Here is a 115079-nt window from a genome sequence, read left to right on the forward strand (position 1 = left end):
TGCCGGTCAGGCCGTCGAACGCCGTATTCAGCATCCGCACGATCTCCGCGGACTCGTTGTTGACGATCCGCCGCTCTTGCCGATCCCACAACGCCGGAACCGTCACCCGCCCCGTGTAGTTCGAGTCGGTCAGGGTATAGAGCTGATGATGGTAATCGACATGATTGACGCTATCGCCACTGGACCCTTCATCGACTCGATAGGACCAACCCTGATCCAGCATCAGAGGACTGGTGTGGGAGACACCGACCAGCGCCTCCAATCCCTTGAGCTTGCGCATGATCAGGGCGCGATGTGCCCACGGACACGCCAGCGACACGTAGAGGTGGTAACGCCCGGCCTCCGCCGCCAGCCCCCGCTGGCCATCCGGGCCGGGTGCGCCGGTCGGCGTGATCCAATCGCGCAGCTTGGCGGACTCGCGAACGAACTCCCCGCCATGGCTTTCGGTGTCGTACCAGCGATCCTGCCATTTTCCGTCGACCAGCAATCCCATGACGCTCTCCTGTTGATTCGGTGTCCCACGACGTGCCAAGAGCAGCATAGATCCCGGCCGTTGAAGATCCAGCGCAATAACTCGGCCCAGTCATTCGTCTACATCGATGAATGGGGTACCGAAGGCAACGACTCGCGGGGACAGGTGGCCGCCACGCTCGCCATCAGCTCGTCGGCCAGGGCGCGCGTGGCCGGACCGGCGCCATCGATATCCCGGTAGATCATCTGGAGCGATACCCGCCTCACGCCGCCCGCCCGCAGCGGCAGCGCCTTCAGCCGGCCCTGCTGCAACGCCCTATGGATGCGTGGCTCGGGCACCCAGGCAAACCCCAGCCCGCGCTCCAGCATGTCGATGGTGGTGGACAGATGGCTCAGCGTCCATCGCTGCTCGGCCTTCAACCAACCGGCATCCAGTCGATGGCGGACGGCGGAGTCCCGCGTCACCAGTTGCCGATATCGCTCCAGATCCCGCAGATCCAGCTCGCGCTGCAATCGGTGCAGCGGATGCTCCGGATGGGCGACTGCGATGAAAGCCACGTCGACGACCGGCTGCCCCAGGAAACCCTGAGCGTCGATTGCCGAGATGGCGAGATCCGCCCGCCCCTCGTACAACATCTCTACAGCGCCGTTGAGAACGGTTTCGTGCAGTTGGACGCGAACGTGGGGAAAAGCCTCCGAGAATCGGGTCAACGCCTCCGCAAGGGGATCCGCCGGGAATATCTGATCCACGGCCAGGGAAATTTCCGCCTCCAGCCCGCCTGCGAGACGCTCGGCGACGTCTTCCAGCGAGGCAGCATTCTCGATCAATTGTCGCGCCCGTCTCAGTAGTAGCCGGCCGGCTTCGGTGAGAACGACCTGGCGACCCTTTGGCTCGAACAGCACCACACCCAACTGCTCCTCGATCTTGTGAATCGCGTGATTGAGCGTCGAGGGGCTTCGATGAACGACATCGGCCGCCTTGGCAAATCCACCGTGATCGGCTACCGCCGCCAGCATCTGCCACTGTAGCAACGTCACTTTCGGCATGACTCCTCCCCCGTTGGCCCACACATCCCGTGTCAGAGGAATGGTCTCTACAGCTGAGCTCTCTACATTTCCACATTTGCCATTCGCGTGAGAAATCGCCGTCTAGGCTCCGACGTTTTGCGCGCCAATCCATCGCGAAAACTGACGCCGCTGACGCAATCTTATCGGCCAATAAAAGCCGTACAAAAGTTTTACGATAAAATATTTTCCAATAAAACAAGACTTTTAACGGCACCATCTCAGTGCAACAACATGCACCATCACCTTACACAAGCTTACGCCCGACGTCTTGACATGACGTCTGGCGACCTACGTCCTCGTCGCCCACATCCTCCGCGTGACGGGAGCCGGCGTACTGTATTTAAATACAGACTAGGCAATTAATACTACCTTGGGGTATCTTTCCCCGGCCTTTATTTAAATTTGTCATCCTTTTTTACCCGGGCCTTCATCTTCATGTTGCGAATATTCCATTCGCTGCCCCGCACGCACAAAGTATTATTGTTGCCGGTCGCCACCATGGTCACCGTGCTGGGCACGCAAAAGATTATCGGCGTTTTCGGTGACACCGAGGACGCACAAAAGCAGCTCCCCCTGGCGACGACGACCACGATTTCCCAGTCGATCGTCAACTCGGCGGCGCCAAAAGAGGCGGGCTCCGATGCCTTCTCTCTCGGAGATCTGTCGAAAGAGATTCCGCTGGCGCAACTCAAGCCGTTGGAGGTAATGCGCCTCGATCTGGTACCCGAAGCACAGGCCGACGACGCGCCCCAGCAGCCAGCCCAGGCGATCTCTCCGATCATCAAACCGACGGTCGAACCCAGCGTCAAGAAACTGGCGGTGCAACTGCCCGTGGGTGACGCCTACTCGGCGACCGACGAAGACGATGACAGCATTGGAGGCACCTCTTACGAGGACTGGTCCTTCGATAACTCTCTCGATCCCTCCGGCAACACGGAATTGGGCGACGAAATCGCCGCCCGCGAGACCTATACCCCGGAATGGCAGAGCTACACCATCCAGAACGGCGACTCCTTCGCGCTCACCGCCGAGCGGACGCTGGGCCTGGCGTACAGCGACGTCATGCAGATCCTCAACACGGTGCCGGACAAGAAGGTCCTCACCCGCTGGCGGGTCGGGCACAGTTTCGACTACAAGCTCGACGAACATGGCCAATTACTGGCGCTACGGGTCATGAAGGATCCCCGCGAGGGCTATCTGATCCAGCGTGACGACGAGGCGGCCGACTTCGCCTACTCGCCGATCGAGAAGACCGGCGAAGCCGCCCAGCGGATGTTCAGCGGCACGGTCAACGGCTCTTTCGCACTCTCGGCTCAGTCGACGGGGCTATCCAGCGCCGAGGTGTCGGAACTGATCAACGTGCTTTCGAAGAAACTCGACTTTCGTCGCGACGCCCGTGCGGGCGACCAGTTTCGGGTACTGGTCGAGTCCGACATGATCGACGGCCACTCCATGGACTCCAAGGTGCTGGCCGCCGAGTACGAAGGCCAGCGCATGAATCTGACGGTGGTCCGCAACGGCGCTGACGACCACTTCTACACTCCTGACGGCAACAGTCTCGACCCCGCGTTCGACCGTTACCCCTTCCAGGGTCACTACCGCATCAGCTCACCGTTCAACCTGCGCCGTCATCACCCGGTCACGGGGCGCATCAGCCCGCACAAAGGCACCGACTTCGCCATGCGCACGGGTACGCCCATCGACGCCCCGGCGGATGGCATCGTCGAGCGGGTGGTCAATCACCCGATCGCGGGGCGCTATATCGTGATCCGCCATGACAACGGCTACGTGACCCGTTATCTGCACCTCAGCAAGGCGCTGGTCAAGCCCGGCGAACACGTCAAGATGGGTGAAAAGATTGCCCTTTCAGGCAGCACCGGCCGTGTCACCGGCCCTCATCTTCACTACGAAGTACTGGTCAACAACCATCAGGTCGACGCCATGCGCGTGAAACTGCCGGAGTCACAGAGCCTCCGAGGCGATGCCCTGGCCGCCTTCAAGCGCGAATCGGAAAACCTGCTGGCGAAGCTGGATCAGAGCGGCGACAACGAACCGGCGATCGCCCAGGTCTCCGTCAAGAAGAACGACGACGGCGACGACAACATCTAGTCGACGTCATTGCCGTCCAAAGCCCCGCCAAGGCGGGGCTTTTTTGTTGCCGCCATTCCGCAACGATCGCCGGACCGAGATGGCCGGCACCACCTCGATGAAAGCCACAGCCGCTTTTTGCACCCGATGCCTCAAATTGGGGGTGGCACTTTTGACCACATCAGGCCATTCTGGTGGTGACTTCATCCGTCAGAGAGGTAAAGCCGACACAGTCTTTACAGCCAACCGAGAGTGGCACTGGCGGAGTGAATCAGGGCGACACCGTTCTGTCACCGCACTCTGTCAGGGTCGAGTAGCCTTGAACTCACAGGAGTGCTTTTGCCGATGGTGCGAATCGACAAGAAAGCGAACAGGCTCTACGTACTGGACACCAATGTCCTGATCCACGACCCAGCAGCCCTTTACCATTTCGAGGAGCACGATGTCGTCATCCCCATGACGGTCCTCGAGGAACTGGACAAACACAAGAACGGCATGCGCGAGATCGCGCGCACGGCAAGACAGATCAGCCGCACCCTCTCCGACCTCACCGCCCACGTCACACCGGAAGAAATTCAGCAAGGCATTCCCATCCCGCGCGTCACCGGTGGTCCCGCCGGCCGCCTGCGCTTCCTGTGCTATCAGGATCTGGCGCCGCTGGAGACGCTGGAAAACTCCCCCGACAACCGCATCCTGGCCGAGACCTGCCGGCTACGCGACGAAAGACCCGATGCCTCCGTCACGCTGGTGACCAAGGACATCAACCTGCGTGTCAAGGCGACCGCGCTGAACGTGCCGGTCGAGGACTACCTCAACGACAAGGCGTTCGATGACCTCGACGCCATGATCGAGGGGGCCAAGGTCTACGCCGATGCCGGCCGCGACGGACGCAGCCTGTGGGAGTCGCTGGACGTCGAGGTCATGGTCGAACGCACCGATGGCCACACCCTCTACCATCTGGAAGGCAGCATTCCCGAGGACTGGCACGTGGGCATGCTGGTATCGGACAGCGACAACGGCGCCGAATTCGAGGCCATCGTCCGCACCCATGGCCCACGCAAGGCCACGCTGCAACTGTTGACCAACTATCGCCATCATGGCGGCGTCTGGGGCGTACATGCCCACGACAGCCGCCAGAACTTCGCCCTCAACCTGCTGATGGATCCGACCATCGACTTTCTCACCCTGGCGGGCAGTGCCGGCACCGGCAAGACCTTCATGACCCTGGCCGCCGCCCTGCAGCAGACGCTGGATGGCAAGCAGTTCGAACGCATCGTCTTTACCCGGGCGCCGATCCCGATGGGAGAAGACATCGGCTTCCTGCCGGGCACCGAGGAAGAGAAGATGTCGCCATGGATGGGCGCCTTCCACGACAACATGGATAACCTGCTGCGCGATGAGCGCGAGGGCTCCTCGAGCTGGAACGATGGCGCGACCCGCCAGTTGATCGGCTCCCGCGTGCAGATCCGCTCGCCTACCTTCATGCGCGGGCGAACGCTCAACGATACCTTCCTGATCATCGACGAGGCCCAGAACTTCACGCCCAAGCAGCTCAAGTCATTGGTGACGCGCGCTGGACGCAATACCAAGATCGTCTGTCTGGGCAACGTGGGCCAGATCGACACGCCCTACCTCACCGCCAACACCTGCGGCATGGCAGCGGTCGTGGAACGCTTCCGCGACTGGCCCCATGCCGGCCATATCACGCTGAGAAGCGTCGAGCGCTCCCGACTCGCCCTGGCGGCAGAGGAGCTGCTGTAGCGCTCCTTCGCCTCTCGTCCCCCCCAACGCAAAACACCCCGGCCATGGTCGGGGTGTCGTCGTCTGGACACGGACGAACTGCTATCGATCGTCGTCAGTGGACGGCTTCTTGTTGTTCATCACGTCCTCGATCAGCTGCTCGGACTCGCTGCGCGGCGTCTCCGCCATGATGCGCTCGGCCTCCTCCCAGGCACAGACTTCCGTGTTGCAGGAGGTGCAGTAGACCAGGTCATCCGCGGATTTGGCCTGGGAGACCTTCATCATGTGGTTGCCGCAATTGGGGCAACCCTTGGGCATACGAAACTCTTCGGAGAAGTCTGACACGGCATCACTCCTTGTCGGCCGTTGAAGGTCTGCATCCAGTGTAGTCGAGTTACGGCGTATTGCGGCGACATCTCCCGCTTTCGGCCCCGGATCGCCGTGGGCGTCAGCGCCGCCAGACGACACAGAGGTTGTTCGCCGGCAATTCGTGAACGGCGTCGCGCTTCAGGCCGCTGTCCCCGGCCAACCGCTCGACCGTGTCGAGATCACGAATCCCCCAGCGTGGGTCACGCGCCCGCAGCTCGTCATCGAACGCCGCATTGCTGGGCGCAGTATGCTCGCCATGGCGCCGAAAAGGGCCATAGACGATCAGCGCGCCGCCCGCGGGAAGCTGGCGCCCGGCTGCGGCGAACAGCGCCTCGCTGGCCGCCCAGGGCGAGATATGCAGCAGGTTGATACAGACCATGGCCGCAAGATCCGGCAACACCGGCCAGTGTCCGGTGACGTCCAGGCGAACCGGCGCCGCCAGGTTATCCAGTGCCTCGCTCTCCCGCCAGGCAGCGATCGAGGCCAGCGCGGTCTCGCTGGAATCCGTCGGCTGCCAGCACAGCGGCGCCAGGTGACGGGCAAAATAGACCGCGTGCTCGCCACTGCCGCTGGCGATCTCCAGCACCCGCCCCGCGCTCGGCAGTGCCGAGCGCAGGACCGCGAGAATCGGCTCGCGATTACGCCGGGCGGCGGGGCTGGAGAGACGCCGGTCGTTTTCCCTCTGGTCCAGGCTATCCATGCTGTTCATGACGCCCCCCCGTCATCGAAATGTGGCGACCAGCCAGTCGGTGATGTCGCGCGCCTGCTCGGGGCATAGGCTGTGCCCCATTTCGTAGGTGCGGTAGTTGACCGGGTAACCTAGCGACTCGACCTTCTCGGCGCCCTCGCGCCCCAGGGATTCGGGGACGACCGGATCGGCCGAGCCGTGGTGCACTTCGATGGGCAGGTGGCGGTTGTCGTCTGCCAGATCGATGCTGTCGGCGGTGGCGAAGTAGGTCGACAGCGCCAGTAACCCGGCCAGCGGTCGGGCGCAGGAAAGCGCCGCCTCGTAGGCCACCGCGCCCCCCTGCGAGAAGCCGGCGATCACGATTCGCCGACTGTCGATCCCGTCGGCGACCTGGTCCTCGACCAGTCCGTGGACCCGCTCGGCGGAAGCCCGCAGTTGCTCCACATCGACCCGGCGGCCGAGATTCATCTCGAGAATGTCGTACCATGCCGACATCGTCATTCCCCCGTTGACCGTCACCGGCAGTTGCGGGGCATGGGGCAGCACGAAACGCACGGCCAGCGACTCCGGCAACGCCAGCGCCGGCACCAGCGGCTCGAAGTCATGACCATCGGCCCCCAACCCGTGAAGCAGAATGACACAGGCATCGGCCTTTTTTCCGTTCGATGGTTCAATGATCAACTCGCGCGCAGCTGCCATGTTGGATCGTCCTCGTCGCCTGGTTGGCCCGGTTAGGGTTCGAAATTCTGACCACTCAGTTTAACGTGCCATCCGAAACCTTGCGCGCTGCGTAGGTTGATGAACGGATTCGCTTCACGCCCACCCGACGAACGCAGGTCAAAGCCATGCCGACCCCGAATCGCCCGACCCGACTCAAGGACGAGCCATGACGTTCTCTCTTCCCCAGGCGCCTCGCTGGCACCTGGTGCTGGCCCTCTCGTTGCTCAACGTCCTGCTGCTGACACCGGAACTCCCTTGGGCGGGGTTTCCACCACGCCACTGGATCGCGCTCGAGGCACCGCTCATCGTCGGTCTGCTCGCCCTGCTGCCCCCCTCGCGCTGGCGGCGCTGGCTATCCGGACTGGTCGTCCTGTTCGCGCTGGCGATCGTCTTCGGTGCCGCCGGCGACGCCCTGACACAGACCATGCAGGGTCGATCGCTGAATCTCTACACCGACATCAAGCTGATCCCCATCCTGATCGAGCTGATCGTCACCAATCTCGGCCTGCCACTGGCCGTCGCAGGCTTGTCGGCCGCCGGCCTCGCCGCGTTCGCCACCGGCCTCTTGCTGGCACGCCTGCTGCGCGGCTTCCACGCCCGCAATACGCCACGCGCGCTGGCGCTGCTGCTGGTCCTGACGAGCGGTATCGGCCTGGCGGTCGTCAATGCCGTATCCATGGGCAACGCTCCGGCCGGGATTACCAGGCTCGGCCACCCCGCCGCCAGCTTCGTCATGTTCGAATGGCAGCGAGCCCAGGAGACACGCCAGGCGATGGCGACGTTCGGGCGCCAGCTGTACGACGACGACCACGCCTATGCGGCGCCCGACGGCCAGGCGCTCCCCGGCTTGGCCAACACCGATGTCATTCTGGGCTTCATCGAGTCCTACGGCGTCGCGGCCATCGAGCGGGAACCGTTCAAGGCCGAGCTTCGCCCACGCCTGGAGACGATAGAGCATCAACTCGGCGCCGCCGGCCTGTCGGTCGTCACCGGGCGCGTCACCGCCGCCACGCTCGGCGGCCAGTCCTGGCTCAATCACGCCACTTTCGCCAGTGGCCTGCCGGTCACCTCTCAACTGCGGTTCGAGCTGATGATCAACAGCCCCCATTCGACCCTGATCGACGATTTCAAGGCGACCGGGCACACCACCATCGCCATCATGCCGGGCATCATCCGGGATTGGCCCGAAGGTGACCTCTACGGCTACGACGAAATCCACACCGCCGAGAGCATGGGCTATCAAGGCCCCTCGATGGGCTGGGCCAGCATGCCGGACCAGTTCACCTGGCAGCGGGTCGAGGATTATGCGCTGTCACGCCACCAAGGGCCGAGCTTTACCGAACTGGCGACGCTATCCAGCCACGCCCCGTGGTCGCCGGTCATCGACGTGATCGAGGATTGGTCGACGGTCGGCGACGGCCGGGTTTTCGATCGCTGGAGAGGCGCGGGCGACGACTACGCCTCGCTGTGGCAGGACACCGAGGCGATGCGCCGGAACTACGCTCCGGCCATCGACTACTCGCTGCAGGCAGCCACCGGCTTCGCCCGGCGCTACCTGGGCGGGAACCTGCCCGGCGGCGATCATGCCCTGATGATGATCCTCGGCGACCACCAGGCCGCACCGGCCATCATCGGCGGCAGCCCCGGCAAGGATGTACCGATGCATGTGATCAGCGACGATCCGGCGCTGCTACGGGGATTCCTCGATAACGGCTTTCGGCCCGGCATGTTCCCGCCCGGGCCGGAAGCCGCGATTCCCATGGCGGGAGTGCGGGATCTACTGCATCGGATCTACGGCGATGTCACTCCTGGTGAGACGTCGCCGACTTCAGATGTCGGCTTTTGACCAGGCTGGCGACGGTGGTGACCACCAGGGTGCCGAGAATGATCGACATGGAGAGCCAGATCGGGATTTCCGGCACCAGATGCAGCGGCTGGCCATCGTTGATGAACGGCAGGCTGTTGGTATGCATCGCCTCGATGATCAGCTTGACCCCGATGAAGGCCAGGATGAACGACAGCCCCAGGCTGAGATAGACCAGTCGGGTCAGCAGGCCGCCGAGCAGGAAGTAGAGCTGGAGCAGACCGAGCAGCGCGAAGGCGTTGGTGGTGAAGACGATATAGGGCTCCTTGGTCAGCCCGTAGATCGCCGGAATCGAGTCCAGTGCGAACAGCACATCGGTCATCCCCAGCGCCACCACCACCATGAACAGCGGGGTCACCAGACGCTTGCCGTTCTTGACCGTCAGCAGGCGATCGCGGTCGAACTCGTCGGTGGCCGGTAGACGCTGCTGGATCCAGCGTACGATGGCATTGGGTTCGTACTCCTCGTTCTCGTCATGACCGCCCGCGCCCTCACGCACCAGCTGAATCGCCGTGTAGAGCAGGAAAAAGCCGAAAAGATAGAAAACCCAGCTGAACTGCGCGATGGCAGCGGCACCGACCGCGATGAAGATACCGCGCAGGATCAGCGCAATCACGATGCCGATCAACAGCGCCTTCTGCTGGTAGGCGCGCGGTACCGCGAACTTGGACATGATGATCAGGAAGACGAACAGGTTATCGACCGACAGACTCTTCTCGGTGATGAAACCCGCAAAATACTCGGCGCCATGCTGCGCGCCCCAGATCCACCATAGACCGCCACCGAAGATTATCGCCAGCGCGATGAAGAAGACCGACCACCAGGCCGCTTCCTTGAAGGTGGGATCGTGAGGCTTACGCACATGGGCGTAGAAATCGAAGATGAAGAGTGCGGCGATGCCGGCGACAGTCGCCAGCCAGACCCAGACGGGTACGTGCATAGAGGAACCTCCGGTAGACGGTGAACGTCACCGAAAGTCTCTCCCGCTGCCTGCGGCTACGTAAGCGGCCGTGGCAACCGATGATTCCGGGGCAATGTGGCCCGTGCTGACGAAATCATCGACCGGCGGCGCCTGACGCGCCGGCGGCGGAATACTCCCCTTCCGTGCTGAGCGCATTGTGTCTGCAAGCAGCGGACGACACAAGCCCGTCGACGTCGATTCCTGTCGAAAATCGCGTCAAGCTCAGGGGGTAGACGAAGTACTGTCGGGCGAACGTTCGTACTGAAGCGTTCCCTTCATCAGCTCCCCCCGTGATGACGCTTTTCCGGGATCGCCGTCGTCCACGTCGTCACCGGATCGCGTCTCTTCGCCACTCATCTCGTACTGCGCGGAGGCGCCCTGGTTCTGCCCCTCCCGGGTGTCGGCTTGCATCTCCGGGTTTCGATGGGCGTCATCGGATGGCGGTGAATCGTCGGATTGCGCCATGGCGACGCCGCTAGAACCAACGCCACCAAGGACACAGAGGATGGCGAGACGACCCGCCAATGAAGATAGCCGCATGACTGACTCCTTGCGTCGAATGATGACACTCCCCGGAGGGAGCGGGGAAGCTTCCCGCTTCCTCGCGCCTATCGGTATAGAAGGTATCGCGCGACACGGCAAACGGGCGGCCGGATCACCCCGTCAATACCACGGTTCTTCCGGCGTGCAGGAAGACGCGCTTCTGCAGGTGATAGCGCACCGCCCGCGCCAGGGTCAGACACTCGATGTCGCGTCCGCGCGCCACCAGATCCTCGGGATAGTGAGCGTGGTCGACCGCCTCGACGCCCTGGGCGATGATCGGGCCCTCGTCGAGATCGTCGTTGATGTAGTGGGCGGTGGCGCCGACCAGCTTCACGCCCTTCTCGTAGGCCTGGTGGTAGGGCTTGGCACCCTTGAAGCCGGGCAGCAGCGAGTGGTGGATGTTGATCGCGCGGCCGGCGAAGTGGTGGCACAGCTCGGGGGATAGCACCTGCATGTAGCGCGCCAGGACCACCAACTCGGCCCCGCTCTCCTCGACCACCCGGCGCACCTCGGCCTCCTGCTCCGCCTTGGTCTCCGGAGTGATCGGCAGATGGTGATAGGGCAGCCCGTGCCACGCCGCCAGCGGCTCCAGATCCGGATGGTTGGAGACGATGGCGCGGACGTCGATCGCCAGTTGCCCGGTGCGATAGCGATAGAGCAGATCGTTGAGGCAGTGGTCGGTCTTGGAGACCATGATCACCACCGGCAGGCGATAGTCCGGCGGAGTCAGCTCGAACTGCATGTCGAAGGCCGACGCCCGCGCGGTGAACTGCTCGCGGAAGCCGTCGCCATCGAAATCGGCCTGCTCCGGCAGAAAGGCCGCGCGGATGAAGAACTGCCCGCCGCGATAGTCGTCGAAGGAGTGCAGCTCGGTGATATAGCAGCCCTGCTCCTTGAGGAAGCGGGTCACCACGTCCACCGTGCCCAGACGACTGGGGCACTGGGCGGACAGAATCCAGCTGTTGTTTTCAGAGTGCATGTTGGCTCCCGCCAGGCCTGGCCCCCGCCATGGCGGGGGCTATCGATGATCAGGGCGACGCGGATGCCACGCGCAGCCCGTACTCGCGCCCGGCATCCCGCAGCCAGCGCACGCAGTAGTCGGCGAAGCTGCGCCGTATCACCAGCTCGAAGCGTTCTTCGCTGGGACGCCGCAGCACCACGCTGGTCTTGGCGAAGACGGTGCCTACCGCCTTGCCCACCGGCAGCCCATGCTCGTGGACATCGTAGGTGACCGACTTCATCAGCAGCTCACGCGCCTTCTCGCCGGAGAGCTCCAGCAGGGTCTGGCCGCCGCCGACGTTGACGATGGCGAAGTGGGCATCCCCCAGCCGCGCACGCAGCCGATTCTCCAGCTCGAACTCCTCGCCGGCGGGCACGATCACCAGCCACTCGTCCGGCGAGACCCACTGCACCGAACGGCTACCCTCGGCGTCGAGCACCAGCCCCAGCGGCTTGCCCGGCAGGCTCACGCCGAGTTCGGCGCGCACCGCCTCGTCGAGGGTGATGGCCCCACCGCGCAGTACCAGATGACCGAGGAATGGCCGTTCGACCACCCGGATCTGCTCGGCGGCGCCCCCCTCCTCGGTGACGTGCCCCTGCACTCGGCTCCACTGCAGCGGCGATTCGGGGATGACGCCGGCGTCGGCGCCCGGATGCGTGTCGAAAGTGGCAGCGTTGCCGACACTGGCTTCGGAATGGGCTTCAGACATTCTGGCGCTCTCCCTTGGGATCGATGAAGACGGTACTCACGACTTCGGCCTGGTGGACAGTGCCGTCGGACATCGGCAGATAGACGGTCTCGCCCATCCGGTTGCGTCCGCCCTTGAGCACCGCCAGCGCGAAGCCGCTCTCCAGTACCGGGCTGTAATAGCTCGAGGTGACGTGGCCCATCATGGTCATGGGAATCTTCTGCTCGGGGTCGAGCACGATCTGCGCCCCCTCCTCGAGGACCACCTTGGGGTCCTTGGGCTTGAGCCCCACCAGCTGCTTGCGATCCTCGCGGGCGGTGTCCGGACGCGTCAGCGCGCGCTGGCCGATCCACGAGAACGGTTTGTCGTAACCCACCGCCCAGTGCATGCCCAGATCCTCCGGGGTCACCGAGCCGTCGGTGTCCTGACCGGCGATGATCAGCCCCTTCTCGGCACGCAGCACGTGCATGGTCTCGGTGCCGTAGGGCGTGAGGTCGTACTTCTCGCCGTGGGCGAAGAGCGCCTTCCACACGTGCATGGCGTAGTTGGCCTGGACGTTGATCTCGAACGCCAGCTCGCCAGTGAAGGAGATACGGAACACCCGCGCGGGGACGCCGGCGACCTTGCCCTCCTTCCAGTCCATGAACTTGAACTGCTCACGGTCGAGGTCGATATCGGTCACTTCCGACATCAGCTTGCGCGCGTCCGGACCGGTCACGGTCATGGTCGCCCAGTGGTCGGTGACCGAATTGAAGTAGACCTGCAGTTCCGGCCATTCGGTCTGGTGCCACAGCTCCAGCCACTCCAGCACGCCGGCGGCGCCGCCAGTGGTGGTGGTCATCAGGAAGTGATTTTCGGCCAGGCAGCTGGTAGTCCCATCGTCCATCAGCATGCCGTCGTCTTTGCACATCAGCCCGTAGCGCACGCGCCCCGGTGCCAGCTTGGCCCACTTGTTGGTGTAGACCCGGCCCAGGAACTCACGCGCATCCGGCCCCTGGATGTCGATCTTGCCCAGGGTCGAGGCGTCGAGGATACCCACGCCGCGGCGCACCGCGAGGCACTCGCGCGCCACCGCTTCATGCATCGTCTCCAGACGATCTTGACCGTCGGCGCGGCGTTTCTGTGGAAAATACCAGGGGCGCTTCCACTGGCCGACATCCTCGAACTCGGCGCCGTGCTCCACGTGCCACTGGTGCAGCGCGGTATAGCGCTCGGGATCGAACAGATCGCGACAGTGGCGGCCGACGATGGCACCGAAGCTGACCGGGGTGTAGTTGGGACGGAAGACCGTGGTTCCCACCTCGGGAATCGAGCGATTGAGACAGCGCGCGGCGATCGCCATGCCGTTGATGTTACCCAGCTTGCCCTGGTCGGTGCCGAAGCCCAGCGCGGTGTAGCGCTTGACGTGCTCGATCGACTCGAAGCCCTCGCGGGTCGCCAGCTCCACGGCGGCTGCGGTGACATCGTTCTGCAGATCGACGAACTGCTTGGGCGCGCGCAGCGGCGGCTTCTCGTGGGGGATCTGATAGAGCGCGCTGGTCGGCGACTCCTGGCGCACCGCGACGTCGGGTACGGCGATCGCCGCGGCCTCCTCGAAGCCCGCCGCTCGGGCCGCCTCGGCACCCACATCCGCGCCGTCGGTGAGCGTCTCGCCAAGGGCATAGACGCCATGGACGCCGCCGGCAAAATGCATGCCCTTGACCTCGCCGGGCACGAAGCCGAGCAGGTCGTCGCGCCACTGCGGGCGCTTGCCGGTGTGCGAGGCCAGGTGGACCACCGGGCTGTAGCCGCCGGAGCTGGCGATGGTATCGCACTCGAGCGTCTCGACCTTGCCGGTCACCACGAAGCGCTCGGTGTCGATCGCCACCACCTTGGCACCGCTGACGCGCTGGCTGCCGGTGGCCTCCATCACGGCGCTACCGGTGATGACGCGGATACCGGCGTCGCGGGCCTGCTTGACCAGATCGCCGTCCGGCTTGGCCCGCGAGTCGACCACCGCGACCACCTCACGGCCGGCCTCTTGCCAGTCCAGCGCCGCGCGGTAGGCGTGGTCGTTGTTGGTGGAGAGCACCAGCCGCTGCCCCGGCACCACCCCATAGCGGCGGATATAGACAGAGACCGCCCCCGCCACCAGATTGCCGGGCACATCGTTGTTGGCATAGACCAGCGGGCGCTCGTGGCTGCCGCTGGCCAGTACCACGCGGCCGGCGCGCACTCGGTGCAGCCGTGCGCGCACTTCACCCTCGCGACCGGCACCCGCGGCGGTATCGGCGAGGTGCTCGGTCCGCCGCTCGTGCAGGGTGACGAAGTTGTGGTCGTGATAGCCGTTGGCGGTGGTCCGCGGCAGCAGTGTGACGTTATCCAGGCCGGCGAGCTCGGCCACCACCTGTTCGGCCCAGGCGCTGGCAGGAGCGCCGTCGATGGATTCACGGCTATCGAGCAGCGAACCGCCCATCTCCTCCTGCTCGTCGCACAGGATCACCCGCGCACCGGCACGCGCGGCGGAGAGCGCGGCGGAAAGCCCGGCGGGGCCGGCGCCGATCACCAGCACGTCGCAGTGCTGATTGAAATGATCGTAGATATCCGGGTCGGCTTCGGTGGGCGCGCGGCCGAGACCGGCGCCCTTGCGGATGAACTTCTCGTAGGTCATCCACATCGAGGCCGGGGCCATGAACGTCTTGTAGTAGAAGCCCGGCGGCATGAAGCTGCCACCCAGTTTGCCGACCCAGCCCATCACGTCGCGCTGCACGCTGGGCCAACCGTTGGTGCCCCGCGCCACCAGGCCGTCATACAGCGCCTGCTGGGTGGCACGCACGTTGGGCACCTGGGCGGCCTCGCTGGCGCCGAGCTGAACGATGGCGTTGGGCTCTTCCGGCCCGGCGGCGGCGATTCCGCGCGGACGCGAATACTTGAAGCTGCGGTTGACGACATCCACCCCATTGGCCAGCAGCGCGGAAGCCAGGGTGTCCCCGGCGAAGCCCATGTATTGCTGGCCGTTGAAGGTGAACGACAGCCGCCGCGAGCGGTCGATGCGCCCGCCCTGATTGAGACGATTGGACTGGGTCATGACGGCGTCTCCTCGTTGAGCCGGCTATTCTCGGGACGCGCGCCCACGGTCTGCCAGCCGCCGTCGGCGGTCTGCACGCCCTGCTCGCGGCGCACCTCGGCGTTGGCGGCGGTGATGCTCGGCTGCTCGCCCATGCGATAGGTCTCGAGAATCTCGTAGCTCGCGGTGTCGCGAGTGATATTGAAGAACTTGCGACAGCCCAGCCGGTGCACCCACATCTCGTGGTGGATGCCGCGCGGGTTGTCACGGAAGAACAGGTAGTCCCCCCACTCCTCGTCGCTCACGCTGGCGGGATCGGCCGGACGAACAAGGTGTGCCTGACCGCTGGGATGGAACTCCTCTTCCTCGCGGTACTCCTGGCAGTAGGGACAGAAGATATGAAACATGTTGTTTACTCCGATTTGGACTTGTTACGAGCAGTCCCTGTACAAATTGCCGAGCGAGATGAAGCGCAAGGCACACGGCACGCAGGACAAGAGACATAACGCGGGATTAGGCGAATGTCCGAGTACCGCGTAACGCAGCGATTCGCTCGCGCAGGCATTCGTACCCTCAGTGCGCCACGCCGGCGGCGCCATGCTCATCGATCAAGGCGCCGGTATGGAACCGGTCGATGGAGAACGGCGCCGCGATGGGGTGCATTTCCCCTTTAGCCAGACTGGCTGCGAAAACGTGTCCGGAGCCGGGGGTGGCCTTGAAGCCGCCGGTGCCCCAGCCGCAGTTGAAATAGAGTCCCTTGACCTGGGTCTTGGACAGGATCGGGCAGGCGTCGGGGCAGGTATCGACGATGCCGCCCCACTGCCGGTTCATGCGCACCCGCGAGAACATCGGGAACATCTCGACGATCGCCTGCAGGGTGTGCTCGATGGTGGGGAAGCTGCCGCGCTGCCCGTAACCGAGATAGCCGTCGATCCCCGCGCCGATCACCAGATCGCCCTTGTCGGACTGGCTGACGTAGCCGTGCACGTGGTTGGACATGGTGACGGTGTTGAGAATCGGCTTGAGCGGCTCGGAGACCAGCGCCTGCAACGGATGCGACTCCAGCGGCAGCTTGAGCCCGGCCATCTTGGCCAGCACGCCCGAGTTGCCCGCGGCTACGCAGCCGACCGTGTGCGCTTCGATATCGCCGCGGTTGGTATGCACACCGTAGACCTGGCCATCGCGGATCTTGAAGCCGGTCACCTCGGTGTTCTGCAGCAGATCGACACCCAGGGCATCGGCGCCGCGGGCAAAGCCCCAGGCCACGGCGTCATGACGCGCGACCCCGGCACTCTTCTGCCACGAGGCGCCCATGATCGGGTAACGCGCGCTCTTGGAGATGTCCAGCGCCGGCTCGATCTCCTTGATCTGCTCGGGCGTCACCACCTCGCTGTCGATGCCGTTGAGGCGGTTGGCATTGACCCGGCGCTGCACGTCACGCATGTCCTGCAGGGTGTGCGCCAGGTTGAGCACGCCGCGCTGCGAGAACATCACGTTGTAGTTGAGATCCTGGGACAGCCCCTTCCACAGATCGAGAGAGTGGTTGTAGAGCTGCGCCGCCTCGTCCCACAGATAGTTGGAGCGCACGATGGTGGTGTTGCGCGCGGTATTGCCGCCGCCCAGCCAGCCCTTCTCGATCACCGCCACATTGGTGACGCCGAACTCCTTGGCCAGATAGTAGGCCGTCGCCAGACCGTGGCCGCCACCGCCGACGATGATCACGTCGTAGCGCTTCTTGGGGGTGGGGTTACGCCAGTGGCGCTGCCAGTTCTCGTGATGACTGAGCGCGTGCTTGACCAGGCTGAAACCGGAATAACGTTGCATGGGGACCCTCTCTACGTCGCTCGTCGCCGTGGCGACACGCGGTCGGCGTGCGGTGATTTTCCGCGATGGTATCGTCCACCTAGGGGGGCATGATGCGCTGCGACGTCACGATTGGGCGTGTTTGCGACATGACATTGCGATTCACGACAGAGCCCACCCCTCTCGCTCGAGAGGACGACCGACCGACGTGACGTAGAGAGAAGAAATAGCGGCTATCCGGCGACCCGGGCTTGCGCAGGGTCGCCGACGATCTCCGGCATGACCTCCAGGCGGCTCGCCGGATCCTCGGGCGGAACGTCGATCCAGTCGAAGAGACGCGCGATCATCGTGGGAACGTCCTGACGCATCATGATCAGGCGCGGATGGAAGGCAGCCGCCAGCGGGTCCCAGTCGAAGCAGCCCATGATGATGTCGTTCACGTCATGCCCCCCCAGGCGCAGCCAGCGGACGATACCTTCCAGCGAGATCGTGGAATTGACGAACATCGCGGCGGGCAACCGGCCCTCACGAACGACGTAAGCCTCGAGCGCTGCCTGGGCCTTCTCGGCGGCATAATCGCAGGGGACGATATCCGCCGGCTCCATGGCCAGACCGCGCCTCTCACGGGCCTGGCGAAAGCCTTCGATACGCTCTCGGGTGTTGTGGTCCTCGGCTCGCCCCCCGATGAACAGCACCCGCGCCGCGTCGGCTCGCCGCGCCTCGAGCCGGTCGAGCAGCGCATCCGTCAGCCGGCGCGCACCCTCGCGATTGGCGGAGATGACCGACGGCGCGGTCGTGCCGGGCAGGTCGAGGTTGAGGCTGGCGATCCCCGCAGCACCGCACATTTCGGCGATGGCGTCCGGGTCCGTTGCTCCGGTACAGATCAGATGTTCGACGCGGTAGGCCAACATCATCCTGGCCGCCTCGCGCTCCTGCGCCGGATCGCGATTGGTGCAGGAGACGATGGTGAAAATACCCCGCCGGCGCGCCTCCGCCTCGAATACCTGGGCAATCGAACTGAAATAGCGGTTGTCGTAGAGCGGCAGGATCATGCCGAGAATGCCGGAGCGATCGCGGCGCAGCGCCCGCGCCTGCATGTTGGTCGAGTATCCCTCGCGCTCGGCCAGCTCGAGGATTCGCTTGGCCAGCTTGCGGCTGATCCGACGCCGCTGCCACGTACCGTTCAAGACGGCGCTGACGGTACTCGGCGAGGAGTTCGCCAGCTTGGCGAGATCGTAGATCGTCAGCTTTCTGGATTGCTCGCTCGACACTTGGGCCCTCCCCTTCGGTAGATCAAAAGTCGCATTGACCCGGACGATGCAGAAACGAATAGTTGCACAACCGATTGCGCATTCATAACCGACTTTGGTCAAGACCCCTCGACCGGGCTGCGCTATCGGACCACCAACGACGGGGAACCGATCATGAAACGCAACTTCTATCTCGCCGCGACCGTTATCGCGGGCGTCATCGGCAGTGCCGGCGTGGCGCAGGCTCAAGACAAACCCACCATTGCGGTCGTGGCCAAGGTCGGCGGGATTCCCTGGTTCAACGCCATGGAGCAAGGCATCGAGGAGATGGGCGATGAGCTCGGCGTCGATGCCTACATGATCGGCCCCACCAGCGCCGACCCCGCGCTGCAGGTGCGCGCGGTGGAGGATCTCATCGCTCGTGGCGTGGATGTCATCGGTGTGGTCCCCAATGATCGCGAAGTGCTGGAGCCGGTGCTCAAGAAGGCCCGCGACCAGGGCATCATCGTCCTCACGCATGAAAGTCCCGACTCCGAGAACATCGACTACGACTTCGAGATGATCTCCGCCCAGCAGTTGGGTGAAGAGCACGCCAAGCTGCTCGCCGACACCACCGGCTGCGAAGGTTCCTATGCCGTCTACGTCGGCGGACTCAACGTGCCGGCCCACAACGCCTGGGCCGATGCCGCCATTCAATGGCTCGATCAGAACTGCCCGGACATGAAGCAGGCCGCCGATCGCTTCGGTGTCGCCGAGAGCGTCGACGACAGCCGCAATACCACCCTGGATCTGATCCGCGCCCACCCTGACCTGGCCGGCATCATGTCCTTCGGCAGCCAGGGCACCATCGGTGCGGCACGAGCCGTCAAGGAGCGGGGCCTGGCCGGAGACATCAAGGTCATGGGCCTGTTCTCCCCCGGGCAGGGGCGCCGCCTGGTCCACGAGGGCGTCATTACCGGCGGTTTCCAGTGGAGCCCGCTGGAAGCCGGCAAGGCCTTCGTCGCGCTGGGCGACAGACTCTACGAAGGTGGCGAGATCGCCGATGGCGACGACCTGCCGGTACTGGGCAAGGTCCGCCTCGACGGTCATACCCTGTTCGCCTCCAAGCCGCTGGAGCTGAACGAGGAGACGGTCGATCAACTGGCCGAACTCGGCCTTTGAAGCGCTTCGACCGTCATCGCCGCGCGATACCCGCGCGGCCTTCCTTCATCTTGCCTTCCGGGAGAGACAGCGATGGATGACATCGCACTACGGGCGGAGCGCGTCAGCAAGGTATTCGGCCAGAGCCGGGTACTCGATGACGTCTCCTTCGAGCTTCGTCGTGGCGAGGTACTCTGCCTCGCCGGCGAGAACGGCTGCGGCAAGAGCACGTTGATCAAGATACTCAACGGCGTCTACACACCGGAAGCGGGGGCGACCTTCTCGTTCGGCAATGCCACCGCCGTGAGCCGTATCACCCCTCACGACGCTCGCGCGCTCGGGATCCACGTCATCTGGCAGGATCTGGCCCTGTTCCCGCACCTGAGCGTTGCCGAGAACATCGTCTTCGACGATTACGTGGCCAGCCCTTTTCGACCGCTCTCCCGCCGAGCCGCTCGCAGCGAGGCGCGTGGGGTGATCGAACGACTCGGAGTCCCCCTCGACCCCGATGCCCGGGTCGAGGATCTCTCCATCGCGCGACGTCAGTTGGTGGCGATCTGCCGGGTCCTGCGCGCCGGGGCTCGAATCGTGTTCATGGACGAGCCCACGGCTTCGCTGACCCGCAACGAAGTACAGACCCTGCTGGAAATCACCCGCTCGCTCTCGGCTCAGGGAATCTCCATCGTCTTCGTCAGTCACCGGCTGTCGGAGGTGCTGGCGGTCTGTCAGCGAGTGACCGTGCTGCGCAACGGCGCCCTGGTCGGGACCTATTCCACCGAGGGCATGACCCAGACCCGGCTGTCGCAATTGATGACCGGCCGCGAGCTGACACTCACTCCGCGCCAAGCCGCCTGCGCGGGCGAGCCGGTACTCGAACTGCGCAATCTGAGCCGCACCGGCGAGTTCGAGGAGGTTTCGCTGACGCTGCATCGCGGCGAGATACTGGGTCTCACCGGGCTGCTGGGTGCGGGACGGACAGAGCTGGCCCACGTTCTGTTCGGCATGAATCGCCCCACCGGCGGCGAGCTACTCAAGAACGGCAAGCCGCTGACGCTGCGCTCCAATCGGGACGCGATCCGCAACGGCATCGCCTACGTCTCCGAGGACCGCCTGCATCTGGGACTGGTCCAGAATCAGTCGATCAACATGAATACCGCCGTGACGGTACTGGACGAACTGGAGAAGCCACGGGGCTTCCTCTCCCCGCGACGTCTTCGCGAGCTGACCGCCGAGTGGATCCAGCGTCTCGGCACCAAGGTCAGCGACGCCGAACTCGCGGTCTCCTCCCTCTCCGGGGGCAACCAGCAGCGGATCGTGCTGGCCAAGTGGCTGGCGACCAAGCCTGACGTGCTGATTCTCGACTGCCCCACGGTGGGCGTCGATGTCGGCGCCAAGGCGGGCATCTTCGAGATCATTCGCCAACTGGCCGACGAGGGCATGTCGATCATCCTCATCTCGGACGAGGCCGGCGAAATCTGGATGAATTCGGACCGCGTCGTGGTCCTCAAGGCGGGCCGAGTCAGCCGCGAGCTCACGCCTAATGCCACCACCGAGGCATCCCTCGAGGAGATCATCAATGCGTAGACTGCACCTCGGCACCGAGGGCGTGCTGGCCGCGATCATCGTCGCGCTCTGTCTCATCCTGGGTGTGACCACGGATACCTTTCTGACGACGCAGAATCTGTTCGACCTGCTCAACAACCAGTCCGTGAACATGATCTTCGCCGTCGGGCTGGTGGTGGTGCTCATCGCCGGCGGCATCGACATCTCGTTCGCGGTGGCGGCCTCGGTGGTGCAGTACGTGGTCATGACGCTACTGCTGGATCACCTGGGCGGCGGCAACTGGATGCTTGGCATCCTCCTGTCGATGGCCGTGGGTAGTCTGCTCGGCCTGGTCAACGCCTTCCTGATTCACCGTTTCCGTATCGTCTCGATCATCGTCACCATCGGCACCTTCAACCTCTACTTCGGCCTGCTGATGGTCTTCACCGGCGGCGTGTCGATCTACGACGTCCCCGACTGGCTCTACTATTCGGTCCCGCTGATCGACCTGCCCGCCTCGCGAGGCAGCGCGACGCTCTATCTCCCCGTGGCGGTGATGGTGGTGATGAGCCTTGCCACCGGATTCATCCTCACCCGGACCGGATTCGGCCGGGCCATCTACGGCTTCGGCTCCAGCCCGGAAGCGGCCAGGCGCTCCGGGGTGCGGGTGGGAATGATCCACGCCTTCGCCTACGGTTGGCTGGGTCTCTGCGCCGGCGTCGCCGGGCTGATGCAGGCCCACATCGTGCAGGAAGTGGTCCCCAACGCGCTGATCGGCCAGGAGCTGCCGATTCTCGCGGCCGTGGTCCTCGGCGGTGCGACGCTCGGTGGCGGACGCGGCTCGGTGACCGGGGCGCTGCTGGGCGTGCTGCTGCTGGCCGTGGTGCAGAACGGGCTCAATCTCCTTGGCGTGACACCTTATGCCTTCCGCATGATCGTCGGCTTCATCATTCTCGCCGCGATCACCTGCAGCAACCTCGACAAGCTGCTGCCCCGTCGCCCGATTTCCCAGGAGGCACGCTCATGAGTTCCGTATCAGCCCCCCGTCACGCCCTCCGTTTCGGCGCCGACACGCTCGAGATCGGGATCATGGCGCTGCTGCTCGTGGCGAGCGTCTCATTCTTCGCCCTGATGGCGCCGGGCTTTCTGAGTGCGGTCAATGTGCGCTCGATGGCCGTGCAACTTCCGGAGCTCGGTCTGCTCTCCCTGGCCATGCTCGTGCCGATCATCTCCGGCGGTCTCAACCTCGCGGTGACCTTCACCGCCAATATCGCGGGGCTGACCACCGCCTGGCTGGTGCAGAATGCCCTCGGCGACGCTGGCGTGCTCGGCATGGTCGCGGGTATCGGCGCCGGTCTCGCCGTCGGCAGTGCAGCCGGCTTGCTGATCGGCGTCATTGTCGCGCGGGTTGGCGCCCATCCGATTCTGGTCTCGCTGGGCGCGATGATCTTCCTCCAGGGGCTGGGTGAGTTCCTGACCCGTGGCGGCGGCATCTCCGGCATGCCGGCCGGTTTTCAGTGGCTCGGCAGCGGCACCCTGATCGGTATCCCCATCCCGATGCTGATCTTCCTGCTGACCGCCGGCGGGCTCGCCTACTTCATGCAGTTCACGCGCACCGGGTTCTCGATCCACATGATCGGTTCCAACCTGCGTGCCACCGAGTACTCGGGTATCGACGTGCGCCGCGTGCTGATCGTGCTCTACACCCTCTCCGGGTTGCTGGCCGCGATCGCCGGCATGGTGATGCTGGCACGGTTCAACTCCGTCCGCGTGGGCCATGGCGAGAGCTACCTGCTGATCACGGTACTGGCCTGTTTCCTCGCCGGTGCCAATCCGTTCGGCGGCTTCGGGCGCGTGCTGCCACTGGTGCTCGGGTTGATGAGCCTCCAGGTGATCGCCTCGGGCATGAACCTGATGGGCGCCAGCCAGCATCTCGCCACCGCCGTCTGGGGCGCGTTCCTGATCGTCGTGATGACGCTGCGCATGCCCTTTCTCAAACGCTCATGAACAGGTCAACCATGTCCCATACCGTTTATTCACTGGGCGTCGACATCGGCACCGGCAGCGCCCGCGTCGGGGTCTTCGATGATCGCGGCGAACTGCTGGGCGAGGCGAAGGCACCGATCGCCATTCATCGTCCTCTCGAACACCATGTCGAGCAGAGCACCACCGATATCTGGCGAGCCGTCTGCGACGCCACCCGCCGCGCGGTCCAGCAGGCGGACATCGAGCCGGCCCAGGTCAAGGGCATGTCGGTCAGCGCGACCTGTTCACTGGCGCTGCTCGACCGTCAGCATGAGCCGTTGACGCTATCGCCGGGCGACGAGTCCTGGAACATCATCGTCTGGATGGATCATCGGGCGACGGCCGAGGCGTCGATCTGTACCGCGACCCAGGCTGCACCACTGGCCAATCTCGGCGGAGTGATGTCGCCGGAGATGCAGATGCCCAAGCTGATGTGGCTCAAGCGCAACCGACCGGAACTCTACGACAACATCGGTTACGCCGGTGACCTCGGCGACTGGCTGGGCTATCACTGCACCGGCATCGATCGCCGTTCGGTCTGCACGCTGGCCTGCAAATGGACCTTCGATCCGCGCCCGAACCGCGGCTGGGATCGGGAATTCCTCGCCCAGATCGACATGACGGACGTCCTCGAGCGCGCGGCGCTGCCCGATCGCGCCGCCGCCGTGGGCGAACCGCTGGGGCGACTGAGCGAGAAGGCCGCGGCCGAGCTCGGCCTCACCACCGACTGTCTGTTTGCCGTGGGCATGATCGACGCCTATGCCGGCGCCATGGGCACGCTGGGGCGCAGCCTCGACGCGCACTCGGCGCATCGGCTGGCGGTGATTGCCGGCACCTCGACCTGTCATATCGGTGCCCAGCCGGAACGTCGCGAGGTCCCCGGCGTCTGGGGCCCCTATCCGGGTGCCCTGTGCGACGGATTCGTCGCCAACGAGGGGGGCCAGAGCCTGACCGGCGCCCTGCTGGACCATATCGTCGACCTGTTCAGCGCGGGTAGCGAGTTTGGCGACGATCCCCACGGCGCCCTCTCGGAACTGCTGCTGGAACGACTTGCAACAGGCGATCCGGCACCGGACCTTCACGTTCGCCCGGACTTCATAGGCAATCGTTCACCGCTGGCTGACCCCGACATTCGTGGCGCCATCGTCGGCCTCACGCTGGAATCCCCCACGGAGACCTTCATCAAGGTGTACTGGGCCGCCGCGACGGCACTGGTCTACGGAACGCGGGCGATCATCGAGCGCATGAACGCCAACGGTTACGCCATCGACACGCTCCACCTCAGCGGCGGCCACAACCGCTCCCCCCTGCTGCGCAAGCTCTACGCCGATGGCACCGGCTGCCGCGTGATGCTGTCGGAGGCACCGGAGCCCGTGCTGCTGGGGGTCGCCGTGGCCGCCATGGCGCCGTGGCGCGATGGCGATCTGCTGGCCGTGGCCCGTGCACTCGCGCCTGGCGAGGGCGTACTCGAGCCCGACCCGGCAGCGCGTGACATGCATGAGAAGCGCTATGCCGCGTTTCGCGAGCTGTTCGATGGACGCCTGGACTGAGCCTGCCGCGAGGCAGCCCGGTCCGGTGGCGGCGATCAGCCCATCGCCGCCACCGGCTTGCGGCGATGGCAATCGTCGGCGTGGTCGTTGACCATGCCGACGGCCTGCATCCAGGCATAGACGATGACCGGACCGACGAACTTGAACCCACGCTTCTTGAGCGCCTTGGAAATCTCCAGGGATAGCGGCGTCTGGGTGGGGACCGGCCCATCGCGCTCGAAGTCCCGCTGGATCGGCCGGCCGCCGACCATGCCCCACAGGAACTCGGAGAAATCCTCGCCGTTGTCCTGCATGGCGAGGTAGGCCCGGGCATTGCCGAGGGTCGCCTCGATCTTGGATCGGGAACGGATGATGCCGGCGTTGCCCATCAGACGCTCGATGTCATGCTCGTCATAGTCGGCGATTCTGACGGGATCGAAGCCCTCGAAGGCCTCGCGGAAGGCGTCACGCTTCTTGAGGATGGTCAGCCAGGAGAGTCCCGCCTGGAATCCATCGAGGATCAACTTTTCCCACAGCGCGCGGCTGTCGTACTCCGGTACGCCCCACTCCTCGTCGTGGTACTCGGCATTCAGTGGATGCGTCTGCGCCCAGGCGCAGCGCGGCAGATTCGGGGTCGGCTCTGTCATCATCGGTCTCGGTCGGGTTCCTGTCGGACGATCGGAATGACTCGATTCTGCTGCCTTTCGCTGGCCCAGCCAACGAAAAAGAGCCGGCGATGCCCCAAGGCATCGCCGGCTCTTCTGACAGCGCCCCGGAACCGGCGCTACTCGTGGCTCGTGGCTATTTGAGCGTCCCATGCGGATCGATGACGAATTTCTTCGCCGCGCCGCCATCGAAGTCGGCGTACCCTTGGGGCGCCTCGTCGAGCGAGATGGTCTGCACGTTCACCGCCTTGCCGATCTGTACCCTGTCGTGAAGGATCGCCTGCATCAACTGGCGCTGATAGCGCATGGCCGGTGTCTGACCGGTGTGGAACGACATCGCCTTGGCCCAGCCGAGACCGAACTTCATCGAGATATTGCCGTGCTTGGCGTCTTCGCTCTCGGCGCCCGGATCTTCGGTGACGTAGAGCCCTGGAATGCCGACCCGACCACCGGCCTGGGTGATCTCCATGGTGGCGTTGAGCACGGTGGCCGGCTGCTCATGAGAATGGTTGTGGCCATGGCAGTTGGCCTCGAATCCCACCGCATCGACCGCCGCATCGACCTCCGGCACGCCGAGGACCGATTCGATCAGCTCCGACATGCTGGCATCCTGCTTCAGGTCGAGCCCGACGCAGCCGAAGCTGCGCGCCTGATCAAGACGCTTGTCGTTCATGTCGCCGACGATGACACAGGCCGCACCCAGCAGTTGAGCGGAGACGGCGGCGGCCAGCCCTACCGGACCCGCACCGGCGATATAGACCGTCGACCCGGGCTGGACACCGGCGGTCACGCAGCCGTGGAAGCCGGTGGGGAAGATGTCCGAGAGCATGGTGAGATCGAGGATCTTTTCCATCGCCTGCTCCTTGTCGGGAAAGACGAGCAGTTGGAAGTCGGCATAGGGCACCATCACGTACTCGGCCTGACCGCCGACCCAACCGCCCATATCGACATAGCCGTAGGCACCACCGGCGCGGTCACCGTTGACGTGCAGGCAGATATGGGTATCGCCGCGCTTGCAGTTGCGACAGCGGCCGCAGGCCACGTTGAACGGCACCGAGACGATGTCGCCCTTCTTGATGAACTCGACATCGCGGCCGCACTCGATCACCTCGCCGGTGATCTCGTGGCCGAGCACCAGCCCTTCCGGCGCGGTGGTTCGGCCACGCACCATGTGCTGGTCGCTGCCGCAGATGTTGGTGGTCAATATCTTGAGAATGACGCCGTGGTGACACTGGCGGCTGCCGAGCGCCAGTTCGGGGAAGGGAATACTCTCGACGGCGACCTTGCCGGCACCGCGAAAGACGACGCCTCGGTTGGCGGATGAAGACATGGCGTGGACTCCTGGGTCTGATCTCGGAATGCCTTGTGTCGTGCCGCTCTGGCGACGACATCGCATGAAGGCGCGAGACCAGACTAGGAGTTACATCGACGTCGAAACGGTCTCTTCACGCCATCGAATGACGCCGCGACGACAGTCGTCAGGTCCAAAGGTCTAACACTTGCAGCGCTTTGCTCGTGGCTCGTGGCTCGTGGCTCGTGGCTCGTGGCTCGTGGCTCGTGGCTCGTGGCTCGTGGCTCGTGGCTCGTGGCTCAGAAATCGATGACGACTTTTCCCCGCGGCTTCGAACAGCACGACAGGATGAAACCTTCCGCTTCGTCCTCCTCGGTAATGCCGCCGTTGTGCTCCATCTCGACTTCGCCTTCCAGCTTCATGACCCGGCAAGTGCCGCAGATTCCCATCCCGCAGGCCTTGGGAATGTGCAATCCAAGCTTGGCGGCAGCCGAGTGAATGGTGTCGTTTTCACTGACGCGGATACTCTTGCCACTGCCGGTGAATTCCACTGGTATCAGCGTCGCCGTATCGACTTCCTCGGCATCGGCCTCGGCCTGCTCGGCGAGTTCCAGCACATCCTCCTGAACGCTCAACGGCGTCGCGCCGAAGGACTCCTGGTGGTAGCTCGACATGTCGAAGCCATCTTCCTGCAGCACCTGGCGCACCGCCTTCATGAAGGGCGCCGGCCCGCAACAGAACACTTCCCTTTCGAGATAGTCCGGCGCCATCAGCGTCAGCATCTGCCTCGTCAGATAGCCTCGAAAACCGGACCAGGCCTGGCTGAGCTCGTCGCTGCGCTCGCAGACGATATGCAGGCGGAACTCCGGCAGCCGCGAGAACATGTGGACCAGTTCACGGTGGTAGATGATGTCGTTGGGCGCCTGGGCACAGTGGATGAACTCGAGATCCACGGCAGCATTGGTATCGAAGAACCAGCGCGTCATCGACATCAGCGGCGTGATGCCGACACCGCCGGAGAGCATCAGCACTTTCTCCGCCGGATGATCGATGACGTTGAAATCGCCGACCGGCCCGTGAACCACCATCGGGTCACCGATCTTGAGATTGTCGTGCAACCAGTTGGAGACCTGCCCCCCTGGCAGCCGCTTGACGGTGATCGAGAAGCTGTAGGGGATCGAGGGGGAACTGGAGATCGTGTAGGAACGCATTACCGGCTGGCCGGCGATCTCAAGCTCCAGCGTGACGAACTGTCCCGGCTTGAAGAAGAACATCACCGGCTGGTCGGCCATAAAACAGAACGTTCGCACGTTCCAGGTTTCCTGAATCACCTTGACGCACCGTACCTGATGTCGGCCGTTGGTCCAGGTTTGGGTATTGACCGGATTGAAGAATTCCATCGTCACCGCACTCGATCGGGGAAATGGCCAGGGCGAGAATGCCAATCCGCTCAGCCGCTTCCGGTGAATTACCGTTCTCAGCGGATTCTGCGCACGCCGACGCGGACCGACTTGCCTATCAACGACACGGGCATGTCAACCACCCCCAGCCACCGGTAAAACGGCGCTGCCGGTACGAAAAATGACGCCCTGTGACAGCCGCGCGACGTCATCGCCGACCCGGTGTCAACGTGTGACGCCCCGGTGAGCAATTGTGGTCGGCGGTCGGCCTGGCATCGACGAGTGTCGCGGCTGGACAATTTCATCACCAGCACCTGAGCGACACTCGCCGAAAGTCAGACCGACAGCTTAAAATCGACACCACAATAGCCACTCCACCCGGTCGTTCCCGCGGTCATGTTCGGGAAGACCCACACCTGTTATCGATGAGGATGCGACCATGTCACCACTTCCACGCGACAGTCTGGAGGGTTCACTTGCCGAGACTCGCGCCGCCGTGGCGGAAATGCTGGACCAGCGTGACCCGACGTTCTCGCTGCCCCAGCCGTTCTACAACGACTCGCGACTGTTCGCGCTGGACATGGAGGAAGTGTTCGAGAAGCAGTGGCTGTTCGCCGGCATGAGCTGCGAGATCCCCGCCAAGGGCAACTTCTTCAAGATCGAGATCGGCAGCAACTCGATCATCGTGGTGCGTGGTGCCGAGAATCGCATCCAGGCGTTTCACAATGTCTGCCGCCACCGCGGATCCCGGTTGTGTCTCAAGGACAAGGGCAAGGTCGCCAAGCTGGTCTGCCCCTACCACCAGTGGACCTACGAGCTCGACGGCCGGCTGCTGTTCGCCGGCAGCGACATGGGCGCCGATTTCGACATGAGCGCCTACGGTCTCAAGCCCGTGGCAGTGAAGAGCGCCGGCGGCTTCGTGTTCGTCAACCTGAGCGAGGACCCGGAGCCGATCGACGACTTCCTGGTATCTCTGGAACACTACCTGTCGCCCTACGACATGGACAACGTCAAGGTCGCGGTGGAGTCCAACATCGTCGAACGCGCCAACTGGAAGCTGGTGCTCGAGAACAATCGCGAGTGCTACCACTGCAACGGCGCCCATCCCGAACTGCTCAACTCGCTGATCGAGTTCGACGATACCGACGACCCCCGTTCCACCGGCGAGTACCGTGACCTGGTCGCCCGCAAGCAGGCCGACTGGACCGCCTGCGAGGTACCGTGGCAGTTGGCCCGGTTCGGCAAGCGCAATCGCCTCACCCGCACGCCGCTGATCGACGGCATCGTCTCGATGACCATGGATGGCAAGCCAGGCTGCAACAAGCTGATGGGCCATATACCCAATGCGGACATGGGCTCGCTGCGTATCCTGCACCTGCCCAATTCGTGGAACCACTTCATGGGCGATCACGCGGTGGTGTTCCGGGTGCTGCCACTCGGCCCGCAGGAGACCCTGGTCACCACCAAGTGGCTGGTGCACAAGGATGCCGTGGAAGGCGTCGACTACGACCCCGAACGTCTCCGCCAGGTCTGGGACGCCACCAATGATCAGGACCGCCGCCTGGCCGAGGAGAACCAGCTCGGGATCAATTCACGCGCCTATCAGCCAGGCCCCTACTCCAAGACCTACGAGTTCGGCGTGATCGACTTCGTCAACTGGTACAGCGAGACGCTGCGGGCCAATCTCGGCGTCGAGGCATCGCCTCAGTTGCAGGTCGCCTCGCAGTAGTCGAGGCACCACTGGACAGCGCGCAATCCACGCTTTCCGGGTCATCCACCCATGAAAAAGGCGCCTCCCCTGGGAGGCGCCTTTTTGCTGATAGCCATGATATCCGCGAACTAGAACTCCACCGTCGCCGACAGCTTGAACGTCCGCGGCTCACCCTGGATCAGATAGCCGGCAAAGGCCGTGGAAGCGCCGGCCCAGTAATCCTCGTCGGTGACGTTGTCGATACCGGCACGCCAAATCCAGTCCGCGCCACCGATCGGCATGGTGTAGCGCATGCCAAGGTCAAGTCGCGTCCACGGGTCCAATTCGAGATTGTTCGCGGTATCGGCATACTGCGAACCGGTATGAATGACACGCCCCGTCGCAGTGAGGCGATCGACATGTGGCACATCCCACTCGCTGCCCAGCACGAAGCGATACTCGGGCACGCCTGTCGCATCATTACCCTCGGTGCCGTCCTGGGTCTTGGTCAGTTCGGCATCGATCCAGGTAGCGCTGCTGAACAGGCGCAGACCATCGAGGGGTTCGCCGTAAAGGCTGAGCTCGAGGCCTCGGTTGCGCTGCTCGTTATCGAGATTGCCGACACCATCGACCACGGCTGCCGTCGGTAGCTTGATCTGAAACAGACTGATGCCGCCGCCCACGTTGCCATAATCGAACTTGGTCCCCACTTCATACTGCTTGGCGTGGGCGATGCCCAGATACTCGCCATAGTTCGAGGCCGTGGTATCGGTGACGGTGCCCCCATCCTGCAGCGCTTCGACATAGTTGGCGTAGAGCGAAATATTGGGATTCGCCTTGAATACGACGCCCACCGCCGGAGTGACTCGGCGGTCGGCATAACGATTGTTATCGCCATCGTTGGGACGCTCGTCGACTTCCAGCTCCTGATAGCGGGCGCCCAGGGTCAGCAGTACCCGATCATTCAGGAAACCGAGCGTATCGCTCAAGGTGACACCTTGAGACCGGGTTCGCGTCACGCTGCCTCCCACAAAAGGGTCGCCTTCTGGTCGCGACAGATCCTGGGGATCGTAAATATTGGTCGTGCCCGCCGCCAGGAAGCTCCAGTCCGTATCGAACTTGCGGTAAGCGCTGGAGTAGCCAAGGGTCACATCGTGGCTCACCGGGCCGGTGAGGACATAACCGCGGACACCCGCCTGACTGGCGAAGTTATCGATGTGGTTGCCGGTCTCGAAATCGTTGACGCTGGCGTTGCCGTTGTCATCGGTCAATCTCGGGTTCGCCGAGACGATATTCTCGATGGTGCGGTTCCCGCCGAGCGCCGCAAAAGCGGTCCAATCATTGTTCAGGTCGTACTCCCCTCGCACCATACCGAAATTGGTCTCGAGCTCGGAGCCCCCGAAGGCGGGCGTGTAGTTCGAGGAGGCGTCCGGCACCGAGGGCACTTCCGTCGCCGCCCCGGTGTAGAGACTCGAGCGAGCACCCTCCAGCGTCGATTTCTGGTGACCGACATCGAACAGCACGCGTCCACGCTCGCCACGATAGTCGAGGCCGACGACGACCGAGGTGTCGCGCTGGCTCTCGTCATCGATGGCGGTATCGCCGCGGCCACGGACCGCACTGACCCGCGCGCCCCACTGTTTCTGGTCACCGAAGCGCCGGCTCGCATCGACACCAACCTCACCGTAGCTGTCGGAACGATAGCCGCTGGAGAGCTTTAGCATCGGCTCATTATCCGCGTGCTTGGGCTCGATATTGACGGTGCCGCCGATGCCTCCGTTGCCTCCGATGGGAATACCGGAGGTGAAGGCGCTGGCCCCCTTGAACACCTCTATCCGTTCGGCAATGTCGCTGTTGATGAGCTGGCGTGGCAGCACGCCGTAGAGGCCACCGTAGGCCACATCGTCGCCGGTCAGATTGAAGCCGCGGATCTTGAACGCTTCACCGTAGATGCCGTAACCCTGCCCCACGCTGACAGAAGCGTCGTTCTGCAGCGTATCGCCCAGGGTCTGCGACTGCTGATTCTCGATCAATTCGCTGGTGTAGCTGGTCACGCTGAAGGGGATGTCCATCGCATCCTTTTCACCCAGCAGGCCGACACGTCCACCCGCGGCGATCTGGCCACCGGCAAAAGCCGGCGGGGGCGTATCGCCATAGGTCGGCGCAGTACTCGTCACCGTTACCGTATTCAATGCCTGCGTATCGCCATTGCTCTGAGCCCAGGCAGGTGACGCCAGTGGTACAGCGCTGATGGTCACGAATGTCATCAGGCGATAGGCCTGGCGACAATTTCCCGATGATGAGTTCCCTGATGTCATGTTGTTGAACCTGTTTTGGCCTGACGACAGAAGCAGTGGACCGAGAGCCGGTGGGACGCGCGTCGGTCTGAGGAAAAGAGATATTCCGCGGCATTCTATACGCACATCGACAAAATGAAAATGAGAACGCTTCTTATGTGTACAAGAATCTCGAATCGTCAAGCCCCGCTCTTTATTGATAACGATTGTCATTCGATCTACCATCACCGCCCGTAGCCGCATCATCCGGCGCCGCGTTGCTGTCCGAATGAGCGCCGTGCCACTTGTTCCCGTCGCCAGGAAACCGTCACTTTGCCGCGTGTTCGCTCTTTTCCCGCTCTCCTCGCACTTGCGGTTGCCGTGCTGCTGGGGATGAGCACCGCGCCGGCGGACGCCGATTCGAAGCCGCCGCGAATCGCGGCCGCCAACTGGACCGTCGTCGAGACCCTCGTCGCCCTGGGCGTCGAACCCTACGCGGTATCGGACATCCCCAACTACAACGCCTGGGTCAAGGCGCCAGCGATCCCCGATTCGACGCTGGACATGGGTCTGCGCAACGAGCCCAACCTCGAGCTGCTGGCCCAGGATCCCCCCGACCTGCTGCTGACGAGCGCCCTGTTCTCCCGCGACAACGCCCGTCTGGAGCGTCTGATGCCGGTGAGGATGATCGACAACTTCTACACCGATCGGCCCTATTACGAGGCGACGCTGGCGATGACTCGCGAGATCGCGAGACTGACCGGCCGGCAGCCGCAGGCCGAGGCCCTGATCGCCGAAACCGATGCCGTTCTCGCACACGCCGCTCGGGCCCTGCGAGGAGCGAAGACACCCCTCTACCTGGTGCAGTTCAGCGATGCTCAGCACGTCCGCGTATTCGGCCAGGGCAATATGGTGGGCACGCTGTTCTCCCGCACCGGCCTCACCAATGCCTGGACCGGCCCGACCAATGCCTGGGGCTATGCCAGCATCCCGATCGATCGCCTCGCGGAGAGGCCAGAGGCGCGCATCGTCGTCATCAAGCCCTATCCCCGCGGCGTCGAAGAGGCCCTGGGCGACAATCAGATCTGGCAGCACCTGCCGGCGGTCCGCGCGGGGCGGGTGAGCTTCATCGACCCCGTCTGGCCTTACGGGGGCCTGATTTCGCTGCAGCGCTTGGCCCGTTCGCTGGTCGATGTCGCCACCCAGCCCCCCACCGCCGATACGTCTACCGTCTCTTCCGTCGAGGATCAGGCGCCGTGACGCTTCGCAGGCGCTCCCCCGCCTGGTTCGCCCTCGCCCTGCTGCTGCTGGCGGTCGGCCTGGCAGCTGCGACCCTGCATACCCGGTTCGGTGATCTTTCCGGGTTCTGGTGGCAATCCATCGTTGCCCCCGACGATGACCAGATCCGTCAGATCGTGATGCATTACACCTTCGTGCCGAGGCTGCTGGTCGCGCTGCTGGGCGGAGCGGCCCTGGCCCTGGCGGGTTGCCTGATGCAGCAGGTGTTGCGCAATCCACTGGCCTCGCCGGCGACGCTCGGCGTCACCAGCGGTGCGCAGCTGGCGCTGGTCGTCGCGACGCTGTGGGCGCCGAGCTGGATGCTGGCCGGGAGGGAGTGGATCGCTCTGGCCGGCGGCATCGTGGCGATGCTGCTGGTCTTCGCGCTCTCCTGGAAGCGACGCCTGGCGCCGATGGTGGTGGTGCTCTCCGGGATGGTGGTCGGCCTCTATTTCAGCGCGATCAACAGTGCACTGCTGCTGTTTCACCAGGAGAGCCTGTCGGGGCTGTTCATCTGGGGATCGGGAGCACTGGCCCAGGATAGCTGGCACGACACCCGTTTCCTGCTGCTGCGCCTGGGTATCGTGGTGGTGGTGGCACTGCTGCTGCTGCGGCCGCTGGCACTGCTCGATCTCGAAGAAGAGGGCGCCAAGAGTCTGGGGATCTCGCTGCGCAAGCTGCGCATCGCCGGCCTGGGCCTGGGGATATTCATGACCGCCTGCGTGGTCAGCGCCATCGGCCTGATCGGTTTCATCGGCCTCGCATCGCCGGCCATCGCAAGGCTCTCCGGCGCCCGCACGCTACCCCAACGGCTCGTCTGGTCGATGATTCTGGGGGCTCTTCTGCTCGCGGTGACGGATCTCGCCGTTCAACAGCTGTCTCCGTTCACTGCTTCGTTACTGCCGACCGGCGCCATGACGGCGGCGCTGGGTGCCCCACTGCTGCTGTGGCTGTTGCCGCGCCTGCGGGTCGGTGGATCACGGCCGACGCCCAGCACGGGGCTGACCATGCCACGCCTGGCACGGCCACACCTCCGCCTGTGGGCGCTGGCGGGCTTGACGGTCGCTGCCTGCGCGCTGGCGCTGCTTGTCGGCTTCATGCTCGACAGCCACACCCTCTATCCCAGCGTGGCAGGCACGGGTGACCTGTCGCTCATCGTCGACTGGCGGTTGCCGCGAGTGGCCACGGCCGCGGCGGCGGGGCTGATGCTGGCCATCGCCGGCACCCTGCTGCAGCGGATGACCGGCAACCCCATGGCCAGTCCCGAGGTCCTCGGCATCAGTGCCGGCGTCGCGATCGGCGTGATCGCGCTGATGCTGCTGCCGCTCGGCATCGCGCCACTGAGCGGTTCGGTCATGGGCTTCAGCGGGGCCACGGTAGCGCTACTGGTCCTGATCGTCTGCAACCGCCGCAGTGGCTTCGCACCGGAGCGGCTACTGCTGACCGGCATCGCCATCTCGTCGCTGCTGGACGCCATGCGCGCCATCGTGCTGGCCAGCGAGGATCCCAGGGCGCAACAGTTGCTCTCGTGGCTGGGTGGGTCGACCTACTATGCCAGCCTGACTTCGAGCGGCTGGATCGTGGCCATCGCCCTTCTCCTGCTGGCGCTGACGCTACCTCTGCAGCGCTGGCTGACGCTGCTGCCGTTGGGCGCGCCCACCGCCAAGGCGCTCGGCGTCGACGTGGATCGCAGCCGACTGGTGCTGTTGGCATTGGTCGCCCTGCTCACCGTCGCCGCGACCCTGGTCATCGGGCCACTCTCCTTCGTCGGCCTGATGGCCCCGCACATGGCGCGCCTGATGGGATTCCACGGCGCCAGGCATCAGATGCTCGGCGCCGGTCTGCTGGGGATGCTGGTCATGGTGACCGCCGATTGGTTGGGCAGGAATCTGTTTTTCCCCTATCAACTGCCGGCGGGCCTGATCGCCGCGTTGATCGGCGGCGTCTACTTCATGTGGGGATTGCGGCGGCTCTGAAGCGCTCAACGGTGAGCGGAGGAGTAGCCACGCCAGATCTCCCGCGAGCGCGAGAGTTCGTCCTCCAGAACGCGGCGGTTGCCCTCGCTCGACACCGGCGAAACGGAGTCGTGCGTCGGCGGCAGGCACTCCATGATCACCGGTTCGTCAAAAACGATCCGCAAGAGCGCATCGAACTGCGCTTCGAAATCCACGGCGCCGCTGCCGTTGCCGCCACGGGTCGGATCCGACACCGGATGGACCGCTAGGGCATCGCCGCTCGACTCGATCGCCGCGACCGGAGCCACCGCTTCGACATGCAGCGTTGCCCAAGGCCTCAGGGAGTACCGAAGAGGGGCAGCAGATGACGTTCGATCGCTTCGCGAACGGATGGCAGCATCACATCGGTGTGCTGCATCAGATCGCGAATGGCGGGCTCCAGCCCCTCGACGCCTCGCGCACGATGACATCCCGCCGCCAGCCGCGCGCAGCTCTCCGGGCACGCCTCCTCGGGGATACGCACCCCCAGCGAGACCAGCCGTTGACGAAAGTCCTCGCCATCGATGAGATCGACGATCATCATGATCCACCTCCGTTCGACAATGTTGCCTTGCAAGTCGCGACCAGGGCATGGCCCTCGGGCCGGCCGCATGTTCTATTATCTATCGCATCGTGACAGGCTGCGTCGATACCCGAAACGTCGCCATGTCGGTTTCACGAAGTTCGGTGCCACTCATGGAGACGCATGCCCGCGATCGCTTTTCCCTTCCCCCGTCTTCGGCGCCTGGCCTGTCTGCTGTTTGCGGCACTGCCGACGACGGCCCACGCCGCTGCCTTTACCTACTGGGACGATCCCGGCGCCACGGCCGTGACACTCACCCGGGAGGAGTTCGTGGCCCAGGCCAGCCATCGTCGGGGCGAGGACCGGCTGGCTTTCGTCAATCGCGTGATCAATAACGCCGCCCGCCAGCAGTTCGAGAAGGTGGATACCTGGAAGGGCTTCGATCGCCTGGTCCGTGATGGCTACGGCGACTGCGAGGACTTCGCCATCGCCAAGTATCAGATCCTGATCCAGGCGGGCACCCCGGTGTCACGCCTGGATTTTCTCGCCGCCGACGACACCCTCACCCCGACCTATCATGCGGTACTGCGCTACCGTAAGGACGACGGCAGCCACCTGATTCTCGACAACCTGACGCTGATGATGCTGCCCGAGTCGAAGCGTACCGACCTGAAACCGCTGGTCGCGTTCGACGCCCACCACGCCGAGCACTTTCGCGACGGTCGCTTTCACGCCGTCGATCCGGCGCGCATCGTGCTCGGCGGCCAGCGGCTATCGGAGCGGATGCCTCGGCTGATGGACTACTGATCGTCCTGCGCGAGGATCTTCTCCGCCCGCAGATAATCGATCAGCTTCTCGGCGGCCTCCTCCGGCGAGAGGTCGGTCAGCACCTGACCACCGGACGCGGAGGACTTGGCCGCGGCCGCCTTGAAACGATCCCGCGCATTGGTCGATTTCACCACCTTGAGGCGCTTGGGTCGCGCGCGGGCCGGCTGCCAGTGCCAGTCCGCGCTGTCGGCGTCGAGGGGCGACTCGTCCGGTGGCAGCAGATCGTCGACGATATCGATGCGTCCGCGTCGCGCCGGACCGAAGGCGCTCTGACGCGGCGCCTCGGCGACAGCGTCCACCGCAATCAGACACGGCAGACGGACTTCGAGTCGCCGACGCTGGCCCTGGGGTAGCGCCTGCAGCACCGTCACGCGCTCCCCGTCGCAATGTTCGATGGCGGCGACGCCGGTGGCGATTGCCCAGCCCAGCCGTTCGGCCAGCAGGTAGCCGACCATGCCCGAGCCTTCGCCGCACTCGGCGCGCTGGCCGGTCAACGCCAGTCTCACGCCACTGCGCTCGAGCCACGCCGCCAGCAGCGGCACCGCATCCCCGCCCTCACCCAGCGGCAAGAGCGACAGCTGCCCATCCCGGTCATCGTCGAGGCCGTGATACATCCCCAGATATCCTTGCAGGGACTCCCGCAGCGAAGCCTGTTCCGGGTCGCCGGCGTGGGCCAGCGACAGGTCGGCGCCGACCAGAGACAGCCCCATCTCGACGGCGCGGGCGTCCTCGCGGGCGCGCCCGGCGCGCCCTGAGACCGGGTGGCGGCCGCTCGACACCAGCGCCGCCGTCTTCACCCGCTGGGGCATTTTCGCGGTGTCTCGGGGTTCAGGCTGCGGCATGTCGAGACTCCTCATCCGTCCACGACCCATCCGAACCGGTTTGCTCTCGCGGCTGGCCGAGCCGCCTGCAGACCGCCGCCAGCACCGCGTCGCCGTCGGCGATCAGCGCCAGGTCGGCACGCTTGACCATGTCGCAGCTCGGGTCGTTGTTGATCGCGATCACACGCTGGCACTTGGCGATGCCCTGCAGGTGCTGGACCGCCCCGGAGATCCCCACGGCGACGTAGCAGCTCGCGGTGACGAAGGTGCCGGTGGCACCGACCTGGCGCGGGCGCGGCATGTAGCCGTCGTCCACCGCCACCCGGGAGGCACCCTCGCTGGCGCCCAGCACGCGGGCGGCGTGGTGATAGCCTTCCCAGTCCGACACCCCGCGCCCGGCGGAGAGAATGAACGGTGCCTGGGCGAGCGGGATCTCCTGGGGGTCGACGGCGACGCGGCCGCGGTCGACCATACCGGCGGCCGCCGTAGTCACCTCGGCCTGGCGAGGCGTTTCAGCCAGTGCTTCGAGATCGATCGGCCGAGCCTCGTGGAGCGTCTCGCTGACCGGCTCGGCACACTCCGGCAGCGCCAGCAGCACACGGGCGACGTCGCGCAGGATGTCCTGGCGATCCCCCGCCCGAGAGAGCGTCTTGCCCTCGCTGAGCTGCCAGACCCGGGTCGCCGGGCGGGCACCGCCCGCGCCATGGTTCGCGCCCTGATTCGAGAGACGCGCCGCCAGCCGCCGGCCCAGGTCGCCGCCATCCGGCAGCGAATCGGCGAAGATCCAGTGCCGGGGAGCCAGTCCCGCTTCGACATCGACGAGCGCCGCCAGCCGCGATACCGGGTCGTAACCGCTACCGGCTCTCGCGGAGAGATCGACGACGCGGTCCGCGCCGGCCTCCTCGAAGCCGGCGACACCGCCGAGGAAAGTCACGGCCGTCACCGCCAGGTCATGGCCGTCGGCGAGTTGACGGGCGAGGCCGAACAGGTCTCGGTCATGATCGTTGAGCCGCCCTTCCGGCAGCTCCGGCACGACCACGATATGGCCCAACGGCTGATCGAGGACGATCTGACGCCGCGCCGGTTCCGCGCTCGTCGAAGCCGCCGCCGGGTTCGCCTCCACCGAGGCGCCGCTGCGGTCGATGCGCTTGACGCCGTTGGGGCCGATGGCGCCAAGGGCATGGGGATTGACGCGCGTCACCCCGTCGGCGCTGGTCCAGCGCCAGGCCGGACGCGCGAACTCATGATGGCGCGGGTGCAGCCGATTGCGCCGGGCGCGTTCGGCGTGCGGGTCGATTCGTCTGACACTCATGCCGGGACCTCCTCAGGCGCTTCGGTGCTGGTACGCGTGGTCGATGCCGCGGCCGGCTCCACCAGCGCGGCGGCGACCATCTCGGCGATATCGAGAATGCGCGGGCGCGGCTCGACCACACCCTCGAGCATCGCGGTGCACTGGGGGCAGGCCACGGCGACGGTGGTCGCCCCGGTCTCGCGCACATCCTCCATGCGCATGTCGGGAATACGCGCCTTGCCGGGCACGTCGGAGAGCGCGGCACCGCCGCCTCCACCGCAGCAGCGCGAGCGGTAGCCTGAGCGCTCCATCTCGGCGACTTCCAGCCCGAGGGCGGCGAGCACCTGACGTGGCGCGGCGAATTCCCCGTTGTAGCGGCCCAGATAGCAGGGATCGTGGTAGGTGACGGTCTCGGCCTGGGCCGGAGCTTCCACGCTGATGCGACCGCCATCGAACAGCTCGGCGATGAAGGTCGAGTGGTGGAGCACCCGGTAGTCCCCGCCAAAGGCGCCGTATTCACGGCCCAGCACGTGGAAGCTGTGCGGGTCGGCGGTGACGATGCGCTGGAAGCGATAGCGCGACAGCGTGGCGATATTGCGCTCGGCGAGGCGCTGGAAGGTCGCCTCGTCGCCCAGGCGCCGGGCGACGTCGCCGCTGTCGCGCTCTTCGTCACCCAGCACGGCGAAGTCCACACCACCAGCGCGCAGGATCTTGACCAGGGCGCGCAGGGTGCGCTGGTTGCGCATGTCGAAGGCGCCGTCGCCCAGCCACAGCAGCACGTCGACCCCTTCGGGGCGATCCTGGATACGCGGCATCTCCAGATCCGCCGCCCAGTCCAGGCGCGAGGCGTTGTCGAGCCCGCCGGGATTGTCGGTGGCGATCAGGTTGTCGATCGCCGCCGCGCCCTTCTCCGGGGTCTCGCCCTTCTCCAGGGTGATGAAGCGGCGCATGTCGACGATGGCGTCGACGTGCTCGATCATCATCGGGCACTCCTCGACGCAGGCGCGACACGTCGTGCAGGCCCACAGCGTCTGGGCCTCGACCAGTTGCGGCACGATCGGCGCATTCGGCCCGCCATGGTGCTTGCCGACCTCGATCCCGGGATAGCCGGAGCCGGCGTAGCGAGCATCGCTGCCGCCGGCCATGCCCACGACCATGTCCTGGATCAGCTTCTTGGGGTTGAGCGGCTGCCCGGCGGCGTAGGCCGGGCAGACGTTCTGGCAGCGGCCGCACTGGACGCAGGCGTCGAACCCGAGCAGCTGCTCCCACTGGAAGTCGGCGGGCTTCTCCACGCCGAGCGTCTTCGCCGTGAGATCCAGCGGGAAGAGTGCGGTGGAGCGGCTGCCACGATGAACGTCATGGCCGGCATCCGCGTGATTGTCGTCGAACCGCTCGGGGCGCCGATGGAAGGCCAGATGGAAGGAGCCGGCGAAGGCGTGCTTCATCGGCCCGCCCCAGCCCATGCCGACCACCATCTCCAGCAGGCCCCAGACCAGCACGGCCGACAGGACGATGGCCAGCACGCCGCCACCCAGCAGGGTCGGCGCCACGCCCACCAGCGGCAGGCTGACCAGGAACATGCCCACCGAGTAGGCCAGCAGGCTCTTCGACAGCCGCTGCCACGGCCCCTTGGAGAGTTTGGCCGGCGGATCGATGCGCCGCCGGTTGACCGCCAGGGCGCCGATGAACATGCACAGGCTCGCCGCCAGCAGCAGCCCGCCGAGGATCGGGTTGCGCCAGCCGAAGCCGTGGACCACCAGCGCCAGCGCCATGGCGGCGACGAAGCCCCCGGCGGTGGCCACGTGGGTGTGGGCGATCGCCTTGTCGCGGGCGACCACATGGTGCAGGTCGTTGAGATAGCGCTTGGGCATCAGCACGAGCCGATACCAACGCATCGGCGTGCGTTGGCCCTGGCGCCACAGCCGGATGCGGCGCACCGCGCCCGCCGCACCCACCGCCAGCGCGGCAAAGATCAGAATGGGGAGTAGCGTCTGCAACATGGTGCTTCTCCAAAAAAAGTCGCTGACGTCGGTCGTTTCAACACTTGCCGCCAGCAATGCCCTGCCTCTCCTTCGACATGGAACGGCTACGAGCGAGGACGAGACCAGGCGAATTGTGAGGAGCCAGCAAAGTGGACGCGGTTGTCCATGAGCATGGCGACGAGTAATTCAACGCCGTATCGTCGAGCGCAGTCCGTTCCCCTCACAGATCCTTGCAGAGGCGGAGCGCATCATAGATCGCCGCATGCGTATTGCGCTGCGCCACGCAGTCCCCCAGCCGGAACAGCGCGAACTCGCCGCTCTCGGCCAGGGTCGGCTGCGCCGTCGCCGCGTAGAGCGCCTCGAGATCGATCTGCCCCTTGTTGCGCGAACGCTCCTTGAGCGCGTAGTAGAGCGACTCGTCCGGACGCACGCCGTTCTCGATCACGACCTGGTCGACCACCCGCTCCTCGTGCTCGCCGGTGTACTCGTTCTCGAACAGTGCCACCAGCTTGTCACCTTCGCGATAGACCTTGTGCAGTCCCAGGTCGCCGGTCATCACCACCGACTGCTGATAGAGGCTGCGATAGTAGGTCGGGAAGGTGGTGCCACCGATCGCCACGCCAGGCTTGGTGTCGTCGGTGACGATCTCCACCGTGGCGCCCTTGCTGGCGAGATAGTCGGCGGTGGACATGCCGCTGAACTCGCACATGGTGTCGTAGACCAGCACGTTCTTGCCCGGCTCGACCTTGCCGCCGAGGATGTCCCAGCTGCTGACCACCAGGGTCTCGTCAGGGTTGTCCGAGTAGCCCCACTCGGGCACCTGCTCGAGGAACGGATGGCCGCCGTTGGCCAGCACCACCACGTCCGGCTGCAGGTCGCGAATCATCGCGTCGTCGGCGCGGCTCTCGAGCTTGATCTCGACGCCGAGGCGCGCCAGCTCCATCTCGTACCAGCGGGTGATACCGGCGATCTGGTCGCGCTGCGGTGCCTTGGCCGCCAGCGTGATCTGGCCGCCGAGCTGCGGTTCGGCCTCGAACAGGGTCACGTCGTGGCCGCGCTCCGCCGCCACCCGCGCCGCTTCCATGCCGCCGGGCCCGCCGCCGACCACCACCACCTTGCGCGTGGGGCCGGTACTCTTCTCGATGATATGCGGCAGCCCCATGTACTCCCGCGAGGTCGCCGCGTTCTGGATGCAGAGCACGTCGAGCCCCTGGTACTGACGGTCGATGCAGTAGTTGGCGCCAACGCACTGGCGGATCTGGTCGGTCTGCCCCGCCTTGATCTTGGCGATGATGTGGGGGTCGGCGATATGCGCCCGGGTCATTCCCACCAGGTCGACGTAGCCGCCCTCGAGGATGCGCTCGGCCTGGGTCGGATCCTTGATGTTCTGGGCGTGGATGACCGGAACCGAGACCACCTCCTTGATCCCCGCGGCCAGGTGCAGAAACGGCTCCGGCGGGTAGGACATGTTGGGGATAACGTTGGCGAGGGTGTCGTGGGTATCGCAGCCGGAGCCGATCACGCCGAAGAAGTCGACCATGCCGGTGGCATCGTAGTAGGCGGCGATCTGCTTCATGTCGTCATGGGACAGGCCATCCGGATGGAACTCGTCGCCGCAGATACGCATGCCGACGCAGAAGTCGTCGCCGACTTCGGCACGCACCGCCTTGAGCACCTCCATGCCGAAGCGCATGCGATTCTCGAAGCTGCCGCCCCACTGGTCGGTACGCTTGTTGACGCGTGGGCTCCAGAACTGGTCGATCAGGTGCTGGTGGACCGCGGAGAGCTCGCAGCCGTCCAGCCCGCCCTCCTTGACCCGCCGCGCGCCCTGGGCGAAATCACCGATGATGCGCCAGATCTCCTCCTCTTCGATGGTCTTGCAGGTGGCGCGGTGGACCGGCTCACGAATGCCGGAAGGCGACAGCAGGGTCGACCAGTTGTGGCCGTCCCAGCGCGAGCGCCGTCCCATATGAGTGATCTGGATCATGATCTTGCCGCCATGCTTGTGAACGGCGTCGGCAAGATTCTGGAAGTAGGGAATGATGCGATCGGTGGAGACGTTGACCGAACTCCACCACTGCTGCGGGCTGTCGATGGAGACCGGCGAGGAGCCGCCGCAGATGCAGAGCCCGCAACCGCCCTTGGACTTCTCTTCGTAGTATCTGACGTAGCGATCCGTGGTCATGCCGCCGTCGGTGGCGTGGACCTCGGCGTGGGCGGTGCTCACCACGCGATTGCGGATGGTCAACTTGCCGATCTGGATCGGTTTGAATAGTGCTTCATGCGCCATGTCGCTCTCCTCGGGCTCGCACGAAAACCGCCAGCGCTCACTCACACGGCGTTGAACGACAGCGAGCCATACTCATCCAGCCCGCCGTTCTTCAATGACGGTCAGCGTCGAGTCGCTGCCGTCCGCCTTGTCTGAGCATCGCTCGTCAAGTTTTCGTATCGACCTCTCACTCAACGGTCTATGCGTTATCGAATGCCACTCAAGCGGCGTTTTTATTTAGGGCGCACAACGAAGTAGCCGACCTCGCAGCCCGCCTCGGCCCCGCTCTGGGTCTGCTCGGCACGGGTCCGCAGGCTGCTGCCGCGGGCCTCTAGAATCTGGTCCATGGCACCGGCGAACCAGCCGGTGAACATGTACTCTTCCTTCTTGCCGGTCTTGCCCAACTGGTAGACGAAGCAGGAGTGCTCCAGCCGCACCTTGGCGGTGCCGGCGTCGAGATCGATCGCTTCGGTGATGAACAGCCCCCAGCCGCGCTGCGACAGCCGTTTCATGTAGTGCTCGAAGACCGCCACGCCCTCGAGACCGTGCAGCTCGGCCTCCTTCTCGCACCAGTGCCAGGCGGACTTGTAGCCGGCGTCGTAGAGGATCCTGGCGTAGGCCTCGACCCCCAGCGCCTCCTCGACGGCGACGTGGTTGTTGATGAAGAAGTGGCGCGGCACGTAGAGCATCGGCAGCGCATCGGTGGTCCAGACACCGGTGTCGCTATCGACGTTGATCGGCAGTTCGGGAGCCATCTGGGTCATATCGATTACCTCAAAAATTGTTCTCTGGCTACGAGCTACGAGCTAAGAGCTACGAGCTACGAGCTACGAGCTACGAGCTACGAGCTACGAGCTACGAGCTACGAGCTACGAGCAGGATTGTGCGGATTGCCGTTAATCGAGCGCCAAACGCCGCGAGATTCGAGAACCTGCTCATCGCTCGGGACTCGAAGCTCGTAGCCGATCATTCCCCCCAGACATCCTTTAACGTCCGCACCCAGTTCTCGCCCATGATCTTGCGCACCACCGACTCGGACAGGCCGTGGTCCAGCAGCGCCTGGGTCAGGTTGGGAAACTCGCCGATGGTGCGGATGCCCTTGGGATTGATGATCTCGCCGAAGCGGGTCAGGCGGCGGGCGTAGCCCTTGTCGTGGGTCAGCCACTCGAAGAAGGCTTCGTCCTGGCCCTGGGTGAAGTCGGTACCGATGCCGATGGCATCCTCGCCGACGATGTTCATGATGTAGACGATCGCCTCGACGTAATCCTCGACGGTGGCGTTGACGCCCGCCTTGAGGAAGGGCGTGAACATGGTCACCCCGACGAAGCCGCCGTGGTCGGCGATGAACTTGAGCTCCTCGTCGGACTTGTTGCGCGGATGCTCCTTGAGCCCGCTGGGCAGGCAGTGGGAGTAGCAGACCGGCTTGCTCGACTCGAGGATGATTTCCTCCGAGGTCTTCGAGCCGACGTGGGAGAGGTCGCACATCATGCCGACCCGGTTCATCTCCGCGATCACCTCGCGGCCGTAGCCGGAGAGGCCACCGTCGCGCTCGTAGCAGCCGGTACCAACCAGGTTCTGGGTGTTGTAGCAGAGCTGGGTGATGCCCACGCCGAGCTTCTTGAAGATCTCGATGTAGCCCAGCTTGTCCTCGAAGGCGTAGGCGTTCTGGAAACCGAGGATGATGCCGGTCTTGCCCTCCTCCTTGGCCCGGGCGATGTCGCGAGTGGTGTGTACCGGGCGCACCAGCTCGGCGTTGTCGCGCATCAGCTGGTTGACGGCGACGATGTTGTCGACGGTGGATTCGAAGTCCTCCCATACCGACACCGTACAGTTGGCCGCGGTCAGGCCGCCCTTGCGCATGTCCTCGAACAGGGCGCGGTCCCATTTGGCAATGATCAGGCCGTCGATGATGATGGCATCGTCGTGCACGGATGAGGTCGACATGCGGAAATCCTCCTGGGTTTTGTGCGCCTTCGGCAGCCGTCGCGGCAGTTGACCGGAAGCCCGAAAACGATTGTTCCGCGCAGCATATCCCCGGCCTCCCTCCCCTCGGCGACCGAAAGCGAATCCCAGTGTTCCGATTGCGCCACGCCCGCTTGTCTGCCTGCGACAGCCTCCCGGCTGCGAAAACCGCCGAGCGGCAGCGTGATTGACGTCAAGGTGTTCTTTATATAGAACGCTCCATATAAAGAACGATTGGACCCTTTCGCTCATGGACGAGATCGCGCTGGAAACTCTGGGAAGGCATCTTCAAGCGCTGCGTCAGGCCCAGGGCCTGTCACTGACGCAGTTGGCGGCTCGGGCGGGAATCGCCAAGTCGAACCTGTCCCGCCTCGAGCAGGGGAGCGGCAACCCGACCATCGACACGCTGTGGCGCCTGGCGAAGCAGCTGGGGGTACCGTTCGGCACTCTGGTAGCCCCCGTCGCGACACCGGTGGAAGAGAATGGCGTCAGCGTGCGCCTGATCGAGCAGAGTCATCATCAGCGTCACGACGAGCCGGCCGTCGATGTCTACCTGATGCGCTGCGCCCCCGGAGCGGCTCGACAGTCAGAACCTCACCCACCAGGCACCCGGGAAACCTTGCAGGTCGTCGAGGGCCGGATATCGGTAGGGCCGCCGGGAACGCCGCACCAGCTTGCCGCCGGGGAGGTCTTCACATTCGCTGCCGATCGAGCGCACGACTATCGCGCCAGCGACATGGGCGCGACGCTACTGGTCACCATCGTCTACGCCAGGGGAGAGACATCGAATGGCTGATACCGACATGCCCCCATCCCCGAACGCGTGGTTGATCGGCGTCCGTGAAGCGGTACCTCTGCTGGGCGGATACATCCCGGTGGCCGTCTCGTTCGGACTGATCTCCACTCAGGCGGGGTTCAGCACGGTCGAGACCCTGGCGATCTCGGCCCTGATCTATGCCGGGGCGTCGCAGTTCCTGTTCGTCGGCATGATCGCCAGCGGCTCACCGCTGTGGCTGACCGTGGCGCTGACACTGCTGATCAACGTGCGCCATGTCGTCTACGCCCCCAATCTCGCGCCCTGGCTGCCGAAGAGTCGCTGGTGGCCATGGTTGATGCATGGCTTGACCGATCAGGTCTTCGCCCTGGCCCACAGCCGCCTGCCGCAACTGCCGGCAGCAAGCCGGATGGGCTGGTTTTTCGGCGCCGCCCTGCTGGCCTGGCTCAGTTGGATCGCCGGCTCGTTGCTGGGCGCCGTCGCCGGCGAGTGGCTGACCCGCCGCTGGCCCCTGCTGAGTGAGGTGATGCCGTTTGCGCTGCCGGCACTGTTTCTGGTGTTGCTCGTGCCGCGCATCACCTCCAGGCGCTGGGCGCTCGCGCTCGGTATCAGTATCGTCGCTGCCCTGCTCTGCACCCTGACCGGGCTGACCAATATCGGGATCCCGCTGGCTGCCGCCTGCGGGGCGCTCTGCTTCTATCTGGTTCGGCTGCCGGAGACAGCCGCAACGGGGGGAGGGAAACGCCGATGAGCCTTGAACTCTGGCTTGGCATGGCCGTGGCTGCGCTGGGCACCTATCTGATCCGACTGCTGCCACTGCTCTGGATGCAGCGGCGCCTGAAACGTCGCGATGGAGATGCCGCCGTCGATGCCCTGCCAAAGTGGCTGGTGGTGCTGGGGCCGATGATGATCGCTGCCGTTCTGGGGGTCTCGCTGATGCCGCGCACGCCCGACCCTGCGGGCTGGCTGGCGACGATCGTCGGACTGGGCGTCACCCTCGTCGTCTGGCGTAGAACCCGTTCGCTGGGTTGGCCGGTGATAGGCGGGGTGCTCACGTTCGGGATCGTGGTGATCGTGGCCAGAGTCGTCATCTAGTCTCTGTCCGGGGGCCGGGACCAGGCGTCGCGGCAGTTGACCGCGCAACGACAACGGGCGGCACAAGGGCCGCCCGATCCGGAAGTGAGAGCCGCCTCGCTCAGCCCAGCGCGATACTGGCGTAGGTCGGTTCTCCCCTGGCGTGGCTCAGCGCCACCGTTGCACTGCTGGACTGCATCAGCGAATCGTTGCCCGCCAGCGGGATCGCCGCAGGCTCCAGTCGACGAATCTTCAGGGTCTCGCCCCGATCCTCGCGCGGCGGCGTGCCAAAGTACTCGCGATAGCACTTGGAGAAGTGGGGGGTGGAGACGAAGCCACAGGCGGAAGCGATCTCGATGATCGGCAACGGTGTCTGCTTGAGCAGTTGCCTGGCCCGCGTCAGCCGCAACTTGAGATAGTAGCGCGACGGCGAGCAGTGCAGATGACGCTGGAACAGCCGCTCGAGCTGGCGCCGGGAGACATCCACGTAGCTGGCCAGCTCGTCGAGCTCGATCGGCTCCTCGATATTGGCTTCCATCAACGCCACGATCTCGAGCAGCTTCGGCTGGGTGGTGCCGAGCACATGCTTGAGCGGCACCCGCTGCTGGTCCTCCTCGCCGCGAACCCGCTCGTAGATGAACATCTCGGAGATGGCCGCCGACAGCTCGCGACCATGGTCGCGCCCGATCAGATTGAGCATCATGTCCAGCGGTGCCGTGCCGCCCGAGGCCGTGAAGCGGTCGCGGTCGATCGAGAATAGCCGCGTGCTCCACGCGGTACGCGGATACGCTTCCTGGATCGCGGCCAGACACTCCCAGTGGATACTGGCATCGTAACCGTTGAGCAGCCCCGCCTGGGCCAGCGCCCAACTGCCGGTACAGACAGACCCCACCCGCCGCAGCTGGCGCTGACGACTCTGCAGCCAGGTCAGCAGGGCCGGCGTCACCGAGCGCTGTGGCGCAACCCCGCCGCACACCACCAGCCAGTCCAGCCGCAGCGGCGAATGGGCGCTGGCATCCGGCGTCACCTGCATGCCATCACTCGCTCGAACGGGAGCGCCATCCATGGTCATCACATACCAGCGATAGAGCTCGCGTCCGGCAAGCTGGTTGGCCATGCGCAACGGCTCGATGGCCGATGCCAAGGAAATCAGGGTGAAATCTTCCAGCAGCAGGAAGCCAAGCGTCTGCGGTTCGGGCACGGCGCCGGCGGGGGTGGGGGTGCTACCACGAGCGGGGGTGATTGCCATGTCATGTCTCCTCCAAGGATGGTTCGGCGGTTATTGTTATTGCGGTTCCCTGGCGTCTGTCGCTCTCTTTCCACGGCGACTTCGTCGATGTCGAACGGCGCTCGACAGCGACCGTCACGTGGCTTGTCGGCGTCTCTACCGGCCTGTCTCGACTGTAATCCCTGTGACTAGGCGACGCATGCGTTTTTATCTCTGCGCGACACCGCCATCGCCATTAGGCACCCCGATGTCGTTTTTAGAACAGATTATCCTACTCCAGCTACGTCGATGTCGCGATTCGAACGGAACGTGAAAAAGTGTTACCGAACGAAGGTGATAACAAGTATCATTCACACCGTTTCACCCATTATCGTCTGATCATCGTTCACCGCGATTCGCCACTGGATCTCCGTCATGTTGGTACCCTTTCTGATCATGTTGAGAGAAGGGCTGGAAGCGGCCCTGGTCGTCGGCATCATCGCCAGCTATCTCCGTCAGACCGGCCGTGGCGCCTGGATGCCCGCCGTGTGGATCGGCATTTTCCTGGCCACCGCGCTGGCCCTGTTCGTCGGCGCGGGACTGCAGTTCGCCAGTGCCGAGTTCCCGCAGCGTCAACAGGAGCTGTTCGAGGCACTGGTCGGCTTCCTCGCTGTCGGTGTGCTGACCTGGATGGTGATGTGGATGCGACGCGCCGCCAGCGGCATGCGGCGGGAGCTCACCCGGTCGCTGGACCGGGCGTTCGGCAGCGGTAGACGTCACACCTACGCGCTGATCGGCATGGTCTTTCTCGCCGTGGCGCGTGAGGGACTGGAATCGATCTTCTTTCTGCTGGCAGTGTTCCAGCAGAGCAGCAGCTCGGCGGCGCCTCTGGGCGCGCTGCTGGGGCTGGTCGTCGCGGCTGTCGCCGGCCTGGCTCTCTACCGTGGCAGCTTGAAGCTACCACTGGCGCACTTCTTCCGTCTTACCGGCCTGTTCATCCTGCTGGTCGCGGCAGGGCTGTTCGCCGGCTCGGTGCGCGCGCTGCATGAAGCGGGTCTCTGGAATCACGCCCAGGGTGTGGTTTTCGACCTGAGCGATCGTCTGCCGCTGGATACGCCATTGGGGTCGTTGTTCTCGGGCATCTTCGGCTACCAGCCGGCCCCCACGGTGAGTGAAGTCATCGCTTATATCGGCTATCTGGCCGTCGCGTCGTGGCTGCTGTGGCTTGGTCCGTCATCGCCCCGAGCCTCGGCAGCGACCCAGCCCCGGCACGGGAGAGCCTGAGCCATGTCACAGGCCACGTCCGTCGCGCCGCCCTCCTCTCGCGTCCTGCGCTTGGGGATGGCGTTGTCGTTTCTACTGATGCTGGTTGCCCTGGGCGTTTTCACGCTCTCGCTGCGGGCCGTCAATCCGGTCGGCGACGACGGCCAGGTCGTCGAGGTGACCGCCAGCGGTTGCGAGCCCAACCGACTGGAAGTGCCCGCCGGACAGCGCACGTTCACCGTGGTCAACCGGTCGAACCGGGCCATCGAGTGGGAGATCATCGACGGCGTGATGGTGCTTGCGGAGCGGGAGAACATCGCACCCGGCCTGCGCCAGCCGCTGACGGCGACGTTGAAGGCGGGTGATTACGTCATGACGTGCGGCCTGCTCAGCAATCCACGCGGCACCCTGCATGTCGTCGCCGGCGATTCGAGCGCTCCGGCGTCCACCCTTCCGGCAACCGCTTTCGTGGGCGCGCTGGCCGAGTACCGCGTCTATACCACGCTGCAGTTGCGCAAGCTCCGCGCCAGTGCCGTCGAGCTGCGCGATGCGATCGGTGCCGGCGATCTTGATGCCGCCCACCGTGCCTATCGGGAAGCGCGTCGCGCCGATCTGCATCTGGCCATGCCCATCGGGCTCTACAGCGATATCGATCAGCGCCTCAATGCGCGCGCCGACGACTTCGAACGGCGCGAGGCCGACCCTGCCTTCGTCGGCTTCCATCGGCTCGCTTACGGCCTGTTCGAGCGGCAGGATACCGCCGGCCTGGCGCCGGTTGCCGCGCAACTGCTGGCCGATGTGGACACGCTCAGCGAACGGCTGAAGCACGCCTCGATCCCGCCGGCCCAGCTGGCGGACGGGACGTCGCGCGTGCTGGAGGCGTGGCTCGACCACCATCGTGGCGAGAGCGCCGTCGCGGGCCCAGACCTTGCCGATCTCGTCTCCCTGACCGAAGGGGCCAACAAGATCGTCTCGCTGCTGGCACCGCTCCTGGAGCGTCAGTCTCCCGCCACCCTGCAGACGCTGGAGGCCAACCTGAGCACGCTACAGCGGGATCTTCCGGCGGCCGACGCGTCGACGCCAGACGGCGTCGCCGCCGGGGGCCTGCTGCAGGCGGCCAGCGCCCTGGCCGACTCGCTCGCCGGCATCAACCAAACCCTCACCCTGAAAGGTTAATCGACCTCGGTCATCGCTCATGAGTCAGTTCGATCGTCATTCAGGCTGTCCCTTTCATCGCCGGACAGACCGTTCCCAGCCAGCACTCGCCCAGTCCGACGCGTCCACGCCCGCCCACCGTGAACGCCGCCGCTTCCTCAAGGGCGCCGGCTTGGCCGGCCTGGGCCTGGGGCTGGGCGGGATCGGGCTCGGTGGCGCCTGCCCGGCCCGGGCCTTGGCTGCCACCGGACACGGCCAGGATGTCACCAGCGCGCCGCAGGAGCAGGACTCGCAACTGCGCTATCCCTTCTACGGCCATCATCAGCAGGGCATCGTCACCCCGCGCCCGGCCACCGGCATGCTGGTCGCGTTCGACGTGCTGGCGCGGGATCGAGACGATCTGGAAAGGCTGCTGAAGATACTGACCGAGCGGATGGCCTTTCTGACCCAGGGCGGCAGCATTCCCGAGCGGAACCCGCTGTTCCCGCCGCCGGACTCCGGCATCCTGGGCCCGGTGGTCGCCCCTGACGGCTTGACCATGACCCTCGCGGTGGGCGACTCCCTGTTCGATCAGCGTTTCGGCCTGGCGGGCGCCCGGCCGAAGCGCCTGCAGCGCATGGAGGGCTTCCCCAACGACGCCCTGGATGCCGCGCGCTGCCATGGCGACCTGGCACTCCAGATCTGCGCCAACACCCTGGACACCGGCTATCACGCGTTGCGCGACATCATCAAGAATACGCCGGGGTTGCTGATGGTGCGCTGGAAGCAGGAAGGCACCGTGCCGCTGCTGCCGCCTGCGCCAGGCGACAGCGACGGCAGCGCCCGCAATTTCCTCGGCTTCCGCGACGGCTCCGCCAATCCCGATGGCGACGACGACGCGCTGATGGACGAGCTGGTGTGGGTCGGCGGGGATCATGACGAACCGGCCTGGGCTCGCGGTGGCAGCTATCTCGCGGCGCGCATCATCCGCAACTTCGTCGAGCGCTGGGACCGCACGCCACTGCAGGAGCAGGAAATGATCTTCGGTCGTCGCAAGATGAGCGGTGCGCCGCTCTCCGGGGATAGCACGGAGGGCAAGGAGCAGGACGTCCCCGACTACGGGCGGGATCCGGAGGGCGAGATCACCCCGCTCGACGCCCATATCCGGCTGGCCAATCCGCGTACGCCCGCCACCGAGAAAAATCGCATCCTGCGGCGGCCGTTCAACTACTCCAATGGCGTCGAGGCCAATGGACAGCTCGATATGGGGCTGCTGTTCCTCTGCTTCCAGGCGGACCTGGAGGCGGGATTCATCACCGTCCAGCATCGCCTCGACGGCGAGCCGCTGGAGGAGTACATCAAGCCGGTGGGCGGCGGCTACTTCTTCGTGCTGCCCGGGGCGCGGGACGCCAACGATTTCCTGGGCAGTGGCCTGCTGGCCGCCTCGGCCTGAGCCGGTTGGGTACGGACAGCAGGCGTCGGACAAAACGAATGGACAGCAACAACCATCGCGCTCGCGACGACGAGCCGACGAGGCACGACCGCCGACTGGCACTCGGATCATTCAACGGAGGCAGACAATGAAGAAAACTCGACAGTGGATCGCGACCGGCGCTTTCGCGCTACTCCCGCTCGCGCCTATCACCGCCCTGCTCGCGGCTCCGGCAGCCCAGGCCGCAGTCGCTCCGGAAGCGCTGGTCGGCCCGGTCGCCGACTACAAGCTCTACGTGCTCGACAATCTGGAGCAGTTGGTCAGCCACACCCGGGATTTCACCGCCGCCATCGAGGCCGGTGACGTCGAGAAGGCGCAGGCGCTGTACGCTCCGACCCGGGTCTACTACGAGCGCATCGAGCCGATCGCCGAGCTGTTCGCCGATCTCGACGCCAGCATCGACGCGCGGGAGGACGACTACGAGAAAGGCGTCGAGGATCCCGACTTCACCGGTTTCCACCGTCTCGAGTACGCCCTGTTTCACGATCACAGCACCGACGGCATGGAGAAGTACGCCCAGGGCCTGATGGATGACGTCAACGACCTGGACAGTCGCGTCCAGGGCCTGACCTTCCCGCCGGAGACGGTCGTCGGCGGCGCTGCCGCATTGATGGAAGAGGTTGCGGCGACCAAGGTATCCGGCGAGGAGGATCGCTACAGCCGTACCGACCTGTGGGACTTTCAGGGCAACGTCGACGGCGCGCGGGAGATCTTCGAGCTGTTCAAGCCGTTGGCCGCGCAGGAGGACCCCGACTTCGTCGAACGCGTCCAGGCCAACTTCGACGACGTGGAAGAGACCCTGGCCGACTATCGCCTGGACGCCGACGATCCCAGCGCAGGCTTCGAATCCTACGACGAGGTCAGCGATGCCGATCGCCGGGCCCTGACCGGGCCGGTGACGGTACTCGCCGAGGACCTGTCGACGCTTCGCGGCCTGCTCGGCCTGAACTGAGCGGGCCCCGGGGTCAGTCGCTGGCCGCGCGTCTGACCCGCTGACGATCGTCTTCCAGCGTCAGGCCCTGATCGAAGCGCTTGAGCAGCAGTTCGCGGTGGTCGTTGACGAGACGCTTGGAGCGCTCGTCACCGACCGCCGCCAGCGCGCTCAAGGCCTTCTGCAGCCGGATCCCGATCTCCACCGTGGAGGCCCCGTCCCGGGCAATCGGTGTAAAGAAGTCGTCGAACACGTCGGCCGTCGAGAGTGGCTCGACGAAGACATGGGCCGCAGGCTGTTCGGCTTCATCGATACCGTCGGCCGCATGTCTCATCCAGGGAGTCAGTACGCGGACCCCGCAGCCGATCACGTCGATGGCGGTGCCCGGGTCGTTGATACCCGGCGAGAGCGCCTTGGAGGCAACTTCGGCCAGTACGATGATGCCGAAGCGCGGATCCTGCTCGAAGCGCCGCGACGGGCCAATGGTGAAAGCGGTACGGATTTTCCTGGTCCGCTCATCGCTGGTCTCGCCGCTCGTCGCCAGTACGACGCCACTATCGACGAACTTTCCCGGCAGCACCTGCACGTAGATCGCTTCTCGCTCGTTGGTCGCCAACGAATCGAGCAGCGGCATGTCGATGTGCTGAACGTAGCCGACCTCGCCGGCACGAACGGGATGCAGCTCCGGCCGGCTGTGCGCCGGCATTGCCTGACCACCGAGATAGGGGTTCTCGATGCGAGACTGGAGGGCGTCGCTCGCCGCGCGCTCGACCTTGGCGATGGTGTCTCGCACACGGCCCAACCGCGTCAGATAACCGGCCCACTTGATCAGTTGATAGACCACCAGCACGATGACCACGATCGTCGCGGCGAACAGCAGCGTGCGGCCGTCTTCGTCGTAGACGCCGGCGGCCAGGGCGATGATGCCGACCAGGCTGAAGAGAAACGCACCGATGAACGTGGCCAGGGTATTCTGCGTGATGCGATCCTCGATCAGTAGCAGTGTTGCCCGCGGGCTGACGTTGCTGGTCGCCGAGCCATAGGCCGTTACCATCGCGCTCAGCGAGAAAGTGGTTACCGCCAGCATGCTGGAGGCGATGATATTGAGGATGCTATCCACCGATCGTGCACCGATGCTGACGGCCGAGGGAACATCCAGCCAGGGCGACGCCAACCAGGCGACGAGTGCCGTGAGCACTCCGCCCAACGAGAACAGCGTGGCGCGATACCACAAGGATCGGTGTAGCAGGCGCCACACCCACCGAAAACGTCCTACCATCTCGCCACTCCCGTCCCTGAATCAGAATCCGCTCAGTCTAGGTCAAACCGGCGTGCACCGAGTGTTTTGACGGCGCTGGTCTATCCTGATCTCGAATCTGCCACGCCAATGACGGCGGGCAACACCGATGATCGGTTTCGGCAAAAGGAGTTTGCCATGACTGCCAGAACCCCGAAGCGAGTCACCCGCCACCGTTGCGGCAAGGGCTTCACCTACCGCCTGGACGATGGCAAGACACTCAAGGACAAGGCGTGGCGCGACTGGATCGCATCGCTGGCCATTCCACCGGCCTGGCAGGAGGTCGAGATCGTGCTCGACAAGCGTCACCACATCCATGCCACGGGACGCGACAGCGCCGGCCGAAAGCAGTACATCTACAACGCCAAGTGGCGACAGAAGCGCGAGATACTGAAATTCGACCGAATCGTCGAGTTCGCCCAGCGCCTGACGCCGATGCGACGCGTGACCGGCCAGCACCTGCTACTCGACGGCATGCCACGGGAAAAGGTCCTCGCCTGCATGGTCAGGTTGATCGATAGCGCCTACTTCCGGCCCGGCAGCGAGCGCTACCGTGAAGAGAACGACTCCTACGGCCTGACGACCATGCGCTCGAAGCATCTGACCATCGACGGTGACGAGCTGATCTTCGATTACCGAGGCAAGAGCGGACAGGAACAGCATCGTGTCGTCGAAGATGAGCGCCTGGCGACGATCGTCAGCGAGCTCGATGACATCCCCGGCTACGAAATCTTCAAATACTTCGATGACGAAGGCCACAAGGTCAAGGTCGATAGCCACGACCTCAACGACTACATCCACGAGGTGATGGGCGAACGCTTCAGCGCCAAGGATTTTCGGACCTGGGCGGGGACCTCGATCGCGGCACTGGCACTGGAGGAGCTGGGGCCCGGCGACAACGACAAGACAAGCCAGGGCAACGTTCGCCAGGCCGTCGAACGGGTTGCCAAGATGCTGGGCAACACGCCTAGCATCGCCAAGGCGAGCTATATCGACCCGCGTGTCGTCGAGAGCTACCTCGACGGCCGGACGCTGGAGCATTTCCGCAAGCTGGTGGAGACTGAACTGGCAAAGGATGACGAACTGATCGGCCCCGACGAGCGTGCCATTCTCAAGCTGCTGCAGAGCCGACTGGACGCCGAGCGCTGAGGGCGGCGGATCGACCTATCGGCAATCGACGCCACCAGGTGGCCGATGCTAAAACGGAACCTCGTCTTTCTGCCATTCGTCGTCACCGGGCCGCCGGTCAACACGCGCCGGGACGGCGTCACTGTCGCACGACCTCTTTCAACCGTTCAGGAACGCCTCATGCCCCCCACCGCCCCCGCGCTCGATACCGTCGTCTACGTCGCCAATGCCGGCGATGGAACCATTGGCAGTTACCGGCTGGATCGGAGCGCCGACCAACTGATCCCGCTCGCTACCACGGAGGCAGCCGACAATGTGATGCCGCTGGCCGTCAGTCCCGATCGGCAGTATCTCTACGCAGCGGTCCGCAGTGATCCATTGCGGGTGCTGAGCTATCGCATCGAAGCCAGCAGCGGGGAGTTGACGCCGCTGGGCAGTGGCGCGCTCTACGGCAGCATGGCCTACATCGCCACCGACCGCGCCGGTCGTTACCTGCTGGCCGCCTCCTACGGCGGCGATCTGGTCAGCGTCAGCCCCATCGATGCCAACGGCGTCGCCGGAGATGCCACCCAGACGCTTGGCACCGGCAGCCGCGCGCATGCCATCCAGACGACCCCCGACAATCACCACGTTCTTGCCACCAACCTGGGCGATGACCAGCTGGCCCAGTTCTACTTCGCCGACGGCGCGCTCGCTCCCAACGAGCCGGCCGTCGCCGAAACCGCGACCGGTTCCGGCCCCCGCCATTTCGTCTTTTCGCCGAACGGGCGATTCGTCTACGTACTGGGAGAGTTCGACGCCACGGTAACGACCTTCGCGCTGGATGCCGACAGCGGCACGCTGAGCCGGGTCGGCGTCTGCCAGGGGTTGCCCGAGGGCCACGGCCTCGCGCCGGGCATGCCCCGGGAGGAGATTCCCGACGGGGACGACACCCCTCGTATCTGGGCCGCCGATCTGCACGTCACGCCCGACGGGCGCTATCTCTACCTCTCCGAGCGCACCGGCAGCACCCTGAGCACGCTGCGCGCCAACCCGGATTCCGGCGAGCTCCACTTCGTCGGCACCCGGCCTACCGTGACACAGCCCCGGGGGTTCGGGATCGATCCCGTCGGGCGTTACCTGGTAGCCGCCGGCGAACTGAGCGATCACCTGTCGCTCTATCGCATCGAAGCGGCCAGCGGCAAGCTGAGCCATGTCAACGATGTCGCCACCGGCCGCAAGACGAACTGGGTGGAGATCGTATCGTTCGAACAGCCGTGATCGCCGGTCCGCTACCGGGTCACGTGAATGCGCTGGTCACCCACCGCTGGTATACTCGGTCGCGACCGCGGGTTGTCGACAACTTTCACGCACCGTCGCCGCGACCGATTTCAGTCCGAGTGCCGGACATCCGGGGCGCCAGAAGCCGACGTTCAGGCGGATATCACGTCCAGGACTCGAAAAAGCATCGGGTGACCGACAGAGGACGGCGTCGAGCGCAGACGTTTCGAACCGGAACGGCGCGCCGCGCACTCGAGTTTCCGCACGCACTCGACACTTCGTGTCATTGCCAAAGAGAGGTTAACGAACAGACATGCCCAATACGCCGAAGATCATCTATACCCTGACCGACGAAGCCCCGGCTCTGGCCACCTACTCTCTGCTGCCGATCATCGAGGCCTTCACCGGCACCGCCGGCATCACGGTCGAAACCCGCGACATCTCTCTCGCCGCTCGCGTTCTGGCCCAGTTCCCCGATCTGCTGAGCGACGAGCAGCGCGTCAGCGACGATCTGGCCGAACTCGGACAACTCGCGACGACGCCGGAAGCCAACATCATCAAGCTGCCCAACATCAGCGCTTCGGGGCCGCAGCTCAAGGCGACCATCAAGGAACTGCAGGGCCAGGGCTATCCGCTGCCGGACTATCCGGAAGAGCCCAAGAACGATGACGAAAAGGCGATCAAGGCAGCTTACGACAAGGCCAAGGGTAGCGCGGTCAACCCGGTGCTGCGCGAGGGCAACTCCGATCGTCGCGCGCCCAAGTCGGTCAAGAACTATGCCCGCAAGTACCCGCATCGCATGGGTGAGTGGAGCAGCGACTCCCAGTCTCACGTCGCCCACATGAGCGAAGGCGACTTCTACGGCAGCGAGCAGTCCGCCGTGATCGCCAACGCCGGCAAGCTGAAGATCGAACTGCAGCAGAAAGACGGTACCCATATCACCTTGAAAGAAGGCCTCGCCGTCAAGGAGAGCGAAGTCGTCGACGCCGCGAGCATGAGCAGCCGTCGCCTGCGCAACTTCATCGACAGCGAGATCAAGGATGCCAAGAAGCGCGGCGTGCTGTTCTCGCTGCACCTGAAGGCGACCATGATGAAGGTCTCCGACCCGATCATGTTCGGCATCGTGGTCGAGGAGTTCTACAAGGAGGCGCTGGAGAAGCACGCCGAGGCGCTGAAACTGGCCGGTTTCAACTCCAGCAGCGGTATCGGCGATCTCTACAGCGCGATCGAGAAACTGCCGAGCGAACAGCGGGATGCGATCAAGGCCGACATCGACGCGCTCTACCAGGAGCGCCCGGCACTGGCGATGGTCAACTCCCACAAGGGCATCACCAACCTGCACGTGCCGAGTGACGTGATCATCGACGCCTCCATGCCGGCGATGATCCGCGATTCCGGCAAGATGTGGGGCACCGACGACGCCCTGCACGATGCCAAGGCGGTGATTCCGGATCGCTGCTACGCGACCATCTACCAGACCGTGATCGAGGACTGCAAGCAGCATGGCGCCTTCGACCCGACCACCATGGGAAGCGTGCCCAACGTCGGCCTGATGGCACAGAAGGCCGAGGAGTACGGCTCTCACGACAAGACCTTCCACATCCCGGCCGATGGCACCGTCGTCGTCACCGACGAGAACGGCCAGACGCTGTTCCGCCATGACGTCGAGGCCGGCGACATCTGGCGGATGTGCCAGACCAAGGATGCGCCGATCAAGGATTGGGTCAAGCTGGCCGTCAATCGCGCCCGTGAAAGCGGTTCGCCGGCGATCTTCTGGCTCGACGCCAACCGCGCCCACGACGCCAAACTGATCGAGAAGGTCGAGACCTACCTCAAGGATCACGATACCGACGGCCTGGATATCCGTATCCTCGCGCCGGTGGAAGCGATGAAGGTGTCGCTGGAGCGCATCCGCAAAGGCGAAGACACCATCTCCGTCACCGGTAACGTGTTGCGCGACTATCTGACCGACCTGTTCCCGATCATGGAACTCGGCACCAGCGCCAAGATGCTCTCCATCGTGCCGCTGATGAACGGCGGCGGCCTGTTCGAGACCGGTGCCGGCGGCTCCGCGCCGAAGCACGTCCAGCAGTTCCTGGAGGAGAACCACCTGCGCTGGGATTCACTGGGTGAGTTCCTGGCCCTCGCGGCTTCCCTCGAGCATCTCGGCAGCACCTTCGACAACGCCCGTGCCAGCATCCTGTCGGCGACGCTGGACAAGGCCAACGGCGAGTTTCTCGACAGCGACAAGTCGCCCAAGCGCAAGGTCGGCGAGCTCGACAACCGTGGCAGCCACTTCTATCTGGCGCTCTACTGGGCAAAAGAGCTGGCCGCCCAGACCGAAGATGGCGAGCTGAAATCACTGTTCGAGGAGATCGCCAAGACGCTCAGCGACAACGAGAAGGCGATCGTCGACGAGCTGAACGCCGTCCAGGGCAAGCCGGTGGACATCAAGGGCTACTTCCACCCCGATGGCAAGCTGGTGAGCGAAGCGATGCGGCCCAGCAAGACGCTGAACGCGGCATTGAGCAAGCTCTACCAGGCTTCCTGATCGGCGCACCGGCTCGAAGGTATCGAGCCGGTTTCACCGCCGTCGCATCACCCAAAGAAACGGGCCCGTGCCATTGGCACGGGCCCGTTTGCTTTGCAGGTCTACCACGAGCGAAACGTTGGCACTCAGCTCGTCGCCAGCGCTTCTCCCCTCTTGCCGTTCAGGTGGGCCGGCACTTCCGGCTCGTCGACGGCAAACAGGCCGCCGCTCAGGCGACGTACCCGTTTCATGAACAACGCGATGCAGATCAGCGTACCGATCGCCGCCACCACGTAGCTCATCTGCAGCGAGAGACCGAAGCCGATCGGCGCGTAGGCGAGATAGGTGAAGGTCGCCATGGTCATGAACGTCGCCGGGATCGAGGTGATCAGGTGCGGCTTGCGTGCCAGCACCAGATACATGGTCGCGACCCACAGCGCGATGACGGCCGTGGTCTGGTTGGCCCAGGAGAAGTAGCGCCACAGCAGCGTGAAGTCCATATGGGTCAGCGCGTAGGAGACCACGAACAGCGGCGCGGCGATCAGCAGGCGCTTGACGATGGGGCGCTGGTCGACCTTCAGGTAGTCGGCGATGATCATGCGCGCGCTGCGGAAAGCCGTGTCGCCGGAGGTGATCGGCAACACGATCACGCCGAGAATGGCCAGCGTACCGCCGATGGCGCCCAGCATGGTGGTGGAGACTTCGCTGACCACGGCGGCCGGGCCGCCGGCTGCCAGGACGTCGGATAGCGTGTGATCGCCGTGGAACAGGCTCATCGCCGCCGCCGCCCAGATCATCGCGATGACGCCTTCGGTGATCATCATGCCGTAGAAGATCTTGCGACCGTTGCTCTCGTTCTCCGTGGTGCGGGAGATGATCGGCGTCTGGGTCGCATGAAAACCGGACAGCGCGCCGCAGGAGATGGTCAGGAACAGCAGCGGGAAGATCGGTGCACCCTGGGGATGCATGTTCTGGAACGAGAGCTCGGGAATCGGCGCGCCGGTGAAGATCATGCCCAGGCCGATACCCAACGCGCTGAACAGCAGCAGCGCGCCGAAATAAGGGTAGATGCGACCGATCACCTTATCGATCGGCAGCAGCGTCGCCAGCAGATAATAGGCGAAGATCACCAGCGTGATCAGCGTGATCGACAACGGCGTCATGTTGGCGAGCAGCGCCGCCGGCGAGGTCACGAAGACGGTACCCACCAGCAGCAGCAGCAGGATGGCGAAGCCGTTGACGACGTGCTTCATCACCCTGCCCAGGAACTTGCCCGCCAGCTGCGGCAGGTGAGCGCCATGATTGCGGATCGAGATCATGCCGGTGAGATAGTCGTGCACCGCGCCGGCGAAGATACAGCCGACGACGATCCAAACGAACGCCACCGGACCGTAGAGCGCGCCGAGAATCGGTCCGAAGATGGGTCCGACCCCCGCGATATTGAGCAGTTGAATCAGCGAATTCCGCGTGGTGTTCATCGGCACGTAGTCGATGTTGTCACGCATGGTGAACGCCGGCGTGCGTCGCTTGCGATCGGTGACGAACACCCGCTCCACGAATTTTCCATACGTGAAGTAGCCCACTATCAACAGTAGGATCGATCCAATGAATGTAATCATCTAGGGCCCCTGGTGCTGGAAAGACGCCTTGTGGGCATCCGGCAGGTACGACACGGACCCGCAGGATCCGCAATTCGATAGAGCGCGCCAATTTACGAATAAGGCCCGCACATTACATCTAGACTTTAGTGGTGGTGGCGGCGCTTGTCTCGATGGGACTTCTCAAGCATGCTGGCGCCTTTCCAGCCACCTCGCCCACACCGTCAATGTTCAAGACTCTCGTGGCACTCCTCCTCATCGCCTCGCCGAGCCTGCTGGCAGCGATCTCCCCCGCGATGGCGGCAACGTCATCGACCGCTCCCGACCTGCTGGCACGCGCCGACGTGAGATATCAGCCGACGGCGGCCTCACTCGATCGACTGGCCCCGGACGCCGATCCCGACGTCCTCGCCCTCGGCCTGGGGATCATGCAATGCGCGCAGCAGCACGGCGTGGGAGAGAACGCCCGGCGCCTGGCAATCATCGACTACAGCCGCTCTTCACTGACGCCACGTCTCTGGGTCTTCGATCTGGCCCGCAACACGCTCCTCTATCGAGAGGTGGTGGCGCATGGCCAGGGCTCGGGCGGAGACATCCCGGACCACTTCTCCAACCAAGAAGGCTCTCACGCCTCCAGCCTGGGCCTGTTTCTGACCGGCCAGACCTATGAAGGCAAAAACGGCTACTCCCTGCGCATGGAGGGCCTGGAACCCGGCTTCAACGATGCGGCGATGAGCCGCGCGATCGTCATCCATGGCGCTGACTACGTGGACCCGGCAGCCGGCGAGGCGCAGGGCCGGCTGGGTCGCAGTTGGGGGTGCCCCGCCCTGCGCCCCGGCATCGCCGATGGCGTGATCGACGTGCTGAAGGAGGGTCAGTTCGTGTTCTCCTACTATCCCGAGCGCGAGTGGCTGATGCGTTCCGCGCTGGCCCGGTGCGGGCAGGCCCGGGTCGCGCAAAACGTTCACGAGCATCGCTGGCTCGGCGTGCGCTGAACGATCTCCACGGGACGCCGGTTTCCGGACCTTGCCAGGTTCCCCCGCAGAGGCGACATTGATAGGGTGCCGGGCGTCGATGACGAGAAGAGAACCGGCAGTCGTCAGGGAGTTCCCCAATGCTGCGGCTGGGATTCACGCTACTGTTGAGCCTTGCCATGCTGGCCTCGCCGGCCAGTTTTGCCGTGCCTTTCTGGGGCGACAAGCAATCGAGCCCTATTGATTCCCCGCTCGACCGACTGCCTCCCGGCGCCTGGATCTGGGGTGGCGATGACGAGCGGGCCGGGCCGATGGCCGTTGTCGTCAGCCTGGCCGAGCAGCGGGCCTACGTCTATCGCAACGGCATCCTGATCGGCGTGAGCACGATCAGCAGCGGTCGCCCCGGCTATGAGACGCCTACGGGTGTCTTCACCGTGCTGCAGAAGGACAAGGATCACCGCTCCAATCTCTATGGCAACGCACCGATGCCCTACCAGCAGCGATTGACCTGGGACGGCGTGGCACTGCATGCCGGCGGCTTGCCGGGCTACCCGGAGTCCCACGGCTGCGTCCACCTGCCCACCGAGTTCGCCCGCCTGCTGTTCGACGCCTCGAACCTCGGGATGACCGTGGTCGTGGCCCAGGAAGGTCAGGCGCCGGTTTCCCTCGTTCACCCCGGCCCATTGAGTCCGATCGATGCGCATACCGGCGCCGATGCCGGCATGCCCCAACTGGCCAGTGGCAGTAGCTGGCGCTGGGCCATGGATCCCCCCGCCGCGGGGCCGGTTTCGATGGTGCTGAGCCGCAGTGACCGCATGATCGTGGTCTATCGCAACGGCGTCGAGGTCGGCCGCTCCCGTGTCGAGCTAGCTCGTTCGGATACCGTGACCGGGACCCGCGCCTATATCGTCGAAGGGCATTTCCATCCCCCGACCTCGCAACAGAGCGCTCACACGAGCCCCGGAAGAGACAACCGGGCACTGCCGATGCCCACCTGGATCGCGATCGGCGTACCGGGTTACGAGAGTACGGCCGGCCAGCGGGTACCGGCCGATCTGGTCAATCAGGTCGTCGTGCCGGACGGTTTCAAGCAGAAGGTGTTGCCCCTGCTCGCCCCCGGCACCGTGCTGGTCGCCACCGACGCGCACCTGGCTCCGGAGACCAGCGGTGGACGCCTGCGCGTGATCGACAGCGTCGGCCCCCACGACTGGCTGGATGACGTCGCGACCGAGCCTCGTGTCGGCGCCGACCAATGAAGTCGCCACCGACGGCCACGGGGTGCGGGTAGGACGAGGCATGCGACATTCAGCCACTATGATCCACCCCGGAACTGGCCTATGTTGAGGGTCGACGAGCGATTCGACGAGTCGTGACACGTCAACGGCCGCAGGCGACCGGAGACGGTGCGGCCCCTGGAGCGCTTCCGCTGGTTCCCTTCACCTTTGGGAGGTTGCCATGTTCAAGTCTCTGCTGGTCCCCATCGATGGTTCCGAGGACTCCCATGTCGCGCTCAATGTCGCCTGCCAACTGGCAGCACCGGTTCAGGGCAAGCTGTATCTCCTGAATGTCCGCGACCCCTATCCCCAGCTGCACCGCGGCGAGTTGCTGAGCGTCGAAGCGGCGATCAAGGCGGCTTCGGTGGACACCGCGCTCCGCGAAGGTCACGCCATCCTGGACGTGGCGCTGGATACGCTCCCCTCTTTTCCCGGTTACAACGGCGAATTCGACACACTGGTCAAGCAGGGCTCGCCGGCCCGCACGATCGTTGCCGAAGCCGAGCGACTGGACGTGGACGCGATCGTGATGGGCAGCCGAGGCGTCGGCCAGTTCAAGGGTCTGATGATCGGTAGCGTCTCCCACAAGGTGACCCACGTTGCCAAGTGTCGGGTGATCTGCGTACATGAGACCCCGCACCGGCACGCGACACAGGCGCCCCACGAATTCGTCGACTTCGACTGACCCTCGGCCTGGGCCGTCAATTCACACGCAGGACTTGCGAGACACCAGGGTCACCACCATGCTGTGAGATCATCACGGGAGAGGTTCCCGAAGGAGAGAGCGCATGGCCAGCGGCTGGGCAAAAGACGGTGCGGTTCAGGAGCAGATCGACAGCACCGTGGAAGACGGTATCCAGGAAGCGCGACTGCGGCTGCAGCGAGCCGGGCCCAGCCTGGCGGTGTGCGAGGAGTGCGAGGCGCCGATCCCGGAAGCGCGCCGCCAGGCCGTGCCCGGCGTTCGGTTGTGTATCGCTTGCCAGGCCGAAGCGGATCGCCACCAGACGCATCGTGCCGGCTACAATCGCCGTGGCAGCAAGGACAGTCAACTGCGCTGAGCGGCTGGTCGAGCCGTCAGGCCGGCGATCTCGCCCCCTCCGGCATCGACTGCAGCAGTTCGAGCAGGTCTCGGATCACACGCCTCTGCAGTTGCTCGGCCCGGTCCCGGGATAGGCGCCCCCGCACGGCTGGATCCGACTCCCCTGCATCACGGTCACCAAAGACGGCCTCGAACGGCACGTGCGGGAAGAACTGCTGCTGAAGCCGAGCATTCTCCTCGCGGTGATGCGCCATGATGCGTCGAGCCATCTCCGGGTCCATGAAATCCCTCTCACGCTGGAACAGCTCGTTGCCGGCGCCCAGCGTCCTGATCAGCCGTTGCTTCAGCCTGTCATCATGGATATCGCGGAAGAGCCCTTGATAGCCGGCGAGAATCTCGCAGAAAAAGGGATTCAGACTGAGATTGCTTCGATCCTGGTTGAAAGAGAGCGTCGACGGGTCCTCCACCAAATGGGCGAAGAAGTCCGTCAGCAGCTCTCCTCCTCGTAGCGCCTCCGCCTGCAGCGGTCTCACCGTCACATGAGCGGCCCCATAGAGCCTGCCGAAAGCCTGCCCGACCGCCAGGTAGTGTGGGTTGGCCCGGCGCAACGCCTCCTGGCTATATTCCGCGAATGACTTGCCCTCCTTGAACCCCCACTGCTGCCAGGCGGAGAGCAGATAGTCATCCTGCCGGCGAATGTAATAGATCACCTGGACGTCGTCGAAGTATTCGGCGAGCACCCGATGAATGCCCTCCCCGATCGGCCCCATCAGATGGTTGATGAGGTTCTCCGCGGAGATCACGAAGGTCGCGTCCCGCCACAGTGGCGACTCCTGCCAGGACGCCAGGCGCGAGCGCAGAGACGTCGTGTCTCCACCATTCTCCATGACCTGTCGAAAGAACTCGCGTGGGGTTTCGCCATGGGGATCGAACCCGGCATCGCCGGGCAGGCGAAGGTGCGGATCGGGCACGACGACCCGATTGTCGGCCAGTCCCGGGCGATTGCGGATGATCGCCCGCTGAATGCTGGTCGAACCGCACTTCGCATGACCGGGGTGAAGTAGTAATCTCATGGCATCCCCTCGCATGTAGCAAGCCGTAACGGCCCAGATTTAGGCCATTACAAACGCCAGGGCAACCGGTGGCGGGTGCCCGGAGGGCAAAATCCCAAAATAGGCTTGGATGCGTCGTCGAATCGACTTAGTGACGTCCCGCCCGCCACGGGAGTACACACTCAGCGCCTCACTGTCATGCGTCGCACCGAAGGAACCGATCCCAATGCATTTCGATCTGGCGGACCTGCGTATCTTCGTCCACGTGGCGGAAGCTAGGAGCCTGACGGCCGGCGCACAGCGCGCGCATCTGTCGACGGCGGCGGTCAGCGGTCGGGTCAAGTCGCTGGAGGCACAACTGGAAAGTCGTCTGTTCTACCGGAGCAGCCAGGGTGTCGAGCTGACCCCGGCCGGGGAGCGGCTGCTGCAGCACGCCCATCTCATCCTGCGCCAGGTCGAGCGTGTGAAGAGCGAGTTCTCCGGCTATGCCAGCGACGCTGCCGGACATCTGCGGATCTTCGCCAACACCACCGCAGTGATCGAATTCATGCCCGAGGTGCTGGCCGATTTTCTCGCCGCACGCCCCGGCATCACCGTGGACCTCCAAGAACGAATGACCAGCGATATCGTCCGCGGTGTGCTCGACGGCACCGCCGACATGGGCATTCTGGGCATCATGGTGGGCGTCGAGGTGCCCTCGCGACTGAAGACGCTGCCTTTCAGCCAGGACAGGCTGGTGCTGGCGACACCACTCGATCACCCCCTGGCCGAGCGCGAGGAGGTCACCTACGAGGATGCGCTGGATTACCCGCATGTCACGCTGCACGAGGGCAGCACGCTGTTTCATTATCTGGAGATGAAGGCGCTGGAGCTGGGCAAGCCACTGCCGGTCAGAATCCAGGTATTCGGTTTCGAATCGGCGTGCCGCATGATCGAGGCCGGCGTCGGGGTGGGTATCATTCCAGAGTCCTGCGCGCTTCGTTATCGAGGCCACATGCGCTTGAGCGTGCGTCACCTGAGCGACGCCTGGGCATACCGTGAACGCAGCATCCTGATTCGCGACGACCATGCCCTGCCCGGGTTTGGACAGGAGCTGCTGGATATCATCACCCAATACCAGTCAGCGCCACCTTTCTCGCCGGCGCAGCGCACACCCAGCCGACCATGAAAAATGCCCCGCGGCGCGGGGCATTGTCATCAGGGCCGACATCTGGCCCATCAACTCAAGCGCTGCATGTAGTCCACGTAGCCGAAGGTCCTGACGGTTCGCACCTCGCGGCTTGTCTCGTCGATCCGGCAGATCGCCGGCAGCCGAATGCCGTTGAAGGTGGTGGTCTTGACCATGGTGTAGTGTGCCATGTCGGTGAACACCAGCCGGTCGCCGATCTCGAGCGGCCGGTCGAAGGCGTAATCACCGATCACGTCGCCGGCCAGGCAGGTCGTTCCGCCGAGGCGGTAAGTATGGGCTTTCTCGCCGGGCTTGGCGCCGCCGATGATCTCGGGACGGTAGGGCATCTCCAGCACGTCCGGCATGTGCGCCGTCGCCGAGGTGTCCAGGATCGCGATGGGACCATCGTTGTCGACGATATCCAGCACGCTGCAGACGAGATAGCCGGTGTTCAGCGCGATCGCTTCGCCCGGCTCGAGATAGACCTCGAGATGGGGATGACGCGCCTTGAAGTCACGGATCACCCGCACCAGGCGTTCGACATCGTAATCGGCACGAGTGATGTGATGTCCGCCGCCGAAGTTGACCCAGCGCAGGCCGGCCAGATACTGCCCGAATCTGGCCTCGAACGCCGCCAGCGTCGCTTCCAGCGCATCGCTGTTCTGCTCGCAGAGCGCGTGGAAATGCAGGCCTTCCAGCCCCTCGACGTCTGCCGGCGACAGATCGACCGCCCGGGTGCCAAGGCGCGAACCCGGCGCGCAGGGATCATAGAGCGCCACTTCACCGGTGGAGTGTTCGGGATTGACCCGCAGCCCGCAGGAGACGCGGCGCGGCGCGGCCCTGACCGTCTCGCGGAAATGCCGCCACTGGCTCGGCGAATTGAAACTCAGGTGATCGGCGTAACGCAGGACCACCTCCATCTCCGGCGCGGTGAACGCCGGAGAATAGACATGGACTTCACCACCGAACGTCTCGGCGCCCAGGCGCGCCTCGTCCTGCCCACTGGCGGTCGTCCCCACCAGGTACTGACTCACCAGCGGGAAGGTGTTCCACATGGCGAAGCCTTTCAGCGCCAGCAGAATCCTGGCACCGCTCTCGGCCTGCACCCGCCCCAGCAGCTCCAGATTGCGCCGCAACAGCGCGTCATCCACCACGTACGCCGGCGACGGGCAGGCGCCGACATCGAACGGCGCCGCGTCGAGCGAGTGGCCGGTGTCGTGCGTCGCCATCAGGCCAGTGGATCCTGGTCAGGATCGAGCTCGACCATCTGCCACGGCAACCCCATCTCACCGATGCGCGCCATGAACGGGTCGGGATCGAGCTGCTCGACGTTGAACACCCCCTCGCCCTTCCAGATGCCTTCCAGCATCAGCATCGCACCGGTCACCGCCGGCACGCCGGTGGTGTAGGAGATCGCCTGGGACTGGACTTCGGCGTAGCACTTCTCGTGATCGCAGATGTTGTAGATGTACACCTTGCGACGCTTGCCATCCTTGATGCCGTCGAGAATGACGCCGATGTTGGTCTTGCCCTTGGTGCGCGGGCCGAGGGATGCCGGGTCCGGCAGTACCTGCTTCAGGAACTGCAGCGGGGAGATCTCGACTCCCTCGACCTGGATCGGCTCGATACGGGTCATGCCGACGTTCTCGAGCACCTTGAGGTGCGTGATGTACTTCTCCGAGAAGGTCATCCAGAAGCGAATGCGCTCCAGGCCCTTGATGTTCTGGGACAACGATTCCAGCTCTTCGTGATAGAGCAGATACATCTCCTTCTCGCCGATGCCGTCGAAGTCGAACTTGCGCTTCTCGGCCAGCGGCGGCGTCTCGACCCACTCGCCCTTCTCCCAGTAACGGCCGTTCGCGGTGATCTCGCGAATGTTGATTTCCGGGTTGAAGTTGGTGGCGAACGGGTAGCCGTGATCGCCGCCGTTGGCATCCAGGATATCGATCCGGTGGATCTCGTCGAACAGGTTCTTCTGGCCGTAGGCGCAATAGATATTGGTCATGCCCGGGTCGAAGCCACAGCCCAGCGTGGCCATTGCACCCGCCTTGGCATAACGATCCTGGAACGCCCACTGCTCCTTGTATTCGAACTTGGCCTCGTCCGGATGCTCGTAGTTGGCGGTGTCCAGATAGGGCACGCCGGTCTGGAGGCAGGCTTCCATGATGGTGAGATCCTGATAAGGCAGTGCCACGTGAATCAGGATATCCGGCTTGAACGACTCGATCAGCGCGACCAGCGCTTCGACGCTGTCAGCGTCGACCTGAGCGGTCTGGATCGAACGCGGCAGTTGCTCGGCGATGGCCTTGCACTTGGCTTCGTTGCGGCTGGCGAGACAGATCTCGCTGAATACTTCGGGATGCTGTGCGCACTTGTGGGTGACTACGCCACCGACGCCACCGGCACCAACAATCAGGACTTTGCTCATGAATTCGCTTCCAGATCGGGAAAAGTCAACAGTGATAAGGTCTTATCGGTAGTGGGCAACTAACGTCTCATAAGATTCAGCGCACCCCGACCCGATGCCACCCCGGTCTTGGTCTCTCGTACCGTCCCTGGGAACCGGCGAGAGGTCGCAGATGATGACCTCGTCAGAGACTGGCCTCAAGACTTTTTCGCGTCAAATCCCGGTCGATGTTAGGAGGGATTCGTTACCATCAGACGAAACAGCGCGCTCCGCCATCCCGCCCTCGTGTGACACCCTCAACCGCGAGGCCCGAACAGTATGACGCCGGCGCCGACCAGGCAGATCGCCGCCCCCGTCACATCCCAGCGGTCGGGCAGGCGGTGCTCGACGAGCCATAACCACAATACCGAGGTGACGATGTAGACACCGCCGTAAGCGGCGTAGGCACGTCCGGCATAATCACTGTCCACCAGCGTCAGCAGCCACGCGAACAGCCCCAGGCTGATGGCCCCCGGGGCCAACCACAATGCGGAACTGCCCGATCGCCACCACGCCCAGAACGCGAAACAACCCGCGATTTCCGCCAACGCCGCAGCGAGATAGATGAGAGGAGTCGACAAAACGATAGCCCATGAATGAATGCCGAACAGACTGTCGCGTCTCGCGGGACATGCCGCAAGCCAGGCGGGCCTGATGATCGTGGCCGACGTCAGCGGTCGTTACCGGCAGACACGACGACCCCGGCCTGCTGCCGGGGTCGAGATGCGTTCTTCGGCACGTTCAGGAAGTCATCAACGTCGGCCGAGCAGAATCCCCAGGAACACACCGACACCACCGGCGATCGCCAAGGCGCTGATCGGGTTCTTCACCGTCGCTTCACGCACGTCATCGAGCTTCTCGCCATAGTTGGCCTGCAATTTGCCGGCGGCCTGCCTGGCCTTGCCCTCGCGGCGGAGATTGTCATCTTCGGTCAAGCCACCGACCGTTTCCTGAGCATGACCCTTGAGCTCCTCGGTGCGTCCTTTCACTTGATCTTCGTACATCTCGATCTCCTTGATTGCCGTTGCCGCAGCGGAATCATTCCGCTGACACCTGAGCATAGTTGGCTTAGAGGATCTCGACAAAACCCATGAGTTCCGAAAACCGCCGGACTTCGGCGCAGGAGCGGTTTACGCTACGCACCGATCACTCCCGGAGCCTGTTCAGCATGCCACTACTCTCGCTTGGTCGTCTGCTTCTGCTATCGGCGCTATGGGGCGCCAGTTTCCTGTTCATGCGCATCGCCACCCCGGCGCTGGGGGCCTTCCCCACGGCGTTCTTCCGCGTGCTGCTCGGTGCGGCGGGACTGGTGGCGATCCTGGCGCTACTGCGCGTGCGTTGGCGCTTCGACGGCAAGCTCGGAGCAGTGCTGGCGATCGGCATGATCAACTCCGGTATCCCGTTCGGCATGTTCTGCATCGCCGCGCAGTACCTGCCTGCCGGCTATTCCGCGATGCTCAACGCCTCGACGCCGCTGATGGGGGTGATCCTCGGCGCCACGCTGTTTCACGAGCCGTTGACGAGAGATCGGCTGGTCGGTGTCGCGGCGGGCATGCTGGGTGTCGGCGTCCTGGTGGGCGCGGGGCCCGTCCGGATCGATGGCGGCCTGCTCATTGGCGCCGCCGCCTGCCTGACTGCCGCGGTCTGCTACGGGCTGGGCGGGTTCATCGTCAAGCGCTGGGTGGCCGATCGCGGCGGCCTGGACTCGCGCCTGATCGCCATGGGCTCGCAGGTCGGCGCAACGCTGCTGCTGGCGCCCTTCATGCTCGGCCAGCTGACACTGACACACCAGGCCATTGCCTGGACCGACAGCGGCGTCTGGTGGGCGATGCTAGCGCTGGGGCTCGCCTGCACCTCGTTGGCCTACCTTCTCTATTTCCGGCTCGTCGAAGATCTCGGACCGGTCAAGCCGCTCACGGTCACCATGCTGGTGCCCGCGTTCGGCGTACTCTGGGGCGCACTCTTCCTGGGCGAGCAGGTGACCTGGGCGCATGCCATCGGCGGCTCGCTGATCGGCGTTGCGCTCTGGATGATCCTGTTCCGACGTCGGCGCGATGCCGTGGTGCCCTGCCAGACCGGCGATTGAGCCCGACACGCTCGCCACCGGATTTTCGCACTATACTGAAAATCGCATTTTGCTAAAAAAGGAATAAGCAATGCGTAAGCCAGAATGGATGGGTGCAGGATTGTTGGGCTTGGCGCTGGTCCTGGCGGGGTGCTCCAGCACGCCGCCCTCGCCGTACGAGAAGGCGGCCGGTGAGTATGAAGGCGTTCTGCCTTGCGCCGACTGCTCGGGCATCCAGGTCGACCTGGAGATGATGAACATGGATGACACCGGCGGGGCCTATGTACTGAACAGCCTCTACCAGGGGCGCAGTGACGAGCCCATGACGACCCAGGGCAATTTCCTGGTGCTGAAGGACGCCGGACCGCAACAGATGCCGACGATCTACGAGCTCAAGGGCGCTGGCGGCAACACGATCTATTACCTGCGGCCGCTCGACAACGGCGATCTGGAAGTCCTCGACACGCACATGCAGTCGATCCAGTCCGGAGCCGACATGACGTTGAAACGCCAGTAACGGTGCACGGTCGATATTGGCGCGCCGGGCTCTGCCCGGCGCCTCGGCGCCGGCTCAGCGCTTCAGTGACCGGTGCACATAAAGGTCGTAGCGGCTCGTCTTTCCCTCCAGCACATGCTTCGGCGCGGGGCCATCGATCGGCGGAGCCTTCCGCGGACGCTTGACCACCACCCGATGCGTGGCGACATCCAGCGCCGCCTCCAGCAGGCGCGGGGCGTCGTCATCCCCACCCGCCAGATCCCGGAACAGTCGCATCTCCTTTTTGACCAACGCCGACTTCTCCCGGTGCGGGAACATCGGATCGAGATGCACCACCTGGGGCTCCTGCGGCCAGCCGCCGACCGCCGCCGCCAGTCCGGCCGCGCTATCGGCGTGGCGCAACGACAGTCGCCCGGCGATCTCCGCCACCTCATCGTCCGCCAGCGCTTGCGACAGGGCGGCCTCCAGCAGCGCATGGATCGCCGCCACCCGCTCGATCATCAATACCTCGGCTCCCAGCGACGCCAGCACGAAGGCGTCCCGGCCCAGGCCGGCCGTGGCATCGACGACCCGCGGCGTCACGCCCTGGCCGAATCCGCAGGCGCGCGCCACCAGCTGTCCGCGGCCGCCGCCGTAGCGTCGCCGATGCGCCGCCGCGCCGGAGACGAAATCGGCCCGGACCGGAAGACCGTAACGCTTGGTGTCACCGGCGATCTCGAGCCCTTGCCCGGCGCGCTGCAGAACCAGCCCCTCGGCAGGTGCCGAGGCGGCCCAGGGCAGGCCGTAGCGCGCGGCCAGATCGACCAGCGCCTCCCCGACCACGATCAGCGGCGGGGCCGCCTCGCTCATGTCGCCCATACGAACAGGGCGATACCCAGCAGCAGTCGGTAGATCACGAAAGGCATCATGCCGATCTTGTCCAGCGCGACCAGGAACAGCCTGATACAGAGCCAGGCCGCCACGAACGAGAACGCCACTCCCAGAAAGATCTCGTGCCACTGCGTCGTAGTGCCCGCCTGGACCAGCTCCACGCCTTTCAACGAGCCCGCCGCCAGAATCAGCGGAATCGACAACAGGAACGAGAAACGCGCCGCCGCCTGGCGGGTGAAACCGAGCATCAGGGCCGCCGTCATGGTGATTCCCGAGCGAGAGGTGCCGGGAATCAAGGCAATGGCCTGGGCGAGACCGATCAACAGCGCCGTCTTGAGTGACATCGTTTCGATCGGGCGTATCCGGGAGCCCCGCTTGTCGGCGATACCCAGCAATACGCCGAAAACGATCGTCGTCGTCGCGATCACCAGCACGGAGCGCCCCGCGCTCTCGACCCAATCCTCGATCAACAGCCCGAAGATGACCGCCGGAATGGTACCGACGATGATCGCCCACCCGAGGCGGCTCTCCGGCGTCTGCCCCCGCTCGCCGAACTGGGTGAACCAGGCGTGGAGAATACGCCAGACTTCATGTCGAAACGCGAACAGCACGGCGCCCAGAGAGCCGATATGGACTGCCACGTCGAAGGCCAGCCCCTGATCGGACCAGCCGAAGAGCTGGGAGGGCAAAATCAGATGTGCGGAAGAGGAGATGGGCAGGAATTCCGTCAAACCCTGGATGATGGCGAGTGCGGCCAGTTGCAAAACATCCATTTTCTTTCGATATCCTTGTTCGAGGAGGTCGCCATCGTGGACCTCGATCTTTCACGCCTTACGCCACGCCACCTCATTACGCAGATAGACGGGAATTACCTCGTGAGGCGCGCTGCCGCGCGCGCCACGCTCCCATGATGTGGCGGCCAGACGTACGAGATCCTCCGCCGCCGGTAGTTCGTCGGGGAGGGTTTGCGGCAATGCAACCTGTACATCGACAGGTATATTAGACAAAAGTTGCCAACCGCTGCCTATCCCCAGCCACTCGATATCGCGATCCGTGTCGGGCAGACGCAATCGCGAAGGCGGCATGACGCGTGGCTCGAGCGCCACGGTCAAGGCGCCGTCATGGCAGTGATAGGCCGCGACATAGATCTCGTCCATGCGGGCGTCGAGGGCGGCGATGACGTGCCGGGCGTGCCATTTGCGGTGAGCCGCGAGCGCCAGGGCTTCCAGGGTGGAAACGCCGATCAGCGGCAGGTCGGCGCCGTAGGCGAGCCCCTGGGCGATGCCAGCGGCGATTCGCAGGCCGGTGAACGAACCCGGGCCATGGCCATAGGCGATCGCGTCGAGCTGGGCCAGGGTCACGCCGGCTTCCGCCAGCACCTCGTCGATCATCGGCAGCAGCAGCCGGGTGTGTTCACGGGGGGCAATCTCGAAACGCTGAACGATCTGGTGATTCCATATCAGCGCGCAGGAGCAGGCAGTAGAGGAGGCGTCCAGCGCCAGCAACGTCGGCATCGGTTTCCCGGGGAATGGCAGCATCAAGGAGGTGGCGAGTATAGCGCCATCGCGATGTCAAAACGATGGCTCCGCCAGGAGGCGGAGCCATTCGGGATGATCAGTGGGTCGTCGGCGGGTCAGCCCTTCAGCGCGGCGAGGACCTGCTCTCGGATCTCGTCGACGCTGCCAACGCCGGCGATACGGTGATACTCCGGCGCGGCTTCGGCATCCTCGGCCGCCCACTCGCGGTAGTAACCGACCAGCGGCTCGGTCTGGTCGTGGTAGACCGAGAGACGATGGCGCACGGTCTTCTCGCTGTCGTCGTCACGCTGGATCAGCGGCTCGCCGGTGACGTCGTCCTTGCCTTCTTCCCGCGGCGGCTTGTAGTCGACATGGTAGACACGTCCGGAGTCCGGGTGGACGCGACGCCCGGAGAGCCGGTTGACGATCTCTTCGTCGTCGACGGCGATCTCCACCACGTGGTCCAGCTTGATGCCGGCGTCCTTCATCGCATCCGCCTGCGGGAGCGTGCGCGGGAAGCCGTCGAACAGGAAGCCGTTGGCGCAGTCGGGCTGGGAGATGCGTTCCTTGACCAGTGCGATGATCAGATCATCCGATACCAGAGCACCGCTGTTCATGGTCTCCTTGACCTTGACCCCCAGCTCACTTCCCTCCTTGACCGCGGCACGCAGCATGTCGCCGGTGGAAATCTGCGGGATATGGAAATGCTCGCAGATGAACTGGGCTTGGGTACCCTTGCCAGCGCCGGGGGCGCCCAAGAGGATCAAACGCATTGATAACTGCTCCTTCGTGAATCGCATCGGTTGTCGGACCGGTCAACGGCGTTGAGAACTCAACGCAGACGACACCGTCAATGGCTCATGACGATACCTGCCGATCGGGTAGCGCACAAGACTCGCCTGGATCGACGCGCCGCTACCGGGGGCGCCGACGAGACCTGATCACAGGGCAACAAACGCCAACGGCCCCCGAAGGAGCCGTTGGTTTGGATCGAGCGGACCGCCGCATCAGACCAGCATGCGCCGGATATCGGTCAGCACCTGTGCCAGGAAAGCGGTGAAACGCGCCGCGTCGGCACCGTTGACCGCACGGTGGTCGTAGGAGAGCGACAGCGGCAGCATCAAGCGCGGCTCGAACTCGCTGCCGTTCCAGACCGGCTTCATCGACGACTTGGAGACGCCAAGAATGGCCACTTCCGGCGTATTGACGATGGGCGTGAAGGCCGTGCCACCGATCGAGCCGAGGCTCGAGATGGTGAAGCTGGCGCCGCTCATCTCCTCTCGGGACAGCTTCTTGTTCTGCGCCTTCTTGGCCAGCTCGACCGACTCCTTGGCCAGATCGATCAGCGACTTCTTGTCGGCATCGCGGATCACCGGCACCATCAGCCCGTCCGGAGTATCGACCGCCACCCCGATGTGCACGTAGTGCTTGACGATCAGCTTGTCGCCATCCGGGTGCAGGCTCGAGTTGAACTGCGGGAACTTGCGCAGCGCATAGGCACACGCCTTGATCATGAACGGCAGCGGCGTCAGCTTGGCGCCCTGGGACTCGGCCTCCGCCTTCATCGACTTGCGGAAGGCCTCGAGCTCGGTGATGTCCGCTTCGTCGAACTGGGTGACGTGAGGCACGTTGAGCCAGCTGCGGTGCAGGTTGTTGGCGCCCGCCTTCATCAGACGGCTCATCGGCTTCTCTTCGATCTCGCCGAACTGACTGAAGTCGATCGCCGGCACCTGCGGAATGCCCGCGCCACCGGAAGCGGCCGCAGGTGCCGAAGCACCACCGTTCTTGCGCGCTTTCATCACTTGCTTGACGAAACCGTCGACGTCGTCCTTCAGGATCCGCCCCTTGGGACCGGAGCCCTTGACTTCACCGAGATCGACACCCAGCTCGCGAGCCAGCTTGCGGACCGCCGGACCGGCATGCACATGGGCACCGGCGGTCTTGTCATCGCCATGCTTCTCGCGCGCTTCCGGGCTCGGCTCGCCGCTGGGCTGCCGCTGTGCCCGCGAGTCGGCCGACGCCTTGGCATCGTCCTTCTTGGCCCCGTCCTTTCGGGCCTCGCTCTTGGGCGCCTTCGATCCGGACTTGCTCGCGTCACCACCGGTCTTGGCCGCCTTCTTCTTGCCACCCGACTGGCCAGCGACTTCGACGTAGCCGATCAGGTCGCCCTCGGAGACGCTGTCGCCCTCCTTGACCGCCAGTTCGACCACCTTGCCCTTGACCGGGCTGGGCACGTCCATGGAGGCCTTGTCGGACTCCAGCGTGATCAAGGTGTCTTCCTTGTCGATCTCGTCGCCTTCGCTGATCGCGACTTCGATGATCTCGACGCCTTCGCTGCCGCCGATATCCGGCACGCGAATCTCCTGACGACCGCCTGCGCTGTCGTCGGCGTCTTCGTCGTCACCCTCTTCGTCGGCGCTGTCTTCGTCGGTATCGGCGCCGTCGTCGGCGCCCGGCGCTTCGGCATCGTCCGCCGCCGGGGCATCGTCTTCCGTGTCGTCGCCCTCGCCGGCGATCTCCATGGTGCCGATCAGGTCGCCTTCGGAGACGCTATCGCCCTCCTTGATCGAGAGCGACACGATCTTGCCACTGTAGGGACTGGGCACGTCCATGGAGGCCTTGTCGGACTCGAGCGTGATCAGGGTGTCCTCCTCGCTGATCTCGTCGCCCTCGCTGACGGCCACCTCGATGATCTCGACGCCATCGCCACCGCCAATGTCCGGCACCTTCACTTCGACGGTGCGCTTGCCCCCGCCGGAGGATTTCTTCTTCGGCGCGGCCTTCTCGGGCTCGTCCTTCTCCTGCGACTCGGCGTCATCCTGCGGGGCCGCGTCGTCGGAGGCGTCGTCATCGGATGAGGCTTCCGGCTCATCCTCGCCTTCGCCCTCGGCTTCCAGCTCCAGGATGTCGTCGCCCTCGGAGACGGTGTCGCCTTCCTTGACCAGAATCTTGACCACCTTGCCGCCTTTCGGCGCGGGGACATCCATGCTGGCCTTGTCCGACTCCAGCGTGATCATGGTGTCTTCGGCGGAGATGACATCGCCGACGCTCACCGCAATCTCGATGATTTCGACATCGTCGCTGCCGCCGATGTCGGGAACTTTGATGATTTCGCTACTCAAGGTCGCGCTCCTTTAATCATCTGCCGACCCGCCCCGCGGGCGAGGTCGGCTAATTCAGGTATTCTGGCCGTCGCTCTCAGCCGGCGACGGCACCCTGACGTGGTCCGTCGACTCAAGACACCAGCGGGCTGGGCTTGGCGGGGTCGATGCCGTACTTCTTCATGGCATCGTTGACGACCTTGGCCTCGAGCTCGCCCCGTTTGACCAATGCACGCAGCGCCTGAATCGTCACGTAGTAGCGGTCGACCTCGAAGAAGCGGCGCAGCGCTTCGCGGGTGTCGGAACGTCCGAAACCATCGGTACCGAGCACGTGGAAGTCGTTGGGCACCCAGGCGCGGATCTGGTCGGCATACAGCTTCATGTAGTCCGTCGATGCGATGACCGGACCCTCGGCCCCCTCGAGCTGCTGGACCACCCAAGGCTTCTCGCGCTTCTCATCGTAGTCGAGGAACTGCTGACGATCGTATTCGAGCGCTTCGCGACGCAGCTCGTTGAAGCTGGTCACGCTCCAGACATCGGCGATCACGCCATGCTCTTCCGCCAGCATTTCGGCAGCCGCCTCGACCTCGCGGAGGATGGTGCCACTGCCCATGAGCTGGACCCGCGGCTGCTTCTTCTTGCCGGCCGCCTTGCCTTCGTGCAGGCGGTACATGCCGCGAACGATGCCCTCCTCGCTGCCTTCCGGCATTTCCGGATGCGAGTAGTTCTCGTTCATCACCGTCAGATAGTAGAAGCAGTTCTCCTTGTCCTGGAACATCCGCTTCAAGCCATCCTGCACGATGACGGCCAGTTCGTGCCCGTAGGTCGGGTCGTAGGCCCGGCAGGTCGGCACGGTCGACATCAGGATATGGCTGTGGCCATCCTGGTGCTGCAGGCCTTCGCCATTGATGGTGGTACGACCGGCGGTGCCGCCGACCATGAAGCCACGCGCCTGGAGATCGCCGGCCGCCCAGACCAGGTCGCCGATTCGCTGATAACCGAACATCGAATAGTAGATGTAGAACGGGATCAGCGGCAGATGGTGGTTGGCGTAGGAGGTCGCGGCCGCGATCCACGCCGACATCGAACCCGCCTCGGTGATGCCCTCCTCGAGGATCTGGCCTTTCTTGTCCTCGCGGTAGTACATGATCTGGCCGGCATCCATCGGCTCGTACTTCTGGCCTTCCGCGGCGTAGATACCGAGCTGCCGGAACATCCCTTCCATCCCGAAGGTGCGCGCTTCATCCGGGATGATCGGCACGATACGGGCGCCCAGCTGCTTGTGCTTGACCAGGCCGTTGAGGACGCGCACGAAGGACATGGTGGTGGAGACTTCGCGGTCGCCGGAGCCCTTCATCTGGGTCGCGAACATCTTGTCGTCGAGACCGGGGATCTCCATCGCCTCGAAGTCGGCCTTGCGCGCCGGCAGGAAGCCACCCAGCCGCTCGCGCTGGAGATGCATGTACTTCATCTCCGGACTGTCGTCCTCGGGCTTGTAGTACGGAATATCGCCGCTCTCGATCTGCTTGTCGGAGACCGGGATGCCGAAGCGGTCACGGAACGCCTTGAGGGCGTCGACGTCCATCGACTTGATCTGATGGGCTTCCATGTCGGCTTCGCCGTGGCCGCCACCCATGCCGTAGCCCTTGACGGTGTGCGCCAGGATCACGGTGGGACGCCCATTGGCGTTGTTGACCGCCTCGTGGTACGCCGCGTAGACCTTCTGCGGATCGTGGCCACCGCGGTTGAGACGGAAGACCTCCTCGTCGGAGTACTCCTTGACCATCTCGGCAGTCTCTTCGTACTTGCCGAAGAACTCCTTGCGCGTGTAGGCCCCGCCCTGCGCCTTGTAGTTCTGATACTCGCCGTCGACCGCCTCGTCCATGCGCTTCTGCAGCATGCCCTTGGTGTCTTTCTCGAACAGCGGGTCCCACAGGCCGCCCCAGACGACCTTGATGACATTCCAACCGGCGCCGCGGAACACGCCTTCGAGCTCGTCGATCACGCGCGAGTTACCGCGTACCGGGCCGTCGAGACGCTGCAGGTTGCAGTTGATGACGAAGATCAGGTTGTCGAGCTTCTCGCGGCTGGCCAGGTGCAGCGCGCCGAGGGACTCCGGCTCGTCGCACTCGCCGTCGCCGAGGAACGCCCAGACCTTGCGGTCCTTCATGTCCTCCAGTTCACGTGAGTGCAGGTACTTCATCACGTGGGCCTGGTAGATCGACTGGATCGGCCCGAGCCCCATCGAGACGGTGGGGAACTGCCAGTAGTCCGGCATCAGGTAAGGGTGCGGATAGGATGGCAGCGCGTCGCCGTCCACTTCCTGGCGGAAGTTGTCCATCTGCTCCTGGGTCAGGCGGCCCTCGAGAAACGAGCGCGCGTAGATGCCCGGCGTCACGTGCCCCTGGATATAGAGCAGGTCGCCCTTGTGGTCACCGTTGTCGGCCCGGAAGAAATGGTTGAAACCCACTTCGTAGAGCGTGGCACTGGACTGATAGCTGGCGATATGACCGCCCAGGCCCTTGTGCTTCTTGTTCGCCCGCAGAACCTGCACCATGGCATTCCAGCGAATCGCCGAGCGGATCTTGCGCTCGATGAACATGTCGCCGGGCATCTTGGCTTCACGATGGACGGGAATGGTGTTGCGGTGCGGCGTAGTCCCGGAAAACGGCGGTGAAGAGCCGTCACGACGCAGACGGTCCGCCAACCGGGTCAGGATGTACCGAGCGCGCTCTTCGCCCTCATGCTCGACAACCGAGGCCAGGGAATCCAACCACTCCGTGGTCTCGACCGGATCGAGATCTTCTCGTGTCTCCAGACTCATAGACAACTCTCCGAATGGGAAAAGGTTTGCCATTCGCCCGGCCATGGCGGGTAGCCGCAGCGGGGCTTGGGAATATGCGCTCTTCGGTGCGGGCGCGGCTCTTTTGGGGCCGCTTTCCGAGATTTTTTGGCTGTAACTGAATTACAGCGGGCGTGCGGGACGCGGGAAATCAGGCGAAGAAGATACCGCAAACGCCCTCATCTGCCAATTCGCAGACGCTTCGATCCTCCTGGTGGCAATGCCCAAATGCCGTGACATCAGTCGCTTAGTCGCCATTCGTGACGCCCCACCGGGAGTCTCGGTTGGTGTAGTCAAGCTACAGGCTCGCGCCACCCTTGAGCGTAGCACTCAAACCGTCGCTGTCAGGCAGCGACGCAGATAAGCCCAATCGAACGCCGGGCCCGGATCGGTCTTGCGCAGCGGCGCGATGTACCCATGTCCGGTGATCCGTTCGGTGGTGATTGGCGGATAGTCTCTTGCCAGCGCCTGCAACACCTCGGCCAGTACGCGATACTGGGCCTCCCGGTAGGGCACTTCATCGGCGCCTTCGAGCTCGATACCGATGGTGAAATCGTTGAGCCCTTCGCGTAGACGCCCGCCGTCGTGCCATCGGGACTTGCCGGCATGCCAGGCGCGGCGATCGAAGGGAACGAACTGCACACACTCGCCGTCGCGCCGGACCAGCAGGTGCGCCGACACCCGCAGCGCGGCAATCGCGCCGAAAGCGGGGTGAGCGTCGGGGTCCAGTGTATTGGTGAACAGCCGCTCGATGGCATCGCCGCCGAACACCCCCGGGGGGAGGCTGATCCCGTGCAGGACCACTGCGGACACCTCCCCCTGCGGCCGCGCGTTGGCGTTGGGTGACGCCACTCGCCTAGCCGTGTCGAGCCAGTGATCGTCGATCCTCATCCTGCAAGCTCCTTCGAGATCATGTCGCTTGTGCAGCCAGGCCTAGCCGCTCGTCTCTGGGGCTGATGCCGAAATGGTGGCGATAGGCCGTCGAGAAATGCGCCCCCGACGAAAAGCCGTGAGCCAACGCGATCTCCCCCACCGCCTGATCGCTCTCGCGCAGCAGCTTGCGCGCCCGCTGGAGGCGCAGGTTGAGATAGTAGCGGCTGGGCACGGCCTGGAGATGCTTCTTGAACAGTCGCTCCAGTTGTCGCCGGGATATCCCCAGATGGGCCGAGAGCTCATGCGTGGTCAACGGCTCTTCGATGTTGGCCTCCATCAGTGCCACGGCGTCCACCAGGCTCTGCGGCGCATGGCCAAGCCGTGAACGCAGCGACGTCTGCTGCGGCTCGTCGGCCATGCGGATACGCTCGCAGACGAAGTGCTCGGAGATTCGCTGCGCCAGCCCCGCTCCCTGCTGCTGACCGATCAGCGTCATCAGCATGTCCATTGCCGCCGTCCCCCCGCCACAGGAAAGGCGGTCGCGGTCGATCTCGAACAACTGGTGAGAAACGTGGATCTTTGGAAACGTTCGCGTGAACGCGTCGGCACTGGCGTAGGGAATCGAGGCCCGATAACCATCCATCACACCCGCCCTGGCGAGCCAGTGGGTTCCGCCGGCGATGCCGCCCAGCATCACGCCACGGCTGGCCAGACGATGCAGCCAGTGAATCAGCGTCTCGCCACTCTCCTCCACGGCCCCCGCGCCATCGGGCGCGGGGGCGCAGACGAACAGCATATCGAGGTGGCGCGCATCACTCCCGGCGACGCTCTCCGGCGAGAATGACAGCTGGGCCACGCTCTTTACCGCTCGACCGTCGATGCCGAAGGTCGTGGCGGCGTAGAGCCGTCGCCCCGAGAGCGTGTTCGCGACGATCAACGGCTCGATCGCGCAAGCCTGCGCCAGCAGCGAGAAGCCGGGCAACATCACGAACCCCACTCGGCGCGGGGTGTCGCTGACGTTCATGATCGACGGTTCATGCGGTGGCGCGTCGGAATCAGACTTGAACGACGTCGAATTCGACCTTCGGGTCGACGTCGGCGTCGTAATCCACGTCGTCGCGTTCGAAGCCGAACAGCTTGAGGAACTCGTGCTTGTAGCCGGCGTAGTCGGTCAGCGCAAACAGGTTGTCGCTGGTCACCTGCGGCCAGAGATCCTTGCACGCCTGCTGGATATCGTCGCGCAGTTCCCAGTCATCCAGGCGCAGGCGCCCGGCCTCATCCAACTCGGGCTCGCCGTCGGCGTAGAGACGCTCGCCGAACAGGCGATTGAGCTGATCGATGGTGCCCTCGTGGACACCCTGCTCCTTCATGACCTTGTAGACCATGGAGATATAGAGCGGCATCACCGGGATCGCGGCGCTGGCCTGGGTGACCACGGACTTGAGCACGGCCACGTTGGCCCCGCCACCGCTGGCCTTGAGGCGCGAGTCGATCTCGCCGGCAGCGCGATCCAGGTCCTCTTTCGCCTTGCCGAGGGCACCGTGCCAGTAGATCGGCCAGGTGATGTCGGTACCGATGTAGCTGAACGCCACCGACTTGGCACCCGGCGCCAGCACGCCCGCCTTGTCCAGCGCATCCATCCACAGCTCCCAATCCTGGCCGCCCATCACCTCGATGGTATCAGCCACTTCCTGCTCGGTGGCCGGCTCGACGGAAGCCTGGATGATCGCATCCTTGTTGGTATCGATGGCCGTCGCGGTGTAGGTCTCGCCGATCGGCTTGAGGCTGGAGCGCTTGAGTTCTCCGCTATCCGGCAGCTTGCGCACCGGCGAGGCCAGCGAATAGATCACCAGATCGATCTGCCCCATGTCCTCGCGGATCAGTTCGATCGCCTTGTCACGCACCTCGTGGGAAAACGCATCGCCGTTGATCGACTTGCTGTATAGCCCCTCGGCCTTGGCGAACTTGTCGAAGGCGGCCGAGTTGTACCATCCCGCCGTACCGGGCTTGCTCTCGGTCGCCGGCTTCTCGAAGAACACGCCCAGCGTGTCGGCGCCGTAGCCGAAAGCCGCGGTGATGCGGGCCGCCAGCCCATAACCGCTGGAGGCACCGATGACGAGCACGTTGCGCGGCCCCGCCTGGTCGCCGCTCAGGTTGGCGCGGGTGGTCTCGATCTGTTCGAGTACGTTGCGCTCGCAGCCGAGCGGATGCGTCGTGGTACAGATGAAACCGCGAACCTTGGGCTTGATGATCACGTCTAACCTCGTCTTCTACAGCGGAACGAAAGCCCCGGCGAAGCGTGCCGGGAGGTGGCATTGAGCGAAAGCTTGTCGGGCGCATTCTAGCAGGGTGGCGAAAGCGGGAGCGAACTCGCATGAGCCCTCCCCCTCCGGTTCCTGCCGAGCCCGGGCACCGCATGCCGCTCCCGGCCTTCCTCGGCGCCGGACTTGTCTCTCTCGCCAGTCTATTCGAAGATGACTCGCCCGCGAGTCGAACCCACCCAGAGCGTAGAGAAAGCCCCATGGCCCACGAACAAGAGATCGAGGAGCTGGTCATCCGGCGTGGCGCGCTCTGGCTGGCACTCTCGCCACTATGGCTCGAGCGGGAGCCCAGGGAGTCGGACTTCGCTCGCATGATTCGCGAGATCGATGCCAGCCACCTGACGCTGCAGCAGCTGGAGTGGGTCTATCGCCTGGAGATGTCACCGGTCATGGCTCGCTACCAGCTCTCTATGGCCGGCGAATGGCGGGCCTTCGACGAGACCGAACTGCTGACGCGACTGGTCCGCCACAATCGCAAGCTGCGAGGATGGCGCAAGGCGACTTGGTCGCTGTTCTCGGGCCTGACGACGATGATGAGCCGACCGCGCTTCAACGAACTGGGCGTGCGGGTCATGGTCGCGCGTGGCGAGAGACCGCCGGGCTAGAGAACGGACTCACGCCGAAAACGGCGTCTCCAGCGCCTCCTCGATGGCACCGCGCAGCGAGCGAGGCACGGCACGCGGCCCGAAGCGTCTGATCACCTGTCCGTCCCGCCCCACCAGGAACTTGGTGAAATTCCATTTGACCGGCGTGCTGCCGAGCACCCCGGGCGCCTGACGGCGCAGATGGACGAACAGCGGGTGCGCTTCACGCCCATTGACCTTGACCTTCTCCATCAGCGGGAACGTCACCGCATAGCGCCGTTCGCAAAAGGCGCCGAATCCGGCCGACGACTCCGGCGACTGGCGTCCGAACTGGTTACAGGGGAACGCGAGCACCGTGAAACCCTGATCCCGGTACTCCTGATAGAGCTTCTCCAATCCCTCCATTTGCGGCGTGAAACCGCAGCGGCTGGCGACATTGACGATCAACAATACCTGGCCACGCAGCGCACGCAGATTGAAGGATTCGCCGGACGGGGTCCGGCAGTCTTGCGTATATAACGACATGGATGAATCGATCCGAGAACACCAAGTTCAAGTCGGCGGAACCGCGTCACGCCCCTAGGCGCATCGCTCCCGCTCCGCAGAGTGCCACGCTGGACGCCCGTTCACCAGTGATCGAGCTCGATGGCTCTCGCCAGCGCCATGCGCGTGTCCGGCGTCGCTTTGTCCAGCGACAACGCCTCCGAGATCGGCAGCCAGCACACGGCGGCCACTTCCTCCGGCTGCAATCGCAGCGGTCCATCGTAATCGACCCAGTAGAGACTGCCGTACAGCTTCAAGCTGGCCTCCTGGAACACGAACTCACCGCCGGCCATCAACTCGACACCGCGAATGCCAAGCTCCTCGAACAGCTCCCGCCGCGCAGCCGGCATGGGGGCCTCGCCCGCGCTCACGACACCACCGGCGGCCAGATCGAACCAGCCCGGGTGTGTCTCCTTGATCGGCGTACGTTCCTGCACGCAGATCTCGCCGCGGGCGTTGCGCACGACGATGTAAGTCGCCCTGTGCCAGCAGCCCAGGCGCCGCATCATGGCCCGCGAAGCACTACCGCACGGCCGATTGCGGGGATCGACGAGTTGAACCTGCTCGTCGGCGATGACGATGTCGCTCATGGGATGTCTGCCAGTCGAGAAACGGAAAAGCAGCGTATCACGTGACCGACCGGGCACGGCTCACCGATAGCGCGCATTGCCCTGCCCCATGCCGCAATGGTCGAATGCAAAACACAGCGGCGAACGCCCGGTCTATGCTCGAATCAGCCACCCTGGAGGAAGCTGATGGCCGACTACGCACCACGCCAAGACCTGACCACGCACCGCGTCGAGAATCAGCCTACCGCGGGCCCACGTCGCGATCCGTGGAGAGACGATCGCCCCCTGCGGGAGACGCTATCTCACTTCGCACCGGCCTGGGTCGGCGAGCGCCTGGCTCCCCTGGGGCAAAAACTCGGGACCGCCGAGGTGGAGCGTTGGGGTGAACAGGCCGACCGCTACCCTCCTACGCTCCATGCCTTCGACCGTTATGGCCGCCGCCTGGACGAGGTCGAATATCATCCCGCCTACCACGCCCTGATGGCACTCGCTATCGAGGACGGCTGGCACGCCGTCGCCTGGGAGCAGGAGCATGACGGTGGGCATCAAGCCCACGTCGCCGGGCTCTATCTGCTGACCCAGGCCGAACCGGGCTTCTGCTGCCCGATCACCATGACCCACGCCGCCATGCCGGTACTGCGCCAGTTGCAAGGTGGCGAGGCATGGCGAGAACGGCTCATGGGCCGAGCGTATGACGCCGCCGCCATCCCGGCCGAGCACAAGCGCACCAACACCTTCGGCATGGCGATGACCGAAAAGCAGGGAGGCAGCGACGTGCGCCGCAACAGCACTCGGGCGTCGCCGGTGGCCTCGCCCGGTACCGGCGAGTGGTATCGGCTCGACGGCCACAAGTGGTTCTGCAGCGCGCCGATGTCGGACGCTTTCCTCACCCTGGCTCAGACCGATGACGGCCTGTCCTGCTTCCTGGCACCGCGCTTCACCCCGGATGCCCGGAGAAACGCCATCGAGATCCAGCGGCTCAAGGACAAGTGCGGCAATCGTGCCAATGCCTCGGCGGAGATCGAATATGCCGGTGCCTGGGCGCAACTCGTCGGCGAGCCTGGCCGGGGCATACCGGCGATACTGGAAATGGTGCAGCAGACACGGCTCGATGCCGCTACCGCTCCGGCGGGCATGATGCGTCAGGCCGTGAGTGAGGTCTGGTGCCACGTGAAGGGGCGCCGAGCCTTCGACCGGCGGCTGGCCGATCAGCCGCTGATGCAGCGCGTCGTCGCCGATCTCGAGATCGAGACCGAGGCCAGCCTGATGCTGGCGATGCGAGGCGCACGCGCCATGGACCGATCCCGGAGCGACGAGCATGAAGCCGCGCTGGCGAGGCTGCTCCCGGCGCTGGCCAAGTTCTGGCACAACAAGCGCGGCCCCGCGTTCATGGCCGAGGCGATGGAGTGTCTCGGCGGCATCGGTTACGTCGAGGAGGCACCACTGGCAAGGCTCTATCGCGAGGCGCCGGTCAACTCGATCTGGGAAGGCTCCGGCAATGTGATCTGTCTGGACGTGCTGCGCATCCTGGATCGCCACCCGGCCAGCATCGAGGCGTTGCGGCAGGAGCTGAGCCTGGCCCGAGGCCACCATGCGGCTTTCGACGCCGCCATCGAGGCGCTCGACGAGCGGCTGACGGCAGGCCCCGAACAGCTGCAGGCCGAGGCACGCTGGCTAGCCCAGGCCATGGCCCAGACGCTGCAAGCCGCGATGCTGATTCGACATGCGCCCCAGGCCATCGCCGACACGTTCTGCGCCACCAGGCTGGCAAATGCGTCGCCGATCTTCGGCGTTCTCCCCGCCGACGCCCCCGTGGCGACGATTCTCGAGCGCCTGGAGGCGTGAACGGTCGCCGACGGCGGCGATGCTCAACCCAGCGCCACGCGAGCGGCCAGACCGAGCAGGACGAGCCCCGTCAGCCGATGAATCCAAGCCGCGTGCCGCTGCAACCATGGCAGCACGCGGGAATGGGAGAGCAGCAGTGCCACCAGCACGTACCAACTGCCATCCACCAGGGTCGCGGTCGCGACGATCAACCAGCGCCCCGCCACGCTCAGGTCGGCGCTGACGAACTGACTCAACAACGCGACGAAGAACACGATCAACTTGGGATTGCCCAGCGCCACCAACAGGCCATCGCGCATGGCGCGTCGCCAATCGCTGCTTCGATGGCTCATGCCGAAGCCGTCGCTGCCGCCGGCCCGCAACGCCTGGACGCCCATCCACGCCAGATAGCAAGCCCCGCCCCAGGTCACCAGCCGATAGAGCCAGGGCTGGTGAACGATAACCGCCGCCAGCCCCAGTACCGTCACCCCCGCATAGAGACCGACACCCGCCGCGTGGGTGATCCCGGCGATCACGCCGCAGCTGCGCCCGCCGCCCAGCGTATTCTGCATCACCATGGCCAGGCTGGGACCGGGAGACATGGCGCCGAGGGCGCAGATCGCCAGCAGAGATAACCAGAGTTGCAACGACACGTCTTCTTCCCATTTCCACCAGTGATATCCGCTGGCCGACTATACCGGACGTTTCGGACGAGGACCGCCCGCCATGAGGCTATTTGAGGACTCCGGATAATTCCACCGGCGCAGGCACTTCACAACGGCTACGCTGTCATACGCACTCAGGCCCATCCATCAGGGAGGTGAAACATGAGCCTATTCAAGCGTGAAGACCGGCAGGCCCGAACGGACCGCATCCGCGACGACCTGCACGATATCGGCGAGCAGGGTCAGGCGTTGGGGCACGACCTGCGAGATGACGCGCAGGACGCGATCGAGGAAGCGCGAATGAAAAGCGAGGAGCAGTACGCTCGCATGGCAGCCGAAGCACGCCGCCGCAACCGCCGCTTCAAGCACTCCGCCAACCAGTCGCTGGACGATTGCGACCGCTACGTACGCGAGCACCCATGGTCGAGCATCGGCGTTGCCACACTGGCGGGCGCCATGCTCGGATTGCTGATCAGCCGGCGCTGAATCACGGAAACGCCTCGCTCGGCGGGGCGTTTCCTGAGCGTTCCCAACCAAACCATAGTTTCAATCTTTAACCGTCATTGAACTTTATAATCGAAGCTGTGGAAAATTGAGAACGATAGTCGTTTAATCGCAGGATACCTGAACTCAGGAGACCGAGATGAACGCTGACAAGTGGCAAACGATCGATGTCGAGAACATCGACAAATCCGCCAGGTCGCTACACGCCTGCTCACTGGATCCCTCCATTCGCTGCCTGGCCGAGTTGCGTGCCTCGCAGATCAACGGTTGCCTCAGCTGCACCCATTTCCGTCGCGAACAGGCCGAAGCTCTGGGCATCTCACCCAGCAAGCTCAAGGCGTTGACGGCCTGGGCTGAATCCGACGAGTTCGACGAGCGGGAGAAAGCGGCGCTGGCGTGGTGTGAGTCCTTCACCCATTTCCGCCCTGCCAACCCGACGACTCGCAAGCTGGCGCTGAACGCGTTTTCCCCTCGGGAGCTGGCGGACCTGACCATGGCGATCGAGATGACCAGCGCTTTGAGCCGCGCCTCGCGCCGCGCCGCGGTCTAGTGGGTCCCGAGACACCTGGCTTCATCTCGGCTCGCTCTCTTCATCGATGAGAGCGGCTTTTTTTCGCCTTGCGGTTGGCTGGCGGCGCTTGTCCACAGCTCGTCTCTCGGACCATCGAAGACGCTTGGCAGTTTGCGAGCCGAGTCATCGATGGATAGACACCCTGCGTTCAAATCGTGGGCACGACGTGATCCTGCAGACAGCCGGCAACGCCACCCTCGCTGGCCAACGCCGGCATATCGAGCATATGTACCCAGCCACGAGCCAGCCTGAGCAGCCCTTCCTGACGAAACGCCGTCAACGTACGACTGACATGCACCGGGGACAGCCCCAGCGCATCCGCGAGATGCTGCTGGGATAGCGGCAAACGAAAGTGCTCTCGTGCGCTTTCATCGTTGCGCCGCAGCCGGCAGCCTATCTCGAGCAACAGATACGCCACCCGCTGGCGAGCACTCCGGCGGGAAAGATGGACCAATCTCTGGCTCAGCACCGCCTGCTGATATGAGCAGACCGCAAAGCATGCCGAAGTGAGGCGAGTGGATTCACGAAACAGCTTGAGAAGCTGCCGGTTGGCTACCGATAGAATCTCGCCATCTTCGAGCATGACCACGCTGGAGAGTCGTTGCTTGAACGGGAATTCATGTAGCCCGATGACGTCGCCGGGCAGGTATATCTCCAGAATATGACGGGTGCCACCCTTTAGATGGCGAAACGAGTAAGCCCATCCATCCTGCAAGGTACAGAAATCTCGCGCATTGTCGCCTTCGTGCCAGAGCACTTGTCCCTTGACGACGCGCGTGGAGGAGCCTTCCAGAGCATCGAGCTGGCGCCGATCATTTTCCGAGAGTTTCCCATAGTGACTAAAATGTCGGGCAATACAGCCTTCCTGCTGACCCATGCCTTCGCCTTCTTGAATTTTTCAAGCATGACAGCATGTTAGACAGGCAAGTTACATAACATCGGTTAGATAGCCGAGGTAAACGCGCGCGAGAAAGCTTCTCGACGAACCGCTCCCGTCGACAACGAAGCGCCTGCCGCGAGTCACCCTCGACTCGACACGGCTGCCCCGTGGGTCGCTGGCCCCGAGATACCGAAATCCGACTTGAACGCCTGGGAAGAAATATTAGAATTTTATTAACTACAAGCATGCGCGAGGGGCGGGATGTTCAGGCGCTATATCGTAAAGATCAAGCAGGCCGGCACGCTACATCAGCACTTCATAGTCACCGACACCCATCACGGCAACCAGACCGTCGGCGTGCACCACCATGAGGCCAAGGCAACAGAACACATGGAGCTCCTCAACAGCCTGGAAACCAGCGGCCCCGGTATCTGGAACCTTCTCGAGCGAGAAGCGGAGTCGAGCTAGCGGCCGACCCGGGACCTGCCCCCGGGAACCACGGTCATCCAGCCCGGTTCAGGGCGCCGATCAGGTAGAGGTCGTGCAGGTAGCTGTCGAGCCGGGAAATACCATGGGTCATGACGATCACGAGGTAGATAAGCAGCATCAGTATCCAATCACTGTTCGCCCAGGCCAACGAATCGAGGGATACGCGATAAACGACGGTATAGAGACTCAGCCCGCCCAGAAACATGACCACAAGGCAGTTGACCAGCACCAGGCTCAGCAATAAAGGACGACTATCCTTGCGCGGAAGATCGGTCTTCCACGCCAGGAGATGGCGTACGCGGGGCTGGCCGTTGAAGAGAATACGCCGGCGACGGCGAAGCAACGCGCCCAGGTATCGAGACGCGTTGGGAAGCTTCGCCGCGGAGAGGATGAGATGCGGGTTGAGGTGCGCACCGAAAAAACGGCTCGCAGTATCCAGCAATCGTTGGGATTCGCCAGTGGCCGCATATCGCTCGGCCTGTCGGGAGAGCTGACCAAGCGGCGTTTCACGGCTCGCTTGACGTTCATCGTCTTCAAAGTTCTGAGCGTAATAAATGTCGTAGACCTGATAGACGGAAATGGCAACGCCCAGGAAAATCAGAAAGAACGTCAATACGCTCAGCATGCTCTTCACTCCATGTTTCTCGATCTCGCATCATAGCAACCTCGTGATCAGCCAGGCTACGCAGATGGAGTGCGTCATTTAGCCACCGGCTAAAGTCGTAGCAAGCGAGGAACCGCGATCGCTTAGAATCCAACGTCATTTACAGGGCCGAGGAACGACGCCCAGACAATCAATGGCTTGCAGGTATTCACAGGGCCAGTATTCACAGGGCCGGTATTAATAGAACCTGCACTCACAGGATGGAAAAGCCCACCACGTCATAGCGCACGCATACGGGAGCAGAAACCGCCCAGGGTCATACAGGGCAACAACTGGCCGACGCTCCGTCTTCGCCCCGACCTGTCGACATGCGCCGACAATGGAATGACGCTCTACCTTCGACCAGCCTCCGCCTCGGCACCGCCCGATTGACACGCTCTCGGTTACCCCATACTTTCATCAGCGGGATGCCATAAAAAATAGCGAACCAGATAACTGGCGCAGGCGATCGTCTGCCGGACAGTTACCCATTCAGCGACCATGAACCTCAGAGGGGCTCCAGCCGCATCCCGCTTCAGATCTTGAAGCCGCCCGACCCGCGATGCCAACGACGCTCACGCTTCCATCCGGCATTCGCGGGTTTTTTACGCCCTCGCCCCCCTTCGACGGAAGCAGCGATTGCAAGACACTTTGTAACCAAAAGTCCCTCTGAGCGTCTTTTTGTGTCCCGCGGACTCAAAAAATAACGTTTGACTGCATTTCTTGCTTACTCATTCTGACGCAAAACAGCGACAATGGCTGCACACACTGCGAGAGCGAGAATGCAAGACACACTCGCAACGGCAACGGAGTTCATGGTCGCCATCAAAGCGATCTTTCCTGGCCCATGGGCTCACATTTTCCGTGATGCCTTTTGGGTCATTTTTTGGCCACCACTCTTTCCCTCCTTATTGCACGGCAAATCCAACCGCACCATCTACCCATGGCAATAATATCGGCAGATACAATGAGCCGCGTGGTCGACATCGCTCTCCTGACCACTGCATACCTCCAGTCGATGAAATGTCATGGATCGGCGATCTCCTACCCGATTTCCGGAGGAAGCGTCGTCTTCGAGCATCAACTGAATAGCATCTTCTACTATACATCTGGAAACATCACTCGGCGCTGATACACACCAGGATTTTCAGGTCCGGTCGCTTCCCTGTGACCGCTTCGACCCGATATGGCAAACCTTCATCACTGACGGATTTTCATGGCCCGGTTTCTCTTGCTGCAAAGTCATATGTGAGTCAGCAGATGCATTCATCTAAACCAATTTGTTGAACAAAGGTTATTTTCCTTTTCCCAAAAGCAGGACTACTATCAACTGGTGCATCGGTATTCTGTCCTTCGGAACGTTCTTTCGAATCAAGATCCGCCAAGGCCATCAATAGGCTTGCACCGACATATAGCGACCATGAACGACGCTATGTCGATAATAACGTCCTGACTCGATCAGTAGACGCATCACCCGCCCGCACCGGCGTAAGGCTCACCAAGCCTTATGTCCAGCGCGGGTTTTTGTAATCCTGACACTACATATTTACAAACTTTTTTCGCGACCCGTCGAATGAAATCGATTTCACTTATTTACGCGACTAAAGTATTGCCAAAAATTGCGTTAATTCTAATTTATAGCGTTTTTTTATTTGCCTAGGCGACGCAAAACGGCGACAATCCTGACACTAGGCCGAAGTTAACTTTATTAGGAGACTCTGCCTTCACCGCGTTCATGGTCGCCTTCCACAGGAAGCGATCTTTTCCGGCCCGCAAGTCAGTCATCTCCCCTGGTGACGCTTATCGGGCCTTTTTTTCCCTCATTCACTCCTGAGTGCGCACATCTCGGAGGCCATAAAGGCGCGGGAATTCAGTTACCCAAGGGACAGCGAGCTCACGTCATACGCCACACCTTTGTGCCAGCCATTTCATGATGAATGGCGGTTGCGTGTTACGCTGTAAAAGATCCAGGGACACCAGGCATTTACGATGACAATGCGCTACGCCCACCTGTTCTACCAGGGGCTGGACGACATCGGCGCACGGTTGCCGACCTTTGGCGCGGCGTTCTGCGACCAAACTGCGACCAAGCATTGAAACGAAGGTAAAACGAGGAAGGAGGGGGTAACGCCAAGGTACTGATTTTGCGGATGGTGCCGGCGGTCGGACTCGAACCGACACACTGTTTCCAGCGGCGGATTTTGAATCCGCTGCGTCTACCAATTCCGCCACGCCGGCAGCGGAGACGCATTATACGGACGCCCGGCCCGGCGTCAATCATCACGCTGACTTAATCGGCCGCGTGCTTTATGATGGCGCCCTTTCAGATGCCACCCGTCCATCCAGACTCTACCGATACGCGACCTACGCCATGCAGCGCGCCGATTTCCATTTTGATCTGCCCGACGAGTTGATCGCTCGTTACCCTTCCGAACAGCGCACCGACTGTCGGCTGCTATGCGTCGACGGTGACTCCGGCGCGCTGGAGCATGCTAGATTCCCCGACCTGTTGGCTCGGCTCGAGCCCGGCGACGTGGTGGTGTTCAACGACACCCGGGTGATCCCGGCACGCCTGTTCGGCCAGAAAGCCAGTGGCGGCAAGGTGGAGATGCTGCTGGAGCGACCGCTGGATGCCCATCGCGGACTGGCGCATCTGCGCGCCAGCAAGTCGCCGAAGCCGGGCACCGAGCTGATCTTCGAGGGCGGTATTCACGCCGTGGTGGAAGGCCGGCAGGACGCTCTGTTCGAGCTGCGCTTCCTCGGCGAGACGCCGCTGATCGCGCTACTCGAACAGCACGGCCATATGCCGCTGCCGCCCTATATCACCCGCGAGGACGAACTCGCCGACCGCGAGCGCTACCAGACCGTCTACGCCCGCCACGAGGGAGCAGTCGCCGCGCCCACCGCCGGCCTGCACTTCGACGAGGCGATGATGGAGGCGCTGCGTGCCAAGGGGGTCGAGATCGCCTTCGTCACCCTGCATGTGGGCGCCGGCACCTTTCAGCCGGTACGCGTCGACGACATCCGCGAGCACCTTATGCACAGCGAATGGCTGGAGGTCGACGAGCAGGTCTGCGCCAGCGTCAATCGCGCCCATGCCATGGGCAACAAGGTCGTCGCCATCGGCACCACCAGCGTGCGCTGCCTGGAGAGCGCCAGTCAGGAAGATGGACGCCTGGCTCCCTACCGCGGCGAGACCGATATCTTCATCTATCCCGGCTATCGCTGGCGCTGCGTGGATGCCCTGGTCACCAACTTCCACCTGCCGGAGTCGACGCTACTGATGCTGGTCTCCTCCTTCGCCGGTTACGACGCGGTCATGCACGCCTATCAGCAAGCCGTCGCCGGGCAGTACCGCTTCTTCAGTTATGGCGATGCGATGTACCTGACCCGTCGACCCGACTGATCAGGACACGCTTTGCACGTACCCCGGTCACGAGCATTGCGCGCGGCTTCAGGCGCGTCGGAGTCGGAACAGACAAATGCTCTGCGCGCGGCTTCAGGCGCGTCGGAGTCGGAACAGACAAATGCTCTGCGCGCGGCTTCGGGCGCGTTGGAACAGACAAATGCTTTGCGCGCGGCTTCGGGCGCGTTGGAACAGCCAAATGCTTTGCGCGCGGCTTCGGGCGCGTTGAAAAGAAGAGAGACACCATGCGAGACGAGTCCTTCATGAAATTCGAGCGGCTGGCGCAGGAAGGTCGCGCCCGCCGGGGTCGTTTGACCTTCCCACGCGGCACGGTGGAGACCCCAGCCTTCATGCCGGTGGGCACCTACGGCACGGTCAAGGGGATGACGCCCAAGGATGTCGAAGCGATCGGCGCCGAGATCATTCTCGGCAATACCTTCCACCTCTGGCTGCGTCCCGGCACCGAAGTGATCGAAGGTCATGGTGACCTGCACGACTTTTCGCAATGGCACAAACCTATCCTGACCGACTCCGGGGGCTTTCAGGTTTTCTCGCTCGGCGCCATGCGCAAGATCACCGAGCAGGGCGTGCACTTCCGCTCGCCGGTGGACGGCGCCAAGGTGTTCATGGGCCCGGAGGAGTCGATGGCGGTCCAGCGTTCGCTGGGCTCCGACATCGTGATGATCTTCGACGAGTGCACCCCCTACCCCGCTACCGAGCAGGAGGCGCAGAAGTCGATGGAGCTCTCGCTGCGCTGGGCCAAGCGCTCGCGCGAGGCCCATGGCGACTCACCGTCAGCGCTGTTCGGCATCGTCCAGGGCGGCATGTACCCCGATCTGCGCAAGCGCTCGCTCGAGGGTCTGCTGGAGATCGGCTTCGACGGGCTGGCGATCGGCGGCCTGTCGGTGGGCGAACCCAAGGAAGAGATGATCGGCGTGCTGGATTACCTGCCGACCTGGATGCCGGAGGACAAGCCCCGCTACCTGATGGGCGTGGGCAAGCCCGAGGATCTGGTCGAAGGCGTGCGCCGCGGGATCGACATGTTCGACTGCGTGATGCCGACCCGCAACGCCCGCAACGGGCATCTCTTCACTGCCGACGGAACCGTCAAGATTCGTAACGCCAGCCATCGCCACGACATCAATCCGCTGGAAGCGGATTGTGACTGCTATACCTGCCAGCACTTCTCGCGCGGCTATCTGCATCACCTCGATCGCTGCGGGGAAATGCTCGGATCGATGCTCAATACGATTCATAATCTGCGCTACTACCAGCGCCTGATGGCGGGTTTGCGCGGGGCTATCGAAGCGGGTACATTGGCCGACTTCGTAGCACAATTCTACCGGCGACGCGGACTGCCCGAGCCGCCCAGGGTCGATTGACGCGATCCAGACCGGCACATCGATGATCTGCCGTTCGTCAGTCTCACCCGAGTAACCGTTTCATTACACGACCTTTTCCTCACACAACCTTCGGAGAAACATCCATGCTGGACTTTTTCATCCCTGCGGCTCACGCCCAGGATGCGGGCGGCCCTGCCGGCGGTGGTATTGCCCAGATCATCATGCTGGTCGGCTTCGTGTTGATCTTCTACTTCCTGCTGTGGCGTCCGCAGTCCAAGCGCGCGAAGGAGCACAAGAAGCTGGTCAACAACCTGTCCAAGGGTGACGAGATCGTGATCGGTGGCGGGCTGCTCGGCCGCATCACCAACGTGACCGACGACTTCATCAGCATGGAGATCGCCGAGGGCACGGTCGTCAGCGTTCAGAAGAGCGCGGTAGCCTCCGTTCTTCCCAAAGGCACGTTGAAGTCGCTGTAACTCTCCTGGCTGCCGGCTCTCCCGTCGGCAGCCATCTCTTCCCGCGACACTCTTCGCACGACGGTCATCGCCTCGATCGTCATTGATTGAAAGGACAGGGCTTCCATGCTCAATCGTTACCCCCTGTGGAAGTATCTGCTGATACTCATCGTCTGTGTGGTTGGCGTCATCTACGCGTTACCCAATCTTTACCCACAGGATCCCGCCGTCCAGATCAGTACCACCAACGGTTCTCTGGACAGTCAGCAGCTCGACCGTGTTACCCAGGCGCTGTCCGACGACGATATCCAGGTCAAGTCGGCAGCGATGACTGGCAATAACACCGCCCTGATTCGGCTGAGTAATGCCGAACAGCAGCTTCCCGCCCGTGACGTGGTCGACAACCTACTCGACAACGATTACACCGTGGCGCTCAACCTGGCAGACTCCACGCCATCCTGGCTGACCAGCCTTTCGGCGACGCCGATGAAGCTCGGTCTCGACCTTCGCGGCGGGGTGCATTTCCTGCTCGAGGTCGACATGGAGGCGGCCGTCAAGCAGCGCCTGGAAGCCACGGCCAGCGCGATTCGCGCCGATCTCCGCGATCAGCGCATCCGTTACCGCTCCACCGACGTCGACGACAACGCCCTGCATCTGGAATTCGCCAATGCCGAAGATCGTGACGCCGCGCGCGCCCAGATCAGCCAGACATTCAATGAATTCCAGTTCGAGAACCGTGACGAGGGGCGTCGCGCCTTCCTCGACATGACGCTGACCGAGCAGGCGATCAAGGACATTCAGGATTACGCGGTCCAGCAGAACCTGACCACGATCCGTAATCGTGTCAACGAACTCGGCGTCTCCGAGCCGCTGGTGCAGCGCCAGGGTCCGAGCCGTATCGTGGTCGAACTGCCGGGCGTGCAGGACACCGCCGAGGCCAAGCGTATCGTGGGGGCCACGGCGAACCTGGAGTTCCGGCTCGAGGCCCGTCCGGACGCCCCGGATTCCGAGACGGAGACCTTCCCGTTCCGCAATGATCCGCAGCGCACCGCCACCCTGTCGCGCGACGTGATCATTACCGGCGACCGCGTCTCCAGCGCCAGCCAGGGCTTCGACCAGAACGGCCGCCCGCAGGTCAACATCAACCTGGATGGTACCGGCGGCTCGCTGATGAACCAGGCCACCCGCACCAACATCGGCCGCAACATGGCAGTGCTGTACATCGACCACAGCACGGAGACTCGCACGGTCACCCGGGGTGGAAAGCAGGTCGAGGAGCGTATCCCGACGACCAGCCGCAGCATCATCAGCCTGGCAACCGTGCAGAGCGCGCTGAGCAACCGCTTCCGCATCACCGGCCTCGACTCCCCCACCGAGGCCAGCGAGTTGGCGCTGCTGCTGCGCTCTGGCTCCCTCGCCGCACCGATCTACTTCGTGCAGGAGCGCACCATCGGCCCCAGCCTGGGCGCGCAGAACATCCAGCGCGGCATCTTCTCGGTGATCGTCGGCGGGCTGCTCGTCATCGCCTTCATGCTGATTCGCTACAAGGCGTTCGGCGTCATTGCCAATGCCGCGCTGGCGGTCAACCTGGTGCTGCTGATCGCGGCCATGTCGCTGCTCGGCGCGACCCTAACGCTGCCCGGCATCGCCGGTATCGTGCTGACGCTGGGCATGGCGGTGGATGCCAACGTCCTGATCTATGAACGCATACGCGAGGAGCTCAGGCGCAAGACGCCGGCACAGCAGGCGATTCATGCAGGCTACGGTCGCGCCTTCACCTCGATCGTCGACGCCAACCTCACCACCCTGCTGGTGGCGGTGGTGCTGTTCTCGATCGGCACCGGCCCGATCAAGGGCTTCGCCGTCACGCTGTCGCTCGGGATTCTCACGTCGATGTTCACCGGCATCCTGGTGTCGCGTGCCCTCGTCAATCTCTCCATCGGCGGCAAGCCGGTGAAGAAACTCTGGATCTAGGAGACGCGAGCAATGCGCCAACTCGATTTCATGGGCAAACGCCGCATCGCTTTCATCGTCTCGATCGTGCTGACGATCGTATCGATAGCGGCCCTCGCCATCCTGCATCTCAATCTCGGCCTCGATTTCACCGGCGGCACCGTGGTCGAGCTCCACTACGCCGTGGCGCCGTCACTGGATGATATCCGCACCCTGCTGGCCAACAGCGGATTCGAGAATTTCCAGGTCCAGACCTTCGGCGCTACCGACGAGATTCTGGTTCGGTTGCAGCAGACGTTCGATAACGACGTCGGCAATCAGGTCGTCTCCGCACTGAGCAGTGGCGGTGCCCAGATCGATCTGGTTCGCGCCGAGTTCGTCGGCGCCCAGGTCGGCGATCAGCTGCGTGACCAGAGCGGTCTGGGCATGCTGATCGCGCTGGCTGGCGTCGCGGTCTACGTCGCCTTCCGCTTCCAGTACAAGTTCGCCCTCTGCGCGATCATCTCGCTGGGGCATGACGTGCTGATCGTGCTGGGACTGTTCGCGCTGTTCCAGTGGGAGTTCGACCTCACCGTGCTGGCCGGGATCATGGCGGTCATCGGCTATTCGCTCAACGACACCATCATCGTCTACGACCGAATTCGCGAGAACATCCGGCTGTCGCGCAGCGACGATCTGGCCCAGATCTTCAACGAGGCGATCAACCAGACCCTGTCACGCACCCTGGCGACCTCGGGCACCACCTTGCTGGTGCTGTTCGCGCTGTTCTTCCTCGGCGGCGACATGATCCACAACTTCTCGATCTCGCTGATCCTGGGGATCGTCGCCGGTACTTTCTCCTCGATCTATGTGGCGGCAGCGCTGCTGATCGTTTTCAAGCTGGAGCGCCAGGATCTGATCCCGGTGAAGAAGGAGAACGTCGAGGGCGAAGAGGAGCTGCCCTGAGCCCCGCCGAGACACATGTTGGATCCAAGGCCTCTCCCCGGAGAGGCCTTTTACATTGTCGTTCTACGTTGCCGCCTCCCCAGGCCCAGAATTCTCGTCACCCCATACCGTCCTCATCCTTGGCCGTAGCCGCGTTCGAGACTCGACGCCAGCGCGCCGAGCTGGGGTATGATGAGTCGCCTTCCACGCTTGCCATCAGGGAGATCCATGGCTCCTATCTTTGCCGATTCCAGCGTCGCCCGCTGGCTGCTGGTGCTGGTGATGATCGCCGGCGTCTACTTCTTCATCGATTTCCTGATTCCGGTGCTCGCCGCGCTGATCATCTGTGTCGCCAGCTGGCCGCTCTACCGCTGGCTGCTGGCGCGCTGCGGCCAGCGTCGCACCCTGGCCGCGAGCATCGCCCTGGTGCTGATCATCCTGTGTCTGGTGATTCCCATCGTGATGGCCTGCACCTACGCCTTCCAGGAGCTCAAGGGCTGGATCGGCTGGCTGCTGGCCGCCAACCAGCACGGCATTCCTGCGCCGGGCTGGGCCGCCGAGCTGCCGGGGATCGGCAGTTGGGTCCACGAACAGTGGCAGACCTATCTGGCCGAACCGCATGCGCTGGAGTCCTATCTCCAACTGGTGGGTGGCGAGCACATCGGCAATATCTCGCGCTGGGTGCTGGCGCTCGGCAGCAACGCGGTGCATCTCGCGCTCACCCTGCTGTTCATGCTGATCACGCTGTTCTTTCTCTACCGCGATGGGGTGGGCATGGCGCGCCAGCTGGATATCGTCGGCGAGCGCATCCTGCCGGCGCGCTGGCAGCGCTTCTCGCGGGTGGTGCCGGCGACCATCAGTTCGACCGTGGTCGGCATGGGCCTGATCGCCCTCGGCGAAGGGTTGGTGCTGGGCACCGCCTACTGGATCGCCGGGGTACAGTCGCCGGTGGTGCTCGGGGTGATCACCGCCTTCATGGCGCTGGTCCCCGGCGGTGCCCCGCTCACCTTCACGCTGGTCTCGCTCTATCTGATCGCCACCGGCCACCTGCCCAACGGCATCGGGCTGTTCCTGTGGGGCGCAATCGAGCTGTTCGTGGTCGACAAGACGCTGCGCCCGCGGCTGGTCGGCGGGCCGATCAAGCTGCCCTTCCTGCCCACCTTCTTCGGCCTGGTGGGCGGGGTGAAGACCATGGGGCTGGTGGGGCTGTTCGTGGGGCCGGTGCTGATGGCCCTGCTGGTCGCCAGCTGGCGCGAGTGGCTGCACGACGACGAGGCGCCGGACGCCCCCAGCGAGGCGGAGCGCTGGGGCTACGGCAATCCGCGGCTGATCGCCCGCTATACCGGCCAGCACCCTGACCGCTAGGCATCCTTATCGATGCGCCCTTGTCGATGACAGCAAGGGCGTTCAACTTTCCGCCCGCTCACGCCCCAGAGTGATGGCATAGCGCTTCAGCTTGCGCACCACGCTGGGCTGGCTGATGCCGAGGCGCTCGGCCAGCGCGTAGGTCGAGCCGTGGGTCTGGGCGAGCTGGGCCAGAATACGCCGCTCATGGGCCGCCAGCGCGGCCTTCAACCCTTCGCCCTCGCCCAGCAGCGCGCCGCTCGCCGGCTCCGTCGGATGCTGCGATGGCGGCACCCCGGCACTGCCCGGCTCGGCGCCCGCCGGGCCGCCGATCACACTGCCCTCCGCCGCCAGCCAGGCGCGCTCCAGCCAGTTCTCCAGCTCACGCACGTTGCCCGGCCACTCGGCGCTCATCAGCTCGGCCCAGGCCCGCGGGTGGAGCATCTTGTCATCGCCGTAGCGGCGGTTGAGCCGTTCCAGCTGGCGCTCCGCCAGCCCACGGATCTCTTCGCGGCGCTCGCGCAGCGGCGGCAGGGTCACCGGGATCACGTTGAGCCGGTAGTAGAGATCGAGCCGGAAGGCGCCCTCCTCCACCTGTCGCGCCAGATCGCGGTTGGTCGCCACCACCAGGCGGAAGTCGACCCGCCGCGAACGGGTGTCGCCGAGCCGGGTGAGCGAGCCATCCTGGATCACCTTGAGCAGCTTGGACTGCATGGTCAGCGGCAGCTCACCGATCTCGTCGAGGAACAGGGTGCCGTCGTGCGCCTGCTCCAGCAGCCCCGCCTTGCCCTGTCGCGCCGCGCCACTGAAGGCGCCGGGCTGGTAGCCGAACATCTCCGACTCGAACAGCGACTCGGGGATCGCCGCACAGTTGACGTCGACGAAGGCGCCATCGCAGCGACGGCTCCAGCGGTGCAACTGGCGCGCGAAGGCGGTCTTGCCCACCCCCGACTCCCCCAGCATCAGCACCGTGGCATCGGTCGGCGCGCTGCGCTTGAGCAGTTGAGTGATCTCGCGCATCAGGCGGCTCTTGACCACCAGCTCGCCGGCCTCGACGGGGGTCTCCGCCGGCGCCTCGTGGTGGCGCTTGAGATGCTCGGTGAAGCGCTGCTGGAGCAGCGCGTACTCGTCCTGCAGCAGACGCAGATCGGTGAGATCCCGCGAGCGGCTGATTACTCGCACCAGGCGCCCGTCGACATAGACCGGATGCGCCTCGGCGATCACCTGACGGCCGGTGCCGGTGCGCTGCATCAGCTGCGCCGGCTGGCCGGTGCGGATCACTTCGAGCGAGACCGAGGGCGAGAGCACGCCGCTGGCCTGCAGCGCCTGCACGGTGGTCGCGCACAGCGCCTCCCGTGGCATGCCATAGACCGTCGCGGCGCCGGGGCTGACATCGAGGATGCGCCCCGCCGCATCGACCACGAACAGATGGTCCTGGGCGGTCTGGACCATGGCCCCCAGGGTGGCACGGTCCGCCTGGGCCTCGATCATCGTCGTCTCCGATTCGAATTTGCATCATTGATACGTTAATGAATCGAAAGCGGCAAGATATCGATACAAAAACGCATCAACGCGCGGGGGCAAGTACGAAGAATCAGCAGGTTAAGGTTGGCACGCTTTATGCTTTAGTCTTAGGACATACGCTCACAACGACAATCACGGAGCGATCCTTGAACGACGATTTCAAACTGGAAACCTTTCGTTCGCTGTGGGGCTTTCAGGGCACCTGGGAGCAGGCCGCCCGCGAAGCCCGAGCCGCCGGCTTCGACGGCCTGGAGGCGCGCATGCCGCAGGACGAGCGCGAGCGCTGCGCTTTCGCGCGTTTCCTCCGCACATATAGCCTGCCTTACATCGGCATTCTCTTTACCTCGGCACCGGTGCTGCCCCAACAGGCGCATACCCCGCGGCAGCATCTCGACGATCTCGAGTGCCAGCTTCGACAGATGCAGGCGCTGGAGCCTCGCTTCGTCAACGTCCTGGCGGGCAATGATCGTTGGCCGCTGGCGCAACAGGTCGACTTCTTCGGCCGTGCGCTGGAGATCGCCAGTGCCAGCGGGCTGACCTGTTTATTCGAGACCCATCGTGCGCGCTCGCTCTACAGCCCGTGGATCACGCTCGATCTCATCGCGCAACTGCCGGATCTGCGCTTTACCAGCGACATCAGCCATTGGGTGGTGACCTGCGAGCGCCTGCTCGATGATCCGTGCGACGACCTCACGCCGTTCATCGAGCGTGTGCACCATGTCCAGGCTCGGGTCGGCTACGACCAAGGGCCGCAGGTGCCTCATCCAGCCGCGCCGGAGTACGCCGAGACGCTGGCGTTTCACCAGCAGCACTGGGCAGCGATCTGGGAGGCCCAGCGCCGCGCCGGCCACGCGGTCACCACCCTGACCCCGGAGTTCGGCGTCGACGGCTACCTCCACCATCTTCCCTTCACCGACGCGCCGGTCGCCGACCTGTGGCAACTGAACCGCTGGATGGCCGATTGCGAGCGTCGCCACTTTGCACAGTGGTCCCAAAGTTTCTGATTCGACAAGGAGCCTGGCATGACCGACAACGACAATCTCAAGCGCTTCACCGAAATTCCCGTGATCGACATCAGTGGCCTGTTCAGCGAGCAGCTGGCCGAACGTCAAGCCGTGGCCGAGGCCCTGGGCGATGCCGCCAGCAACGTCGGCTTTCTGCATATCGTCGGCCACGGTATCGACCCGGTCTTGATCGACGGCCTGCACGACGCCGCTCATCGCTACTTCGACCAACCGCTCGAGGCCAAGATGCAGCAGTACATCGGCCGTTCCCGCAGCCACAAGGGATTCGTGCCCGAGGGCGAAGAGGTCTACTCCAAGAAAACCGACCACAAGGAAGCCTTCGATGTCGGCTTCGACGTCGGTGAGGACCACCCGCTATACGTCGCCGGCACGCCACTGATCGGCCCCAACGAGTGGCCACCGCTGGCGGGTTTCCAGGAGGCGGTCAAAGCCTACTACGATGCGGTCTTCGCCCTCGGCACGCGCCTCTTCCACGGTTTCGCGCTGGCGCTGGGGTTGCCCGAGGACTACTTCGAATCGCTGGTCACGGCACCGCCGTCCAAGCTGCGCCTGATCCACTACCCGTTCGACGGCAAGGCCCAGGATGCCCCCGGCATCGGCGCCCATACCGACTACGAGTGTTTCACCATACTTTACTCGCGCACTCCGGGTCTGGAGGTGATGAACGATCTCGGCGAATGGGTCGACGCCCCGCCGGTCGACAACGGCTTCGTGGTCAATATCGGCGACATGCTGGAGATCATGACCAACGGCGCTTTCGTCGCCACGGCGCACCGCGTGCGCAGCGTCAAGGAGGAGCGCTACTCGTTCCCGCTGTTCTACGCCTGCGACTACCACACCCAGGTGAAGCCGCTGCCGCAGTTCGCCGAAGACAGTAACAGCTACGACGCGGTCGCCGTTGGCGACCACATGTGGAGCCAGGCGCTACAGACCTATCGCTATCTGCAGCGCAAGGTCGCCAATGGCGAGCTGACGCTGCCGGAAGGCTCGCGCAAGCCATCGAGCTTCGGCCACCTCAAGCACGCGTCGACCGAGGAGTAGCCACCGACATCGGCGGCACGCGTAGCGAGCGCCATAACGCCCTCGCCATGTCGAGCACCTCGACCATCACCGCGCGCTAGACAGACAACGCAGGCCCCATCGCCAACAACAAGCCCAATAGGAACCGCTGCCATGACACTCGATATTCGCAAGACGACCCTCTCTGCCCTGAGCGCCGGTCTACTCGGCCTGCTCGCTGCCGGGCCGAGCCAGGCGTTCGAGACGCCACCGACGCTGAACGACGGCGTCCTGACCGTGGGCATGGAGATCGCCTATCCGCCGTTCGAGTCCTACGACGGCGATAAGGTGGTCGGCTTCGACCCAGAAGTCGCCGAAGCGCTCGCCGAGCGCCTGGATCTGAAAGTCGACTATTTCGACACCCGCTTTCCCAACCTGATCCTGGGTCTCAACAGTGGTCGCTTCGACACCATCATTTCCGGCATGTACATCCTGCCCGATCGTACCAAGCAGGCGGATGCCATCCCCTATGCCAAGACCGGCGCCGCGATCATGGTGACTGCCACCAGTGATGGCCGACCCGCAGAGCCGGAGGATCTCTGCGGCCTGACGGTCGGCCTGCAGCAGGGCACCTCCTGGGTCGCCAAGCTCAACGAGCTCTCGACCCGCTACTGTGAGGCCAACGGTGAAGGGCCGATCGACATCCGCGAATTCCCGACCAGTTCGGAAACCTCGCAGGCACTGCTGTCCGGCAACATCCAGGCACACATGGAGATTCTCAGCGCCGCGCACTCGATCGTCGACAAGTCACGTGGACGCATCGAGATCACTTCGGATCAGGCGATCTACCCGGAAACGCTGGGCATTTACGTCAAGAAGGGCAACGACGCGCTCTACGATGCGCTCGAGGCGACGGTGAAGGCATTCAAGCAGACCGACGAATACCGCGAACTGCTCGAACGCTACAACCTGGAAGCCGCCTGACCTTCGCCGCGTGCCGGCGGCTCCGTCGCCGGCAGTCGACTCCCCCTGACCGTTTTCGAGGTCGCTGATGCCATTCGATTGGCCCTACTTCCTGTCGCTCTTCTCCGTAGGCGATTTCTGGCGAGCCTGCGTGACCGTCATCCAGTTGAGCCTGCTCTCCTGGCTCATCGGCATGGCTATCGGTTTCGTGCTTGCCCTGGCCAAACAGTCCCGGCATACATGGCTGCGCTGGCCGGTCTCGCTCTACATCTGGTTCTTCCGCAGCGTGCCGCTGCTGGTGCTGCTGATCTTCGTCTACAACCTGCCTCAGTTGCTGCCCTCGCTGCGGGGAGTGCTGTCACAGCCGTTCTATGCCGGCCTGATCTCGCTGATTCTCACCGAAGCCGCCTACATGGCGGAGATCCACCGCGGCGGCCTGCTTTCGGTACCCCAAGGGCAGCGCGAGGCGGCTCGCGCGCTCGGCATTCGCCCCCTCGGCATGCAGCGACTGGTCGTCCTGCCGCAGGCGTTTCGCATCGCGCTGCCGACGTTGACCAACGAATACATCACCATCGTCAAGCTGACATCGCTGGTGTCGGTGATCTCGCTGACGGAGATCCTGCTGGTCGGCCAGCGTCTCTATGCCTCCAATTTCCTGGTCCTGGAGACACTGGCAGCGGTGGCGATCTACTACGTGATGATCGTCACCGTGGTCGGCTGGCTGTTGCAGTGGCTAGAGCGCCATCTCGACCTGCAGAAGCGCCGTGCGCCGACCCTGAGCGACCTCCAGGTGGAGAAGATCCGTGACCAGCTCCCCCTGCCACCGCAGCCCGCCAGCGCAGCACTCGGCGCAGGGCAGCCACCCGCCCTGCAGTTGCGCGATATTCACAAGCGCTACGGCGACCATGAGGTGCTCAAGGGGATCGACGTCCAGGTCGGCGCCGGCGAGGTGATCGCGATCATCGGTCCCTCCGGTAGCGGCAAGACCTCGCTGATCCGGACCGTCAATGGCCTCGAGCCGCTGGATGGCGGTGAGATCGTGCTCTTCGGCGAGAGTTTCCTCAAGGCAGGGGAGCGTCAGTCGGCCAGCTTCCGCGCCGACATCCACCGCGTGGGCATGGTGTTCCAGGGCTTCAATCTGTTTCCCCATCGCACCATCGTCGACAACATCCTGATGGGGCCGCGCTATCACACCATGGGCGGGGGCGCCGCCAAACGCGACACGGCGCTCGCGCTGCTGGACAAGGTCGGCCTGCTGGCACACGCCGACAAGTATCCGCACCAGCTCTCCGGCGGCCAGCAGCAACGCGTGGCCATCGCCCGCGCACTGGCCATGCAGCCCGACATCATGTTGTTCGACGAGCCGACCTCGGCGCTCGACCCGGAGCTGGTCGGCGACGTGCTCAAGGTCATCCGCGATCTGGCGGAAGAGGGCATGACGATGCTGATCGTGACCCATGAGATGGAGTTCGCGCTCTCGATCGCCGACCGCGTGGTGTTCATGGAGCATGGCGAAGTGCAGGCCGACGCCTCGCCCTCAGCCATTCGCCACGGCTCGGACGCACGCCTCCAGCGCTTCATCGGACTCGAGTCGACACCGGCCGACGCATGACACAAGAGATGGCAGCACCCGCGTGCCGCCGCAGGAGAGAACGCGCATGACCCTTACACATCCGGATGCATCACCCTTGAACCAGCCGCTGGGTGGCAATGAAATGCCACGCTTCGGCGGTCCGGCCACCATGATGCGGCTGCCGACACAGAAGGATGCCACGGGACTCGACGCCTGCTTCGTCGGCATCCCGCTGGACATCGGCACCTCCAACCGTCCCGGCACCCGCTTCGGCCCGCGCCAGATCCGCGACGAGTCGCGCATGCTACGGCCGTTCAACATGGCGACCCGCGCCGCGCCCTTCGAGAGCCTGCAGATCGCGGACATCGGCGATGTGCCGATCAATACCTTCGATCTCAAGAAGAGCGTCGCCATCATCGAGCGCTATTACGACGAGCTGCTGAAGCACGACGTCATCCCGCTGACCCTGGGCGGCGACCACACCATCGCCCTGCCGATTCTGCGTGCCATGGCCAAGAAGCACGGCCCGGTGGGACTGATCCACGTCGACGCCCATGCCGATATCAACGACCAGATGTTCGGCGAGCAGATCGCCCACGGCACCCCCTTCCGCCGTGCGGTCGAGGAGGGCCTTCTGGATACGAACCGGGTCGCTCAGATCGGCCTGCGCGGCACCGGCTACGCCGCCGACGAGTTCGACTGGGGGCGTGCACAGGGCTTCCGCGTAGTGCCGGCAGAAGCGTGCTGGCACCGGAGCCTGACACCGCTGATGGCAGAGATTCGGGCCAAGGTCGGCGGTGGCCCGGTCTATCTGAGCTTCGACATCGACAGCCTCGACCCCGCCTACGCCCCGGGCACCGGCACCGTCGAGATCGGCGGGCTGACCATTCCCCAGGCACTGGAGATCATCCGCGGCTGCCACGGCCTGGATATCGTCGGCTGCGACCTGGTCGAGGTCTCCCCTCCCTACGATGCCCACGGTCAGACCGCGGTGGTCGCGGCCAACCTGCTGTTCGAGATGCTCTGTATTCTGCCGGGTGTCGCTCGTCGCTAGAGAGTCGCCTCCTGAAAGCGCTACGAGCCAGACCCCGCCACCCACGACAACACGCCGCCGACAGCCACCGACGGAGTGTTGGAACCGCCATGCTGGCGCATCGGGTCGCACACTCGCCTTCAACGGCGGCATCAGCGCCTCGCAGAACCGCCAGCCCGGGGTGTCATGCGACCTTTCTCTTACAGCCGCGGCGGCGGCGCTGTGTCATAACGTAAACGCTCGTTCGAGAACCGCTCGTCGCCCTTCTTTCCTACCGCGCGGCCGGCATGCACCCCGACGAGCCATGACAACAGCTCACAAGGGATCGATACCATGCCAATGCCGCGCTCTCGGCAACTGGCGCTGGGGGTGATCGTCGGGGCCAGCGCCCTGCCGCTCCCGGCGCTGGCCGCCTCCAGCTTCCATGACACCTTCGACGACACCGTCTTCTTCGGCGATAGCCTGAGCGACAGCGGCTACTATCGAGGCGCCATCGGCAGCGCGCTCTCGCTGACGCCGAGCCAGCAGGCGTTCATCGGCCGCTTCACCACCAACCCCGGGCCGGTATGGGCCGAGCGGGTCGCCGGCCACTACGCCAGCAACGCCCAGCCCAGCAATGTCGGCGGCAACGACTACGCCGCCGGCGGCGCCCGGGTGACCACCCCGGCGGCGACCCCGTTCGGTGCGGCACCCGCCCTCGGCGAGCAGGTCGCGACCTACCTCGCCAGCACCGGCGGCGTGGCCGATGGCGATGCCCTCTACGCCGTCTGGGGCGGTGCCAACGATCTGTTCGCGGTGGCCGGGGGTGCCGACGCCCAGAGCACCATCACCACCGCGGTCACCGGCACCGCCGGGATTCTCGCCACGCTGGAAGGGGCCGGTGCGCGCCATGTGCTGCTGTTCAACATTCCCGACTTCGGCCTGACGCCGCGCTTCAATGGCGACCCTGCCACCAGCGCCGGCGCCACCGCGCTGGCGAGCCAGTACAACAGCGCGCTCTACGCCGCGGTCGCCGCCAGCGGCGCCAAAGTGATCCCGGTGGATACCTTCGGCCTGCTGCAGGAGGTGGTCGCCGAGCCCGCCGCCTACGGCTTCACCAATGTCACCGACCGCGCCTGTACCCAGACGCTGCCGCTGTGCACACCCGATACCCTGGTCGCCCCCGGCGCCGACGAAAGCTATGTGTTCGCCGACGACGTCCACCCCACCACCGCCACCCACCGGATCATCGGCGAGTACGTGATCTCGCTGCTCGAAGCCCCGCAGCAGCAGCAGTTGCTGACCCATTCGGCGGTTCTCAGCGGACGCTCGCGGGCCAATCGGGTCGCCGAGCATCTCGATGCGGTGCCACTGGCCAACGGCCTGCGCTGGTGGGGCGATCTGCGCGCCGAGCACCAGCAGCTCGACTCCGGCGATCTGTATGACGCCAGCATGCCGGCGGGACTGTTCGGGGTGGACTGGTATCGGGACGGGCTGGTACTGGGCGGGTTCGTCGGCTACGGCGATCAGGATGCCGACTTCGGCGATGGCCGCGGCGACTTTCAGCGCAAGGACACCACCGTCGGCCTCTTCTCCGGCTGGTACGCCGACAGCGCCTGGGTCAATGCCCAGCTCAGCTACAGCTGGCTCGACTACGACATCGACCGCGAAGTGCAGCTCGGCAGCGCGACCCGCCACCACCGTGGCTCGCCGGAGGGCAGCAACCTGACCGCCGCGCTCAACGCCGGCTACGAGTTCCGCGCCTTCGCGATTCCCGAGGGCGACGTGCGCACCGGGCCGATCGCCGGAGTGACCTGGCAGCGGGTCAAGCTCGATGGCTATGACGAAGAGGGGCAGGCATCGACCTCGCTGAGCTATCCCGACCAGGAGATCGATTCGCTGGTGGGCCGGGTCGGCTGGCAGATCCGCCGCCACGGGCCGACGCTCAACCCCTACCTGCAGCTCACCTACAACCATGAGTTCGAAGAGAGCGAAGGGGTCGCGGCGACCCTGCAGAGCCTGCCGCAGCTGGGCGACTATCGCGTGCCCAAGCTCACCTTCGACCGTGACTATGTCGAGGTCAACGTCGGCGCGCGGGCCACGCTCTGGGGCCTCGACACCCAGCTCGGTGCCAGCGTCGATCCCGACAATGCGCGCACCAGCACGCTGTTCGTGAATCTGGGCAAGCGTATCTGAGCGCCGGGGCGCCCTATCCGGCGCCCCTTACCCCCAGCGCGGAACAACTCAGCGCAGAACGACGCAGCCCCCTTCAGCAGCCCGAACCATCGACACGGAACATAAACACCAGCCATAAACAAAGACACCCCGCCGGCAGAACCGGCGGGGTGTCTCTGTTTCAGCAGCGCCTGGCGCCCGACGTCTCAGACGCCCGCTTTCAACTGCTGTGCCAGCGCCTTGTAGAGGCGCGGGCCGGCGGCCATCAGGCTGCCGCCATCCTCGACGCTGGGCGAGCCGTCGATGGCGCCTGTCAAGGCACCGGCTTCCTTCAGCAGCAGCGAACCGACCAGGCGGTCCTGCTCTTCGAGGCCGAGCACGAATACCGCATCGACGCGGCCGGCGGCGAATTCGATCATGTCGAGCAAGGCACAGCCGGAGCCGGTCAGGGTATCGAGCTGCGGGCCGAGCCGTTCGACCACGTTGAGATATTGCGGCAACCAGTGCGAGCGGGCTTCCTGGGACGGCCAGGCCATCGCAACTCTGGCACCGGTGACGGAAACCGCCTTGGAAGCGCGCAGGCGCTTGCCGTTGCCCTGGGCGCCGCGACCGCGACTGATCAGGAACTCGTCATCGCTGAACGGCGATACGATCACCGCGTGTTCCGGACGCCCCTTGACCAGGCACACCATCGAAATCGCGAACTGCCGACTCGCCACACCGAGATTGGACTCGCCGTGGATCGGCTCGATGTGCCACACGGTCTCCTTGTCGGCGCCCTTCCCCTCGCGATACGGGGTATAGCGTCCGGAAATACCGTGCTGCGGATAACCGCGGGTGAGCTGATGCACGATCAGCGTCTCCGCATTGCGTGCCGTGTCCTCGAGCAGACTGACGGTCGCCTGCTCGTCATGGTTGACCTCGAGACGGTCACGGATACGAACGAATTGCTCAGCGGCGCTGCGAGCGGCACGCAGCGCATATTGAACCATCGGATGCATGGATCTGGCCTTGGGGTGTCGGAAGCTGTTAAAGAACGCCGCGCAGTCTAGCAGAAGCGTGCCTCTCCAGTCATGCTAGACTGCGCGTTTTCCCCGGTTGCCCACACTGCCTGATGTCCGCCTTCCCTATGCTCGACCGAATCCGTATCGTCCTCATTGGTACCAGCCACCCCGGCAATATCGGTGCCGCCGCACGCGCCATGCGCAACATGGGCCTCGAAGACCTTGCCCTGGTCACCCCACGTTGCGATCCCTGGGACCAGGAAGCGTACTCGCGAGCCTCCGGCGCCAATACCCTGGTCGACGCCGCGCGACAATTCGACGCGCTCGAAGCCGCCGTCGCCGACTGCACCCTGGTGGTCGGCGCCAGTGCGCGCTCGCGCCATCTACCCTGGCCGATGGTCAGCCCACGGGCCCTGGCGGAGAGTCTGCCGCAAGCGCTGGCCCCCGATGGCGCCCGCCTCGCGCTGGTGTTCGGTCGCGAGGATACCGGGCTGACCAACGCCGAGCTGCAGCGCTGCCATCAGCACGTGCACATCCCGACCAACCCCGATTTCAGCTCGTTGAACCTGGCCGCGGCCGTACAGGTGCTCGCCTACGAATGCCGCCAGGCCTATCTGGCCACCGAAGAGGCCACCGAAGAGGCCGCCGCGCCGCCGGCCAGCGAGACGGATCAGCCCTTCGGCGTCGCGTGGGACAACCCGCCGGCGACCCACGCCGATCTCGAGCGTTTCTTCGTCCATCTCGAGCGCACGCTGACGGCAATCGAGTTTCACGACCCGGACAACCCCCGCCAGTTGATGGCACGCCTGCGCCGGCTGTTCCTGCGCGCCCATCTCGATTCGATGGAGATGAACATCCTGCGCGGCATTCTCGGTTCGATCGACAAGCGCCTGCGCGACCGCTCCTGATCCCGCCGCACGAGATCGATCCGGTGGCCGCGCGGTGCTCGGCCACCCTCACCTGAATGGTTGACCGTCTTACTGGGTTTTTCCATAATGCCGGCACCGATGCAGCGACAGCCGATACCCGCCGATGCGTTTGACCACCAAAGGCCGCTATGCCGTGACCGCCATGCTCGATCTGGCCCTCAACGCCGATCAGGGGCCGGTATGTCTGGCGGATATCTCCAAGCGCCAGGACATCTCGCTCTCCTATCTGGAGCAGCTTTTCGCCCGCCTGCGACGGGCCAAGCTCGTCAGCAGCGTGCGCGGTCCGGGTGGCGGCTACCTGCTGGGTCGTGCTCCGGCGGAGATTTCCGTGGCGGGTGTGATCGATGCGGTCAACGAGTCGGTGGACGCCACTCGCTGCCAGGGCCAGGCGGATTGCCATCAGGGCAGCAAGTGCATCACGCATCATCTGTGGTGCGACCTGTCGGACGAAATCCAGCGTTTCCTGAGCGATATCAGCCTGCAGGAGCTGGTACGCCGGGAACAGGCTCGCAGCGCCACTCGCCCCGAACCCGAGGTGAGCGCTTTCGCCGACGACGTCGCCACGATTGCCGTGTCGTCGCGCTAGTCAGGTTATCCAGCGACTACACTTCGGCGTAACGTATCCGACTCCATTTCGACCGATAGCCAGAGATCCTCCGTGCCATGAGCGCTCCGATTTATCTCGATTACGCCGCCACCACCCCTACCGATCCGAGGGTGGCCGAGCAGATGATGCGTCATCTGACGCTGGACGGGGTCTTCGCCAACCCGGCGTCGCGCAGCCACATGCCCGGATGGCTGGCCGAACAGGCGGTGGAGAATGCCCGCCGCCAGGTCGCCGACCTGATCGCCGCGGACCCGCGGGAGATCGTCTGGACCTCCGGTGCCACCGAGGCGGACAATCTGGCGCTGACCGGTTTCATGCGGGCCAACCGCGGCCGCGGTCGCCACATGGTGACCTCGATCATCGAACACAAGGCGATCGTGGATACTGCGCTCGCGCTGGAAGCGGAAGGCTTCGAGGTCACCTGGCTGACCCCGGGAGCGGATGGCCGGGTCACGCCCGCGCAGCTGCGCGAGGCGATGCGCGACGACACCGTGCTGGTCTCGCTGATGGCGGTCAACAACGAACTGGGCAGCGTCAACGATCTCACCGGCCTGGCGGCCGTTGCCCACGAGTTCGGTGCGCGCTTTCATGTCGATGCCGCCCAGGCCACCGGGCGACTGTCGCTGGATGTGGGCGCGATGGGGATCGACCTGATGTCGCTATCGGCGCACAAGGTATACGGCCCCAAGGGCATCGGCGCCCTCTACGTGCGCCGCGACCCGGATCTGCGCATCGAGGCGCTGATCCACGGCGGCGGTCACGAGCGTGGCATGCGCTCCGGCACCCTGCCTACGCATCAGATCGTGGGCATGGGTGAGGCCTTCGCGCTGGCACGCGACGAGGGCGATGCCGACGGCGAGCACGCCCGTGCACTGCGTCGGCGGTTCCTCGATGGGCTGGCCGACTGTGGCGGCATCCACAACCACTCGCCGCTGGATCGCTCCGTCCCCAACATCGTCAATCTCGCCTTCGACGGGGTCGACGGTGAATCGCTGCTGATGGCGCTGCGCGGACTCGCGGTCTCCACCGGGTCGGCCTGCAACTCGGCCAGCGTGGAGCCCTCCTACGTGCTCAAGGGGATCGGCGTGCCCCACGTCCAGGCGCTCGCCTCGATCCGCTTCAGCTTTGGCCGGTTCACCACCATCGACGAGATCGATGCGGCCGTGGCCGACATACGCCGTGCCCTGAGCGGGCTGCGTCAACCGTCGCAATCCGCCGCCCTGAATCATCGCTAGGGGAGTGGCGTCTGCGCCACTCCCGTTTGGCAAGGAGAGATAGCATGCAGAACATCACCATCAGTGAATCCGCCGCCACCCAGATCCGTCACGTCCTCGAGGAGCGTGGCAGCGGCCTGGGGCTGCGGGTGGCAGTCAAGCCGAGCGGCTGCTCCGGCTACAGTTACGTGCTCGACATCGCCGACGACCTGCGTGACGGAGATGTCGCGTTCGAGGAGCGCGGCGTCAAGGTGCTGGTGGACAAGGACGCGCTGGCGATCCTCGACGGCACCGAAGTCGACTACGTCAGTGAAGGACTCAACCGCTTCTTCCGCTTCAACAATCCCAATGTGACCGACGAATGCGGCTGTGGCGAAAGCTTCAACGTCTAACCTCCCCCGCCCCCCCTCTCGCCGTGGCCCCGGCGCGGTGACGGCCGGGATGCGTAGCCCGCGGGCTTGCGCTACAATGGCGCGATTTTTCGGCTGGCGCGCGGTACCCGCAGGCATCCGCCACCCCGGCCAGCGACGATTTCGGACGGCGCGCCATCTAACGACACGATCGGTTGGAGGCGCGTCGTCTCGCATCTTCACCCCTTTTTTCGTTCGCGATGATCGCGATCGATTCACCACAGCCAGGAGACCGAAGTCATGGCCACCGAGCGTACGCTTTCCATCATCAAGCCCGATGCCGTTGCCAAGAACGTGATCGGCGACATCTACAGCCGGTTCGAGAAAGCCGGGCTGCAGATCGTTGGCGCCAAGATGCTGCATCTCTCCAAGGAGCAGGCCGAAGGCTTCTACGCCGAGCACAAGGAGCGGGGCTTCTTCGCCGACCTAGTCAGCTTCATGACCTCCGGCCCGGTGATGGTCCAGGTCCTCGAAGGCGAGGGCGCGATCGCCAAGAACCGCGAGCTGATGGGCGCCACCAACCCGAAGGAAGCCGCACCGGGTACCATCCGCGCCGATTTCGCATCGTCCATCGATGCCAACGCCGCGCACGGTTCCGATGCACCGGAGTCCGCCGCGCGCGAGATCAGCTATTTCTTCCAGGATAACGAACTCTGCCCGCGCAGCTGATTCGTCGACCGACCGGCCTCTCCCGCCGGTCGGTCACCCCTGTCTCCGGACACCCCGCCACTCTCGAGCCGATGCCGTTGCTATGAGCGCTGCTACCGCCACCCCCCGCACCAATCTCCTGGGGCTCTCTCGCGAGCAGATGGAGGCGTTCTTCGTCTCTCTGGGCGAGAAGAAGTTTCGCGCCGCCCAGGTCATGAAATGGATCCATCAGGAAGGTTGCGACGACTTCGAGTCGATGACCAACCTCTCCAAGCCGTTGCGTGCCCGACTGGAGGAACACGCCGAGATCCGTGGCCCGAGCGTGGTCTACGAAGGGACCTCCAGCGACGGCACCCGCAAGTGGGTGCTCGAGGTCGAGGATGGCAGCTATGTCGAAACCGTGCTGATTCCGGCCGATAGCGGCACGCGCCGCACGCTCTGCGTGTCGTCGCAGGTCGGCTGCTCGCTGGACTGCAGCTTCTGCTCCACCGGCAAGCAGGGCTTCCAGCGCAACCTGACCAGCGCCGAGATCATCGGCCAGGTGTGGGTCGCTCAGCAGCGAGCCGGCGGCCGCATGAGCGCACCGGATGGACGACGAGCCATCACCAACGTGGTGATGATGGGGATGGGCGAGCCGCTGCTCAATTACGACAACGTGGTGCCGTCGATGAAGCTGATGCTCGACGACAACGCCTACGGTCTCTCCAAGCGCCGGGTGACGCTCTCCACCTCCGGCGTGGTACCGATGATCGACAAGCTGGGCGACGACATCGACGTGAGTCTCGCCATCTCGCTGCACGCGGCCAACGACGAGCTGCGCAACGAGCTGGTACCGCTCAATCGCAAGTACAACATTCGCAAGCTGCTCGACTCGTGTCAGCGCTATCTCGCCAAGTGCGGCGACGCGCGCCACATCACGATCGAGTACACCCTGATCAAGGACGTCAACGATCAGCAGGTCCATGCGCAGGAGCTCGTCGCACTGCTCGACGAACTGCCGTGCAAGATCAACCTGATTCCTTTCAACCCGTTCCCCCACTCGGGGTACGAGAAGCCATCGCGCAATCAGGTCATGCGCTTCCAGAGCTGGCTCTACGAGCTCGGCCACACCGCGATGGTACGCACGACCCGCGGCGACGACATCGATGCGGCGTGCGGCCAGCTGGTGGGCAAGGTCAAGGATCGCACCAAGCGCCACGAGCGCTACATCCAGTCGATCCAGCTGGACGCCGACTGAATTGTCGCGCTCAGCGGCAGGGCCAGCTCTCCGGAGACGACCGGGCGCCTTCCGATCGGCCTGGCGTCGGACGGGCGTCACCTTGACTTCGCTCCGGTCCGGCGCTTTGATGGGAGCCCCAAAACCGCTTTGTTATCAGTTGCTCGGGATTCGACCTTCGGATTGTCGCCATCCCGTAAACGTGGGAGAGCCGTGAATGACTCGCCAATCTCGTCCCTTTTCGATACGGCCGCTATGTATCGCGCTGGGGTTGGTGTGTCTATTGGGCGGCTGCGCCACGGCGGTGTCGTCGAACGGCCCCAGACAGGATAGCCCGGAGGATGCGGCCGCGGCCTACACGAGACTTGGCAAGGCCTATCTCGCCGAGGGCAACATGCCGCGCGCGCAGCAGGCTCTTGAGCATGCGCTGAATCTGGATCCCCGGGACAGCGGCGCGCTGGAGGGGCTGGCACTACTCTACCAGCGCCAGAACGACCTCGATCTGGCGGATCGGTTCTTTCAGCAGGCCCTGGGGGCCGCCCCCAAGGCCA

Annotated in this window: 102 protein-coding genes and 1 tRNA gene (2 of these 103 running past the window's edge); 53 read left to right on the top strand and 50 right to left on the bottom strand. The window is 64.3% G+C overall.

From position 1 onward, the window contains the following. Positions 1-493, bottom strand: the 5' end (the start) of a protein-coding gene (locus tag AAGT95_RS19825; protein WP_342594887.1) for a glutathione S-transferase family protein. 512 nt of this gene lie to the left of the window's left edge; the window shows 493 of its 1005 coding nt (coding positions 1-493); the start codon lies at positions 491-493; its stop codon lies off the left edge, out of view. A 98-nt stretch (positions 494-591) separates the two neighbouring features. Beyond that, positions 592-1518 carry a LysR family transcriptional regulator gene (locus AAGT95_RS19830; RefSeq protein WP_342594888.1) on the bottom strand — a complete coding sequence of 309 codons (927 nt, stop codon included), beginning with the start codon at positions 1516-1518 and terminating at the stop codon, positions 592-594. Between the two features lie 456 nt (positions 1519-1974). Between AAGT95_RS19830 and AAGT95_RS19835 the strand changes: the two genes are divergently transcribed. Both AAGT95_RS19835 and AAGT95_RS19840 read left to right on the top strand, forming a co-directional pair. After that, positions 1975-3648 (top strand): peptidoglycan DD-metalloendopeptidase family protein, encoded by a 1674-nt coding sequence (locus tag AAGT95_RS19835; RefSeq protein ID WP_342594889.1) that lies wholly within the window; start codon positions 1975-1977, stop codon positions 3646-3648. A 324-nt stretch (positions 3649-3972) separates the two neighbouring features. Further along, positions 3973-5388: a PhoH family protein gene (locus tag AAGT95_RS19840; RefSeq protein ID WP_342594890.1), complete on the top strand. Its 1416-nt coding sequence runs from the start codon at positions 3973-3975 to the stop codon at positions 5386-5388. Between the two features lie 81 nt (positions 5389-5469). On the opposite strand, the gene AAGT95_RS19845 is transcribed toward AAGT95_RS19840, so the two are convergent. The 3 genes from AAGT95_RS19845 to AAGT95_RS19855 all read right to left on the bottom strand — a co-directional run bounded on the left by AAGT95_RS19845 (position 5470) and on the right by AAGT95_RS19855 (position 7123). After that, positions 5470-5712, bottom strand: a complete 243-nt coding sequence (locus AAGT95_RS19845; protein ID WP_110598385.1) for a hypothetical protein — start codon at positions 5710-5712, stop codon at positions 5470-5472. 103 nt (positions 5713-5815) lie between these two features. Then, entirely contained in the window at positions 5816-6445 is a 630-nt protein-coding gene (locus AAGT95_RS19850; protein WP_342594891.1) for a DUF938 domain-containing protein, read from the bottom strand. 12 nt (positions 6446-6457) lie between these two features. After that, positions 6458-7123, bottom strand: a complete 666-nt coding sequence (locus tag AAGT95_RS19855; protein WP_342594892.1) for an alpha/beta hydrolase — start codon at positions 7121-7123, stop codon at positions 6458-6460. A gap of 187 nt (positions 7124-7310) precedes the next feature. On the opposite strand from AAGT95_RS19855, the gene AAGT95_RS19860 reads away from it, so the two are divergent. Beyond that, entirely contained in the window at positions 7311-8990 is a 1680-nt protein-coding gene (locus AAGT95_RS19860) for an alkaline phosphatase (protein WP_342594893.1), read from the top strand. Here AAGT95_RS19860 and AAGT95_RS19865 read toward each other — a convergent pair. The 8 genes from AAGT95_RS19865 to AAGT95_RS19900 all read right to left on the bottom strand — a co-directional run bounded on the left by AAGT95_RS19865 (position 8947) and on the right by AAGT95_RS19900 (position 18320). Further along, complete coding sequence (locus tag AAGT95_RS19865) at positions 8947-9948, bottom strand: TerC family protein (protein ID WP_342594894.1); 1002 nt, start codon at positions 9946-9948, stop codon at positions 8947-8949. The two genes, AAGT95_RS19860 and AAGT95_RS19865, sit on opposite strands and share 44 nt — an antisense overlap. A gap of 243 nt (positions 9949-10191) precedes the next feature. Continuing rightward, positions 10192-10509, bottom strand: a complete 318-nt coding sequence (locus AAGT95_RS19870) for a hypothetical protein (protein ID WP_342594895.1) — start codon at positions 10507-10509, stop codon at positions 10192-10194. A gap of 115 nt (positions 10510-10624) precedes the next feature. After that, a complete protein-coding gene (purU, locus tag AAGT95_RS19875; protein ID WP_342594896.1) occupies positions 10625-11491 on the bottom strand; it encodes a formyltetrahydrofolate deformylase in 867 nt (288 codons plus the stop codon). 49 nt (positions 11492-11540) lie between these two features. After that, positions 11541-12221: a sarcosine oxidase subunit gamma gene (locus tag AAGT95_RS19880; RefSeq protein ID WP_342594897.1), complete on the bottom strand. Its 681-nt coding sequence runs from the start codon at positions 12219-12221 to the stop codon at positions 11541-11543. Next, on the bottom strand, positions 12214-15267 hold the full coding sequence (locus AAGT95_RS19885; RefSeq protein WP_342594898.1) for a sarcosine oxidase subunit alpha family protein: 3054 nt from the start codon (positions 15265-15267) through the stop codon (positions 12214-12216). Before AAGT95_RS19885 ends, AAGT95_RS19880 begins: the two co-directional genes overlap by 8 nt. Continuing rightward, a complete protein-coding gene (locus tag AAGT95_RS19890) occupies positions 15264-15653 on the bottom strand; it encodes a sarcosine oxidase subunit delta (RefSeq protein ID WP_342594899.1) in 390 nt (129 codons plus the stop codon). Before AAGT95_RS19890 ends, AAGT95_RS19885 begins: the two co-directional genes overlap by 4 nt. A 166-nt stretch (positions 15654-15819) precedes the next feature. After that, a complete protein-coding gene (locus AAGT95_RS19895) occupies positions 15820-17070 on the bottom strand; it encodes a sarcosine oxidase subunit beta family protein (RefSeq protein WP_342594900.1) in 1251 nt (416 codons plus the stop codon). 212 nt (positions 17071-17282) lie between these two features. Continuing rightward, positions 17283-18320 (bottom strand): substrate-binding domain-containing protein, encoded by a 1038-nt coding sequence (locus AAGT95_RS19900; RefSeq protein WP_342594901.1) that lies wholly within the window; start codon positions 18318-18320, stop codon positions 17283-17285. A gap of 153 nt (positions 18321-18473) precedes the next feature. On the opposite strand from AAGT95_RS19900, the gene AAGT95_RS19905 reads away from it, so the two are divergent. The 5 genes from AAGT95_RS19905 to AAGT95_RS19925 all read left to right on the top strand — a co-directional run bounded on the left by AAGT95_RS19905 (position 18474) and on the right by AAGT95_RS19925 (position 24556). Further along, a complete protein-coding gene (locus AAGT95_RS19905) occupies positions 18474-19460 on the top strand; it encodes a substrate-binding domain-containing protein (protein WP_342594902.1) in 987 nt (328 codons plus the stop codon). 72 nt (positions 19461-19532) lie between these two features. Next, a complete protein-coding gene (locus AAGT95_RS19910; protein WP_110598397.1) occupies positions 19533-21023 on the top strand; it encodes a sugar ABC transporter ATP-binding protein in 1491 nt (496 codons plus the stop codon). Continuing rightward, positions 21016-22008, top strand: a complete 993-nt coding sequence (locus AAGT95_RS19915; protein WP_342594903.1) for an ABC transporter permease — start codon at positions 21016-21018, stop codon at positions 22006-22008. The genes AAGT95_RS19910 and AAGT95_RS19915 overlap by 8 nt, the downstream gene beginning before the upstream one ends. Beyond that, on the top strand, positions 22005-22988 hold the full coding sequence (locus AAGT95_RS19920; RefSeq protein WP_342594904.1) for an ABC transporter permease: 984 nt from the start codon (positions 22005-22007) through the stop codon (positions 22986-22988). Before AAGT95_RS19915 ends, AAGT95_RS19920 begins: the two co-directional genes overlap by 4 nt. 11 nt (positions 22989-22999) lie before the next feature. Next, the gene (locus tag AAGT95_RS19925) at positions 23000-24556 is read left to right on the top strand and encodes an FGGY family pentulose kinase (protein WP_342594905.1); all 1557 of its coding nucleotides are present in this window, start codon (positions 23000-23002) and stop codon (positions 24554-24556) included. 35 nt (positions 24557-24591) lie between these two features. Here AAGT95_RS19925 and AAGT95_RS19930 read toward each other — a convergent pair whose 3' ends face one another. From AAGT95_RS19930 to AAGT95_RS19940, 3 genes are all read right to left on the bottom strand, one after another. Then, positions 24592-25182 carry a DNA-3-methyladenine glycosylase I gene (locus tag AAGT95_RS19930; protein WP_110598962.1) on the bottom strand — a complete coding sequence of 197 codons (591 nt, stop codon included), beginning with the start codon at positions 25180-25182 and terminating at the stop codon, positions 24592-24594. A gap of 154 nt (positions 25183-25336) precedes the next feature. Further along, positions 25337-26530 (bottom strand): formaldehyde dehydrogenase, glutathione-independent, encoded by a 1194-nt coding sequence (fdhA, locus tag AAGT95_RS19935; RefSeq protein ID WP_110598401.1) that lies wholly within the window; start codon positions 26528-26530, stop codon positions 25337-25339. Between the two features lie 260 nt (positions 26531-26790). Continuing rightward, the gene (locus AAGT95_RS19940) at positions 26791-27891 is read right to left on the bottom strand and encodes an FAD-binding oxidoreductase (RefSeq protein WP_425356037.1); all 1101 of its coding nucleotides are present in this window, start codon (positions 27889-27891) and stop codon (positions 26791-26793) included. Between the two features lie 439 nt (positions 27892-28330). Between AAGT95_RS19940 and AAGT95_RS19945 the strand changes: the two genes are divergently transcribed. Beyond that, complete coding sequence (locus tag AAGT95_RS19945; protein WP_342594907.1) at positions 28331-29620, top strand: aromatic ring-hydroxylating dioxygenase subunit alpha; 1290 nt, start codon at positions 28331-28333, stop codon at positions 29618-29620. A 110-nt stretch (positions 29621-29730) separates the two neighbouring features. Here the strand turns inward: AAGT95_RS19945 and AAGT95_RS19950 are convergent, their stop codons facing one another. After that, a complete protein-coding gene (locus AAGT95_RS19950) occupies positions 29731-31848 on the bottom strand; it encodes a TonB-dependent siderophore receptor (protein WP_342594908.1) in 2118 nt (705 codons plus the stop codon). A 342-nt stretch (positions 31849-32190) separates the two neighbouring features. On the opposite strand from AAGT95_RS19950, the gene AAGT95_RS19955 reads away from it, so the two are divergent. Then, positions 32191-33117 (top strand): ABC transporter substrate-binding protein, encoded by a 927-nt coding sequence (locus tag AAGT95_RS19955; RefSeq protein WP_342594909.1) that lies wholly within the window; start codon positions 32191-32193, stop codon positions 33115-33117. Next, entirely contained in the window at positions 33114-35111 is a 1998-nt protein-coding gene (fhuB, locus tag AAGT95_RS19960; RefSeq protein WP_342594910.1) for a Fe(3+)-hydroxamate ABC transporter permease FhuB, read from the top strand. The genes AAGT95_RS19955 and fhuB overlap by 4 nt, the downstream gene beginning before the upstream one ends. A gap of 5 nt (positions 35112-35116) precedes the next feature. Here fhuB and AAGT95_RS19965 read toward each other — a convergent pair whose 3' ends face one another. Next, the gene (locus AAGT95_RS19965; RefSeq protein WP_342594911.1) at positions 35117-35344 is read right to left on the bottom strand and encodes a hypothetical protein; all 228 of its coding nucleotides are present in this window, start codon (positions 35342-35344) and stop codon (positions 35117-35119) included. An 83-nt stretch (positions 35345-35427) separates the two neighbouring features. Further along, complete coding sequence (locus AAGT95_RS19970; RefSeq protein WP_342594912.1) at positions 35428-35673, bottom strand: hypothetical protein; 246 nt, start codon at positions 35671-35673, stop codon at positions 35428-35430. A gap of 162 nt (positions 35674-35835) precedes the next feature. Between AAGT95_RS19970 and AAGT95_RS19975 the strand changes: the two genes are divergently transcribed. Then, positions 35836-36459 (top strand): transglutaminase-like cysteine peptidase, encoded by a 624-nt coding sequence (locus tag AAGT95_RS19975; RefSeq protein ID WP_342594913.1) that lies wholly within the window; start codon positions 35836-35838, stop codon positions 36457-36459. Here AAGT95_RS19975 and AAGT95_RS19980 read toward each other — a convergent pair. From AAGT95_RS19980 to AAGT95_RS20005, 6 genes are all read right to left on the bottom strand, one after another. Further along, complete coding sequence (locus tag AAGT95_RS19980; protein WP_232822233.1) at positions 36453-37322, bottom strand: electron transfer flavoprotein subunit beta; 870 nt, start codon at positions 37320-37322, stop codon at positions 36453-36455. The genes AAGT95_RS19975 and AAGT95_RS19980 overlap by 7 nt on opposite strands. Continuing rightward, a complete protein-coding gene (locus AAGT95_RS19985) occupies positions 37309-38613 on the bottom strand; it encodes an electron transfer flavoprotein subunit alpha/FixB family protein (RefSeq protein WP_342594914.1) in 1305 nt (434 codons plus the stop codon). Before AAGT95_RS19985 ends, AAGT95_RS19980 begins: the two co-directional genes overlap by 14 nt. Next, a complete protein-coding gene (locus tag AAGT95_RS19990; protein WP_342594915.1) occupies positions 38610-40592 on the bottom strand; it encodes a (Fe-S)-binding protein in 1983 nt (660 codons plus the stop codon). The genes AAGT95_RS19985 and AAGT95_RS19990 overlap by 4 nt, the downstream gene beginning before the upstream one ends. 202 nt (positions 40593-40794) lie before the next feature. Further along, positions 40795-42864: a dimethylglycine demethylation protein DgcA gene (dgcA, locus tag AAGT95_RS19995; RefSeq protein WP_342594916.1), complete on the bottom strand. Its 2070-nt coding sequence runs from the start codon at positions 42862-42864 to the stop codon at positions 40795-40797. A gap of 212 nt (positions 42865-43076) precedes the next feature. After that, positions 43077-43607: a DUF5943 domain-containing protein gene (locus AAGT95_RS20000; RefSeq protein WP_342594917.1), complete on the bottom strand. Its 531-nt coding sequence runs from the start codon at positions 43605-43607 to the stop codon at positions 43077-43079. 202 nt (positions 43608-43809) lie between these two features. Beyond that, a complete protein-coding gene (locus AAGT95_RS20005) occupies positions 43810-44787 on the bottom strand; it encodes a dipeptidase (RefSeq protein ID WP_110598414.1) in 978 nt (325 codons plus the stop codon). A gap of 268 nt (positions 44788-45055) precedes the next feature. Here AAGT95_RS20005 and AAGT95_RS20010 point away from each other — a divergent pair, with 268 nt between their 5' ends. Genes AAGT95_RS20010 through AAGT95_RS20020 form a run of 3 tightly spaced genes read left to right on the top strand, consistent with a single transcriptional unit; the run spans position 45056 to position 46675 of the window. Then, positions 45056-45601 (top strand): helix-turn-helix domain-containing protein, encoded by a 546-nt coding sequence (locus AAGT95_RS20010; protein WP_110598415.1) that lies wholly within the window; start codon positions 45056-45058, stop codon positions 45599-45601. Continuing rightward, positions 45594-46331, top strand: coding sequence for an AzlC family ABC transporter permease (locus AAGT95_RS20015; protein ID WP_342594918.1), 738 nt, complete (start codon positions 45594-45596; stop codon positions 46329-46331). Before AAGT95_RS20010 ends, AAGT95_RS20015 begins: the two co-directional genes overlap by 8 nt. After that, positions 46328-46675 (top strand): AzlD domain-containing protein, encoded by a 348-nt coding sequence (locus AAGT95_RS20020; protein ID WP_342594919.1) that lies wholly within the window; start codon positions 46328-46330, stop codon positions 46673-46675. The genes AAGT95_RS20015 and AAGT95_RS20020 overlap by 4 nt, the downstream gene beginning before the upstream one ends. Positions 46676-46775: 100 nt before the next feature. Here the strand turns inward: AAGT95_RS20020 and AAGT95_RS20025 are convergent, their stop codons facing one another. Beyond that, positions 46776-47903, bottom strand: coding sequence for a GlxA family transcriptional regulator (locus AAGT95_RS20025; RefSeq protein WP_342594920.1), 1128 nt, complete (start codon positions 47901-47903; stop codon positions 46776-46778). A gap of 393 nt (positions 47904-48296) precedes the next feature. Here AAGT95_RS20025 and efeU point away from each other — a divergent pair, with 393 nt between their 5' ends. The 4 genes from efeU to efeO (AAGT95_RS20045) all read left to right on the top strand — a co-directional run bounded on the left by efeU (position 48297) and on the right by efeO (AAGT95_RS20045) (position 52702). Next, positions 48297-49145 (top strand): iron uptake transporter permease EfeU, encoded by an 849-nt coding sequence (gene efeU / locus AAGT95_RS20030; RefSeq protein ID WP_342594921.1) that lies wholly within the window; start codon positions 48297-48299, stop codon positions 49143-49145. 3 nt (positions 49146-49148) lie between these two features. Beyond that, positions 49149-50300, top strand: coding sequence for an iron uptake system protein EfeO (efeO, locus tag AAGT95_RS20035; protein ID WP_342594922.1), 1152 nt, complete (start codon positions 49149-49151; stop codon positions 50298-50300). Positions 50301-50319: 19 nt separating this feature from the next. After that, complete coding sequence (gene efeB / locus AAGT95_RS20040) at positions 50320-51711, top strand: iron uptake transporter deferrochelatase/peroxidase subunit (RefSeq protein ID WP_342594923.1); 1392 nt, start codon at positions 50320-50322, stop codon at positions 51709-51711. A 127-nt stretch (positions 51712-51838) separates the two neighbouring features. After that, positions 51839-52702 carry an iron uptake system protein EfeO gene (efeO, locus tag AAGT95_RS20045; protein ID WP_342594924.1) on the top strand — a complete coding sequence of 288 codons (864 nt, stop codon included), beginning with the start codon at positions 51839-51841 and terminating at the stop codon, positions 52700-52702. A 13-nt stretch (positions 52703-52715) separates the two neighbouring features. On the opposite strand, the gene AAGT95_RS20050 is transcribed toward efeO (AAGT95_RS20045), so the two are convergent. Continuing rightward, on the bottom strand, positions 52716-53960 hold the full coding sequence (locus AAGT95_RS20050; RefSeq protein WP_342594925.1) for a DUF2254 domain-containing protein: 1245 nt from the start codon (positions 53958-53960) through the stop codon (positions 52716-52718). Positions 53961-54116: 156 nt separating this feature from the next. On the opposite strand from AAGT95_RS20050, the gene AAGT95_RS20055 reads away from it, so the two are divergent. From AAGT95_RS20055 to AAGT95_RS20065, 3 genes are all read left to right on the top strand, one after another. Beyond that, positions 54117-55127, top strand: coding sequence for a DNA topoisomerase IB (locus tag AAGT95_RS20055; RefSeq protein ID WP_342594926.1), 1011 nt, complete (start codon positions 54117-54119; stop codon positions 55125-55127). A gap of 159 nt (positions 55128-55286) precedes the next feature. After that, positions 55287-56366 (top strand): lactonase family protein, encoded by a 1080-nt coding sequence (locus AAGT95_RS20060; protein WP_342594927.1) that lies wholly within the window; start codon positions 55287-55289, stop codon positions 56364-56366. Positions 56367-56679: 313 nt separating this feature from the next. Further along, positions 56680-58917 carry an NADP-dependent isocitrate dehydrogenase gene (locus AAGT95_RS20065; RefSeq protein WP_342594928.1) on the top strand — a complete coding sequence of 746 codons (2238 nt, stop codon included), beginning with the start codon at positions 56680-56682 and terminating at the stop codon, positions 58915-58917. 125 nt (positions 58918-59042) lie between these two features. On the opposite strand, the gene AAGT95_RS20070 is transcribed toward AAGT95_RS20065, so the two are convergent. Further along, positions 59043-60515 carry a carbon starvation protein A gene (locus tag AAGT95_RS20070; protein WP_342594929.1) on the bottom strand — a complete coding sequence of 491 codons (1473 nt, stop codon included), beginning with the start codon at positions 60513-60515 and terminating at the stop codon, positions 59043-59045. A 221-nt stretch (positions 60516-60736) separates the two neighbouring features. Here AAGT95_RS20070 and AAGT95_RS20075 point away from each other — a divergent pair, with 221 nt between their 5' ends. The 4 genes from AAGT95_RS20075 to AAGT95_RS20090 all read left to right on the top strand — a co-directional run bounded on the left by AAGT95_RS20075 (position 60737) and on the right by AAGT95_RS20090 (position 63800). Continuing rightward, positions 60737-61489, top strand: coding sequence for a murein L,D-transpeptidase catalytic domain family protein (locus AAGT95_RS20075; RefSeq protein WP_342594930.1), 753 nt, complete (start codon positions 60737-60739; stop codon positions 61487-61489). Positions 61490-61608: 119 nt separating this feature from the next. Further along, positions 61609-62724, top strand: coding sequence for a L,D-transpeptidase (locus tag AAGT95_RS20080; RefSeq protein ID WP_342594931.1), 1116 nt, complete (start codon positions 61609-61611; stop codon positions 62722-62724). 199 nt (positions 62725-62923) lie between these two features. After that, complete coding sequence (locus AAGT95_RS20085; protein WP_342594932.1) at positions 62924-63427, top strand: universal stress protein; 504 nt, start codon at positions 62924-62926, stop codon at positions 63425-63427. Positions 63428-63530: 103 nt separating this feature from the next. After that, positions 63531-63800 carry a DksA/TraR family C4-type zinc finger protein gene (locus AAGT95_RS20090; protein WP_110598431.1) on the top strand — a complete coding sequence of 90 codons (270 nt, stop codon included), beginning with the start codon at positions 63531-63533 and terminating at the stop codon, positions 63798-63800. 16 nt (positions 63801-63816) lie between these two features. On the opposite strand, the gene AAGT95_RS20095 is transcribed toward AAGT95_RS20090, so the two are convergent. Next, the gene (locus AAGT95_RS20095) at positions 63817-64854 is read right to left on the bottom strand and encodes a hypothetical protein (RefSeq protein WP_110598432.1); all 1038 of its coding nucleotides are present in this window, start codon (positions 64852-64854) and stop codon (positions 63817-63819) included. A gap of 205 nt (positions 64855-65059) precedes the next feature. Here AAGT95_RS20095 and AAGT95_RS20100 point away from each other — a divergent pair, with 205 nt between their 5' ends. Continuing rightward, entirely contained in the window at positions 65060-66001 is a 942-nt protein-coding gene (locus tag AAGT95_RS20100) for a LysR family transcriptional regulator (protein ID WP_342594933.1), read from the top strand. A 50-nt stretch (positions 66002-66051) separates the two neighbouring features. Here AAGT95_RS20100 and nspC read toward each other — a convergent pair whose 3' ends face one another. The 4 genes from nspC to AAGT95_RS20120 form a co-directional block, all read right to left on the bottom strand. After that, positions 66052-67230, bottom strand: a complete 1179-nt coding sequence (gene nspC / locus AAGT95_RS20105) for a carboxynorspermidine decarboxylase (RefSeq protein WP_110598434.1) — start codon at positions 67228-67230, stop codon at positions 66052-66054. Next, positions 67230-68429: a saccharopine dehydrogenase family protein gene (locus AAGT95_RS20110; protein WP_110598435.1), complete on the bottom strand. Its 1200-nt coding sequence runs from the start codon at positions 68427-68429 to the stop codon at positions 67230-67232. Before AAGT95_RS20110 ends, nspC begins: the two co-directional genes overlap by 1 nt. A 275-nt stretch (positions 68430-68704) precedes the next feature. After that, positions 68705-69028 carry a YnfA family protein gene (locus tag AAGT95_RS20115; RefSeq protein ID WP_342594934.1) on the bottom strand — a complete coding sequence of 108 codons (324 nt, stop codon included), beginning with the start codon at positions 69026-69028 and terminating at the stop codon, positions 68705-68707. A 171-nt stretch (positions 69029-69199) separates the two neighbouring features. Beyond that, the gene (locus AAGT95_RS20120) at positions 69200-69451 is read right to left on the bottom strand and encodes a CsbD family protein (protein ID WP_110598437.1); all 252 of its coding nucleotides are present in this window, start codon (positions 69449-69451) and stop codon (positions 69200-69202) included. An 86-nt stretch (positions 69452-69537) separates the two neighbouring features. Between AAGT95_RS20120 and AAGT95_RS20125 the strand changes: the two genes are divergently transcribed. Both AAGT95_RS20125 and AAGT95_RS20130 read left to right on the top strand, forming a co-directional pair. Continuing rightward, positions 69538-70533 (top strand): DMT family transporter, encoded by a 996-nt coding sequence (locus AAGT95_RS20125; protein WP_342594935.1) that lies wholly within the window; start codon positions 69538-69540, stop codon positions 70531-70533. 70 nt (positions 70534-70603) lie between these two features. Next, complete coding sequence (locus AAGT95_RS20130; protein ID WP_342594936.1) at positions 70604-71029, top strand: copper resistance protein NlpE; 426 nt, start codon at positions 70604-70606, stop codon at positions 71027-71029. Positions 71030-71083: 54 nt separating this feature from the next. Here the strand turns inward: AAGT95_RS20130 and AAGT95_RS20135 are convergent, their stop codons facing one another. The 9 genes from AAGT95_RS20135 to fabV all read right to left on the bottom strand — a co-directional run bounded on the left by AAGT95_RS20135 (position 71084) and on the right by fabV (position 82466). Then, complete coding sequence (locus AAGT95_RS20135) at positions 71084-71857, bottom strand: class I SAM-dependent methyltransferase (protein ID WP_342594937.1); 774 nt, start codon at positions 71855-71857, stop codon at positions 71084-71086. Further along, the gene (locus AAGT95_RS20140) at positions 71854-72651 is read right to left on the bottom strand and encodes an undecaprenyl-diphosphate phosphatase (RefSeq protein ID WP_110598439.1); all 798 of its coding nucleotides are present in this window, start codon (positions 72649-72651) and stop codon (positions 71854-71856) included. The genes AAGT95_RS20135 and AAGT95_RS20140 overlap by 4 nt, the downstream gene beginning before the upstream one ends. A 51-nt stretch (positions 72652-72702) precedes the next feature. Beyond that, positions 72703-73392, bottom strand: coding sequence for a tRNA (adenosine(37)-N6)-threonylcarbamoyltransferase complex dimerization subunit type 1 TsaB (gene tsaB / locus AAGT95_RS20145; protein WP_342594938.1), 690 nt, complete (start codon positions 73390-73392; stop codon positions 72703-72705). Between the two features lie 119 nt (positions 73393-73511). Beyond that, a complete protein-coding gene (gene adk / locus AAGT95_RS20150; protein ID WP_110598441.1) occupies positions 73512-74168 on the bottom strand; it encodes an adenylate kinase in 657 nt (218 codons plus the stop codon). Between the two features lie 234 nt (positions 74169-74402). Beyond that, on the bottom strand, positions 74403-76517 hold the full coding sequence (gene aceF, locus AAGT95_RS20155) for a pyruvate dehydrogenase complex dihydrolipoyllysine-residue acetyltransferase (protein WP_342594939.1): 2115 nt from the start codon (positions 76515-76517) through the stop codon (positions 74403-74405). 112 nt (positions 76518-76629) lie between these two features. After that, positions 76630-79320 (bottom strand): pyruvate dehydrogenase (acetyl-transferring), homodimeric type, encoded by a 2691-nt coding sequence (gene aceE, locus AAGT95_RS20160; RefSeq protein ID WP_342594940.1) that lies wholly within the window; start codon positions 79318-79320, stop codon positions 76630-76632. A gap of 348 nt (positions 79321-79668) precedes the next feature. After that, positions 79669-80229 (bottom strand): 1,6-anhydro-N-acetylmuramyl-L-alanine amidase AmpD, encoded by a 561-nt coding sequence (ampD, locus tag AAGT95_RS20165; RefSeq protein WP_110598444.1) that lies wholly within the window; start codon positions 80227-80229, stop codon positions 79669-79671. A gap of 19 nt (positions 80230-80248) precedes the next feature. Next, on the bottom strand, positions 80249-81235 hold the full coding sequence (locus AAGT95_RS20170) for a GlxA family transcriptional regulator (protein ID WP_342594941.1): 987 nt from the start codon (positions 81233-81235) through the stop codon (positions 80249-80251). A gap of 31 nt (positions 81236-81266) precedes the next feature. Further along, positions 81267-82466 (bottom strand): enoyl-ACP reductase FabV, encoded by a 1200-nt coding sequence (gene fabV / locus AAGT95_RS20175; RefSeq protein ID WP_110598446.1) that lies wholly within the window; start codon positions 82464-82466, stop codon positions 81267-81269. Between the two features lie 266 nt (positions 82467-82732). Here fabV and AAGT95_RS20180 point away from each other — a divergent pair, with 266 nt between their 5' ends. Continuing rightward, positions 82733-83137, top strand: coding sequence for a DUF7079 family protein (locus tag AAGT95_RS20180; protein WP_110708365.1), 405 nt, complete (start codon positions 82733-82735; stop codon positions 83135-83137). Between the two features lie 9 nt (positions 83138-83146). Here the strand turns inward: AAGT95_RS20180 and AAGT95_RS20185 are convergent, their stop codons facing one another. Both AAGT95_RS20185 and AAGT95_RS20190 read right to left on the bottom strand, forming a co-directional pair. Continuing rightward, on the bottom strand, positions 83147-83641 hold the full coding sequence (locus AAGT95_RS20185; RefSeq protein WP_110598448.1) for a glutathione peroxidase: 495 nt from the start codon (positions 83639-83641) through the stop codon (positions 83147-83149). Between the two features lie 101 nt (positions 83642-83742). Next, positions 83743-84249 (bottom strand): NUDIX hydrolase, encoded by a 507-nt coding sequence (locus AAGT95_RS20190; protein WP_342594942.1) that lies wholly within the window; start codon positions 84247-84249, stop codon positions 83743-83745. A gap of 165 nt (positions 84250-84414) precedes the next feature. Between AAGT95_RS20190 and AAGT95_RS20195 the strand changes: the two genes are divergently transcribed. After that, positions 84415-86073 (top strand): acyl-CoA dehydrogenase family protein, encoded by a 1659-nt coding sequence (locus tag AAGT95_RS20195; protein WP_342594943.1) that lies wholly within the window; start codon positions 84415-84417, stop codon positions 86071-86073. 23 nt (positions 86074-86096) lie between these two features. On the opposite strand, the gene AAGT95_RS20200 is transcribed toward AAGT95_RS20195, so the two are convergent. Continuing rightward, positions 86097-86705 carry a LysE family translocator gene (locus tag AAGT95_RS20200; RefSeq protein ID WP_342594944.1) on the bottom strand — a complete coding sequence of 203 codons (609 nt, stop codon included), beginning with the start codon at positions 86703-86705 and terminating at the stop codon, positions 86097-86099. A gap of 174 nt (positions 86706-86879) precedes the next feature. On the opposite strand from AAGT95_RS20200, the gene AAGT95_RS20205 reads away from it, so the two are divergent. After that, complete coding sequence (locus AAGT95_RS20205) at positions 86880-87203, top strand: DUF883 family protein (protein WP_110598452.1); 324 nt, start codon at positions 86880-86882, stop codon at positions 87201-87203. Positions 87204-87360: 157 nt separating this feature from the next. Next, on the top strand, positions 87361-87771 hold the full coding sequence (locus AAGT95_RS20210; RefSeq protein WP_110598453.1) for a carboxymuconolactone decarboxylase family protein: 411 nt from the start codon (positions 87361-87363) through the stop codon (positions 87769-87771). Between the two features lie 169 nt (positions 87772-87940). Here the strand turns inward: AAGT95_RS20210 and AAGT95_RS20215 are convergent, their stop codons facing one another. Beyond that, positions 87941-88669, bottom strand: a complete 729-nt coding sequence (locus tag AAGT95_RS20215; RefSeq protein WP_342594945.1) for a Crp/Fnr family transcriptional regulator — start codon at positions 88667-88669, stop codon at positions 87941-87943. 264 nt (positions 88670-88933) lie between these two features. Between AAGT95_RS20215 and AAGT95_RS20220 the strand changes: the two genes are divergently transcribed. After that, the gene (locus AAGT95_RS20220) at positions 88934-89140 is read left to right on the top strand and encodes a hypothetical protein (RefSeq protein WP_342594946.1); all 207 of its coding nucleotides are present in this window, start codon (positions 88934-88936) and stop codon (positions 89138-89140) included. A gap of 34 nt (positions 89141-89174) precedes the next feature. Here the strand turns inward: AAGT95_RS20220 and AAGT95_RS20225 are convergent, their stop codons facing one another. Both AAGT95_RS20225 and AAGT95_RS20230 read right to left on the bottom strand, forming a co-directional pair. Further along, entirely contained in the window at positions 89175-89786 is a 612-nt protein-coding gene (locus AAGT95_RS20225; protein ID WP_110598456.1) for a hypothetical protein, read from the bottom strand. Positions 89787-91955: 2169 nt separating this feature from the next. Further along, positions 91956-92042 (bottom strand) — tRNA-Leu (locus tag AAGT95_RS20230). 133 nt (positions 92043-92175) lie between these two features. On the opposite strand from AAGT95_RS20230, the gene queA reads away from it, so the two are divergent. From queA to AAGT95_RS20260, 6 genes are all read left to right on the top strand, one after another. Beyond that, entirely contained in the window at positions 92176-93210 is a 1035-nt protein-coding gene (queA, locus tag AAGT95_RS20235; protein ID WP_342594947.1) for a tRNA preQ1(34) S-adenosylmethionine ribosyltransferase-isomerase QueA, read from the top strand. A 263-nt stretch (positions 93211-93473) separates the two neighbouring features. Next, positions 93474-94592: a tRNA guanosine(34) transglycosylase Tgt gene (tgt, locus tag AAGT95_RS20240; RefSeq protein ID WP_342596555.1), complete on the top strand. Its 1119-nt coding sequence runs from the start codon at positions 93474-93476 to the stop codon at positions 94590-94592. Positions 94593-94696: 104 nt separating this feature from the next. Continuing rightward, positions 94697-95029, top strand: a complete 333-nt coding sequence (gene yajC / locus AAGT95_RS20245) for a preprotein translocase subunit YajC (RefSeq protein WP_110598458.1) — start codon at positions 94697-94699, stop codon at positions 95027-95029. A gap of 105 nt (positions 95030-95134) precedes the next feature. Beyond that, positions 95135-96982 carry a protein translocase subunit SecD gene (gene secD / locus AAGT95_RS20250; protein WP_110598459.1) on the top strand — a complete coding sequence of 616 codons (1848 nt, stop codon included), beginning with the start codon at positions 95135-95137 and terminating at the stop codon, positions 96980-96982. Positions 96983-96994: 12 nt separating this feature from the next. Continuing rightward, the gene (gene secF / locus AAGT95_RS20255; protein WP_110598460.1) at positions 96995-97906 is read left to right on the top strand and encodes a protein translocase subunit SecF; all 912 of its coding nucleotides are present in this window, start codon (positions 96995-96997) and stop codon (positions 97904-97906) included. Between the two features lie 207 nt (positions 97907-98113). Beyond that, on the top strand, positions 98114-99250 hold the full coding sequence (locus tag AAGT95_RS20260) for an AI-2E family transporter (protein ID WP_110598461.1): 1137 nt from the start codon (positions 98114-98116) through the stop codon (positions 99248-99250). Positions 99251-99292: 42 nt separating this feature from the next. Here the strand turns inward: AAGT95_RS20260 and AAGT95_RS20265 are convergent, their stop codons facing one another. Next, positions 99293-100720: a sigma-54 interaction domain-containing protein gene (locus AAGT95_RS20265; RefSeq protein ID WP_342594948.1), complete on the bottom strand. Its 1428-nt coding sequence runs from the start codon at positions 100718-100720 to the stop codon at positions 99293-99295. 179 nt (positions 100721-100899) lie between these two features. Here AAGT95_RS20265 and AAGT95_RS20270 point away from each other — a divergent pair, with 179 nt between their 5' ends. From AAGT95_RS20270 to AAGT95_RS20295, 6 genes are all read left to right on the top strand, one after another. Continuing rightward, positions 100900-101757, top strand: coding sequence for a sugar phosphate isomerase/epimerase family protein (locus tag AAGT95_RS20270; protein WP_342594949.1), 858 nt, complete (start codon positions 100900-100902; stop codon positions 101755-101757). Positions 101758-101775: 18 nt separating this feature from the next. Beyond that, positions 101776-102819 carry an isopenicillin N synthase family dioxygenase gene (locus AAGT95_RS20275; protein ID WP_342594950.1) on the top strand — a complete coding sequence of 348 codons (1044 nt, stop codon included), beginning with the start codon at positions 101776-101778 and terminating at the stop codon, positions 102817-102819. Between the two features lie 132 nt (positions 102820-102951). Beyond that, positions 102952-103761 carry an ABC transporter substrate-binding protein gene (locus AAGT95_RS20280; RefSeq protein WP_342594951.1) on the top strand — a complete coding sequence of 270 codons (810 nt, stop codon included), beginning with the start codon at positions 102952-102954 and terminating at the stop codon, positions 103759-103761. 67 nt (positions 103762-103828) lie between these two features. Continuing rightward, complete coding sequence (locus tag AAGT95_RS20285) at positions 103829-105352, top strand: amino acid ABC transporter permease/ATP-binding protein (protein ID WP_342594952.1); 1524 nt, start codon at positions 103829-103831, stop codon at positions 105350-105352. Positions 105353-105398: 46 nt separating this feature from the next. Beyond that, entirely contained in the window at positions 105399-106367 is a 969-nt protein-coding gene (speB, locus tag AAGT95_RS20290) for an agmatinase (protein ID WP_342594953.1), read from the top strand. Positions 106368-106679: 312 nt separating this feature from the next. Further along, positions 106680-108521: an autotransporter domain-containing protein gene (locus tag AAGT95_RS20295; RefSeq protein WP_342594954.1), complete on the top strand. Its 1842-nt coding sequence runs from the start codon at positions 106680-106682 to the stop codon at positions 108519-108521. A gap of 185 nt (positions 108522-108706) precedes the next feature. On the opposite strand, the gene AAGT95_RS20300 is transcribed toward AAGT95_RS20295, so the two are convergent. Beyond that, complete coding sequence (locus tag AAGT95_RS20300) at positions 108707-109501, bottom strand: inositol monophosphatase family protein (protein WP_342594955.1); 795 nt, start codon at positions 109499-109501, stop codon at positions 108707-108709. A 128-nt stretch (positions 109502-109629) separates the two neighbouring features. On the opposite strand from AAGT95_RS20300, the gene AAGT95_RS20305 reads away from it, so the two are divergent. The 7 genes from AAGT95_RS20305 to pilW form a co-directional block, all read left to right on the top strand. Then, the gene (locus tag AAGT95_RS20305; RefSeq protein WP_342596556.1) at positions 109630-110412 is read left to right on the top strand and encodes an RNA methyltransferase; all 783 of its coding nucleotides are present in this window, start codon (positions 109630-109632) and stop codon (positions 110410-110412) included. A 124-nt stretch (positions 110413-110536) separates the two neighbouring features. After that, a complete protein-coding gene (gene iscR, locus AAGT95_RS20310) occupies positions 110537-111019 on the top strand; it encodes a Fe-S cluster assembly transcriptional regulator IscR (RefSeq protein ID WP_110708346.1) in 483 nt (160 codons plus the stop codon). 77 nt (positions 111020-111096) lie between these two features. Then, on the top strand, positions 111097-112275 hold the full coding sequence (locus AAGT95_RS20315; RefSeq protein WP_110598470.1) for an aminotransferase class V-fold PLP-dependent enzyme: 1179 nt from the start codon (positions 111097-111099) through the stop codon (positions 112273-112275). Between the two features lie 44 nt (positions 112276-112319). Beyond that, complete coding sequence (locus tag AAGT95_RS20320; protein ID WP_110598471.1) at positions 112320-112646, top strand: HesB/IscA family protein; 327 nt, start codon at positions 112320-112322, stop codon at positions 112644-112646. 258 nt (positions 112647-112904) lie between these two features. Next, positions 112905-113333, top strand: a complete 429-nt coding sequence (gene ndk / locus AAGT95_RS20325) for a nucleoside-diphosphate kinase (RefSeq protein WP_110598472.1) — start codon at positions 112905-112907, stop codon at positions 113331-113333. 82 nt (positions 113334-113415) lie between these two features. Further along, positions 113416-114549 carry a 23S rRNA (adenine(2503)-C(2))-methyltransferase RlmN gene (rlmN, locus tag AAGT95_RS20330; protein WP_110598473.1) on the top strand — a complete coding sequence of 378 codons (1134 nt, stop codon included), beginning with the start codon at positions 113416-113418 and terminating at the stop codon, positions 114547-114549. A gap of 196 nt (positions 114550-114745) precedes the next feature. Continuing rightward, positions 114746-115079: the start of a type IV pilus biogenesis/stability protein PilW gene (gene pilW / locus AAGT95_RS20335; RefSeq protein WP_110598474.1), read on the top strand. 404 nt of this gene lie beyond the right edge of the window; 334 of the gene's 738 nt are visible here — the first part of the coding sequence; the start codon lies at positions 114746-114748; its stop codon lies beyond the right edge, outside the window.

Source organism: Salinicola lusitanus (assembly GCF_038648475.1).
In the GTDB taxonomy this organism is placed as follows: Bacteria; Pseudomonadota; Gammaproteobacteria; order Pseudomonadales; family Halomonadaceae; genus Salinicola; species Salinicola lusitanus.

Coding starts and splice junctions, on each gene's coding strand:
- AAGT95_RS19830 (WP_342594888.1), bottom strand. CDS start 1,518: ATGCCGAAAGTGACGTTGCTACAGTGGCAGATGCTGGCGGCGGTAGCC.
- AAGT95_RS19835 (WP_342594889.1), top strand. CDS start 1,975: ATGTTGCGAATATTCCATTCGCTGCCCCGCACGCACAAAGTATTATTG.
- AAGT95_RS19840 (WP_342594890.1), top strand. CDS start 3,973: ATGGTGCGAATCGACAAGAAAGCGAACAGGCTCTACGTACTGGACACC.
- AAGT95_RS19850 (WP_342594891.1), bottom strand. CDS start 6,445: ATGAACAGCATGGATAGCCTGGACCAGAGGGAAAACGACCGGCGTCTC.
- AAGT95_RS19855 (WP_342594892.1), bottom strand. CDS start 7,123: ATGGCAGCTGCGCGCGAGTTGATCATTGAACCATCGAACGGAAAAAAG.
- AAGT95_RS19860 (WP_342594893.1), top strand. CDS start 7,311: ATGACGTTCTCTCTTCCCCAGGCGCCTCGCTGGCACCTGGTGCTGGCC.
- AAGT95_RS19865 (WP_342594894.1), bottom strand. CDS start 9,948: ATGCACGTACCCGTCTGGGTCTGGCTGGCGACTGTCGCCGGCATCGCC.
- AAGT95_RS19870 (WP_342594895.1), bottom strand. CDS start 10,509: ATGCGGCTATCTTCATTGGCGGGTCGTCTCGCCATCCTCTGTGTCCTT.
- purU (WP_342594896.1), bottom strand. CDS start 11,491: ATGCACTCTGAAAACAACAGCTGGATTCTGTCCGCCCAGTGCCCCAGT.
- AAGT95_RS19880 (WP_342594897.1), bottom strand. CDS start 12,221: ATGTCTGAAGCCCATTCCGAAGCCAGTGTCGGCAACGCTGCCACTTTC.
- AAGT95_RS19885 (WP_342594898.1), bottom strand. CDS start 15,267: ATGACCCAGTCCAATCGTCTCAATCAGGGCGGGCGCATCGACCGCTCG.
- AAGT95_RS19890 (WP_342594899.1), bottom strand. CDS start 15,653: ATGTTTCATATCTTCTGTCCCTACTGCCAGGAGTACCGCGAGGAAGAG.
- AAGT95_RS19895 (WP_342594900.1), bottom strand. CDS start 17,070: ATGCAACGTTATTCCGGTTTCAGCCTGGTCAAGCACGCGCTCAGTCAT.
- AAGT95_RS19905 (WP_342594902.1), top strand. CDS start 18,474: ATGAAACGCAACTTCTATCTCGCCGCGACCGTTATCGCGGGCGTCATC.
- AAGT95_RS19910 (WP_110598397.1), top strand. CDS start 19,533: ATGGATGACATCGCACTACGGGCGGAGCGCGTCAGCAAGGTATTCGGC.
- AAGT95_RS19915 (WP_342594903.1), top strand. CDS start 21,016: ATGCGTAGACTGCACCTCGGCACCGAGGGCGTGCTGGCCGCGATCATC.
- AAGT95_RS19920 (WP_342594904.1), top strand. CDS start 22,005: ATGAGTTCCGTATCAGCCCCCCGTCACGCCCTCCGTTTCGGCGCCGAC.
- AAGT95_RS19925 (WP_342594905.1), top strand. CDS start 23,000: ATGTCCCATACCGTTTATTCACTGGGCGTCGACATCGGCACCGGCAGC.
- AAGT95_RS19930 (WP_110598962.1), bottom strand. CDS start 25,182: ATGACAGAGCCGACCCCGAATCTGCCGCGCTGCGCCTGGGCGCAGACG.
- fdhA (WP_110598401.1), bottom strand. CDS start 26,530: ATGTCTTCATCCGCCAACCGAGGCGTCGTCTTTCGCGGTGCCGGCAAG.
- AAGT95_RS19940 (WP_425356037.1), bottom strand. CDS start 27,891: ATGGAATTCTTCAATCCGGTCAATACCCAAACCTGGACCAACGGCCGA.
- AAGT95_RS19945 (WP_342594907.1), top strand. CDS start 28,331: ATGTCACCACTTCCACGCGACAGTCTGGAGGGTTCACTTGCCGAGACT.
- AAGT95_RS19950 (WP_342594908.1), bottom strand. CDS start 31,848: ATGACATTCGTGACCATCAGCGCTGTACCACTGGCGTCACCTGCCTGG.
- AAGT95_RS19970 (WP_342594912.1), bottom strand. CDS start 35,673: ATGATGATCGTCGATCTCATCGATGGCGAGGACTTTCGTCAACGGCTG.
- AAGT95_RS19975 (WP_342594913.1), top strand. CDS start 35,836: ATGCCCGCGATCGCTTTTCCCTTCCCCCGTCTTCGGCGCCTGGCCTGT.
- AAGT95_RS19980 (WP_232822233.1), bottom strand. CDS start 37,322: ATGCCGCAGCCTGAACCCCGAGACACCGCGAAAATGCCCCAGCGGGTG.
- AAGT95_RS19985 (WP_342594914.1), bottom strand. CDS start 38,613: ATGAGTGTCAGACGAATCGACCCGCACGCCGAACGCGCCCGGCGCAAT.
- AAGT95_RS19990 (WP_342594915.1), bottom strand. CDS start 40,592: ATGTTGCAGACGCTACTCCCCATTCTGATCTTTGCCGCGCTGGCGGTG.
- dgcA (WP_342594916.1), bottom strand. CDS start 42,864: ATGGCGCATGAAGCACTATTCAAACCGATCCAGATCGGCAAGTTGACC.
- AAGT95_RS20000 (WP_342594917.1), bottom strand. CDS start 43,607: ATGACCCAGATGGCTCCCGAACTGCCGATCAACGTCGATAGCGACACC.
- AAGT95_RS20005 (WP_110598414.1), bottom strand. CDS start 44,787: ATGTCGACCTCATCCGTGCACGACGATGCCATCATCATCGACGGCCTG.
- AAGT95_RS20010 (WP_110598415.1), top strand. CDS start 45,056: ATGGACGAGATCGCGCTGGAAACTCTGGGAAGGCATCTTCAAGCGCTG.
- AAGT95_RS20015 (WP_342594918.1), top strand. CDS start 45,594: ATGGCTGATACCGACATGCCCCCATCCCCGAACGCGTGGTTGATCGGC.
- AAGT95_RS20020 (WP_342594919.1), top strand. CDS start 46,328: ATGAGCCTTGAACTCTGGCTTGGCATGGCCGTGGCTGCGCTGGGCACC.
- AAGT95_RS20025 (WP_342594920.1), bottom strand. CDS start 47,903: ATGGCAATCACCCCCGCTCGTGGTAGCACCCCCACCCCCGCCGGCGCC.
- efeU (WP_342594921.1), top strand. CDS start 48,297: ATGTTGGTACCCTTTCTGATCATGTTGAGAGAAGGGCTGGAAGCGGCC.
- efeO (WP_342594922.1), top strand. CDS start 49,149: ATGTCACAGGCCACGTCCGTCGCGCCGCCCTCCTCTCGCGTCCTGCGC.
- efeB (WP_342594923.1), top strand. CDS start 50,320: ATGAGTCAGTTCGATCGTCATTCAGGCTGTCCCTTTCATCGCCGGACA.
- efeO (WP_342594924.1), top strand. CDS start 51,839: ATGAAGAAAACTCGACAGTGGATCGCGACCGGCGCTTTCGCGCTACTC.
- AAGT95_RS20050 (WP_342594925.1), bottom strand. CDS start 53,960: ATGGTAGGACGTTTTCGGTGGGTGTGGCGCCTGCTACACCGATCCTTG.
- AAGT95_RS20055 (WP_342594926.1), top strand. CDS start 54,117: ATGACTGCCAGAACCCCGAAGCGAGTCACCCGCCACCGTTGCGGCAAG.
- AAGT95_RS20060 (WP_342594927.1), top strand. CDS start 55,287: ATGCCCCCCACCGCCCCCGCGCTCGATACCGTCGTCTACGTCGCCAAT.
- AAGT95_RS20065 (WP_342594928.1), top strand. CDS start 56,680: ATGCCCAATACGCCGAAGATCATCTATACCCTGACCGACGAAGCCCCG.
- AAGT95_RS20070 (WP_342594929.1), bottom strand. CDS start 60,515: ATGATTACATTCATTGGATCGATCCTACTGTTGATAGTGGGCTACTTC.
- AAGT95_RS20080 (WP_342594931.1), top strand. CDS start 61,609: ATGCTGCGGCTGGGATTCACGCTACTGTTGAGCCTTGCCATGCTGGCC.
- AAGT95_RS20085 (WP_342594932.1), top strand. CDS start 62,924: ATGTTCAAGTCTCTGCTGGTCCCCATCGATGGTTCCGAGGACTCCCAT.
- AAGT95_RS20090 (WP_110598431.1), top strand. CDS start 63,531: ATGGCCAGCGGCTGGGCAAAAGACGGTGCGGTTCAGGAGCAGATCGAC.
- AAGT95_RS20095 (WP_110598432.1), bottom strand. CDS start 64,854: ATGAGATTACTACTTCACCCCGGTCATGCGAAGTGCGGTTCGACCAGC.
- AAGT95_RS20100 (WP_342594933.1), top strand. CDS start 65,060: ATGCATTTCGATCTGGCGGACCTGCGTATCTTCGTCCACGTGGCGGAA.
- nspC (WP_110598434.1), bottom strand. CDS start 67,230: ATGGCGACGCACGACACCGGCCACTCGCTCGACGCGGCGCCGTTCGAT.
- AAGT95_RS20110 (WP_110598435.1), bottom strand. CDS start 68,429: ATGAGCAAAGTCCTGATTGTTGGTGCCGGTGGCGTCGGTGGCGTAGTC.
- AAGT95_RS20120 (WP_110598437.1), bottom strand. CDS start 69,451: ATGTACGAAGATCAAGTGAAAGGACGCACCGAGGAGCTCAAGGGTCAT.
- AAGT95_RS20125 (WP_342594935.1), top strand. CDS start 69,538: ATGAGTTCCGAAAACCGCCGGACTTCGGCGCAGGAGCGGTTTACGCTA.
- AAGT95_RS20130 (WP_342594936.1), top strand. CDS start 70,604: ATGCGTAAGCCAGAATGGATGGGTGCAGGATTGTTGGGCTTGGCGCTG.
- AAGT95_RS20135 (WP_342594937.1), bottom strand. CDS start 71,857: ATGAGCGAGGCGGCCCCGCCGCTGATCGTGGTCGGGGAGGCGCTGGTC.
- AAGT95_RS20140 (WP_110598439.1), bottom strand. CDS start 72,651: ATGGATGTTTTGCAACTGGCCGCACTCGCCATCATCCAGGGTTTGACG.
- tsaB (WP_342594938.1), bottom strand. CDS start 73,392: ATGCCGACGTTGCTGGCGCTGGACGCCTCCTCTACTGCCTGCTCCTGC.
- adk (WP_110598441.1), bottom strand. CDS start 74,168: ATGCGTTTGATCCTCTTGGGCGCCCCCGGCGCTGGCAAGGGTACCCAA.
- aceE (WP_342594940.1), bottom strand. CDS start 79,320: ATGAGTCTGGAGACACGAGAAGATCTCGATCCGGTCGAGACCACGGAG.
- ampD (WP_110598444.1), bottom strand. CDS start 80,229: ATGAGGATCGACGATCACTGGCTCGACACGGCTAGGCGAGTGGCGTCA.
- AAGT95_RS20170 (WP_342594941.1), bottom strand. CDS start 81,235: ATGAACGTCAGCGACACCCCGCGCCGAGTGGGGTTCGTGATGTTGCCC.
- AAGT95_RS20180 (WP_110708365.1), top strand. CDS start 82,733: ATGGCCCACGAACAAGAGATCGAGGAGCTGGTCATCCGGCGTGGCGCG.
- AAGT95_RS20185 (WP_110598448.1), bottom strand. CDS start 83,641: ATGTCGTTATATACGCAAGACTGCCGGACCCCGTCCGGCGAATCCTTC.
- AAGT95_RS20190 (WP_342594942.1), bottom strand. CDS start 84,249: ATGAGCGACATCGTCATCGCCGACGAGCAGGTTCAACTCGTCGATCCC.
- AAGT95_RS20195 (WP_342594943.1), top strand. CDS start 84,415: ATGGCCGACTACGCACCACGCCAAGACCTGACCACGCACCGCGTCGAG.
- AAGT95_RS20205 (WP_110598452.1), top strand. CDS start 86,880: ATGAGCCTATTCAAGCGTGAAGACCGGCAGGCCCGAACGGACCGCATC.
- AAGT95_RS20210 (WP_110598453.1), top strand. CDS start 87,361: ATGAACGCTGACAAGTGGCAAACGATCGATGTCGAGAACATCGACAAA.
- AAGT95_RS20215 (WP_342594945.1), bottom strand. CDS start 88,669: ATGGGTCAGCAGGAAGGCTGTATTGCCCGACATTTTAGTCACTATGGG.
- AAGT95_RS20220 (WP_342594946.1), top strand. CDS start 88,934: ATGTTCAGGCGCTATATCGTAAAGATCAAGCAGGCCGGCACGCTACAT.
- AAGT95_RS20225 (WP_110598456.1), bottom strand. CDS start 89,786: ATGCTGAGCGTATTGACGTTCTTTCTGATTTTCCTGGGCGTTGCCATT.
- queA (WP_342594947.1), top strand. CDS start 92,176: ATGCAGCGCGCCGATTTCCATTTTGATCTGCCCGACGAGTTGATCGCT.
- tgt (WP_342596555.1), top strand. CDS start 93,474: ATGAAATTCGAGCGGCTGGCGCAGGAAGGTCGCGCCCGCCGGGGTCGT.
- yajC (WP_110598458.1), top strand. CDS start 94,697: ATGCTGGACTTTTTCATCCCTGCGGCTCACGCCCAGGATGCGGGCGGC.
- secD (WP_110598459.1), top strand. CDS start 95,135: ATGCTCAATCGTTACCCCCTGTGGAAGTATCTGCTGATACTCATCGTC.
- secF (WP_110598460.1), top strand. CDS start 96,995: ATGCGCCAACTCGATTTCATGGGCAAACGCCGCATCGCTTTCATCGTC.
- AAGT95_RS20260 (WP_110598461.1), top strand. CDS start 98,114: ATGGCTCCTATCTTTGCCGATTCCAGCGTCGCCCGCTGGCTGCTGGTG.
- AAGT95_RS20265 (WP_342594948.1), bottom strand. CDS start 100,720: ATGATCGAGGCCCAGGCGGACCGTGCCACCCTGGGGGCCATGGTCCAG.
- AAGT95_RS20275 (WP_342594950.1), top strand. CDS start 101,776: ATGACCGACAACGACAATCTCAAGCGCTTCACCGAAATTCCCGTGATC.
- AAGT95_RS20280 (WP_342594951.1), top strand. CDS start 102,952: ATGACACTCGATATTCGCAAGACGACCCTCTCTGCCCTGAGCGCCGGT.
- AAGT95_RS20285 (WP_342594952.1), top strand. CDS start 103,829: ATGCCATTCGATTGGCCCTACTTCCTGTCGCTCTTCTCCGTAGGCGAT.
- speB (WP_342594953.1), top strand. CDS start 105,399: ATGACCCTTACACATCCGGATGCATCACCCTTGAACCAGCCGCTGGGT.
- AAGT95_RS20295 (WP_342594954.1), top strand. CDS start 106,680: ATGCCAATGCCGCGCTCTCGGCAACTGGCGCTGGGGGTGATCGTCGGG.
- AAGT95_RS20300 (WP_342594955.1), bottom strand. CDS start 109,501: ATGCATCCGATGGTTCAATATGCGCTGCGTGCCGCTCGCAGCGCCGCT.
- AAGT95_RS20305 (WP_342596556.1), top strand. CDS start 109,630: ATGCTCGACCGAATCCGTATCGTCCTCATTGGTACCAGCCACCCCGGC.
- iscR (WP_110708346.1), top strand. CDS start 110,537: ATGCGTTTGACCACCAAAGGCCGCTATGCCGTGACCGCCATGCTCGAT.
- AAGT95_RS20315 (WP_110598470.1), top strand. CDS start 111,097: ATGAGCGCTCCGATTTATCTCGATTACGCCGCCACCACCCCTACCGAT.
- AAGT95_RS20320 (WP_110598471.1), top strand. CDS start 112,320: ATGCAGAACATCACCATCAGTGAATCCGCCGCCACCCAGATCCGTCAC.
- ndk (WP_110598472.1), top strand. CDS start 112,905: ATGGCCACCGAGCGTACGCTTTCCATCATCAAGCCCGATGCCGTTGCC.
- rlmN (WP_110598473.1), top strand. CDS start 113,416: ATGAGCGCTGCTACCGCCACCCCCCGCACCAATCTCCTGGGGCTCTCT.